Below are 112942 nucleotides of genomic sequence, written 5' to 3'. Positions count from 1 at the left end.
GCTGGTATTCTTTGTCCGTCAGCGTCAGCGCCGGGGCCACCGTCACGGAGTCCCCCGTGTGCACGCCCATCGGGTCCAGGTTCTCGATGGAGCAGACGATGATGCAGTTGTCCGCGCTGTCGCGGACCACTTCCATCTCGAATTCCTTCCAGCCCAGCACGGATTCCTCGATCAGCACTTCGCTGGTCATGGAGGCGCTGAGGCCGGCGGCCACGATCTCCTCGAATTCCTGCTTGTTATAGGCGATGCCGCCGCCCGTGCCGCCCAACGTGAAGGAGGGGCGGATGACGCAGGGCAGCTTCACCTGCTCCAGGCCAGCGCGCGCTTCTTCCATCGTGTGGGCGATGTGGCTGCGCGGGCTCTCGATGCCGATCTTGGTCATGGCATCGCGGAACTTCAGCCGGTCCTCGGCCTTGTCGATGACCTCGGCCTTGGCGCCGATCAGCTCGCAGCCGTACTTCTCCAGCACGCCGGCCTCGGCCAGCTTCAAGGAGGTATTCAGCGCGGTCTGGCCGCCCATGGTCGGCAGCAGCGCATCGGGGCGCTCCTTGGCGATGATCTTCTCGACCATCTCCACCGTGATCGGCTCGATATAGGTGGCATCCGCCAGGCCAGGGTCGGTCATGATGGTGGCGGGGTTGGAGTTCACCAGGATCACCCGGTAGCCCTCCGCCCGCAGCGCCTTGCAGGCCTGGGCGCCGGAATAGTCGAATTCGCAGGCCTGACCGATGACGATGGGGCCGGCCCCGATGATCAGGATGGACTTGATGTCTGTACGCTTGGGCATCGGGGAGGGGACCCTGTCGTTATCGGTCTAGATGTCAGCCGTGCACCGACAGGCCGCCATCCACGGGGATGGCGGTGCCGGTGATGAAGGCGCTGGCGTCGCTGGCCAGGAAGGCGGCGATGCCGGCGAAGTCGGCGGGCAGGCCCCACCGCTTCTGCGGCGTGCGGGAGAGCACGCGGTCGTTCAGCTCGGGCATGTCGCGCTTGGCGCCAGCCGTGAGTTCCGTCTCGATCCAGCCAGGCAGGATGGCGTTGGCGGTGATGCCATCCGGACCCCAGGCCACGGCGAGGGAGCGCATGTACTGCACGATGCCGCCCTTGCTGGCGCCATAGGCGGGCGAGAGCGGCAGGCCGAAGATCGACATCATGGAGCCGATGGAGATCACCCGCCCGCGCCCATTGGCCTTGAGGTGCGGATAGGCCGCGCGGCTCATCCGCATGGCGCTGGTGAGGTTGGCATCGATCACGGCGTGCCATTCCTCATCCGTCACATCCTGTGGCAGGCGGCGGATATTGGTGCCGGCATTGTTGACCAGGATGTCGATGCCGCCGGCCTGTTCCACTACCTGCGCGATCACGCGGTCGGCGGCGCCGGCCTCGGTCAGGTCCGCCTGGATGGCGAAGGCATCCTCGCCAAGTTCCGCCACGGCGGCCTTGTTCTTCTCGGCATTGCGGCCGACCACGGCCACCCAGGCACCGGAAGCGGCAAGGCCACGCGCCATGCCCAGGCCGATGCCGCCATTGCCGCCCGTGACCACGGCCACGCGCCCGCTCAGATCAAACATATGCCACCCTCTTCCTGTCGGGGCCTCAGCCCTTGTGCTTCTCGATCATGTCCACGAAGCGGTGGAAGAGATAGTGGCTGTCGGAGGGGCCGGGGCTCGCCTCCGGGTGGTACTGCACGGAGAAGGCAGGCTTGTCGGTGGCCGCGATGCCTTCGTTGGAACCGTCGAAGAGCGACTTGTGCGTCACCTTCACGCCGGCGGGCAGGCTCGCCTCATCCACCGCGAAGCCGTGGTTCTGCGAGGTGATCTCCACACGGCCGGTGGCCAGGTCCTGCACCGGCTGGTTGGCGCCGCGGTGGCCGCGGTCCAGCTTGTAGGTCTTGGCGCCCAGCGCCAGGGCCAGAAGCTGGTGGCCGAGGCAGATGCCGAAGACCGGCTTGCCCGTCTCCAGCACGCCACGGATGGCGGGCACCGCATAGGCGCCGGTCGCCGCCGGGTCGCCGGGGCCGTTGGAAAGGAAGATGCCGTCCGGGTTGTGGGAGAGGATATCCTCCGCCGTGGCGGTGGCGGGCACCACGGTCACGTCGCAGCCGGCGTCGGCCAGGCAGCGCAGGATATTGCGCTTGGCGCCGTAGTCGACGGCCACGACCTTATGCTTGCGGGCGGGCGCGGCGTCATAGCCCTGGCCCCAGGACCACAGCCCCTCGGTCCAGCTATAGGACTGGCGGCAGGAGACTTCCTTGGCGAGGTCCATGCCCTCCAGCCCCGGCCAGCCGGTGGCCTGGGCGCGCAGGGCGGGCAGGTCGAACTTGCCGTCCGCCGGGAAGGCCAGCACGCCATTGGGCGCGCCGCCGTCGCGGATGCGCAGCGTCAGGGCGCGGGTATCCACGCCGGCGATGCCGGGGATGCCGTAGCTCTTCAGCCAGTCGTCCAGGTGGCGGGTGGCGCGGTAGTTGGCGGGCTCCGTCAGGTCCAGCTTCACCACCAGGCCACGCGCGGCGGGGGTGATGCTCTCGCTGTCCTCGGGATTGGCACCGACATTGCCGATATGCGGGAAGGTGAAGGTGATGATCTGCCCGGCATAGGAGGGGTCGGTCAGGGTTTCCTGATAGCCCGTCATGCCGGTGTTGAAGCAGATCTCGCCCACGGAGGTGGTATGGGCGCCGAAGCCGATGCCCCAGAAGACCGAGCCATCGGCCAGCACCAGCGCGGCGGTGGCGCCGGCAGGACGCGTGTCGGCGGACAGCTCGGCGGCTTGGGACTCAGGGCTCATCGGGCTCTCCGGCTGGGTGCTGGCGGGGTCGGGGGTGGTCTGCGCGGCCTGGGGCATGTCCGCCAGGGTCAGGCCCGTGGCGGCGATGATCGCCGGCCAGTGCTTGGCGGGAATGGCACGGGACTGGCGCCACTTGCGCAGCGCCTCGGTGCCGATGCCGCAACGCTGGGCGGCGGCGTCAGCGCCGCCGATCAGGGCAATGATATCTTCAACAGACCGCATGAGGGGCTTATCTGGGAATTTTCTTCCCAGCGCAACACCGACCTGTGATCGTGGCTGGGAATTTTCTTCCCGCTGGCTCTTTGGCCACGGCGCGCCTTATACCCCGCTTCCAAGGCCACGCAGCACCTTTCCGCCGAGGCCACCCTGTTTCCAAGGAGTTTACCCATGTCCCTGCGCGCCCGCTTCCTGGAGGAAATGAAGGCCTCGATGAAGGCCGGTGACTCCGCGCGCACCTCCACCATCCGCATGGTCATGGCCAAGCTGAAGGATACCGATATCGCCGCCCGCCCTACCGGCGTGGAGCAGGTGCCGGAGGAGCAGATCGTCGCCATGCTGCGCAGCATGGTGAAGTCCCGGCGCGAGAGCGTGGAGATGTACCGCCAGGGCAACCGGCCCGAGCTGGCGGACAAGGAAGAAGCCGAGATCGCCGTGATCGAAGGCTTCCTGCCGCAGCAGATGGACGATGCTGCCATGCAGGCCGCCGTCGATGAGGCGGTGGCCGAAACCGGTGCCGCCTCCATCAAGGACATGGGCAAGGTGATGGCCGCGCTGCGCGCAAAGCACGCCGCCACCATGGACATGGCCAAGGCCGGCCCGCTGGTGAAGGCGAAGCTGGGCGCTTAACTTCGGCCGGGGCGGCGCGCTATGACCTGTTCATGGCGCTGCCCCCCAACTTTCTCGAAGAGCTTCGCGCCCGGACCCCGCTGCCGGCACTGATCGGCCGCAAGACGCGCGTCACCAAGTCCGGCCGCCAGTGGAAAGCCTGCTGCCCCTTCCACGGGGAAAAGACGCCCTCCTTTTATATTTACGACGACCACTACCATTGCTTCGGCTGCGGCGCGCACGGCGATGCCATCGCCTTCGTGATGCAGGCCGAGGGCGCCTCCTTCCCCGAGGCGGTGGAACGGCTGGCCGGCGAGGCCGGGCTGGAAGTGCCGAAGGCCACGCCCGAGCAGGCGCGGCGGGAGGCCCGGGCGCGCGACCTGCATGCCGTGCTCGAAGCCGCCGCCGAGGCCTTCCAGCGCCGCCTGCGTCTGCCGGAAGGCCGTGCCGGGCTGGACTACCTGCTGCGCCGCGGATTGTCGGAGGAGACCATCCGCGCCTTCGGCATCGGCTGGTCCGGCGGCGGGCGCGGCGCCCTGGCGGCCGACCTGAAGCCGCTCGGCATCGAGCCGCGCCAGTTGGTCGAGGCCGGGCTGATGCGCGGCGGCGAGGAGGGCGAGCCGCTCACCGACCTCTTCTTCAACCGCGTCATGTTTCCCATCCGGGACCGGCGCGGGCGCATGGTCTCCTTCGGCGGGCGCATCCTGGGCGATGGGCAGCCGAAATACGTCAATGGGCCGGAGACCTCGCTCTTCTCCAAGCGTCGCAACCTCTATGGCATCGACATCGCGCGCGACGCCGCCTTCCGGAACCAGCCCGTGGTGGTGGCCGAGGGCTACATGGATGTCATCGCGCTGCATCAGGCCGGCTTCCCCGGCGCCGTGGCGCCGCTCGGCACCGCGCTGACCGAGGAGCAGCTCGAGGAACTCTGGCGCATGGCGCCGAGCCCGGTGCTCTGCTTCGACGGCGATGCCGCCGGCACCCGCGCCGCCGCCCGCGCCGCCGAGTTGGCCCTGCCGCTGCTCTCCACCGAACGCAGCCTGGCCTTCGTGACGTTGCCGGCGGGGGAGGACCCGGATTCCATCACCCGCAAGGGTGGCCCCAATGCCTTCCGCTCGCTGCTGGAAGGGCGGAAGCCGCTCTCGGACGTGCTCTACGACATGTTGGCGGCGCAATCCCCCGGCACGGCGCCGGAAGCCCGCGCCACGCTGCGCCACAAGCTGGTGGCGGCGGCCGAGGCGATCCCGGACAAGATCCTCGGCGCCGAATACCGCCGCCTGTTGCTGGACCGCTTCTTCGAGTCCGGCCGGCGCCCGGCGCCGCAGCGCTTCCAGCCCGCCGCGCGCGGCGAATGGCGCAAGGGCGGCCGCCCGCCGCTGCCGCCGCTGAACCTGCCGCGCCCGGCCATCGACGCCCTGCATACCCAGAGCGAGCGCGCCCGCTGCCTGATGGCCCTGACCCTGGCCCATCCCTGGCTGCTGCCGGAGGTGGAAGAGGCGCTGCTGCAACTGGAACTGCCCGAGGATGGCGAGGCCGGCCAGCTGCGGCAGGCCATCCTGGCCTGGCACGGCGTGGCGGAGCAGCTTGATCCGGAGACGCTGCAAGCCCAACTCCAATCCACTGCGCCCGAGGCCCTGGCCTGGGCCCTCCAGTGCCCCGGCCTGCGCCGGCTGCTCTCGCCGGAGGCGCAGCCGCAGTCGGTGGCCAAGGCATGGTGGCATTTCTTCGGCTTCCTGCGTGGGCAGGCCGCCCTGCTGGAAGACCGCCGCGCCGCCGAGATGGACCTGATCACCACCGGCAGCGAGGCCGCCCAGCGCCGCCTGATCCGGCTGACGGAAGCCCTGATGGCCCAGCAGCGCGGCGAAATGGAGGATGAGGAAGGCGAATCCGGTGCGGCCCACTGATTGTCCTGCCTCAGCTACAGGTCCTTTGGCCCTGGCGGCTCTTGTGTTGCGGGTGCGCGGGCGGTTATGGCGCGAAGCAGTGGTGTGCGATGCCCCGGCCCGACAACAGGCGGGACGGGTGATTACCAGGATGGTGCGCCACCCTCGTCGCGGTGCGGCGGCGGCTTCGGGTGGCATGTGCGGCGGGCATCTGACGGAGCGACGGCATGGCGAGCAAGGCAGCGGGCGGCACCGAGACGGTCGAGAACCGCGATGAGGCGGTTGAAGGAGCCCTGCTCGATACCCTCTCGGCCGCCGTCAAGAAGCTGGTCGCCCGTGGCAAGGAGCGCGGCTACGTCACCTACGACGAGCTGAACGCCACCCTGCCGAACGAGCAGGTCTCCTCCGAGCTGATCGAGGACACCATGGCGATGCTCAGCGACCTGGGCATCAACCTCGTCGAGGCCGAGGAAAGCGAGGACGGCGAAGCCGCCGCCAAGCCCGCCGCCAAGGCCGAAGGGGCCGAGGAAGAGGAAGAGGAAGAAAGCGAGGGCGGCAACGTCAACGAGGAGAACCTCGGCCGCACCGACGACCCGGTCCGCATGTACCTGCGGGAAATGGGCAGCGTCGAACTGCTCTCCCGCGAGGGCGAGATCGCCATCGCCAAGCGCATCGAGGCCGGCCGGGACGCCATGATCGGCGGGCTCTGCGAGAGCCCGCTGACGCTGCAGGCCATCCTGGGTTGGCACGAGGCCGTCAAGGACGGCCGGATGCTGCTGCGCGACGTGATCGACCTGGAAGCCACCGCCGCCGCCGAGGGCGGCGACGCGCCGCCCCCCGCCGAGGCCGAGGAATTCGAGGAAGGCGAGGAAGGGGAGGGCATGGGCCTCTCGCTCTCCGCGCTGGAAGAGAAGCTGAAGCCCGAGGCCCTGGCGACCTTCGAGGAGATCGAGGACCTCTACGGCAAGCTGCAGAAGCTGCAGGCGCAGCGGATGGAGGCCTATACCGCCGGCGGCGAGCTGGCCACCAAGGCCGAGCAGGCCTATGTGGCGCAGCGTAGCGAGCTGGTGACGCTGGTGGAGAAGGTCCACCTGCACAACAACCGCATCGAGGAGCTGGTGGACCAGCTCAAGGGCCTGAACCGCCGCATCACGGGCTTCGAGGGGCAGGTGCTGCGGCTGGCCGAGGCCAGCAAGGTCAAGCGCGACGACTTCCTGCAGCACTGGCGCGGCGCCGAGATCGACCCCGCCTGGATGGACCGCGTGTCCACCCTGCCGGGCAAGGCCTGGAAGACCTTTGTCGAACGTTCCCGCGACGAGGTGGAGGCGATCCGCGCCAAGATCGGCGAGACCGCTTCCCTGACCGGCCTGCCGGTGGGCGAGTTCAAGCGGGTCTATGCCACCGTCTCGCGCGGCGAGCGCGACATGACCCAGGCGAAGAAGGAGATGATCGAGGCCAACCTGCGCCTCGTGATCTCCATCGCCAAGAAATACACCAATCGCGGGCTGCAGTTCCTGGACCTGATCCAGGAAGGCAATATCGGGTTGATGAAGGCGGTCGATAAGTTCGAGTACCGCCGCGGCTACAAGTTCTCCACTTATGCCACCTGGTGGATCCGGCAGGCCATCACCCGCTCCATCGCGGACCAGGCGCGGACCATCCGCATCCCGGTCCACATGATCGAGACCATCAACAAGCTGGTCCGCACCAGCCGCCAGATGCTGCACGAGATCGGCCGCGAGCCGCAGCCGGAAGAGCTGGCGGAAAAGCTCGGCATGCCGCTGGAGAAGGTGCGCAAGGTGCTGAAGATCGCCAAGGAGCCGATCTCCCTCGAGACGCCGATCGGCGACGAGGAAGACAGCCACCTCGGCGACTTCATTGAGGACAAGGCGGCGATCATCCCGCTGGATGCCGCCATCCAGACCAACCTGCGCGAGGCCACCACCCGCGTGCTCTCCAGCCTGACGCCGCGTGAGGAGCGCGTGCTGCGCATGCGCTTCGGCATCGGCATGAACACCGACCACACACTCGAAGAAGTCGGCCAGCAGTTCAACGTGACGCGCGAGCGTATCCGGCAGATCGAGGCCAAGGCGCTGCGCAAGCTGAAGCACCCCAGCCGCAGCCGCAAGCTGCGCTCCTTCCTGGACAACTGAGGTGCGGCTCTCGCTGGTGGAGCCCGCGATCCGGGTGGCGGTGGACGTCACCTTCCTGCGGATGGAGCAGCCGCCGGCGACGCCGGCGCCGGCCTTGCCGGCGGATGCGCATGTGGCGGTGGCGACGAAATGCACCGTGCCCTTCTACCGCTACCTCTATAACACCGTGGGGCAGGATTACGTCTGGTGGCTGCGCCGCACCGCCAGCGATGCCGAGATCGCCAATGTGATGGCCGATCCTTCTGTCAGCATCCACGTGCTCTATCGCGACGGCGCCCCGGCCGGCTTCTATGAGCTGGAGCGGCGGGCCGGCGGCCAGACCAACATCGCCTATTTCGGCCTGCTGCCGCATGCGGTGGGCTGCGGCATGGGCGCCGCCTTCCTGCGCCATGCCATCGACCAGGGCTGGTCCGGCCATACGCGGCTGCTGACGGTGAATACCTGCACCGCCGACCATCCCCGCGCGCTGCCGAACTACCGTGCGGCCGGCTTCATCGAGACGCGGCGGGTGCGCGAAGTCTGGCCGGTGCCGGCGCGGCTCGGGCTGAAGGTGCCGGAGCGGCTGCTGGCGGGCTGAGGCACGTGGGCCGGGAGAACCGCCAGGGCGGGTTTTCTCCCGGCAGGGCCGGCCGGGCAGGGGTGGCCCCGCCCGGCGCCGGCGTCACTTCTGGGCGGCGGCGATCTGCTTTTCCAGGATCGCGGCGGCCTCGGCCGCGCCGCCCCAGTTGCGCACCTTCACCCACTTGCCGGGCTCCAGGTCCTTGTAGCGCGTGAAGAAGTGCTCGATGGCATCACGCGCGATCTTGGGCAGGTCCGCCACGTCCTTGACGTCCGTGTAGGCGGTGTGCAGCTTGTCGTGCGGCACGCAGACCAGCTTCTCGTCCTGGCCGCTCTCGTCTTCCATGAAGAGCACGCCGATCGGGCGGCAGCGGATCACGGCGCCGGGCACCATCGGGGCCGGGGCCAGCACCAGCGCGTCGGACGGGTCGCCGTCATCGGCCAGGGTATTGGGCACGAAGCCATAGGCGGCCGGATAGGCCATCGGCGTGAACAGGAAACGGTCCACCATGATGGCGCCGCTGTCCTTGTCCAGCTCGTACTTCACCTGCGACCCCTGCGGGATCTCGATGACGACATTGATGTCGTAGGGCGGGTTCTTGCCGGTGGGGAGCTTCGTCACGTCCATCGTGGTGGCCATCCAATCATTGCTGTGGCTGGGTCGCAGGCTGTGCGCGCTGTAGCAGGGGGCGCGCCGGGCGTCCATTCGCACAGGCCGGCCCCTTGCGGCTGGCGCAATGCTGGGGGCACCATGACGGGCATCAGGCGCGGGCCGCCGGTCCCGCGCGGTGGGGAGAAGGAAGCCGCATGATCACGCGTCGAATCCTGCTGACCGCGACAGCCCTGTCCAGCCTGCTGCCGCGGCACGCGCCGGCGCAGACCGCCACCGCGCCCACGGCCGCCGCGGCGCCGGAGCTGCTGGTCGAGAAGAAGGTCTTCGAATTCGCCAATTATCGCACCCGTGGCGGCGCCAACCTCGCCACCGGGCGCATCGGCTACCAGACCGCCGGCACGCTGAACGCGGCGGGCGACAATGCCGTGCTGATCGAGCATTTCTTCACCGGCAACAGCCATGCCTTCGGCCGCTATGCCGCCGGAGAGGCGCCGGGCTACTGGGACGCCATCATCGGCCCCGGCAAGCCGATCGACACGAACCGCTTCTTTGTTGTGGCCTCCGACTGCCTGGCCAACCTGAACGCGCGGGACGCGCGCACCACCACCACCGGCCCGGCCTCGGTCAATCCCGCCACCGGCCGCCCCTATGGGATGGATTTCCCCGTCGTCTCTATCCGCGACTTCGTGGAAGTGCAGAAGCTGCTGCTGGAGAGCCTGGGGGTGAAGAAGCTGGCCCTGGTGGCCGGCGGCAGCATGGGCGCGTTGCAGACGGTGGAATGGGCCGCCGCCTATCCGGACTGGGTGGAGCGCGCCATGCCGGCCATCGGCACCGGCGAGATCGATGCCTGGCTGCTGGGCTGGCTGGATATCTGGGAAGCGCCGATCCGCATGGACCCCAACTGGCGCAATGGCGACTATTACGCCCAGGGCCGCCAGCCGCCGCTGCAAGGGCTGACGGAGGCGCTGCGCATCGTCACCCTGCATTCGCGCGACCGCGGATGGGCGCGGGAATTCGGCCGCCGCCCGGCGGAGGGCCAGGACCCCACGCGCCGCATCGGCGACCGCTTCGCCGTGGAGCAATGGCTGGAGGATGCCGCCGCCGCCCGCGCCAGGGTCTCGGACGCTAATTCCTTCCTCTACCTGACCCGCGCCAACCAGCTCTTCCTGAACGAATACGACGGCACCGAGGCCGCGCTCTCCCGCAGCCGTGCCAGATGGCTGGTGCTGCCCTCGGCCAAGGACCGGGTGTTTCCCGTGGAATACGCGCAGGAAATGACGGACACCCTGCGCCGCCTGAACCAGCCGGTGGAGATGGTGGAACTGAAAGGCCCCCAGGGGCATCTGGAGGGCGTGGTGGATATCGCCCAGGCATCCGATGCCATTCGGGCCTTCCTGGCACGTTGAATGCCCCACCCCCTCTGGCGATTCGTCCCGTGACGGTCTAGCAAGCGGGTATCTCCAAGCGCCTGTAGCTCAATTGGTTAGAGCGGGCCGCTCATAACGGCTTGGTTGCGGGTTCAAGTCCTGCCGGGCGCATGGGGCTTCCTTTATAATATAGTGATTCTGCCCTCCGCTTTTCGTGATCGTGCTTGCAACGAAAGCGCGCTTCGCGGAGATTCTGACGCCGCCGACGCGGCGACGGGTCGGGGCAGTTTATGTCTTCAACGATGCAGGAAAGCGTTGCTCCCAAGGCGGCCATGGGCCTGTCCTGGCTGCCGCGGCGTGGCGCTCAACCCCGGCCCGAGCCATGGCTGCCGGGCTGGTGCCAGCGGCGCAGCGCCTCCTTCTGGGTGATGATGAACCTCTCCGTCGCCCTGGCCTATCTGGGGCTGGGCTGCGCGGTGGGGTATTTCTTCTCGGTCTTCGGCCTGTTCCCCGCGCCCATCTGGCTGCCCTCCGGCATCGCCGCCACGGCCTGCATGCTGGGCGGGCGGCGGCTGGTGCCCGGCATCTTCCTGGGCTCCTTCGTGGTCAATGCGCTGGTCTTCGGCGCGGCGCCGGGCGTGGCGGCGGCGGTATCCGTCGGCAATGCGCTGGGGCCGCTGGCCGGCGTGATGCTGATGCGCCGGCTGCGGCCGGAGACAGGCCTGTTCACCCGCTTCAGCGGCGTCATGGCCTTTATCCTGGGCGCGGTGCTGCTGCATGCGCTGGTCACCGCCACCATCGGCACCCTGGCCCTGCTGCTGCTGGGCGGGCTGCCGTGGCACAGCGGCAGCGCGGCCTGGGGCGCCTGGCTGCTCTGCGATGCCGGCGGCACCTTCTATTTCACGCCGTCCCTGGTGCTGTGGCTGGGGCTGGAGCGCATGCCCCCGGTGCCGGGGCGCGGCACCGGCAGCCGGATGCTGTTGCTGGATGGCGCCGTCTGGCTGGCCACTGCGGGGCTGGCCGCGCTGGTCTTTTCGGTGGAGATGCCGCAGCGCCTGCCCTCGGCGCAGCTGGTCTTCCTGCTGGCGGTGCCGCTCTCCTGGATCGCGCTACGCATCTCGCTGCGTGCCGCCTATACGCTGCTGACCTTCATCTGCGTCATTGCCTCGGCCGGCACCGTGATGGGGCTGGGGCCCTTCCAGTCGCCCGGGGCGGTCAACCCGATGCAATCGGCCGGGATGCTGATCGTGCTCTGCGGCATGAACATCCTGACGCTGATGGCGGTGGTCAGCGAAAGGCGGGAAGCCGAATGGGCCCTGGCCGAGGCCAACCAGAGCCTGGAACACCGGGTCGCGGAACGGACGGAACAGCTGCGGCGGCAGGCGGAGACGGATTCCCTCACCGGCATCGCCAACCGGCGCGGCTTCCTGGACAGGGCGGAGGCAGCCCTGGCGGCGGGGCGGGGCACCGGGCAACCCTTCGCGCTGGTGACCTTCGACCTCGATCACTTCAAGTCGATCAACGACTGCGCCGGCCATGCCGGGGGCGACGCAGTGCTGCGCCTGGTGACCCAGCGCTGCCAGTCGCTGCTGCGGGGTCATGACCTCTTTGGCCGCCTGGGCGGCGAGGAATTCGCCATCGTCCTGCCGGGGCTGGGCCGTGCCGAGGCCCTGGCCCTGGCCGAGCGGCTGCGGCAGGCGCTGCGGGGCATCCGCCCCGACTTCACGCTGCCCGGCGGCCATCTGGCGGCCAGCTTCGGCGTGGCCCTGCGGCGGCCGGGGGAAGGGTTGGGCAGCCTGCTGCTGCGGGCCGACAGCGCCCTCTATATCGCCAAGCGCGCCGGCCGCGATCAGGTGCGGGAAGCTGTGGAGGAAGGGCCCGCGGCGGCCTGAATCCCGCTTCCGCCTTGGCGTTCGGCGCCCTGGTGGCTAGAACCGGGGCCGAACCTCTCGCCGGAATAGTGTCGCGCCATGGCCCCTCAATACGTTTTCGTCATGAAAGACCTCACCAAGTCCTATCCGGGCGGGCGTGAGATCTTCAAAGGCATCACCCTTTCCTTCCTGAACACCGCGAAGATCGGCGTGCTCGGCCCCAACGGCGCCGGCAAGTCCACGCTGATGCGCATCATGGCGGGGCAGGATAAGGAATTCGGCGGCGAGGCCTGGGCGGCCGAGGGCGTGCGGGTCGGCTACCTGTCGCAGGAGCCGCATCTCGACCCCGACAAGACGGTCGGCGAGAATGTCATGGAGGCCTTCGGCACGCTGAAGGCGGACCTGGAGCGCTTCAACGAGATCTCGATGAAGTTCGCCGAGGAGATGAGCGAGGAGGAGATGAACACCCTCCTCGCCGAGCAGGCCGAGCTGCAGGAGAAGATCGACGCCGCCGATGGCTGGGATCTGGACCGCACCATCGACATCGCGCTGGACGCCCTGCGCGCCCCGCCGGCTGACAGCCCGGTGACCAACCTCTCCGGCGGCGAGCGCCGCCGCGTGGCGCTGGTGAAGCTGCTGCTGGAGAAGCCCGACCTGCTGCTGCTCGACGAGCCGACCAACCACCTGGATGCCGAGAGCGTCTCCTGGCTGGAAAAGACGCTGCGCGAGTATGAGGGCGCGGTGCTGGTCGTCACCCACGACCGCTACTTCCTGGACAATGTCACCAACTGGATCCTGGAAGTCGATCGCGGCCGCGGCATTCCCTACGAGGGCAACTACTCCGCCTACCTGAACGCCAAGCGCAAGCGCCTGCAGCAGGAGGAGAAGGAGGAGAGCACCCGCCAGCGGCAGCTGGCCGAGGAGCAGGAATGGATCGGCCGCAGCCCGGCCGCGCGCCAGGCCAAGAGCAAGGCGCGTATCCAGGCCTATGAGGAGCTGCTGGCCAAAAGCCAGGAGCGTGCGCCCGACCCGACCGAGATCCAGATCCCGCCCGCGCCGCGCCTGGGCAACACGGTCATCGAGGCCACCGACCTGCGCAAGGGCTTCGGCAACAACCTGCTGATCGACGGCTTGTCCTTCAAGCTGCCGCCCGGCGGCATCGTCGGCGTCATCGGCCCCAACGGCGCCGGCAAGTCCACGCTGTTCAAGATGATCACCGGCAAGGAGCAGCCGGACGGCGGCACGCTGAAGATCGGCGAGACCGTCAGCCTGGGCTACGTGGACCAGTCGCGCGACACGCTGGATGACAAGCGCACCGTCTGGCAGGAAATCTCCGACGGCCAGGACATGATCATGATGGGCAAGCGCGCGGTGCCGTCGCGCGCCTATGCCGCCGCCTTCAACTTCAAGGGCGGCGACCAGCAGAAGCCGGTCGGCGTGCTCTCGGGCGGTGAGCGCAACCGCCTCCATCTGGCCAAGATGCTGCGCGACCCGCACAACGTCATCCTGCTCGATGAGCCGACCAACGACCTGGACGTCGATACCCTGCGCGCGCTGGAAGAGGCGCTGCAGGACTTCGCCGGCTGCGCCGTGATCATCTCGCATGATCGCTGGTTCCTGGACCGCCTGGCGACGCACATCATGGCCTTCGAGGGCGAGAGCCATGTCGAGTGGTTCGAGGGCAACTACCAGGCCTATGAGGCCGACCGACGCCGCCGCCTGGGTGCGGCTGCCGATCAGCCGCACCGGATCAAGTACCGCCCCCTGACCCGGTGATGGACGGCGGCTGGGGGGGCGATGCCTCCCATGCGGTGCGCACGGACCGGCTGGTCCTGCGCCCCGTCTGTCCCGCGCATCTGGGGGACCTCATCCGCCTGAAAGGGGATGAGGCCGCCTTCGGCCTCATGCTGCACGGCACCCGCACGGCCGAGCGCACCACCGAGGAATTGCAGGACGACATCGCCTTCTGGGCGGTGCGCGGCTACGGCACCTGGGCGGTGCACCGGGCGGAGGACGATGCCTTCCTGGGCATCGTGGGCCTGATGGAGCGGCCGGACGGGCGCGGCATCGCACTGCGCTTCGCGCTCTGGCCCTGGTCGCGCGGCAAGGGCTATGCGCGGGAAGCGGCACGGGCGGCGCTGGCTTTCGGCCATGCCGCCGGGCTGGCGCGCATCATCGCCGTGGCGCGCGAGAGCAACCTGGCCTCCCGCGCCGTGCTGGCCGATCTGGGGCTGCGGGAATGCGACCGCTTCATCCACCAGGGCCATCCGATGATGGTCTTCGAGAGCCTGCGCCCGCTGCCGCCGCTGGCACAGCAGCACCAGTGAGATAGAAGACCCCCGCCGGCATCAACCGGGAGTGGGATAGATTTTAGCCCGGGTAATGCTAGAAGGCGCCTCCCACATCGCAGTGACCGGTTTCTGATGAATGCTCCCCTCGCGTCCGACCTGCCTGATGAAGCGGCGGCGTCGCGATGGGAGTGGGAAAGCCTGAACGGTTCGATCCCGGAAGAACTGCGCAGGCACATCGCGGAGATCGTGGCGCGCGAGGCTGGCATGCTGACCGCGCTGTTCTACGACACGCTGCTGAAGGACCCTGAGGCGGCCGCCATGCTGTCGCATGAGCTGGTCAGCCACCGGCTCAGCCGCTCCCTCCAGCGCTGGCTGGTCGATCTCTTTCCGCCGGACGCGGCGCCGGAATTCGCCGATGCGGCCCGGCTGCAACGGCGGGTCGGGGAAGTGCATGCCCGCATCCGCGTGCCGCTGCATCTCGTCACGCGCGGCGCGCGGGTGCTGAAGGGCGGCATCGCCCGCTGCCTCAGCCAGACCAGCCTGCCGCGCGACGCGCTGGTCGAGACGCTGAGCTATGTCAGCCATATCCTCGACCTCGCCATGGAACTGATGGCCACCGCCTTTATCCAGGGCACCGAGCGCGCCACGCGGAACGAGGAAGCCTATCGCCTCTTCTCCCTCGGCCAGGATGCTTCGCTGGAGCGGGAGGCGCAGCGGGCGGCGCTGCTGGAATGGCTGCAATCGCTGCTCTTCGCCGTCGCCGGCCGGAACGAGGCGACGCGGCTGCAACCCATCGGCCGTTCCGAATTCGGCCTCTGGATGCAGCACCGCGCCAGCGTCATGTTCGGCGGCATTCCGGCGCTGCAACGCATCATCCAGCTGATGCGGGAGATCGACGAGGAGATCCTGCCGGGAATCGAGCGTGGCAACGGCATCGGCGCCGCGCTGCAACGGCTGCAGGCGCATGCCAATGACATCAAGTTCCTGATCGGCGATGCCTTCCAGGCCGTGATCGGGCTGGAGAATGGGCGGGATGCGCTGACCCGCACGCTCAACCGCCGCTTCATGCCCTCCATCTTCGCGCGTGAGATCGCGCTGGCGACGCAGAGCGGGCGCGGCTTCGCGGCGCTGATGATCGACTTCGACCACTTCAAGTCCATCAACGACACCTTCGGCCATTCGGGCGGCGATGTGGTGCTCAGCCGCGGGGCGGAGCTGATCATGGATGCCGTGCGGCTCAGCGATTTCGTCTTCCGCTATGGGGGCGAGGAATTCCTGGTGCTGCTGGTGGAAGCCGACGCCAACCTGGCCATGCGCACCGCCGAGCGCATCCGCACCGCGGTTGAGGCCTGCCACTTCTCGGTGGGGGAGGAGCGGAGCCTGCGCGTCACCACCTCCATCGGCGTGGCGGTTTTCGACGGGCACCCGGACTATACCCATCTGATGGAGCGGGCGGATAAGGCGCTCTATGCCGCCAAGAAGGCCGGGCGGAACCGCACCATCCTGGGATAGGGAGGCCGGCGCCTCCGCTGCCGCGGGCCAGCACCACCGCGCATGTCGAGGGAACGGCAGGCCTTGGCCACCTCCACGGCCTATCTGCCCGCCACTAGGTCTTGATCGACCTTCCGCCAGTTGGGCGAGATGGGATCAAAAATGATCCTGCATGGGGAAAACGCGACGAAATACTGTTTCGTTGACGAAAAAACTCTTGAAATTCGCGGCCAAATCAGTGGATAACAATATCGCTAAACCACAATGATGCAGCGATATTCATGGCATGAAAACGCTTCTGCCATTGACCGCGAATATTCGCTGTTGGGGAGAGGAAATTGCACGTGGATAAGGATTTCATTCAGAAATGAAGATCCTTTCACTGTCGTCCTTGATGCCCAACATCAGGCAGCCGGCGCATGGCGTTTTTCTGAAGCATCGCCTGCTTCATCTTTCAGCCAATGATCCGGCAGGGCTGGAAGCCGTCGCGCCGGTGCCCTGGTTCCCTTTTTCGCAGGAACTCTTCGGCCGCTACGCGAAATACTCCAATGTTCCGCACCATGAGATTCAGGATCATCTTTCGGTCTGGCACCCGCGCTTCGCGACCGTGCCGAAGCTTGGCGCCGCCTGGGCACCTTATGCCATCGCGGCCTCGCTGGTGCCGCTCCTGGCCCGGCTGAAGCGGGAAGGCTTCGACTTCGACGTCATCGATTCCTACTACCTTTATCCGGACGGGGTGGCGGCGGCCCTGCTGTCGGCCTTCTTCCAGCGCCCTTTCGTCATGACCGCCTTCGGGAGCGATGTCAGCCTGATCGCGGACCTGCCCGTGCCGCGCGCGCAGATCCGCTGGGCCCTCCGGCGGGCACATGGCCTGACCGCGGTCTGCGACGCGCTGCGCCGGCGCATGATCGAGATCGAGCCCGCCGCCGCCGGAACCGAAGTCGTGCTGCATGGCGTGGACCATGCGCTGTTTCAGCCGCTGCGGGACCGTGGCGAGGCCCGGCGCCAGCTTGGCTTCACCGGCCGCACCTTGATCTCGGTAGGCTCGCTGATCCCGCGCAAGGGGCACCATATCGCCATCGCGGCCTTGCAGGGGCTGCCGGATACGCGGCTGGCCATTGCCGGCGCCGGCCCGATGGAACAGCAGCTCCGCGCCCAGGCGGAGCGGGAAGGGGTGGCGGAGCGTGTCGCCTTTCTGGGTGAGCTGCCGCAGCAGGCGCTTTGCACCGCCATGGGCGCCGCCGATGCCATGGTCCTCTGCTCGGACCGGGAAGGGATCGCCAATGTCCTGATGGAGGCGAATGCCTGCGGGACGCCGGTGATCGCCACGCCCGTCTGGGGCAGCCCGGAGGTGGTCTGTGCCCCCGAAGCCGGATTGCTGATGCGCGACCGCAGCCCGGAGGCACTCGTCAGCGCCGTCCGGCAACTCTTCGCCCAGATGCCGGATCGCGCCGCGACGCGGTGCCACGCTCTGCGCTTCGACTGGACCACGACGGCCCGGCACCATCAGGCCGTGCTGGACCATGCCGTGCGTGACTGGCACCGCCAACCGCTGAGCCCCAGCATTTTGCTGCACCGAATGGATGAGGAACGACCATGACGCCGGATGCCCTGCCGCCGCACCAGGGTGCGGCCGGTCCTGAAGCCCAGAATGCCGCCGCCCGGCGGGCCGTGATGGCGCGGGACGGTTACATGGTCGTGCCGCAGCTGCTGTCGGCGGCGGAGGTCGCGCGGCTGCGCCAGACGCTGCTGGCGCATTTTGCCCGGCGCTGGAACTGGGAAGGCCTCGGCAAGCACCAGCCGCATGCCTCCAGCCACGTGCCGGCGATGGGCTGGATCTTTGCCCATCCCGCCATTGTGCAGGTCTTCCGCGACATCACCGGCAGCCGCCACCCGGTCTTCACCGGCAACTGCGATGCGCACATGAATATGCTGAGCTGGTGGCACAAGGATACCGGGGAAAGCCAGGGCGGCTGCTTCGAAGGCGACTATTATGCCAGCCGGGACATCCCCGTCTTCCGGGCCGGCATCTACCTGCAGGACCATGACCAGGATGGGCATGGATTGCAGGTCCGCCCCGGTTCCCACCATACCCGCTCGCCGCTGGAAGGGGCGGTGGAAACCCTGCGGACGCGGGCCGGCGACGTGGTGTTCTTTGACATCCGGCTCTCCCACGCGGGCCAGCTTGCCGACCCCTTCGAGACACTGCTGCTGCGGGCCGACCGGCGCCTGGGCGCGCCGCGGGTGACCCATGGCATCAAGGAGGGCTGGCGCCTGTTGCGCGGCAAGCAGTCCAAGCTGTCGCTGTTCTTCACCTATGGCGCCCCCGTGGCGGCGACGGACCAGTTCTGCGCTTACGAGATGGCCTCCCGCCGCCGCAGCGGCGCACCGGAGGCGGCTGGCCTGAGTGCCGAGCTGCACAACCTGCTCATGGCGCAGGACGTGTCCTGCAACCCGGAGCTCAGGGCCCGCTAAACCGGGGCGGGGCCGGGCGCCGGCAGCCTGGATTCGCTCCGTTCATCTTCCGGCAGCGCCCGCTCGCCCAGTTCCGCCCGCGCCAGCCAGGGGGCCAGTTCCTCCAGGGGGCGCGGGCGGCCGAAGAAATAGCCCTGGCCGAGGTCGCAACCCATGGCGGCGATGCGCCGCATGGTGGTGGCGTCCTCGATGCCCTCGGCCGTGGTGCCGAGGCCCAGGGCCCGTGCCAGCCCGATGATGGCCGAGACATAGCGCCCGCTTTCCGGCGCCGAGGCCAGGGCCATGACAAAGGAGCGGTCGATCTTCAGCCGGTCCACCGCCAGTTCCTTCACCATGCGCAGGCTGGCATAGCCGGTGCCGAAATCATCCAGCGCCACGCGGATGCCCGCCTCCCGCAGCAGCCCCAGCAGCCGCTTGGCGGTGCCGAGGTCATGCACGATGCCCGTCTCGGTCACTTCCAGCTCCAGCCGCAGCGGGCTGAGGCCGGAGGCCGAGAGGATATCCAGCACCACCCCGGCCAGGGAGGCGTCCTGCAACTGCCGCGGCGACATATTGACCGCGATCTTCAGTCCCTCCGGCCAGGAGATGGCGTCCTGGCAGGCTTGGCGCAGCAGGCTCTTGAAGAGGGGCGTGATCAATCCGCCATGCTCGGCATGGGCGATGAACTCGGCGGGTGCCAGGATGCCGCGCTCGGGGTGGCGCCAGCGCGCCAGCACCTCCATCCCGATCAGCCGGCCACTGCGCAGGTCCACCAGCGGCTGGTAGAAGGGCACGATCTCGCCGCCCTCCACTGCCTGCTTCAGCCGGCTCTTGAAGACGGCCTTTTCCCGCAGCTCGTCTTCCATATCGCGGGTGAAGAAGAGGAAGCGTCCGGCCCCGGCCCGCTTGGCGTGGTACATCGCCATATCGGCCGTGCGCAGCAGGTTCTCGGTATCCTGCCCCTGTTCCGGGCTGCGGGAGATGCCGATGCTGGCGCCGATCTCGGCCACCACCCCTTCCGCCACCACCGGGGCGGAGAAGGCGCGCAGGATCTGCCCGGCCACGCCTTCCGCCAGAGCGCCGTCGGGCAGCAGCACGGCGAATTCGTCGCCGCCCAGCCGTGCCACCATCGCATCCGGCGGCGTGTCCTGCTGCAGCCGGGCGGCGGCCTCGATCAGCACGGCATCGCCGGCGGAATGGCCGTGGATGTCATTGACCGGCTTGAAGTTGTCGAGGTCGATGAACAGCAGCGCGCAGGGCAGGCCGCGCGTCAGCATGGCCTCCACCCCGGCCAGGAAGGCGCGGCGGTTCGGCAGGCCGGTCAGGTAATCCGTGGCGGCGATCTGCTCGATGCGGGCTTCGTTCTGCTTGTGCTCCGTGACATCCCGCACCACGGAGACGATCTCGAGCGGTGCATCGCTCTCCGGGTCGCGCACCAGGCGGAGGCTGGCCTCCACCCAGGCGATGCTGCCATCGGCACGGATGATCCGGTTCACCCCACGGCGGTTGCCCTCGCCGGCGGCGACGGCCCGCATCCGCTCCCGCACCAGGGAGAGGTCCTCGGGATGCACGAAGACGAAGGTGGAAACGCCCGTCAGCTGCTCCGGCTCATAGCCCAGCAGCGTCCGGCAGGCGGGGGAGACGTAGGTGCGCGTGCCATCCAGGTCCAGCAGCACGATCATGTCGGTGGCATTCTCGGCCAGCAGGCGGAACAGCCGCAGGCCGTCCTGCTCCGTCTCCGGTCCGCGCCATCTGTCGCGCAGCAGGGAGGCTAGGCGCCCGAGCATATCGTCCAACCCTTCACCCGCCTCTTTTCGGCACGCCTGCCTTCAACGATTCCAGGCTTATCTTCTCCAGGTTGGAAACGGGAAGGAAGTTTCACCTTTCGCGCGGTCTTCGCAAGCCTCTTACACCCAGGATAGCGAGGCCGATCACGAGAAAAGAGAGGGCCGTCGAGGCGGTGCCCAGGGCATAGAGCACCGGGGTGGTGACAGTGGTGGTCATGCCCAGGATTTCCAGCGGCAGGGTATTGCCGGTGCCGGCGGTCAGCAGCGTGCGGGCGAATTCATCGAAGGAGAGGGTGAAGCCGAAGAGGGCGATGCCCACCACGCCGGGCGCGATGATGGGCAGCACGACATGCAGGAAGCTCTGCCAGGGCGTGGCGCCCAGGTCGCGCGCCGCTTCCTCCCAGGCGCGGTCGAAGCGGTTGAACAGGGCGAAGATGATCAGCAGGCCGAAGGGCAGCGTCCAGGTGAGCTGCGCCCCGAAGGCGGAGGAATACCAGGTGGGTTCCCATTCCATCAGCGTGAAGAGCAGCCCGACGCCGAGGCTGACCAGGATGGAGGGCACGATCAGGCTGGCCAGCGTCAGATAGAAGAGGGCGGTGCCGCCGGGGAAGCGGCGGCGGAAGGCCATGCCGGCGGCCAGCGAGACCAGCACGGTGCAGACCGTGACCATGGCCGCCAGGGCCAGGGAGCGCCGCAGCGCCGCGCCGAGGTCACCCACCGCCTGGGTGGCGAAGAGGCGCCCGAACCAGTGCAGGGAGGCGCCGTTCATCGGGAAGGTCAGCCCGCCATCCGGCCCCTGGAAGGAGAGGATGGTGATGGTCAGCGTCGGGCCATAAAGGAAGGCGAGAAAGACGGCGAAGAGCAGGGTCAGCAGGATGCGGGCGGTACGTCCGGGCATGGCTGGCGTCACAGCTCCTTGCGGATATCGATGGCGCGGAGGATGGCGGCCATCAGCAGCAGCACCATCACCAGCAGGCCCACCGCATTGGCGGCGGCGGCCGGGTATTGCATCAGCCCGATCTGGTTGGAGATCATCAGCCCGACCGAGGCGCTCTGGCCGCCGCTCATCAGCCGCACGGTGGCGAAGTCGCCCAGCACCAGCACCACCACGAAGATGCTGCCGATGCCGATGCCCGGCTTACAGAGCGGCAGGATCACCACCCAGAGCGTCTGCCAGAAGCTGGCGCCGGCATCGCGCGCCGCCTCCAGCAGCCGGCGGTCGATGCGCATCATGGTGTTGAAGATCGGCACCACCATGAAGAGCGTGTAGAGATGCACGAAGGCCAGCACGACCGCGAAGTCGGAGAAGAGCAGGAACTCCAGCGGCTGGTCGATCAGCCCGGCGCCGATCAGCGCCTGGTTCATCAGCCCGTTGCGGCCCAGGAAGGGCACCCAGGCGATCATGCGGATCAGGTTGGAGGTCCAGAAGGGCACGGTGCAGAGCACGAAGAGCACCATGCGCGTCATCTCGCCCCGCACGATGAAGGCAAGGTAGTAGGCCAGCCAGAAGCCCAGGGCGAAGGTGATGGCCCAGACCAGCCCGGCATACCACAGCGTCTTGCCGAAGGTGCGCCAGGTGACGGCGGAGCCGAAGGCCTCGCGGTAATTGGTGAAGACGAAATCCGGGATCAGGCTGAAGGCGCTGTAGTCGAAGAAGCTGACGACCACGATCATCGCCATCGGCACGACCAGGAAGATGGCCAGCACCAGCGCCAGGGGCGCCGCCTGCAGCCAGGAGAAGAGGGCAGAGCGGCGCATCCTGCTGTCCTTACGCCGCGATGAACTCGTTCCACCTCGTGACGAGGTAGCGGTCCTCGTTCATCACCGAGTTCCAGCAGACGACCTTGCCCATGCGTTCCTGGAAGGAGCCGCCGTCACGCACCGCGCCGGCCTTCTCCATGGGCTTGCCGTCGGGGGAAAGGATCTCGGCGGTGGCGGGCTTGCCTTCCATCCAGTAGCCCCACTCGTTCTCGGACATGCTGGCCTTGGCCGTCTCCAGCACCGCCGAATAATAACCCTGGCGGTTCAGGAAGGCGCCGCACCAGCCGGAGAGGTACCAGTTCATGTATTCATAGGCGGCGTCGAGCTGCAGCCCGGTCAGGTGCCGCATCAGGCCAAGGCCGGAGCCCCAGGCGCGGTAGCCCTCAGCCAGCGGCTGATAGACGCATTGCACCCCGCGGGAGCGCACCGCCGCCACGGCCGGCGACCACATGGACTGGATGACCACCTCGCCCGAGGCCATCAGGTTCACGCTCTCGTCGAAGCTCTTCCAGAAGGCGCGGAACTGCCCGGCGCGCTTGGCCTCGATCAGGAAGGCAATGGTCTTGTCGATCTCCTCCCGCGTCATGTTGCCCTTGTCGCCGTATTGGATGGCGCCGGCGCTCTCGGCCACCATGGCGGCATCCATGATGCCGATGCCGGGGATGTTCAGGATGCTGGCCTTGCCTTTGAAGGCCGGGTCCATCAGGTCCTTCCAGTGGGTGATGGGCCGGCCCACCAGATCGGGACGGATGCCGAGCGTATCGGCGTTGTAGACGGTGGGCATCAGCGTCATCAGCTCGGTGCGCTTGCCGGCGAAACCCTTGGCGTCCTTGCTCTCCACGAAGCCGACCGAGAAGGGCGAAGTGCCCTGGCCCATCTGGCTCTCCGGCGTCAGCTTGCCGGTGGTGAAGATCGGCACGACCTTGTCCATCAGCTTGATGCGCTGGGTGTCGATCGGCTGCATCGCACCGGTCGGATAGACCTTCTTGATGCTGAAGTATTCGATGTCGGCGATGTCGAAGCTGCGCGCCTGGGTGGCGGCGCGCTGCGCCACGGCATCGGTATCCGTCACCGTCAGCTGCAGCGTGAAGCCCAGGTCCTTCTTCACCTGCTCGGCGATCGGGTTGAGGCCGGAAACGCCGGTGCCGATCTGGCGCAGCGTCACGTCCTTGATGTTCTGCGCCCAGATGGTAGGGAAGCCGGTGACGGCCCCGCTGCCCAGTGCCGCGCCGCCCAGCGCCAGCAAGCCGCGACGGGTGAGGGTGGTCTTGCTCATATCCTCAGTCCTTCTGTTGTCGTCAGGCAGCGTCAGCCTGGGGCAGGGGGTGCGCATCGGCGGCATCCCATCCCAGGGTCACCGCCGCGCCGGGGCTGACCGGCGCGGCGTGGAACAGGGCATCGGGCAGCATGGCCTCGGCGGTCTGGCCGTCCTGGGCGGCCAGCACCACGCGCACGGCGGCGCCCTGATATTCGATGGCAGTGACATGCCCGGCGAGGCGATCGCCCCCCAGCCGGCAGCGGTCGGTGCGGATGGCGAAGCGCCCTTCCGGCAGCCGCAGCACGTTGTGGCCGCCGATGAAGCGGGCGACGAAGGCGCTGGCCGGCTTCTCGAAGACCTCGCGCGGGTGGGCCGCCTGGGCGATGCGGCCGCCATTCATCACCACCGCGATGTCCGACAGGGCCATCGCCTCGTCCTGCCCATGAGTGACGTGGATAAAGGTGATGCCCAGTTCCCGCTGGAGGCGCTTCAGCTCCTCCCGCATCTGGGTGCGCAGGAAGGGATCGAGGGCGGAAAGCGGCTCGTCCAGCAGCAGCACCTTGGGGTGGGTGATCAGCGCCCGGGCCAGCGCCACGCGCTGCTGCTGGCCGCCGGAAAGCTGGCTGGGCAGCCGCCCCGCCATGGCGGAAAGCTGCACCAGGTCGAGGAATTCCTGCGCCCGCCGCAGCCGCTCCGCCCTGGCCACGCCGCGCATGCGCAGCCCGAAGGCCACATTCTCCAGTGCCGAGAGATGGGGAAACAGTGCGTAGCTCTGGAACATCATGGCCGTGCCGCGCACGGCCGGCTCCAGGTTCGTGACGTTGCGGCTGCCGATCAGCACGTCGCCGTCGCTGACCTCCTCATGCCCCGCGATCATCCGCAAGGTCGTGGTCTTGCCGCAGCCCGAGGGGCCGAGCAGGCAGCAGTAGCTGCCGGCCGGGATGGCGAGTGAGATATCGTCCACCGCCACCGCGCCGCCCCCGTAGCGCTTGGTGACCCTGATCAGCTCCACATCCGCCTGCAATGGCCTGCCTCGCTGTTCCACTCAGCGGGAGCCATGCAAGCGCCGCACCACTCGGATGATCCCCGATGGCGTCTGTCAGGTGGCAACACATGCCTAAAGTTCAGGCATTGGAGCTTTAGCGAAACGGTTGCGTGCCCTTCAGCACATCAATGGCGCGTGAGGGTCACATTTTTGCGACCGCATGACCAATTTGGGTAATGCGGCTGGCGGCAGAGCAGCTATGGCTGAAGGAGCGAGAAAGGGGCTGCTCATGCATGACAACAGCACGTCATTCTACAGCCCAAGGTACTGGGAAGAGGCCGAGCTGAACCAGGAGCTCGACCGGCTGGTCGAATTGGCCTGGGAACCGGGGTGGGCGCCGGTGGCCTTGGGAGCATTGATCCGCCTGTGCGGGACATTGCGCCAGAACACGCAGGATTGGATGCGGGTGCGGCACCTGCTGCGCAGCCATCCGACCATGCGCCGCCTGATGCTGGAAGACCCGACGGTCTTCCATGCCGCGCGGCCTTCCGCTGTCCGGCTGGACATGTTCCTGGGGCACCCGGCCGCGGCGCCGCTGCTGGCGGATACCTCGCGGGCGGGGCGTGACCTCTTCGCGATCACCAGCACGCTGCCCTGGGCCAATGCGCTGCGCAACCGCAACGCCCTGCTGAGCCGGATGGTGGATGCCGTGGTGGCCGATGTGCCCGGCGCCAGCATCCTGACGCTGGGTGCCGGCCATCTGCGGGAAGCCGCCGAGGTCACGCAGCTGCAGCGCATGGGCCGTTGGGTGGTGCTGGAAGAGGACCTCGAGCAACGCCAGGTGCTGCGGCAAGGCGTGCCGCCAAGCCTGCCCTTGCAGGTGCTGCGCTGTTCCCTGCGCGGCTTCTCGCGGCGCTCCTGCCGCAGCGGTCGCTTCGACCTGATCTGCATCCCCCGCCCGCCGCTCTTCTGGACCCCGTCGGCCACTGCCGAGCTGGTGGCCGCCGCCTTCGAGGTGCTGAAGCCCGGCGGCCGGCTGCTGCTCTGCGCCGCCGGCGCGCCGGTGCCGGAAGCGGCCTGGATGGATGCCTATCTGGAGCGCAAGCCGCGCTGGACCACGCCGCGGGAGATGGAAGCCCTGCTGGCGGGGGTGGACCCCGAGGCCTGCGCTTCCCGTCAGGTCTTCCCCAGCATGGATGGGCACATGATGCACGCCATCCTGCGCCGCCGGGGCTGAGCGCCCCGGCCGGCTCAGAAGAGGAAGGGCTTAGCGCCCTTCGCGGGCCGCCAGCGCGGCGATCTGCTGGCGCATCGCGGCCAACAGCGCCGAGACCTGGCTGCCGTTGCGGCTGATCACGGCGGAATACTCGCTGCGCTGCGTCAGGCGCAGCGAGGTGCCCTCGGCGATCACGTCCACCACGCGCGGCTGGCCGTTCACCTCGCCGACGCGCCAGTCCAGGTTGAAGGCGGCTTGGCCGGGACGCTCGATGATGGTGCTCACCAGCACGTCGTCCTCGGTGCGCTGCTGGCTGCGGCCCAGGCTGAAGCGCACGCCCTCATACTCGCCGAAGCGGGCGGAGAGGTTGCGGATCAGCGTTTCCTCGAAGAGCCTCATGTATTCCTGCTGCTCCGCCGGGGAGGCGACGCGCCACCAGCGGCCCAGGATGAAGCGGCCGACACCGTCGATATCCACCGCCTGCCGCAGGATGCTGGCCACGCGCTGCCGGCGTGCCGCCACCGGCTGCCGGGCATTGATGGCCGCCACCAGCTCCTGGCCGGTGGACTGGATGAACTGGGCGGCACGGTTGATGTCGATCTCAGCATGGGCCGGCCGGATGGCGGTCAGCGCAAACGGCGTGGCGAGCATGCTGGCAAGCAAGATGCGGCGGTTCATACGGCGGATATCTCGTTCTGCGTGTGTCAGTCGTGGTGTCGTAATCAACGCCGTCAGGGCGCGGTGGTTCCGGTGCGGGGCTGCGCCAGCGGCCCGGCGGTGGCCGGCAGCTCGCCGGCATTGCGGATCTGCTGGTTGCGGTTCTGCCGGTAGCCGCTGCGGAAGGTGGCGTAGGGGTCCAGGCTGGTCTCGTTGATGGCGTCCACCGTCTCCAGCAGCCCTTCGCGGGTGTCGACGACGGTCAGGCCCAGCCGGGAATAGCCAAGGCCCTCGGCCGTGGGGCCGCCATCGGGCAGGATCCAGGTCAGCGGGTCGGCGGCGACGCCGGCGCCATAGCCCACCAGGTCACGCGGATTGGTGGGGCCCAGGATCGGCAGGAACAGGAAGGGACCCTCGCCGATGCCCCAGGTGGCGAAGGTCTGGCCGAAGTCCTCGGTGTGGCCGGGCATGCCGGTTGCCGCCGCCACGTCGAAGATGCCGCCCAGGCCGAAGGTGGTGTTGATCATGAAGCGCCCGACCGTCACCAGCAGCCGGTCCGGCTCGCCCTGCAGCAGATCGTTCACGGCGATGACGGGGGTGCGGAGATTGCCCAGCACGTTGCGCACGCCGGTACGGACCGGCTGCGGCACCGCGAACTGATAGACCTTGGCCGCCGGCCGCAGCACCACGTCGTCGATGCCGGTATTAACCGCGTACATGGCGCGGTTGAAGGGTTCGAACGGGTCGTTGTTCTGCTCGAACTCGGCCAGGGCTTCCGGCTCACTGGCCGGCGGGCGCGTGGCGCAGGCCGAAAGGGCCAGCAGGCCGAGCAGCAGCAGGGAGGGGCGGCGGAGGGAGGACATCGGCGGAACGTATCCTGGAGGGGGGGGGCGTGGGCGCGGTATCTAACTGGCCGCTAGCGGCGAAGGTTGCGCTTCACGGCCTCATTGCATCGGCAGCTTATATACGAACGGGCACGTATGTATATGCGGAGGGGCACCATTATGGAAGAAGCTCTGCCGGAAGCCGAGTTGCCGCTTGTCACCTTTTCGGCATTGGCAGGGCCGGACCGCCGGAAGCCCGGCCAGAGGAGCCGTTCACCTGGGCGCCCGCTTCGGATAGGATGCGTGTCGTCATGAACCAAGTCGTCGACGCCCCCGCCGGGCCCTCCCAAGCGCAGACCACCGGAAGCCAGGACACGCTGCGGCGCTGGCTGACCGGGCCCCGCGTCGCCGGCCTGCCGCAAAGCATGGCCATGCCGGCGCCGGCCCTGTCCTTCGAGTTCTTTCCGCCGCGCACGGAAGCGCTGGAACAGCAGCTCTGGGCCTGCATCCGGCGGCTGGAGCCGCTGGCGCCGCGCTTCGTTTCCGTCACCTATGGTGCCGGGGGCACGACGCAGGAGCGGACCCACGCCACCGTCGCGCGGCTGGTGAAGGAAACCTCCCTGACCCCCGCCGCCCACCTGACCTGCGTCGGCGCCAGCCGGGACGAGGTGGACGAGGTCGCCCGCCGCTACTGGGATGCCGGCGTGCGCCATATCGTGGCGCTGCGTGGCGATGCGCCCACGGGCGAGGAAACCTATACGCCGCACCCTGAGGGCTACGCCTATGCCGCCGACCTGGTGGCCGGGCTGAAGCGCATCGGGGATTTCGAGATCTCGGTGGCCGCCTATCCGGAGACGCACCCGACCGCGACCTCCGCCCAGCACGACATCGACAACCTGAAGCGCAAGATCGATGCCGGCGCCACCCGCGCCATCACACAGTATTTCTTCGATACTGAGGTCTTCCTGCGCTTCCTGGACCGCGCCCTGGCCGCCGGCATCACCGTGCCGATCGTCCCCGGCATCCTGCCGGTCTCCAATTTCAAGCAGGTGAAGAAGTTCTCGGCCATGTGCGGCACCAATGTGCCGGACTGGATGGGCACGCTCTTCGACGGGCTGGAAGACGATGCCGAGACCCGCAAGATGGTCGCCGCCGCCGTGGCGGCGGAGCAGGTGCGGCTGTTGCAGGCGAATGGCGTGGACGAGTTCCACCTCTACACCCTGAACCGTGCCGACCTTTCCTACGCCATCGCGCATATCCTCGGGGCCCGGCCGAGAAAGGGGTGAATCCCCGCCAAGGCTTGGTCTTGTTCGCAAGACGTTCTATAGCCAGCGGCGTGATCCTCCTCCTGGCCTCCCTGCTTGTCCTGCCCCTGCTGTTCTCCGCCAGCCCGGCGTTGGCGGCCTGCACAGATGCGGCGGCCCCAAAGGTGGACTGGCGCCGCTGCCTGCAGGATGGGCAGGATTTTCGCGAGGCCGATCTCTCCGGTGCCGTGCTGCGCGATGCCAGCTTCTCCCGCGCCAAACTTGCGGGCGCCAAGCTGGCGGGGGTCGAAGGGCCGGATGTCCGCTTCACCTCCGCCGACCTGACCGGGGCGGACCTGTCCGGCGCCGTGCTGCGCGGGGCGGATTTCACCCGGGCCACGCTGCGCGATGCCTCGCTGGCCGGGGCGGACCTGCGGCAGGCCCGCTTCTTTCGCGCCGACCTGCGCGGCGCCAACCTCCAGGGCGCCGAGCTGGGCGCGGCCGATCTTTCCGGCGCCATGCTGGGTGGCGCTCTCTGGGTGGATGGCCAGCGCCGCTGCGCCGCCGCCTCCGTCGGTGCCTGTGAACGTGAGTAGGGGCGCATGAGCGATTACCTGACCCGCCTGAACCCCGAGCAGCGCGCGGCGGTCGAAACCGTCGATGGCCCGCTGCTGGTGCTGGCCGGCGCCGGCACCGGCAAGACGCGGGTGCTGACCACGCGCTTCGCCCATATCCTGATGACGCGGCGCGCCTGGCCCAGCCAGGTCCTGGCCGTGACCTTCACCAACAAGGCGGCCAAGGAGATGCGGGAGCGTGTCTCCGCCATCCTGGGCCAGCCGGCGGAAGGGCTCTGGCTCGGCACCTTCCACGCGCTCTGCGCCCGCATGCTGCGGCGGCACGCGGCGCTGGCGGGGCTGGAGCACAACTTCACCATCCTCGACACCGACGACCAGATGCGTCTGCTGAAGCAGATCATGGTGGCCGAGAATATCGACACCAAGCGCTGGCCGCCGCAGGCGCTGATGAGCGCCATCCAGCGTTGGAAGGACAAGGGCCTGACGCCGGACCGCGTCACGACGGCCGAGGACGTGGACTTCGCCAATGGCCGCGCCCGCGACCTCTACGCCCAGTACCAGCGCCGCCTGAAGGACGTGAATGCCGTCGATTTCGGCGACCTGCTGATGCTGGTGGTCGAGATCCTGCGCACCAATCCGGATGTGCTGGCCTCCTACCACCGCACCTTCCGCTACATCCTGGTGGACGAGTACCAGGACACCAACACCGTCCAGTACCTCTGGCTGCGCCTGCTGGCCCAGCGCCCGGCGCCGGAGCCGCAGAACATCTGCTGCGTCGGCGACGACGACCAGTCGATCTATTCCTGGCGCGGTGCCGAGATCGAGAACATCCTGCGCTTCGAGCGGGACTTCCCCGGCGCCACCGTGGTGCGGCTGGAATCCAACTATCGCTCCACCCGCCCCATCCTGGGCGCCGCCGCCGGGCTCATCGCGCAGAACAACGGCCGCATGGGCAAGACGCTGCGCCCCGGCCGCAACGATGCCGATGGCGACAAGGTGCGCGTCGTCTCGCTCTGGGATTCCGAGGAAGAGGCCCGCATGGTGGGCGACCGGATCGAGCAGGGGCAGCGGCGGGGCGACAGGCTCTCGGAGATGGCCATCCTGGTCCGCGCCGGCTTCCAGACCCGCGCCTTCGAGGAACGGTTGATCACCCTCGGCGTGCCCTATCGCGTGGTCGGCGGCCAGAAGTTCTATGAGCGCGCCGAGATCCGCGACGCCATGGCCTATCTGCGGGTGCTGAACCAGCCGGCCGACGACCTGGCCTTCGAGCGCATCGTCAACACGCCGAAGCGCGGCCTGGGCGAGACCACCATCCGTGCCATGCATGCCCTGGCGCGGCAGGAAGGCAAGCCGCTGGTGGTGGCCGCCTGGCGGATGATCGAGACCGGCGCCATCCGCGCCAAGCCCAAGGCGGCGCTGCACGAATTGCTGGAAGGCTTCGCCCGCTGGCGGGAGGCGCTGCCGCGTGAGGGCCATGTGGTCGTCACGGCCACGCTGCTGGATGAATCCGGCTACACGGACATGTGGAAGCAGGACAAGTCGCCCGAGGCCGCCGGGCGCCTGGACAACCTGAAGGAACTGATCCGCGCCATTGGCGAGTTCGACACCCTGGCGGGCTTCCTCGAACATGTCGCGCTGGTGATGGAGAATGACGAGAACGCGGAGGCCGAGCGCGTCAGCCTGATGACGCTGCACGCCGCCAAGGGCCTGGAATTCGACACCGTCTTCCTGCCGGGCTGGGAGGAAGGCCTCTTCCCCAACCAGCGCGCGCTGGACGAGGGCGGCGAGAAGTCGCTGGAGGAAGAGCGGCGGCTTGCCTATGTCGGCATCACCCGCGCCCGCAAGCACTGCATCATCAGCCATGCCGCCAACCGCCAGATGTATGGCACCTGGAGCAGCGCCGTCCCGAGCCGCTTCCTGGATGAATTGCCGGAAGCGCATGTGGAGCGGGAAGGCGGCGCCGGCGCGCACCGCAACCGCATGGCTTCCGCGCCCTCCGCCTTCTCCGGCCAGTTCCCGCTGGTGGCGCGCAAGCCCCGGGTGATCGAGGCCGGCTCCTGGGAGGTGGCGGAGCGCCCGGCACGCACGGCGGCCATTCCGGTTGGGCAGCGGGTATTTCACCAGAAATTCGGCTATGGGCGCGTGGTCGCCGCCGAGGACAACAAGCTGGACGTCGAGTTCGAGAAGGCGGGACGGAAGCGCGTGATCGATACCTTCGTGGAAAAAGCTTGATGAACCAGGGCCTGACCAACCGCCGCCATCCGCAACTGCTGGAAACCCTGACCCTGGACGGCCTGCCCGAGCATGCCGTGCCCGCCTTCGAAGCCGCGCTTCAGACCGTGTGCCTGACCGTTGGCTACTTCAAGGACGACCCGACCGATACCTGGCGCCTGGAAGCGGTGCGGGAACTGGGCGTGGGCGATGAGGAACTGCTGCCGGCCCTGACCCTGGCCGCCGCCATTTCCGGCATCGAGGCGCCGGAGCTGCAGCGCGAGCCGGTGGAGGCGGAAGGCTGGCTGGCCCGCACGGTGGAAGCCTTCCCCGAGCAGGAGATCGGCGGGCGCTTTGTGATCCGCCCGACCCATGTGCCGGACCCCGTCACCCGCGGCAAGATCGTGCTCAAGCTGGATGCCGGGCTGGCCTTCGGCTCCGGCGAGCATGGTTCAACCCGTGGTTGCCTGATCGGTTTCGAGGGCATGGCACACCGCCGGCCGCGCCGCATCCTGGATATCGGCACCGGCTCCGGCATCCTGGCCATGGCGGCGGCCAAGCAGCTGAAGCGCCCGGTGCTGGCCACGGATATCGAGCCCTGGAGCGTCCGCATCACCGCCGAGAACGCGCGGATGAACGGGCTGCTGCACATGGTGCGGGCCAAGCTGGCCGATGGCTGGCGCCACCCGGCGGTGCATGGCGGCCGCTACGATCTTGTCTTCGCGAATATCCTGGCCCGACCGCTCTGCTCGATGGCCAAGGACCTGGCGGACCATCTGGCCCCGCGCGGCACCGCCATCCTGGCCGGGCTGCTGGGCACGCAGGTGCGGATGGTGCTGGCGGCGCATCGCCGCGCCGGGCTGGTGCTGGAGCGTCGGATCGACCAGGGCGCCTGGTCCGCGCTGGTGCTGCGCAAGCGCTGAGGCTGAGCCGCCCCCAAAAAGAGATCGCCCCGCCACCCGAATTAAGGGGCGGCAGGGCGATCAAACCGAAACGGCGTTGGGGGGAGGGGGAGTAGTGAGGAGCGCCGCCTCGGAAACTGGTCTCTGTCCACTACAACCTGGGTGTGGGACCCAGGTTGCACGAGTGACCGAAAAAACTTAGGCCGCGATGCGGTGGGCGCGGACGGAAATTTCCACCGTGCTCTTCTTGGCGACCGGCAGGCTGTGAACCGTAGCCGTCGGGCGCTTCTCGACCATGTCGAAGACGCGGCCGATCTCGCCGCGGGTCAGGCCGATATCGGCCAGCTCACGGTCCGTCAGCATCGACAGCTCGTCCATCACGCGGCGGCGGGCCGGGTATTCCGCGACGGCGCGGAACATCTTGCGGAACCAGCCGCTGATCTTCGCGTCACGCTCCCGGATAGCCTCCTGACGGATGGCTTCGATCGCGGCAGATTGGTTGATGAGGGCGTTCATGACTGCTGTGTCCCGATATCACTGTCCGAGAGGGCAGCGTGTCCGGCTCTTGCCGTGGTGACCGCCCTGTTTGATGGCCTCTAGATACTCTTCCGGCCCAGATTGAGTAGCGCCACGCACATGGTTCAGCCATGCGTTTCATGCATTGATACTCATGGAAACATGTTCTTAACGGGAAGCTCATAAAAATGACACTGGCGACGAACTATTCTGTCCATCTGGCGGCTCTCCGCGAAAGCTTGCCAGGACTGGGGGTCGACGGTGTGCTTGTGCCCCGGTCCGACGAGTTCCTGGGGGAGTATGTGCCGCCCAGTGCTGAACGCCTTGCATGGCTGACAGGCTTTACCGGCTCGGCTGGCATGGCTGTCGTCCTGGCAGAGAAAGCCGCCATCTTCACCGACGGGCGCTACACCACCCAGGTCGCCGCGCAGACCGACCCCGCGCTCTGGGAACGCCGCCACCTGATCGACCAGCCGCCGCAGGACTGGCTGGAGGAACACGCGGCCGGGCTGCGCATCGGCTACGACCCGCGCCTGCATCCGCAGTCCTTTATCGACCGCAGGGCGGCTTCCGGCGCCGTGCTGGTGCCGCTGGTGGCCAACCCGATCGACGACATCTGGCGCGACCGCCCGGCGCCGCCCATGGCGCCCGCCGTGCCGCAGCCGCTGGAATTCGCCGGCCAGAGCAGCGAGGACAAGCGCGCCGCCGCCGCCGCCCAGCTTCGCGAGGCCGGCGAGGATGCCGCCGTGCTGGCCGATGCCCATTCCGTGGCCTGGCTGCTGAATATCCGCGGCGGCGATCTGTTCTACACGCCGCTGGCGCTGGGCAGCGCCATCCTGCGTGCGGATGGGCGCGTGGACCTCTTCATGGAGCCCTCCAAGCTGGGGCCTGAGACCCGCGCCCATCTGGGCAGCCAGGTCGCCATCCATACGCCGGCCTCGCTGGGGGATGTGCTGGGCGGCATGGGCGGCTGCCGGGTGCGGGTGGACCCGGACATCACGCCCATCTGGTATGCCGCCACGCTGCTGGAGGCGGGCGCCCATCTGACCAAGGGCGAGGACCCGGTGCGCCTGCCCCGCGCCCGCAAGAACGCGGTGGAACAGCAGGGCAGCCGCGCCGCCCACCACCGCGACGCGCTGGCCCTGGCCCGCTTCCTCTGCTGGTTCGAGGCCGAGGCCCCCAGGGGCGGCCTGACCGAGGTTTCCGCCGCCGAGCGCCTGCTGGCCTTTCGCGCCGCGCTGCCGCTGTTCCGCGCCGAAAGCTTCCCGGCCATTTCCGGTGCCGGCGAGAACGGCGCCGTCATCCACTACCGCGCCACGCCGGAGAGCGACCGCCCGATCCGCGCCGATGAATGCTACCTGATCGACAGCGGCGCCCAGTTCACCGACGGCACGACCGATGTCACCCGCACCCTCTGGACCGGCCCCGGCACCCCGCCGGCCGATCTGGTGGACCGCTATACCCGGGTGCTGCGCGGCCATGTGGCGCTTTCCACCCTGCGCTTTCCGCAGGGGGCGGCGGGGCCGCATCTGGACGCGGTGGCGCGCCGGCCGCTCTGGGATGCGGGGCTGGATTACGACCATGGCACCGGCCATGGCGTCGGCAGCTTCCTGTCGGTGCATGAGGGGCCGGTGGCCTTCAGCCGCGCCGCCAGGGCGGTGCCGTTGCAGGAGGGCATGATCCTGTCCAACGAACCCGGCTTCTATCTGCCCGGCGCCTATGGCATCCGCATCGAGAACCTGCTGCTGACCCGCGCCGCCGGCAGCCTGCCGGGGCAGGTGAAGCCTTTCCTGGATTTCGAGACGCTGACCCTGGCGCCCTATGACCGCTGGCTGATCGACCTCACGCTGCTGACGGCGGAGGAGCGCGCCTGGATCGACGCCTACCACGCCCGCGTGCTGGCCGAGATAGGGCCGGAACTGGAGCCGGAGGTGGCCTCCTGGCTGGCCCGCGCCTGCGCCCCGCTCTGATGCCGCAGGCGCCGATGCCGGCCCTGGCCGGGCGGCGCGTGCTGCTGGCCTATGGGCTGGCGGGAGAGGTCATCGCCCGCCTGGGGCCCATCGGCTTCGACTACATGGGCACACAGCTTGCCTGGCTGCGTGCCTCGGGGGCGGAGGCCAGCGTGGTGGCCCTGCCTACTTCCGCGCCAGTGGAGCGCAATGCCGCCCTGCTGGCGCGCAGCCTGCTGGCCCAGCGGGAGCCCTGCCTTCTGGTGGCGCATAGCAAGGGCGGGCTGGAATCGCTGTCGGCGCTGCTGCACCCGGGCGTCGCCGCGCATTGCGCCGGGTTCCTGGCCATCCAGTCGCCCTTCTTCGGCTCCGCCCTGGCCGATGCGGTGCTGCGGTCGCGCCCATTGCATGGGGCGGCACGGCAACTGGCGCGGCTGCTGGGTGTCGGCGCCGGGGACGGGCTGGTGGACCTGACCACCGCCGTCCGCAGCGCCTGGATGTCCCACCACGCCGGGGCGGTGGCCGCCCTGACCGCCAGCCTGCCGGTGCTGTGCATCGGCAGCCAGGTGAAGCGCGCCACGGCGGTGGGGCCCGACCGCGCCTACCTGCCGCTGGCGGAATGGCTGGAACGGCGCGGCGCCGGGCCGAATGACGGCATGGTGCCGGTTTCTTCCTCCCTGCTGCCGGGCGCGCGGCACTGGGTGCTGAATGCCAGCCACCGCGCCCTGGTCTCCACCGGAGAGGGGCGGGACCCGGTGGGCCTGCTGCGCCGGGCGCTGGAGGCGCTGCTTACGCCAGCCCCGCCATCTCCCGCCATTCCGCCTCCGTCAGCGTCCTGACGCCCAGTTCCGCCGCTTTCTTGGCCTTGGAGCCGGCATCGGCGCCCACCACCACGAAATCGGTTTTCTTCGAGACGCTCTTGGTGACCTTGGCGCCCAGCCGGTCGGCGATGGCTTCCGCCTCGTCGCGCGAGCTTTTTTCGAGTGTGCCGGTAAACACCACCACCTTGCCGGCGAAGGGGCTGCCGCTGTCGCCGATGCTCTCGGCGTCCTGCGGTGTCACCTGGCTGGCGAGGTCGTCCAGCGCGGCGCGGTTGCGCGCTTCCGCGAAGAACTCCGCCAGTTCCGTCGCGATGGCCGGGCCGATGCCCTGGATGGAACCCAGTTCCTCCTGCGCCTCGGAACCGATGGTGGTGGCCGCCAGCATCTTCGCGCGCCAGTTGGCAAAGCTGTGGTAGTGGCGCGCCAGCAGCTTGGCGTTCTGCGCCCCGATGCGGCGGATGCCGAGCGCGAAGATGAACCGCTCCAGCGCCGGGTTGCGGCGGGCCTCGATGGCGGCCAGCAGGTTGTCCAGCTTCTTGGAGCTCTTGCCGCCCTTGCCCCAGCCTTCCCACTGCCGGATCGTGGCGGTGTGCTCGTGAAGCCTGAAGATATCCGCAGGGCTTTTCACCAGCCCGGCCTCGTGCAGGGCGATGATGTTCTCCTCGCCCAATCCTTCGATATCCAGCGCGTTGCGGCTGACGAAATGCTTCAGCCGCTCCACCGTCTGCGCCGGGCAGATCAACCCGCCGGTGCAGCGGCGCACCACCTCGCCCTCCGGCCGCACCGCATGGCTACCGCAGGCGGGGCAGGTGGTGGGGAATTCGAAGGGCCTGCTGTCGGCCGGGCGCTTCTCCAGCACCACGCTGACGATCTGCGGAATCACATCGCCCGCGCGTTGCAGCACCACGGTATCGCCGATGCGCACATCCTTGCGGGCGATCTCGTCCTCATTGTGCAGCGTGGCATGCTGCACCATCACGCCGCCCACATTCACCGGCTGCATCACCGCGCGCGGCGTCAGCGCGCCGGTGCGGCCGACCTGGATGTCGATGCGCAGCAGTTCCGTGACGGCGCGCTCCGCCGGGAACTTCCAGGCAATGGCCCAGCGCGGCGTGCGGCCGACGAAGCCCAGCCGCGTCTGCCAGTCCAGCCGGTCCAGCTTGTAGACGACGCCGTCGATGTCGTAGTCCAGCCCGGCGCGCTGCTCCGCCATCTCGGCCTGGAAGGCCTCGGCGGCATTCTCATCCGGCACAATGCGGGAGAGGGGGTTCACCTGGAAACCCCAGGCCTCAAGCCGCTTCAGGTAGTCGCTGTGCGTTTCGGCCACCGGCGTGCTGGAAGCGCCCTGGGCATAGGCAAAAAGCTTCAGCGGCCGCCGCGCCGTGACCTCCGGGTCCAACTGCCGCAGCGACCCGGCGGCGGCATTGCGCGGATTGGCGGGGATGCGGATCTCCGCCCCCACCTTCTCGCCCCGCTCCCGCCGCTGCTCGCGCTCCTCCGCCAGGCGGCTCTGCTCGGCATGGAAGGCCAGGAAATCCGCCTTGGTCATGAAGACCTCGCCGCGGATCTCGATCTGCTCGGGGAAGGGGGCGGAGAGCTGGCGCGGCAGCTCAGAGAGCGTTTCCAGGTTGCGGGTGATATCCTCGCCCACCGTGCCGTCGCCGCGCGTGGCGCCGCGCACGAAGACGCCATTCTCATAGGTCAGGTTGACCGAGAGGCCGTCGATCTTCGGCTCCCCCACGAAGCGCAGCACCTCATCCTCGCCCAGCTTCAGGAAGCGCCGGATGCTCTTGGCGAATTCCTCGAAGTCGGCGGTGGCGAAGGCATTGTCCAGGCTCAGCATCGGCGTGCCGTGGCGGGACTTGGCGAAGCCGGCGGCCGGCGCCGCGCCCGGTGACGCCTCATTCGGGCTGTCCGCGCGCTTCAGGGCCGGGAAGATCGCCTCGATGGCCGTGTTGCGGCGGCGGAGCGCGTCGTATTCCGCGTCCGTCATCACGGGCGCGTCCTGCTGATGATAGGCGATATCCGCCGCCGCGATCTCCTCCGCCAGGACCGCCAGCTCGGCGGCGGCATCGGCTTCGGTGAGTTGCTCGGGGGGGGTGTCGCGGCGGGTCATGCCGCTTGCTAACGCGGCTTAGGCCGCACCGTCCAGCAGGCTATCCGCCGCCGCGCGCGCGGCCTCGGTCACGGTTTCGCCGGCCAGCATGCGGGCCAGTTCCTCGCGCCGCGCCTTGTCGTTCAGCGGCTCCACCCGCGTCTCCGCCCGCTCGGCGCGGATGCCCTTGGAAACGCGCAGATGCTGCGCCCCACGCGCCGCCACCTGCGGGCTATGCGTCACCACCAGCACCTGCAAACGCTCGGCCACGCGGGCCAGCCGTTCGCCGACCGCTGCCGCCGTGGCGCCGCCGACGCCGCTATCCACCTCGTCGAAGACCAGCGTCGGCACCGGCGAGCCGCGTGCCAGCACCACCTTCAGCGCCAGCATCAGCCGCGACAGCTCGCCGCCCGAGGCGATCTTCTCGAGCTGCCCCGGCTTCTGTCCCGGATTGGTGGAGACCAGGAAGATGATGCGGTCCAGCCCGTCGCTGGCCCAGCCGCGCTCGTCCCGCCGCTCGATGGAGATGTGCAGCCGGGCACGCTCCAGCTTCAGTGGCTTCAACTCCCGCGCTACGGCGTCTTCCAGCTTGCCGGCGGTGGCGCGGCGGTTGGCGGACAGCGCCTGCGCCACCTCCAGGTAGCTGGCCTTGGCGGCGGCGGCGGCGGCTTCCAGGGCGGTGGCGCGCTCGGCGCCGGCATCCAGGGCGGAAAGCCGCTCCTTCAACTCGCGCAGCAGCGACGGCAGTTCCGTCACCGGCACCGCATGCTTGCGGGCGGCGGCGCGCAGGGCGAAGAGGCGTTCCTCGACATGCTCCAGCCGGCGCGGGTCCGGCGACATGCCCTGGGACAGGCGCTCCAGCAGGTTCTCCGCCTCGGCCAGCGCATCCTGCGCCTGGCCCAGCGCCGCCAGCGCGGGGGCGGCTTCCTCATTGGGGGCGGGCAGGCGTTCCAGCGCGCGGGCGGCATTGCGCAACGCGGCGGCCGGGCCGGCGCCGCCACGGCGGTCGCGCGGCTGCAATTCGGAGAGGGCGGAAGCCACGGCCTCGGCGCGGCGCTCGCCCTGCTGCATGGCCTGGCGCTCTTCGGCGAGACGGTCTTCCTCGCCTTCTTCCGGCGCCAGCTCGTCCAGCTCGCCTACGGCGTGGCGCAGCCATTCCTCGTCGCGCTGGGCGCTGGCGATGGCCTCGCGTGCCGCCGTCAGCTCACGCTCGGCATTGCGCCAGGCGCGGAAGGCCTCGCCGACCTTGGCGCGGTCGGCATCCAGCCCGCCAAAGGCATCCAGCAGCCCGGCATGGGAGGCAGGGTCAGCCAGCCCGACCTGATCGTGCTGCCCCTGCACTTCCACCAGCAGCGTGCCCAGCCGCCGCAGCAGCCCGACGCCGACCGGCTCGTCGTTGATGAAGGCGCGGGAGCGGCCATCGGCCTGCACCACACGGCGCAGCACCAGATCGTCCTCGGCCTCGATGCCCTGTTCGCTGATCAGCGCCAGGGCGGGGTGGCTGGCCGGCAGGTGGAAGCAGGCGACGACGGAAGCCTGCGGCTGCCCGGAGCGCACCATCCCGGCCTCGGCCCGCTGGCCGAGCGCCAGCCCGAGGCTGTCGAGCAGGATGGACTTGCCGGCGCCGGTCTCGCCCGTCAGCACCGTAAGACCGGCGCCGAGGGCGAGATCCAGCCGCTCTATCAGGACGACATCGCGGATGGCGAGGGAGACCAGCATGCGCCGGCCTCAGAAGATCCAGTCGAGGCTGCGACGCACGAAGCCGGGCCGGTCATCCGCGGCCGGCGTGGCACCATCGACCAGCAGGGCATAGGAGTCCTGGTACCAGGGGCTGCCCGGGTAGTTATGGCCCAGCACGCTGGCGGTCTTGCGCGCCTCGTCCGTCAGGCCGAGCGAGAGATAGATCTCGGTCAGGCGGTGCAGTGCCTCAGGCACGTGGTTGGTGGTCTGGTACTGCTCGATGACGCGGCGGAAGCGGCCGATGGCGGACTGCGGCAGGCCACGCGCCTGGTAGAAGCGGCCGACCTCCATCTCGCGCCCGGCGAGGTGGTCGCGCGCCAGGTCGATCTTGAGCGCGGCATCGCGGGCATAGGAGCTGTCGGGGAAGCGGTTCACCACTTCCTGAAGCTGCGCCATCGCGATCTCGGTGCCCTGCTGGTCCCGCTGCGAGTCGACGATCTGCTCGTAGTAGCAGAGCGCGCGCAGGTAATAGGCATAGGCGATGTCGCGATGCCCGGGATGCAGCTGGATGAAGCGGTTCAGGCCGCCGATGGCCTCGGTATAGCGGTTCCGCTGATAGTCGGAATAAGCCGCCATCAGGGAGGAGCCGGTGGCCCAGGTGGAATACGGATGTTCCCGCTCCACGGCCTCGAAGAAGCCCTGGGCATCGGCGTAACGCTCCTGCTTCAGGGAATCCATGCCGGCGGCATAGAGGGCCTCAGGCGTCTGCGCCGACAAATCGGCGCGGGCGCGGAGGGAATCGGACTTGCCGTTCCAGGAGGAGCAGGCGCCCAGCATAAGCGGGGCTGCCAGCAGCAACGTGAAACGGAGGGAGCGGGGGGAACGGATGCGCATCGCGCCGGCTCTATATCATGCCGCCGGGGGCAGCCACCAGGGGGCCTTCAGGCCGCCACCGGCTCGCGCAGCGCCGGACGGGCGAGGGGAAGGGACACCACTTCGTCATGCTCCCAGCGCCAGGCGGTCGGATCGGCGAAAAGGGCGCGCAGCAGACGGTTGTTCAAGGCGTGGCCGGAGCGCTCGCCGCGGAAGCGGGCGCGGAGCGGGGCGCCGGCCATGGCCAGGTCGCCCACCACGTCCAGCAGCTTGTGGCGCACGAATTCCTCCGGGTGGCGCAGGCCACCGGGGTTCAGCACCGTGTCGCCATCCACCACCACGGCATTGGACAGGCTGCCGCCGCGCGCCAGCCCGACGGCGCGGAGCTGCTTGATCTCCTGCTCCAGGGTGAAGGTGCGGGCATCGGCCAGCAGGGCACGGAAGGAATTCTCCGTCACCCGCAGCGTCATCGCCTGCCGGCCGATGACGGTGCCGTCGAACTGAATGCCGAGGGAGGCCTCGAAGCCGCCAGTCAGATTCGGGGAAAGCTCGGCCCAGGCGGCACCAGGGCCTTCGCCGGCCTGGACGCGCACGGTCTTCAGCACCTCGATCCGGCGGCGCGGCTCCAGGCTTTCCACCGTGCCGGCGCAGTCGATCAGGAAGATGAAGGGGGCGGCGGAGCCGTCCATGATGGGCACTTCCGGCCCGTCCACCGTCACCAGGGCATCGTCGATGCCGCAGGCGGAAAGGGCGGCCATCACATGCTCGACAGTGCCAACGCGAGCTTCTGGGCGGCCAGGGGCGATCAGGGCGGTGCAGAGGCGGGTATCGCCCACCCAGTCGAAGCGGGCGGCGATATCGACGCCCAGGTCGCTGCGGCGGAACACGATGCCGTCACCGGCAGGAGCGGGGTTCAGGGTAAGGCTGGCGCGCTGGCCGGAATGGAGGCCCACGCCCACGCAGCCGATCGGCGCCTTCAGCGTCTTCCGCCGACCCGTCTGAACTGCAAGGGAACCGTCCATAAACGCCTCTGATCCTGTCTTTCATGGAGCGTAACCAAAATTCTTAACGCTCCTGGCAGGGCTTAAATGACACCGGCGGGGCCATTGGGCGAGTCAAGGCTTATTACCGCGTATTTCGCTGTAAATACCTGTTTCTAAATGAAATGCTGCAAAGCAAAAGGCCCCCGTGTGACACGGGGGCCTTTCACCTGGCAGGGACTCGAGAAGCTTAGTTGCTCTGGCGGCGCAGGAAGGTCGGGATGTCGAGCCCGTTCATTTCCTCCGCATTCGGCTGCGCCGGAGCGGGCTGCGGCGCGGCGGGGCGGGGCGCGGCCTGCTGCGGGGCCGCCGGCTGGGTGGTGTCACCCTCGCCGGTCAGGTTGCGGCGCATCAGGCCCGTCGCCTTGCGGAAGAGGCTGAAGCCGCCGCCGCTGGTCGGCGCCGGGGCCGAGGCCGGCGAGGGCGCCACAGGCCGGGTCGCCGTCGGCGCGCTGCGCTGCTGCGGCTCAGCCTGGGACGCGATGCCCGCCGGCACATCCTCGGGCGAGGGGGCCTCGACCGGGGCGAAGTTGGTCTGCGACTCGGCGAAGCCAGCCGGGGCGGCGGGCACGGGGGCGGCAGAAGCCATGCCGGCCGGGCGGCGCGGCGCGCCAGCCATCGGGCCACCGACGCGCACGGGGCCACCCACCGGCGCGCCCTGCTGCGGCATCATGGCGCGGGGCGCCACCGGCGCACCCATCACGCCACGCGGCTGGTTCGGCTGCTGCGGCGCGATGCCGGTGTTGGAGACGGCGTTCACCGGCCCGGCGCCACCCATGGCCACCAGCTTCGGACGCTCGGCCGCCGGCTGCTCCTGAATGGCGTCTATACCGGTGGCGACCACCGAGACGCGGAGGCGGCCATTCATGTCCTCGTCGACCGAGGAGCCGAAGATGATGTTGGCATCTTCGTCCACTTCGCTGCGGATGCGGTTGGCCGCGGCATCCACCTCGAACAGCGTCATGTCGTAGCCGCCGGTGATGTTGATCAGCACGCCCTTGGCGCCGAGCATGGAGGTATCCTCCAGCAGCGGGTTGCTGATCGCGGCCTCGGCCGCCTTCACCGCGCGGTCCTCGCCCTCGCCCTCGCCGGTGCCCATCATCGCCTTGCCCATCTCCGCCATCACGGTGCGGATGTCGGCGAAGTCGAGGTTCACCAGGCCCGGGTTGACCATCAGGTCAGTGACGCCGCGCACGCCCATGTAGAGCACGTCGTCCGCCATCTTGAAGGCTTCGGCGAACGTGGTGCGCTCGTTCGCCTTGCGGAAGAGATTCTGGTTCGGAATGACGATCAGCGTGTCCACATAGGACTGCAGATCCTCCAGGCCGACCTCGGCGGAGCGGCGGCGCTTCGGGCCTTCGAAGTCGAAGGGCTTCGTCACCACGCCCACCGTCAGGATGCCACGCTCACGCGCCATGCGCGCGATGACCGGCGCCGCGCCGGTGCCCGTGCCGCCGCCCATGCCCGCGGTGATGAACACCATGTGCATGCCTTCGAGGTGCCGCGCCAGGTCCTCGGTCGCTTCCTCGGCCGCCGCGCGGCCGATTTCCGGCTTTGCGCCCGCGCCCAGGCCCTGCGTCAGGTGCGGGCCGAGCTGCACGCGGCGTTCCGCGCGGCTGTGCACGAGCGCCTGCGCGTCGGTATTCGCCACCAGGAACTCGACGCCGTCGAGGCCCATGGCGATCATGTTGTTCACGGCGTTGCAGCCCGCGCCGCCAACACCGACGACGGTGATTCGCGGACTGAAATCCGTGTGCTGCTGGCGCGGGATGGTCAGGTTCAGCGTCATGACAGCATGTCTCCTTGGGCGTGGCCAGCGGCGTTGTTCGGGCGGTGAATCGGCGCGCGTTCAGAATGCATCAGACGCGGTCGCGAAGCCAGTTGACGAAGCGAATAAATCGACCGTTTCCGCGTTCCGGAGCAGGATCCAGATCAAGCAACGGACGGCCCTCGCCAGCACCCCAGTGCAACAGCCCCAGGGTAGTGGCGAAATCAGGACCAAGTGCGGAATCCGGCAGACCCGGCACGGGTTGCGGCCTGCCGATCCGCACGGGTTTATCGAGGATGCGCGCGGCAAGATCGCGCACGCCAACCAATTGGCTGGCGCCGCCGGTCAAGACCACGCGCGCACCCGATTCACTGCCAACCAGCGCGCTCTCCAGCCGGTCGCGCACCAGTTCCAGGGTTTCTTCCAGCCGCGGCCTGATGATGCCGACCATGTGGGCGCGCGAAACCTGCACCAGATGGTCGTCATCCTCGCCGACCTGCGGCACGGACAGCATTTCCTTCTGGTCGTTGCCGCCTTCCATGCAGGAGCCATGCAGCGTCTTCATGCGCTCCGCATGCCCTAGAGGCGTGGCGAGGCCGCGCGCCAGATCGTTGGTCACCTGCCAGCCACCCACCGGAAGCTGTGCCGTGTGCAGCAGGTAGCCGTCGCCATAGACGGCGATATTGGTGGTGCCGCCGCCCATGTCGATGACAGTGGCGCCAAGCTGCTTCTCATCCTCGACAAGAACGGAGAGTGCTGCGGCGAAGGGCGCGCTCACCAGCTCCTCCACCTCCAGGTCGCAGCCGGCGAGGCAGAGGCCGAGGTTGCGCAGCGCCGCGGAAGCCCCATCCACCAGATGCAGCTTCACGCCGAGCAGCTCGCACATCATGCCGCGCGGATCTTCGACGCCTGGCGTGGAATCGATGGTGAAGCCGAGCGTGGCGGCATGCACCGTCTCGCGCCCTTCCTCCTGCGAGCGGCGGCGGCCTTCGCTCAGCACCGCGCGCAGGTCAGCTTCCGTGACGGCACGGCCGCCGATCGGCCATTGCAGGTTCATCACGCGCGAGGAAGGCTGGCCGCAGGAGAGGTTGACGATAGCGCCCGAGAGCTTCAGGTCCGCCATCTCCTCCGCCTGCGCGACAGCCGCGCGGATGGAATGCTCGGCTTCCTGCAGGTCGACGATATTGCCGCCCTTGACGCCGCGCGCGCGCTGCCAGCCATAGCCGAGCACGCGCGGCCTGCCGTCGCTTTCCACCTTGCCGATCAGGCAGACCACCTTGGAGCTGCCGATATCCAGCACACCATATGGCCCGCTGCGCGCGCGCTTGCGCTTCAGCGGTTGTGTCTCGGCGGCGGAAAGGCGGGTGATGCGGTTCATCCGCGGCCTCGTCCGCGCGGACTGGTGGCGGGCTGCTCGGGCTGCGGGTGCTGGCGCACCACCAGCCGGTCCGGCAGCCGCATGTCGATGGCGACAACAGGCCGGTCCAGCAGCGACTGTGCCTTCTGCAACTCGGCCAGCCGCGCGATGGCGGCATCCTCATGCCCCTCGGGCAGCAGGATATCGGTGCCGTTGTGCAGCCGCAGGTTCCAGCGCCGCTGGCTGACATAGATCAGCGCCTGGGTGCGGGCGAGCACCTCCGGCGCCTTCTTCAACTCATCGTAGACGGCGGCGCCGTTCTTGTGCGCGCCTTCGCCCACCAGCAGCGGCAGCGGGCCGAAGGCATCCAGCGTATCGGCGGAGACCACGCGGCCCTCGCGGTCCACCACCGCGAAGTCGTTGTTGTGCTGCCAGATGGCGAAGGGCCGCCGCTCATGCACCACCACCAGGATGTTGCCGGAGAGGTTGCGCTGCACCTCCGCGCTCTCGATCCAGGCAATGCTTTCCAGCCGCTGCCGCGCCGCTTCCGGCGAGAAGGCCAGCAGCGGGTCGCCGTTGCGGATGCCGATGGCGGCGCGGATCAGTTCCTTGGGCGTGTTCTGCTGCCCGCGCACCACGATCTCCTGCACCGTCAGCCCGAAGCCGGCGCCGATCTCGGCGACGCCTTCGTTCAGCCAGGAGAAGCGGCCGGCGGGTTCCAGCGCCGCGAGGCTGACGCCGCAGACCGCCGCGATGCTGAGCGCGCCGAGGCCGAACAGCGCCGGGCGCAGCAGCGGCCGGCGGCGGCGCAGCCAGAGGCGCAGGCTGCTGGGGCGCTGCGGCGCGGGCGCACGGGGGCGGGTGCCCTCGGCGGCCAGGCGCGAGCGCGGCGCGCCGCGCATCGATGCAGGGTTACGGGCCATGGCGAGCTTCCTGCACCATCCATGCGCACAAATCGGAAAAGCCGATGCCGCGATAGGCGGCCTGCTCGGGCACCAGGCTCGTACGGGTCATGCCAGGCTGTGTGTTGACTTCCAGCAGCACAACGCGGCCGGTGGAGTCATCATATCGCAGATCGGCCCGCGATACGCCACGACAACCCAGCGCATCATGCGCAGAACGTGCGATGCGCATCGCCTCCCGCGCCACATCCTCCGGCACCTGCGCCGGAATGGTGTGCCGGCTGCCGCCATCGGCGTATTTGGCGTCGTAGTCGTAGAAGGCATGGCCGGTGCCGATCTCGGTCACCGCCAGCGCATCCTCGCCCATCACGGCCACGGTCAGCTCCCGGCCGGGGATGTATTCCTCGGCCATGATCTGCGGCCCGAAGCGCCAGTTGCGCGCCACCTCGGCGCGGCGGTTGTCGCCCTCGCGCAGGATCTCGACGCCGACGGAGGAACCTTCGTTCAGCGGCTTCACCACATAGGGGCGGGGCAGGGGGTCGGCGGCTTCAAGCTGCTCGGCCGTGACGACGCGGTGCTCGGCCAGCGGCAGGCCGGCAGCGGCGAAGACCGCCTTGGCCGCGTGCTTGTCCATCGCGACGGAGGAAGCCCGCACGCCGGAATGCGTGTAAGGAATCTTAAGCCAGTCCAGCACGCCCTGGATGCAGCCATCCTCGCCGAAGGGACCGTGCAGGGCGTTGAAGACCGCGTCCGGCTTCTCGCGCTGCAAGGTGGCGATCAGCGCGGAAAGATCCTGCGTCACCTCCACCGGCAGCACCTCGAAGCCGGCGTCGCGCAGGGCCGCGATGACCTGGGCGCCCGTGGCCAGCGAAACCTCGCGCTCCGAGGAAAAGCCGCCATGCAGAACCGCGATGCGCTTCACGACAAAGCCTCCCCGATCCGCTTGATCTCCCAGTCCAGCGTGATGCCGGACATGTCGCGCACCTTTTCGCGCACATCCTCGCCCAGCCCTTCCAGATCGGCGGCCGTGGCCTCGCCCAGGTTGAGCAGGAAGTTGCAGTGCTTCTCCGAGATCTGCGCGCCGCCGCGCTTCAGCCCGCGGCAGCCGGCGGCATCGATCAGCGCCCAGGCCTTGCGGCCCGCCGGGTTCTTGAAGGTGGAGCCGCCGGTGCGGGCGCGCACGGGCTGGGTTTCCTCGCGCGCGGCGCGGATGGTGCGCATCTGCTCGGCGATGGCGTCCTTGTCGCCCGGCTTCGCATGGAAGCGCGCACGCACCACCACGCCGCCTTCCGGCAGCGCGGCGCGGCGATAGGCAAAGCCGAGTTCCGCCGCCGAAAGTCGCAGCAGGCCGGCGGGCGTCGCAATCTCGGCCCAGTCCAGCACGTCCTTCACCTCGGCGCCGTAGGCACCGGCATTCATGGCGACGGCGCCGCCGATGCTGCCGGGAATGCCGGACAGAAAGGCGAGGCCATCGAGACCCGCTTCCGCCGCATGTTCCGCTACCGTCGCATCCAGCGCCGCGGCACCGGCGACGATGCCATCGGCTTCCACCACGATCTCGGAAAAGCCACGTGCCAGCTTCAGCACGATTCCGCGCACGCCGCCGTCCCGCACCAGCAGGTTGGAGGCGGCGCCGATGGTGATCAGCGGCATGTCGCGCGGCTTGTCGCGCAGCAGCAGCAGCAGGTCGTCCACATCGGCCGGGCGCACCAGCCACTCGGCCGGGCCGCCGACGCGGAACCAGGTGGTGGCGGCCAGCGGCGCATCCTGCTGCACGCGGCCGCGCAGCGGGGGAAGGGTCGGGTTTTCCGCCATGCCGGGCTTCACCGCTTCCCCCCGGCGACGCGCGGGCGCGGCTGCAGTTCCATCAGCTTCTCGGGCAGGGCTGCGGCCCAGGTGGTGATATTGCCGGCGCCGAGGCAGACGACGTAGTCGCCCGGCTTGGCGATGGCATTGATCATCTCCGGCAGGCTGTCCGGCCCGGGCAGCGGCACGACGCTGCGATGGCCGTGGGAGCGCAGCCCGTCCACCAGCGCGTCGCGGTCGAAGCCCTCGATCTTCTGCTCACCGGCGGCGTAGACATCCGCGACAATGACGGTGCCGGCATCGTTCATGCACTGGCAGAAGTCCTCGAACAACTGCTTCAGCCGCGAATAGCGGTGCGGCTGCACCACCGCGATCACGTCCCGCGCGCCCGCCTGCCGCGCCGCCTTCAGCACGGCGGCGATCTCCACCGGGTGGTGGCCGTAATCGTCGATCACCTGGATGCCATTGGCCTCGCCCACGCGGGTGAAGCGGCGCTTCACGCCCTTGAAGCCGGCCAGCGCCGAGCGGATGGTGCCTTCGTCGATATCCATCTCAATGCCGACGGCGATGGCGGCCAGGGCGTTCTGCACATTGTGCTGGCCCAGCATCGGCAGGCGCATCGGCTTCAACTGGCGGGTGCGGCCGGTGTTGCGGTCATGCACCGTCACCTCGAAGGTCGCGCCCATGCGGTCGGTGATCAGGCGCTCCGCCCGCACATCGGCCTGCTGCGAGAAGCCGTAGGTGATCAGGCGGCGATCGATCGAGGGGATCATCGCCTGCACATTCGGGTGGTCCGCGCAGAGCACTGCGAAACCGTAGAAGGGGATATTGCCGACGAACTGGGCATAGCCCTGCTTCATCGCTTCCTCGGTGCCCCAGTGGTCCAGGTGCTCCGGGTCCATGTTGGTGACGACGGCGGCGACAGCCGGCAGGCGCAGGAAGGAGCCGTCGCTCTCATCCGCCTCCACCACCATCCATTCGCCCTCGCCCAGGCGGGTATTGGTGCCATAGGCGTTGATGATGCCGCCGTTGATCACGGTCGGGTCCAGCTTCGCCGCTTCCAGCACGGTGGCGACCAGCGATGTCGTGGTAGTTTTGCCATGGGTGCCGCCGATGGCGATGCCCCACTTCAGCCGCATCAGCTCCGCCAGCATCTCCGCGCGGCGCACCACCGGAATGAGGCGGGAACGGGCGGCCACCACTTCCGGGTTGTCGCGCTTCACGGCGGTGGAGGTCACGATCACCTGCGCCGTGCCCAGATTGGCGGCGTCATGGCCGATCATCACATTGATGCCGGCCTCGCGCAGCCGGTCGATGTTGTAGCCTTCGGCGATGTCGCTGCCCTGCACCACGTAGCCGAGGTTGTGCAGCACCTCGGCGATGCCGGACATGCCTATGCCGCCGATACCGACGAAGTGGATGGGCCCGATATTCAGCGGCAACGCGCGCATGGCAGTTCTATTCCTGAAAACCGCGCGCCGCGGCGCGGGAGAGTACGAGATCGGCCAGTGTAGCGGCGGCTTGCGGTGCCGCCAGTGCGGCGGCCGCGGCGGCGGCACGCGCCAGTGCATCCGGTGTTTCCAGCAGGTCCTGCAAAGCCTTGGCCAGGGCGGCCGGCGTGAAGTCCCGCTGCGGCACCACCTGCGCCGCGCCGGCATCGGCCAGGGCGCGGGCATTGGCGGATTGGTGGTCGTCGATGGCGCCGGGCAGCGGCACCAGCAGGCTGGGCCGCCCGGCGCAGGCCAGTTCCGCCACGGTGGAAGCGCCCGCGCGGGCGATCACCAGATGCGCGGTGGAATACAGCCCGGCCACATCGCCGAAGAAGGGCGAAAGCTCCGCCGGGACATGCAGTTCCTCATAGGCGGCGCGGACGCGCGGCAGGTCTTCCGTGCGGCATTGCTGCACGACCGAGAGCCGCTGCCGCAGCGCCGCCGGCAGTTCCGCAATGGCGGCCGGCACCACATCGGAAAAGATGCGGGCGCCGAGGCTGCCGCCCAGCACCAGCAGCCGCACCGAACCCTGCGGCTGGATGAAACCCTGGCCCGCCAGCGCCGCGACCGCCGGCCGCACCGGATTGCCGACCGGCACGCGGTTCGCGCCCTCCGGCACGCGCTGGGTATTGGCGATGGCCAGCGCCAGCGCATCGGCCCCGCGCGAGAGCAGGCGGTTGGCGCGGCCGAGCACCGCGTTCTGTTCATGCAGGATGGTGGCCGGGCGCTGGCCGCCCAGCATGCGCGCCGCCAGCAGCGGCGGCACGGAAGGATAGCCGCCGAAGCCCACCACCGCCTGCGGCTTCAGGCGCAGCAGCAGCCCGCGCGCCTGCATGGTGCCAGCCACCAGCGCCGCGGCGCCCTTGGCGGCGCGCAGCATGCCGCGCCCGGCGAGGCCCGCGCCCTGCAGCACGAAGCGTTCCGTATTGGCGAAGACGGCGCTGCCGTAATCGGCGCTGCGGGCATCGGTCATCAGCGCGATGCGGTGGCCACGGCGCAGCAGTTCCGCCGCCAGGGCCTCGGCGGGGAAGAAATGCCCGCCGGTGCCACCGGCGGCGATGACGATGGGGCGCGTCATTCCTCGTCCTGCGCGGCGCGCGAGATGCGGCGCCGCGTCAATGCCAGCAGCATGCCCGCGCCCAGCGCCACCGCGACGACGGAGGAGCCGCCGTAGGAGATGAAGGGCAGCGTCATGCCCTTGGTCGGGATCAGGTGCAGCGCCGAGGCCATGTTGATGAAGGCCTGCAGCCCGAACTGCGTCAGCAGCCCGGTGGCGCCGAGGATGATGAACATGTCGCGCTCGCCCAGCAGCCGCAGCAGCCCGCGCAGCACGATGAAGCCGAAGACGCCGAGGATCAGCAGGCAGATCATCATGCCGAACTCCTCGCCCGCGACGGCATAGACGAAGTCGGCATGGGCGTCGGGCAGCATGGCCTTCAGCCGGCCCTCGCCGGGGCCCACACCCAGCAGGCCGCCATGGCCGAAGGCCTCCATGGCCACCGTCACCTGGTAGGTGTCGCCGGAAGCGGGGTCGAGGAAGCGGTTCAGGCGGTCCCGGAAGTGCGGCATGGTGAAATAGGCGCCGACCGCGCCCAGCACGCCCACCACGCCGCAGCCCGCCACCAGGAAGATGTTGATCCCGACGACGAAAAGCTGCGCGAAGAAGACCGAGGCCACCACCATCAGCATGCCCATGTCCGGCTGCTTGGCCAGGGTGCCGACGATCATGAAGAACAGCACGCCCACGGCGGCATAGGCGCGCCAGCCGTAGTTGCGCCCTTCCGCCAGCAGCCAGGCGGCGACCACCGCAAAGCAGGGCTTCATGAATTCGGAAGGCTGGATGGTCAGGCCCGGCAGGTGCAGCCAGCGCCGCGCGCCCTTGATCTCTACGCCGACGGAAAGCGTCGCCATGGTCATCAGCAGCGCGCCGATGCAGCCCAGCAGCGCCAGGCGCCGCACCAGCTTCACCGGCATCACCGAGATCGACACCATCACCGCCGTGGCGGCGGCCAGGAAGAAGACCTGCTTCAGGATGAACATGTCGCGCGAAGAGGCGCCGATGCGCTCCGCCACGCCCGGGGATGCCGCCAGCAGCATCACATAGCCGAAGCCGACCAGCGACAGCAGCGCCGCCAGGGTCCAGCGGTCCACCGTCCACCACCAGCGGCCCAGAACGGAAGTGTCGGCGCGGGAGAGAGCCATCACACGGTTTCCATCAAGCTGGCGACCTGGGCGCGGAAGGCATCGCCGCGCGCATCGAAGCCGGAGAACTGGTCGAAGCTGGCGCAGGCGGGCGAGAGCAGCACCACCGGCGTATTCGTCGCGCGCGCGGCGGCGAGGGCGGCGGGCACCGCGGCCTCCAGCGTGCCGGCGATCTCATGCGCCACGCCGCCAGCCGCGAGGGTGGCGGCGAAATCCTCCGCCGCCTCGCCGATCAGCACGGCATGGGCGATGCGCGGAAACAGCGGCGCCAGCGGCGCGATGCCGCCCGCCTTGGGCACGCCGCCCGCGATCAGCACCACGCGGTCGTAGCTGGCCAGCGCGCGTTCGGTGCTGTCGGCATTGGTGGCCTTGCTGTCATTGACGAAAGCGATGCCGTCGATCGTGCCCACCGCTTCCTGCCGGTGCGGCAGGCCGGGGAAATCGGCGATGCCGGCGACGATCTCCTCCCGCGTCAGGCCGAGATGCAGCGCCACGGCGGTGGCGGCGGCGGCATTCTGCGCGTTGTGGCTGCCGGGCAGGGCGGGGGCGGTGCCGAGGTCGGTGATCAGCCCGTCGTCGCTGCGCAGCGCGCGCTCCTCGGCCCAGATGCCACCGGACTGCCGCGCCTGGCCGGAGATCCGCACCACCTTGCCGGCGCGGCCGGCGGCGAAATGCGGGCCCCATTCATCGTCCATGCCGACCACGGCGAGGCTCGTGCGGTCCTGCCGGTCGAAGACATGCATCTTGGCGGCCGCATAGCCGTCCATGCCGCCATGCCGGTCCAGGTGGTCCGGCGAAAGGTTGAGCTGCACCGCCACGTCGAAGCGCAACTCCTGCATCCGCTCCAGCATGTAGCTGGACATCTCCAGCACATAGAGGCCGTCGTCGCCCAGCAGCGGCAGGCCCAGCGCGGCGGGGCCGAGATTGCCGCCCACCGCCACCTCGCGCCCGGCGCGGGCGAGCAGGTGGTGGATCAGCGCCGTGGTGGTGGATTTCCCATTGGTGCCGGTGATGCCGATGAAGCGCGCGGCGCTGCCGCTGGCCCGCACGGCGCGGAACAGCAGCTCGGCATCGCAGATCACGGGCACATTGGCCCGGGCCGCGGCAGCGGCGGCCGGATGCACGCGCGGCAGGATGTGCGGAATGCCAGGAGACAGCAGCAGCGCGTCGAAGGGGAAGCGCGGCACCTCGGCCGGGTTGCCCACCGGCAGGCCGGCGGCGGTGGCGGCCTCGCGCGCCGCCTCGCCATCGTCCCAGCACAGGATCTCGGCGCCCCATTCCACCAGCCGGCGCGCGGAAGGCAGCCCGGCACGGCCGAGGCCCACCACGGCGAAACGCTGTCCGGCGAAGGGGAGGAAAGGGGCGGTGCTCATCAGCGGATCTTCAGCGTCGAGAGGCCGACCAGCGCCAGGATCATGGCGATGATCCAGAAGCGGATCACGATGGTGGGCTCGGCCCAGCCCTTCTTCTCGAAATGGTGGTGCAGCGGCGCCATCAGGAAGACCCGGCGGCCGGTGCGCTTGAACCAGAAGACCTGGATGATGACGGAGACCGTCTCCACCACGAAAAGCCCGCCGACGATGGCCAGCACGATCTCATGCTTGGTGGCGACCGCCACGGCACCCAGCGCGCCGCCGAGCGCGAGGGAGCCGGTATCGCCCATGAAGACGGCGGCCGGCGGCGCGTTGAACCACAGGAAGCCGAGGCCCGCGCCGATCAGCGCGGAAAGAAACACCGCCAGTTCCGCCGTGCCCGGCACGCCGTTGAGCTGCAGGTAGTCGGCGAAGACGCGGTTGCCGACGAGATAGGCGATCAGCCCGAAGACGGCGGCGGCCAGCAGCACCGGCACCGTGGCCAGGCCATCCAGGCCATCCGTCAGGTTCACGGCATTGGAGGCGCCCATCATCACCAGCATCGCCACGACCGGGAAGAGGATGCTGAAGTTCAGCATCGTGTCCTTCAGGAAGGGGATGCTGAGCTTGAAGGCCATGCCGCTGGGCTGCAGCGAGGTGATCCAGATGGCCGCGATCAGCCCCACGCCCGCCTGCACCACCAGCTTCATGGTGCCGGAAACACCCTTGGTGTTGCGCTTGGTGACCTTCAGCCAGTCGTCCCAGAAGCCCAGGGCGCCATAGCTCAGCGTCACCAGCAGCACGGCCCAGACGAAGCCGTTGCGCAGGTCCGCCCAGAGCAGCGTGGCCGGCACCAGCCCGGCCAGCATCAGCACGCCGCCCATGGTGGGCGTGCCCTTCTTGGTCAGAAGGTGGCCTTCCGGCCCATCGGTGCGGATGGGCTGGCCGCCGTTCTGGAAGGAGCGCAGCCAGCGGATGATGGCATTGCCGAAGAACAGGCTGATGAACAGCGCCGTCATGCAGGCCGCGCCGGAGCGGAAGGTGACGTAGCGGAACAGGTTGAAAAGGATGAAGCCCTCGGAGAAAGGCGAGAGCAGATTGTAGATCACGAGTGCGCCCCTTCGGACTTCAGGGCGCCGACCACCGCCGCCATGCGGGTGCCGAGCGAACCTTTAACCAACACAACATCGCCCGGACGCACGGCCGCCCGCACCAGCGGGGCAAGTTCCTCGCTGGTGGGGGCATGGGCGCCGCGCAGGGCTTCTGGCAGGCGGTCGTATAGACCACGCATCAAGGGACCGCAGCAAAAGACGAGGTCGGCATTGCCCGCCACATCGGGGAGCAGACCTTCGTGCAGCGCAGGGCCGAAATCGCCAAGCTCCCGCATATCGCCCAGCACGGCGATGCGCCGCGTGGCCTCCTGCGTGCCCAGCACGGCGAGCGCGGCGCGCATGGCGGGGGGCTGGCCGTTATAGCTTTCGTCCAGCAGCAGCGCCTCGCCGCCCGGCAGCGCCAGGGCGACGCGGGCACCGCGGCCGGCGCCGGGGCGGAAGCTGTCCAGCGCCGCGGCGAAGCGGGCGGGGTCGGCGCCCAAGGCCGTCCCGGCCGCCAGCGCCGCCAGGGCATTGACCACCAGGTGCCGCCCCGGCGCGCCGATGGAGAGCGTCAGGTGCTGCCCATGCAGCATGACCTCGGCGGTGGAGGAGAGCGGGCCGCAATCGGCCGAGAGCAGCCGGGCATCCGCCGCCGCGTGCTCGCCGAAGCCGGTGACGCTGGCGCCGGCGGCGCGGGCACGCTCCGCCAGCATGGGGAAGAAGTCGCTGTCGCGCGGCAGCACGGCGACGCCGCCGGCGGAAAGCCCTTCCAGGATATCCGCCTTCTCCGCCGCGATCTCCTCCAGCGAGCCGAGATGGCCGATATGGGCGGCGCCGATCTGGGTGATGACCACCACATGCGGCCGGGCCAGCCGGGCCAGGGGCGCGATCTCGCCCCGGTGGTTCATGCCGATTTCCAGCACGCCATAGGCGGCCTCGCGCGGCATGCGGGCGAGGGTCAGCGGCAGGCCCCAGTGGTTGTTGTAGCTGGCCACGGCGGCATGGGTGACGCCGAAGGCCGAAAGCCCGTGCCGCAGCATGTCCTTGGTGGTGGTCTTGCCGACGCTGCCGGTGATGGCCGCGATGCGCGCGGCACTGCGCGCCCGCCCGGCGGCACCCAGCGCGGCGAGGCCGGCCAGTGTGTCGTCCACCCGCAGCAGCGGCCCGCCCGCCACGTCGCGGTCCACCATGGCGGCGGCCGCGCCGTTGGTGAAGGCGGCGGGGACGAAGTCATGCCCGTCCCGCGCATCGCGCAGCGCCACGAAGAGGTCGCCCGGCTGCACGGCGCGGCTGTCGATGGCCACGCCGGTGACGGCGGCCTCGCCCTCCAGCGCGCCGCCGGTGGCGGCGCGCAGCTCGGCGGCGGTCCAGAGCGGGCTCACGCGGCCTGGCCCAGGATCCGGCGCACCGTCTCCACATCGTCGAAGGGCAGGGTGGTGGTGCCGATGGTCTGGCCGCTCTCATGGCCCTTGCCAGCCACGGCCAGCACGTCGCCCGGCGCCAGGCCCTCGATGGCATGGGCGATGGCGGCGGCGCGGTCGCCGACATCCTCGCCCTGGCTCATGCCGGCGCGCACGGCGGCGCGGATGGCGGCGGGGTCCTCGGTGCGCGGGTTGTCATCGGTCACGACGGCATGGTCGGCGAGGCGGGAGGCCACCTCGCCCATCAGCGGGCGCTTGCCGGGGTCGCGGTCGCCGCCGGCGCCGAAGACCACATGCAGCCGGCCGGTGGCATGCGGGCGCAGCGCCTTCAGCAGCCGCTCCAGCGCATCCGGGGTATGGGCGTAATCGACATAGACGGCGGCGCCATTGGGCAGGCGCGCCGCCAGTTCCATCCGCCCGCGCACGCCGGAGAGCTTCGGCAGCAGCGCCAGCACCTGGTCGGCGGGCAGGCCGGTGGCCACGGCCAGGGCGGCGGCCATCATCACGTTATCGGCCTGGAAGCGGCCGGGCAGGGGCAGCGAGACCTCGGCGCGGCGACCGAAGGCATCCAGCACCAGCACCTGCCCCTCGGGCAGCGCCTCCTGGCGCAGCAGGCGGATAGCCTCGCCCTGCTCGCCCACCGTGTGCAGGCGCAGGCCGCGCCGGGCCGCGATGCCGCGCAGCTGCGCCAGCACCCCGGCATCCATGTCGGCGCTGGCCACGGCACCGGCGCCGGGCTCCAGCAGCGTGTCGAACAGCCGCAGCTTGGCGGAAGCATAGCCCGCCATGTCGCCATGGTAGTCCAGGTGGTCTCGCGTCAGGTTGGAGAAGCCGGCGGCGGCAACGCGCAGCCCGTCCAGCCGCCGCTGCTCCAGCCCGTGGGAGGAAGCCTCCAGCGCCGCATGGGTCACGCGCCCGCGGGCGAGTTCCGCCAGCGTTTCGTGCAGCTTCACCGGGTCCGGCGTGGTCAGCGACGGCGTCTCGGGGAAGTCCGGCGCCCGCAGCCCCAGTGTGCCGAGGGAGGCGGCGCGCTTGCCTGCCAGCGTCCAGATCTGGCGCAGGAAATCCACCGTGCTGGTCTTGCCGTTGGTGCCGGTCATGGCGACCACGGTGGCGGGCTGCAGCCCGTAGAAGCCGGCGGCCAGTTGCGCCAGGGCGCGGCGGGCATCGGCGGAGGTCAGCATGGGGCGGGGTGGCACGCCGGCGGGCCAGTCGGTGCCTTCCGGCGCCAGCACGGCGCCGGCGCCGCGCGCCACCGCATCGGCGATGAAGGCACGGCCATCGGAGCGCGTGCCGGGCAGGGCCGCGAAGAGGTAGCCCGGCCGCACGGCACGGCTGTCCGCCGTCAGGCCCAGGATATCGGGCGTGGCGGCTGCTTGCAGCAGGTGGAGGCCGGGCGCGTGGCGCATGAGGTCAGCGAGGCGCAAGGTTCGGGCTCGCCGCCACCGGGGTGGTGGCCGAGGTCAGGCGCAGCGGCACCGGCGGCGCCAGGCTGCCCGGCGCGGGGGCCAGCGGCAGGACGCGCGGGGAGGGGGAGGGCAGCTGCAGGGTCTGCGCGGGCGTGGAGGGGCGCACCGGCGGCGCCACGCGCGGCGGCGTCGCGGCCCGGGTGCTGCTGGCCGGGGAGGCGGCCGGCGCGCGCGGCGCCGTATTGGCCACCGGGGAGCCGGGCGCGCTGGGCGTGCCGCGCGGCTGCAGCGGGATGGAGGTCGCGGCCACCAGCGCCGGGTTGTTCGGGTCTTCCGGCACCAGCCCCAGGACGGGCGCGATGCGGCTGAGCACCGTATGCGCCGCCGGCGCCGCCACCCAGCCCGCCGTGGCATAGCCGTGCGAGGCCTTGGTGCCCTGCGGATTGTCCACCATCACGTACAGCGCGTAGCGCGGCGCGTAGGTGGGGAAGGCGCCCACGAAGGCGGCGATGCGCTGGTTCATCAGGTAGCCGCCGTGTGGCCCGGTCTTCTGCGCCGTGCCGGTCTTGCCGCCCAGGAAGTAGCCCGGCACTTCCGCGAACTTGGCGGAGCCGTCGGTCACCACCAGGCGCATCAGCCTGCGGATGATGCTGCTGGTCTGCTCGCTGACGACGCGCCGGCCCGGCCGCTCCACGCCCGGCGGCTGCGCCAGCAGCGTCGGCTCATGCAGCACGCCGCCATTGGCGATGGCGGAGATGCCGGTGATGACATGCATCGGCGTCACGCTGATGCCGTGGCCGTAGGAGATCGTGACCATGCTGATCTCCTTCCAGGCGCTGGCGGGAGGCACCAGCGGCAGCGCCTTTTCCGGCACCTCCAGGCTGATGCGGGACAGCATGCCGACGCTCTTGAGGAATTCCCGCTGCCGCTCCGGCCCAAAGGTCATGGCCATGTGGGCGGCGCCGAGGTTGGACGAATAGGCCAGCACCTCGGGGAAGGAGAGCCAGCGGTTCTTGCCCTTGTAGTCCGTGATGGTGAAGCGGCCGTAGCGCAGCGGCCGGCTGGCGTCGAAGCGGCTGCTCCAGACATTGGAGGTGCCGTATTCCAGCGCCGCCGCCGCCGTCAGCAGCTTGAAGGTCGAGCCCGGCTCGTACACGCCCACCGTGGCGCGGTTGAAACGCTGGTCGGGCGTCGCCTCGCCGATGTCGTTGGCGTCGTAATCGGGCAGGGACACCATGCCGAGCACCTCGGCCGTGTTGATGTCCAGCACCACGCCGGCGCCGCCGATGCCGTTGAAGCTGGTGATGGCCTCATGCACCGCGTCGCGCAGCGCCAGCTGCACGCGGATATCCAGCGACAGCCGCAGCGGCTTGCCCAGCTCGGTGCGCAGCCGCTCGTCGAAGCTGCGCTCGATGCCCGCGATGCCCTTGCCGTCCACGTCCACGTTGCCGAGCACATGCACGCCGGCGCGGCCCTGCGGGTAGTAGCGGCGCTCCGCATGCTCGAAATCGACGCCGGCGATGCCGAGGTTGATGATGCCCTGCTGCTCCCGCGGCGTCAGGCTGCGGGTGATGTAGACGAAGCCCTTGTCGCCGGAGATGCGCTCGATCAGCTTCTCCCGGTCCAGCTGCGGCAGCACGCTGCGCAGCTTGTCCGCCACTTCCGCCGGATTGTGCAGCACGCGCGGGTTGGCGGTCAGCGCCGTGATCGGCAGCGACATCGCCAGCATCTCGCCATTGCGGTCCGTGATGGGCGCGCGGCTGGCCGGATGCTCGGCCGGCGGCGCGATGGCGCGCAGCGCCGCCTGCAGCCGAACCGGCTCGGCCGGGTCCAGGATCGTCGCGGCGGTCAGCTTCAGCGCCACCGCCAGGAACAGCGCGCCGAAGCCCAGCGCCGTCACCACCAGCCGCCCGCGGCTCTTCTCCAGATGCGCGCGGCGCAGCAGGTCCGGCTGCACGGCGCGCCCGGCGGCGGGCCGCTGGCCGGCGCGGAGGTCGATCACCTCGTCATGCGGCAGCATCGCCGGCTGGCGCAGATGGCCGCCGCGGGAAGGCACGGAATTCGGGGAAGGCGGAGGCAGGTCGTGCATGGCGGTCAGCGCACAGGCACAGGCACGGGCAGCGGAACTGGCGGCGCCAGGGTGCCGCGCGCGGCCATGCCGAGGGAGGAGCCGCCGGCGGCCACGGGCGCGCTGATGCTGCCGCCGGTGCCGGGCTGCGGCAGGGGGGAGGCATTGGCGCTGCCGATGGGCAGGTGGATCGCCTGGCGCAGCAGGCCGGGGCGCGGCGACTCGGCCACCACCCGCTCACGCGGCGCTTCGCGCGGCGTCTCGCGCAGGGCCACGGTCTCGGCGCGCGGGGTGGGCACCGGGGCCGGCGGGCGGCGGCGCGGCTCCTCGGCGCGGGCCACGGCCACCGGCTGGCGGGCGGGCTCGACGCGGGCCGGTTCAGCACGGGCAGGCTCGGCGCGCACCGGCTCGGGCCGCGCGTGCTCAACCTGGGGCGCCGGGGCGCTGCGGGCGGCGACGCGCACCGGCGGCGCGGCAGGCTCCGGCGCCTCGGCGGCCGGCGTGGCGGCGGCAACGGTTGTGGCGGGCTTGGTGGGGGCGGTGATCGGCTTGGCCTCGGCCACCGCCGTCTCGCCCGTGGAGCCGAAGAGGTTCACAGGCCCGGAAAAGGCCACCGCCACCGGCAACCGCCCGCCCAGGTCGGCCAGCCGGATGAACTGGGCCGGGGTCATGGTCTCCAGCGGCAGGTACTTCTGGGCCACCTGGCGCAGCCGCTCCGGCTCGTTCAGCAGGGCCCACTCGGCCCTCAGCACCTGGGTGCGGTCGCGGGCCTGCTCGATGCGCCGGGTCAGGTCGCGCAGCTCGCGGTCCAGCTGCCGGGCCGAGTCCTCGGCGCGGTACACGTTCCAGCCCACGACGCAGAAAGCCGTGATGGCGATAATGGTCAGGGGGCGGAACATGGAGCCTCCTCAATCTTCTCAATGGCCCGCAGCCGGGCAGAACGGGCACGCGGGTTGGCCGATGTCTCGGCCTCCCCGGGACGCAGGGCGTTGTTCACCACCAGCCGGAAGGGCGCCGCCTTCCGTTGATGGTCACCGGCCACGGGCAGGTGGCGGGAAACTCCGGGGGCGCGGCCGGCGGCCTGCTGCATGAAGCGCTTCACCAGCCGGTCTTCCAGCGAGTGGAAGGCCACCACCACCAGCCGCCCGCCGGGCGCCAGCAGCGAGGCTGCGGCAGCGAGGCCGCGCTCCACTTCGCCCAGCTCGTCGTTCACCTTCAGGCGCAGCGCCTGGAAGGAGCGGGTGGCGCTGTCCTGGCCGGATGGGTCGCGCGGCATGCAGGAATGGATGATGCGCACCAGCTGCGAGGTGGTCTCGATCGGCGCTTCCTTGCGGGCGGCCACGATCGTGCGGGCGATGCGGCGGGAATGCCGCTCCTCGCCCAGCTGCCACAGGATATCGGCCAGCTCGGCTTCCGGCAGGCGGTTCACCAGATCGGCCGCCGATGGGCCGGCCTTCTCCATCCGCATGTCCAGCGGGCCGTCGAAGCGGAAGGAGAAGCCGCGCTCCGCCTGGTCGATCTGGAAGGAAGAGATGCCGAGGTCCAGCACCACGCCATCCAGGGCGCTGACGCCCTGCTCGCGCATCAGCTCCACCATCTCGCCGAAGCGGCCCTGCACCAGGTGCAGCCGGCCCGGGAAGCGCGCGGCCACGGCGCCGCCGCGGGCAATGGCGTCCGGGTCGCGGTCGATCGCGTGCAGGGTGCAGGCGGCGGCGGAGAGGATGGCGGAGGCATAGCCGCCGCCGCCGAAGGTGCCGTCCAGGTAGATGCCGCCGTCGCGCGGGGCGAGGGTATCCAGCACTTCCTGGAGCATGACAGGAATATGGCCGCTCATGCCGAGCCTCCCGGTATTGCGCCGGGTGCGCGCATGGTCAGGCCCCGCTCGCGGGCGCGGGCACGGGCTTCTTCGGTGTAACGCTTGGCTGCCCCCGGCTCCCAGATCTGGAAGATCTTGCCGAGGCCGACGAAGGAGATCGACTCGCCCAGGCCGGCATGGGCGATCAGTTCCTCGGGCAGCATGATGCGGCCCTCGCCATCCGGACGGGTCGGGAAGGCATCGGCGAAGAGCGCCGCCGCCATGTCGTCGCCCGCGTCGGAAAACACATCGAACTGATCCATGCTGCCGGCCATCGCTTCAAAGGCGGGCATGGGCCAGGCTTCCAGGCAGGGCGCCCGGTGAGAGGGGCGGAGCACGATCTCGTCGGTTCCGAGACGCGCCAATTCGGCGCGGAACGGAGCAGGGACGGAAGTCCGCCCCTTCCGGTCCAGCCGATTGGTATGTGTCCCCATGAACCGGGCCATCTGTCGCCGCCAATCCCCCTTCGCGGCATGCCTTGCGGCACAGCTAGACCGGGAAGCGGCCGGTGAGGTCCCCCGACCTCACCGGCTCACCCGACCATCCCGGTCCCGATCCTCAGCCCCCCCGAGCTCATGGATCGTTCATGGGATGGCATGGGATATCACGGGTTGTAACCGGGCGGCAAGCGCTAAACCCGGTGTGGACGGATCGTGAATATACATTAAATCAATAGGTTGAAGCTGATGCTTCACCAGCAACCTGACAAATGATGTGAACTGTGGCTGAGGTGCGTCAGACGGCCTGTAAGCCGGGTTCTGTCCACCCGCCGGATGCGACTCCGGCAGGATAGGCGACCATTCCTCTGGGACTCGGCTTGCACCGAGCCTCTCGCGGCCAACCCGGGGAACGGGGCGGAAAAAGCCCCTGCGGTCGGTGCCCTTTCAGGCCATCCCGCCGGTTCCCCCTATTCGGCCTTGCTCCCGGTGGGGTTTACCCTGCCGCCCCTGTCGCCAGGGGCGCGGTGCGCTCTTACCGCACCGTTTCACCCTTGCCCCCGGGGCCGAAGCCACGCGGGCGGTTTGTTTTCTGTGGCACTGTCCCTGGGGTTGCCCCCGCCGGTCGTTGACCGGCACCGCATTTCCGTGGAGCCCGGACTTTCCTCCAGCAGGGGATCGCTCCCCCACCAGCGGTCGCCCGGCCGTCTGACGCCGGGGTCAAGTGCGCCGCATACCGTGGAAAGTCAATCGCTAAGCGACCGATTCGCGTGCTTCAGCCGGCGAGGCTCGCCGGGCTGGCCGCAGCCTCGCTCAGCCGCAGCACCGCTTCCAGCCGGGCCAGGGTGCCCGAGTCGGCCTCACCATCCACGCGTTCCTGCCGGAAGCGGCGCTGGAAGGCGGTCAGGGCCAGGCGCGGGCGGGCGGGGTCGACAGGATAGCCGATTCGCGCCAGCAGTTCCGCCGCGCGCCCCATGCCGCCTTCCGGCCGGTCGGCGCCGCTGCCGTCCACGCCGCCGGGCCAGAAGCCGATGCCATTGGCGGCCAGCCCTTCCCAGTCGAACAGCTCGCCCGGGTCCTGCTTGCGGTCGGGGGCGATGTCGCTATGCGCCACCACGTTCTGCGGCGGAATCGGGTGGCGGCCGAGAATGTCGAGGCACAGGTCCGCCACCGCCGCCATCTGCAGGGCGGGGAAGGGGCGGTAGCCCCATTCATGGCCGGGATTGACGATCTCGATGCCGATGCTGCGGCCGTTCAGCGTGTCATGCCCGCGCCAGAAGGACACGCCCGCGTGCCAGGCCCGCCGCTCTTCCGGCACCAGGCGCCAGACCAGCCCGTCCTCCTCCACCAGGTAGTGGCAGGAGACGCGGGGCAGCGGCGCGGGCGGGTGGAGGTCGCACAGGCGCTCCAGCGCCTCCCTGGCCGTCTTCATGCCGGTGTAGTGCAGCACCAGCATGTCGATGGGCGTGCCGGCGGGGCGCTCATCGTGGTTCGGGCTCGGGCGTTCCCGGAAAGCAGGCATCATGGCAGCCATTGCCCCACGCTCACAGATTGCGCGCCCGCTTGATGCGGTCCCAGGCGGCATTGATCTCGGCCACCTTGCGGGTGGCGCCGCGCACCAGCTCCTCCGGCAGGCCGCGGGCGGCGAGGCTGTCGGGATGGTGCTCGCGCATCAGCTTGCGCCAGGCCTGGCGCACCTCGTCGTCGCTGGCGCCGGCGGGGACGCCGAGCACGGAATAAGGGTCCACGCCGATCGGCTCGGCGGTTCCCGGGAAGCTGCCCCCGGCGCGGCCGGCGCTGGCACGCTCACCGGCGGCCTCGTCCAGCCGGAAGGCGGTGCGCACCTTGGCCAGGAAGATGGCCTCGCCCCGCGTCATCGGCCCATCGGCGCGGGCGATGTGGTGCAGGGCGGCCAGCACCTCCTCCAGCATCTGCGGCTGGTCGGCGAAGGCCACGCCCATGCGGGTGGCGAAGGGCTCGAAGCCGCCCACCTCTTCCCGCGCGCGGTCGAAGAGCAGGCCGACATCGCGCATATTCTCGTCCGGGATGCGGAAGACGCGCTTGAAGGCGTCGATCTCGATCCGCTTCACCGGCCCGTCGCTCTTGGCCAGCTTGGCCGAGAGCACGATGACGCCGATGGAGAAAAGCTGTTCCTTGCTGCGGATATGCGCGGCCAGTTCCGGCCGCGGGTCCAGTTCCGGCGAGCGCGTGCCTTCCTCGGCCGCATGGCCCAGCGCCGCGCCCATGACGGCGCCAAAGGGCCCGCCCATCGCGAAGCCCGCCACGCCGCCGATGATCTTGCCCCAGAGGCTCAAGCCCAGGCCGCTCCCTGCTCAGATGCCATTCGCTTCAGCCCCCTACCATGTCGCATCGCCCCCTGCCATGCCGGGCTTGTGCCATGCGTCCCGCAAAGGCACGCCACGGGTTGCCGAAACGGGTTGCATGGCGGGCGGCCGGGCGCCACACCGGCACGACTGATACACTGGAGATAACCAATGGGCGCGGCTGGCTGGCAGTTCTGGGTCGATCGGGGCGGTACCTTCACGGATATCGTGGCCCGCGACCCCGAGGGGCGGCTTTCCACCCGCAAGCTGCTCTCCGAGAACCCGGAGCGCTACCGCGACGCGGCGGTGGCGGGCATCCGCGCCTGCCTCGGCCTGCCGGAAGGCGCCGCCATTCCGCCGGGGATGGTGGAGGCCGTGAAGATGGGCACCACCGTTGCCACCAACGCGCTGCTGGAGCGCAAGGGCGAGCGGGTGCTGATGCTGGTCAACCACGGCTTCGCCGACATGGCACGCATCGGCAACCAGGCGCGGCCCCGGCTCTTCGACCTCGACATCAAGCTGCCGGAGCTGCTGCATGAGCAGGTGGCCGAGATCGGCGGCCGCATCGGCCCCGACGGCGCCGAGATCGCGCCGCTGGACGAGGCCGCCGCCCGCGCGGCGCTGGAAGCCGGCTTCGCCGCCGGCATCCGCGCCGTGGCCGTGGTGCTGATGCATGCCTGGACCTACCCGGCGCATGAGCAGCGGGTGGGCGAGATCGCGCGCGAGGTAGGCTTCACCCAGGTCAGCCTCAGCCACGAGGCCAGCCCGCTGCCGCGCATCGTGCCGCGCGGCGATACGGCGGTGGTGGATGCCTACCTCTCCCCGATCCTGCGCCGCTACGTGGAGCAGGTGGCGGGCGAGTTGCGCCCGGAAGCCGGGGGCGAGGCCGCGCGCCTGTATTTCATGCAGTCCTCCGGCGGGCTGACACTCGCAGAAAAATTCCAGGGCAAGGACGCCATCCTTTCCGGCCCGGCGGGCGGCATCGTCGGCGCCGCGCGCACGGCGGGCATGGCGGGGTTCGAGCGCATCATCGGCTTCGACATGGGCGGCACCTCCACCGACGTGGCGCTTTATGCCGGTGCCTTCGAGCGCGCCTTCGAGACGGTGGTGGCTGGCATCCGCATGCGGGCGCCGATGATGGCCATCAACACCGTCGCGGCCGGCGGCGGTTCTATTCTTCATTTCGACGGCGCCCGCTTCCGGGTGGGGCCGGCTTCCGCCGGTGCCGTGCCCGGCCCCGCCAGCTACCGCCGGGGCGGGCCGCTGACGGTGACGGATGCCAATGTCATGGTGGGCAAGATCCAGCCCGCCCAGTTCCCCGCCATCTTCGGCCCCGGCGGCGACCAGCCGCTGGATGCCGATGTGGTGCGGCAGAAATTCACTGCCATGGCCGCCGAGATTGCCGCCGCCACCGGCGAGGCGCCGCAGGACCCGCGCGCGGTGGCCGAGGGCTTCCTGCGCATCGCCGTGGCCAATATGGCGCATGCCATCAAGCAGGTCTCGATCCAGAAGGGCCACGACGCTACCCGCTTCGCCTTGCAGTGCTTCGGCGGTGCCGGCGGCCAGCACGCCTGCCTGGTGGCGGATGAGCTGGGCATGGAGACGGTCTTCATCCATCCCTTTGCCGGCGTGCTCTCGGCCTATGGCATGGGGCTGGCGGACCAGAGCGTGATCGGCGAGGCGGCGGTGGAAACCCCGCTGCGGCCCGAGGGCATGGCGGAGCTGGCCGCCAGGCTGGACACCCTGGCCGAAGAGGGCCGTGCCGACCTGCTGGCCCAGGGCAACGACGCCGCCCGCCTGCGCGCCGAGCGCCGGCTGCACCTGCGCTATGCCGGCACCGACAGCTTCCTGCCCGTGCCCTTCGGCGAGCATGACGCGGTGCTGGAAGCCTTCACGGAAGCGCATCGCCGCCGCTTCGGCTTCGCCACGCCGGAGCGCCCGGTGGTGGTGGAAGCCTGCGTGGTGGAAAGCATCGCCGAGGGGGAGGCCGTGGCCGAGCCCAGGTTGCCGCCGCGCCCGGCGGACGAGAGACCCGCGCCCCTGGCCACCGTGCCGCTCTTCACCGCCGGCGCCGAGCATGCCGCGCCGGTCTTCGACCGCGACACGCTGCTGGCCGGCGACCGCATTCCCGGCCCGGCGCTGATTCGCGAGGCCATCGCCACTACCGTGGTGGAGCCCGGCTGGACCGCCGAGGTCACGCCGCTGAACCATCTGGTGCTGCGCCGCACCGCCGCCCGCGCCAATGCCGCGGTGGCCGATGCCAGCAAGCCGGACCCGGTGCTGCTGGAGCTGTTCAACAACCTCTTCATGAGCATCGCCGAGCAGACCGGCACGGTGCTGCAGAACACCTCGCTCTCGGTCAACATCAAGGAAAGGCTGGATTTCTCCTGCGCGCTCTTTGATGCGGAGGGCCGGCTGGTGGCCAATGCGCCGCATGTGCCCGTGCATCTGGGCGCCATGGGGGAAAGCGTGCGCACCGTCATCCGTACGCGCGGCGCCACCCTGAAGCCCGGCGACGTGGTGGCGCTGAACAACCCCTATAACGGCGGCACGCATCTGCCGGACATCACCGTCATCACGCCGGTCTTTGACGAGGCCGGGACGGAAATCCTGTTCTTTGTCGGCTCACGCGGCCACCATGCCGATATCGGCGGGCTGACTCCAGGCTCCACCCCGCCCGAATCCAGAACGCTGGAGGAGGAGGGCGTCGTTATCGACGATTTCCTGCTGGTGGATGGCGGCACGATCCGCGAGGCCGAGTTCCGCGCCCTGCTGTCTGGTGCCAAATACCCGGCCCGCAGCCCGGACGTGAATGTCGCCGACATCAAGGCGCAGATCGCCGCCAACGAGACCGGCGTGCAGGAATTGCAGCGGGCCGTGCGCGCCTTCGGGCTGGATACCGTGCGCGCCTATATGCGCCACGTGATGGACAATGCGGAGGAAAGCGTCCGCGCCGCCATTGAGAAGCTCTCCGACGGCAGCTTCACCTACACCATGGATGACGGCCGCCCCCTGAAGGTGGCCGTGCGGGTGGACCGCGCCCGCCGCAGCGCCACCATCGACTTCACCGGCACCGGCGAGCAGAGCCCCGGCAATTTCAACGCGCCCCCGGCCGTGCTGCGCGCCGTGGTGCTCTACTGCTTCCGCTGCCTCGTCGGCGGCGACATCCCGCTGAACGACGGCTGCCTGGTGCCGCTGGAGATCGTGTTGCCGGAGGGCACCTTCCTCTCGCCGCGCCCTGGCGCCGCCGTGGTGGCGGGCAATACCGAGGTCTCCCAGGCCGCGTGCAACGCGCTGCTGGCGGCGCTGGATGCCTGCGCCAGCGCCCAGGCCACCATGAACAACCTGCTCTTCGGCGATGACCGCTACCAGTATTACGAGACGGTCTGCGGCGGCGTCGGCGCCGGGCCGGGCTTCAACGGCGCCTCGGCCGTGCAGACCCACATGACCAATACCCGCATGACGGATGCCGAGATCCTGGAGCTGCGCTATCCGGTGCGGCTGGAGGAATTCTCCATCCGCCGTGGCTCCGGCGGTGCCGGGCAGTGGCATGGCGGGGATGGCGTGCGCCGGCGCATCCGCTTCCTGCGGCCGATGCAGGCCATTGTCGTCGCTTCCCGCCGGGAGGTGCCGCCGCATGGGCTGCATGGCGGCGCCCCCGGCGCCCCGGGCCGGCAATGGGTGGAACGGCTGGACGGCACCGTGCAGGAGATGGGCGGCCGCGACCGCGCCGAACTCGCCGCCGGCGAGGTGCTGGGGCTGGAGACCCCCGGCGGCGGCGGCTGGGGCCGTGAGGGAGACCGCGCCATCTGATGCCCTGGCCTCGTCGCATCGCGCTCGGGCTGCTGGTGGCGCTGCCGGTGCTGCTGGCGGCGGCGCTGTGGTTCGGCCCGCGCCTGACCGACTGGAACACCCACCGGGACCGGCTGGCCATCCTGGCCGCCGGGCGGCTGGGCCAGCCGGTGATGCTGACCGGGCCGGTGAAGCTGGCGCTGCTGCCGCAGCCGATGCTGGAGGCCGATGGCGTCATCATCGGCGAATTGCAGGGCGGCGGGCCGGAGGGCGGCCTGTCTATCCAGGCGCGCGCGCTGCGGCTGCGGCTGGACCTGGGCGCGCTGCTGCGCCTGCAACTGGAACCGCGCGAGGTGGTGCTGGTGGGCGCCGAGATCCGGCTGCCCTGGCCGCCGACCTCCGGCCAGCCCTTCCGCCCGCCGCCCTGGCTGACCGGGCTGCGCGGCCGCATCGAGGACAGCCGCATCATCATCGGCAATGTGCCGCTGGAGGATGTGACGGCGGAACTGGCCGCCGGCAGCGCCACCGATGCCCTGCGCATCGACGGCCGCTTCCGCTGGCGCAACCTGGACGCCACCTTCAACACCGTCCTCGGCCGTCCCGGATGGGACGATGCCGCGCCGCTGGACCTGACGGTGGCGGCGGCCAAGGCCTCGTTCTCCGCCAGCGGCGTGCTGCTGCCGGAAGGCGGCTTCGAGGGCACCATCCAGGGCGGCGGCAGCGACCTCGCGGCGCTGGTGCCCGGCCCCGGCGGCGCCTTCCGGCTGCGCGGCGCGCTCTCGGCCTCGGCGGACCTGCTGACCGCCAGCGACCTGACCCTGGACCTGGGCGGCAGCCCGGCGCGCGGCGCCGCCACGCTGCGCCTCGCGCCGGTGCCCCGGCTGGACCTGGCGCTGGTCACCGGCCGGGTGGTGCTGGACCCCTGGGTGGCGGCGCTGCGCAATGCCTCGGCCCCCAGCCTGCCCTTCGGCATCGATCTCTCGGCCGAGGCGGCGACGCTGCGCGGCATCACCCTGCGCCGGCTGCGCGCCGCCGCCTTCGTGGAAGGCGATCGGCTGACGCTCTCCGACGTGTCCGCCATCCTGCCGGGCGATACCGAGATCGAGATGTCCGGTGCCACCACCGGGCGGCTGCGGGAAAGCACGAGCAAGCTGGAAGCCGCCATCCGCTTCCGCGGCAGCGCGCTCCGCACCACGCTGCTGGCCCTGGGCGCGCAGCTTGATGCCACGGACCCGACCCTGCTGCGCCAGGGCGAGGGCCGCATGCGGCTGGTGCTGGAGGAATCCCAGGTCGCCATGCCGGAATTCACCGCCACCATCGATGGTGCGCGGATCTCCGGCGCGGGGGTGCTGCGCTTCGGGGCGCGGCCGGCGCTGGGCCTGGGCCTGACCTTCGACCGGCTGGACCTGGATAACTGGCTGCCGCAGCACCTCGACCTGATGGCCATGGCCACCCGCAACCCCGGCTGGGACGCCAACCTGCGCCTGAATGCCGAGCGGGCGAGCTGGCGCGACCTGGCCATGGAGCGCCTGTCCGTCGATGCAGCCATGGAGGCCGGGCGGCTGACGGCGCGCCGCGTCGCCGCCCGCATCGCCAGGGCCGAGGTGGCGCTGAGCGGCATGCTGGCCCCCGGCGCCGCCAATGCCCCGCCGCGCCTGACCGACATGGCGCTGGAGGTGACGGCGCCGGTGGCCCGCCCGCTGCTGGCCTTCCTGCCCGGCACCTGGGACGAGACCGCGCCCATCACCACGCAGCCGCTGGCGCTGCGGCTGTCCGCCAATGGGGCGCTGAACGCCCTGGCGGTGCGCGGCGGGCTGGACCTGGGCGATGCGCGGGTGGAGGCCAATGGCACGCTGGACGCGCTGGCGCCGCGCTATGCCGGCATCCTGACCCTGCGCCACCCCGGCGCCCAGCGCCTGCTGGCCGAGGCGCTGGGCAGCAAGCCGCCCTTGTGGCTGGGGGAGGGATCGCTGTCGCTGATCGCCAACCTCCAGGCCACGCGCTCCGGTGGGCAGCTGGAGACTTTCGACCTCGTGGCTGGCGAGATGCGGCTGGGCGGGCAGCTCGGCCTGGCCCTGGCCCCCGCGGCGCGGCCGCGCCTGACCGGTCGGCTGCAGGCCGAGCGCCTGCCGCTGCCCGCCCCGGCCGGTGGTGAGGAACCGCTGGTGCTCTGGCCGCTGGGGCTGGTGGATGCCGACCTGACGCTCCAGGCCGCGCGCGCCATGCCGCCCCTGCTGCCGCCGCTGGAGCAGCTCTCGACCGGCCTGCGGCTGAACGGTGGCATCCTGCAACTGGACCAGCTCCAGGCCCTGCTGCGCGGCGGCAAGCTGGAAGGCGGAGCCGTGGTCGATACCACGGCCTCCCCCCCGGTCATGACGACGGAGCTGCGGCTGAACGGCATCGGGCTGGAGGCACCGCCGCCCGGATTGCCGCTGAGCCTGGTGTCCGGGCAGTTGGATGGCGAGATGTCGCTGCGCGCCACCGGCCACAGCCCCGCCGCGCTGCTGGCCGGGCTGGAAGGCGCGGCGCGCCTGAGCGTGCGGGGCGGCGTGCTGGCGGGCACCGATCTCAATGCCGCCCTGCGCGCCGCGGCCCAGACCGGTACGGGCGCCGAGGCGGCGCTGCGCGCGGCGCTGGCCGAGGGCACCACCGGCTTCGACCGCCTGGACGCCAAGCTGCGGCTGCAGGCCGGGCGCGCGGTGATCGAGCAGGCCAGCCTTTCCCTGGGCGAGCAGGCGATGGCCAGCGTGCGGGGGGAGGTGGACCTGGCACATGGCAGCATCGACCTCTCCCTGTGGCTGGCGCCGCCGGAAGGGCCGGAACTGGGCCTGCGCCTGACCGGCCCGCTGCGGCAGCCGCGCCGGCTGCTGGATATCGCCGACTGGCTGCGCTGGCGGGCGGAACAGCCGCGCGCCGCCACCACGCCATGATCACGCTGCACCCTGTGACGCGGCAGGACGCGCCGGCGCTGATCCGCGCCAATGCCGCCAGCCGCGCCCACCATGCCCCCTGGGCCTATCCCTTCACCGACGAGGCAGGCTTCGATGCCTGGTTCGCGCAGATCCTGACCGGCCCGAATGTCTCGCTGCTGGCGCGGGAGGCTGCCTCGGGCGGGATCGTGGGCGTGGTGAATATCAGCCAGATCGTCGCGGGTGCCTTCCACAGCGCCTTTCTCGGCTACTACGGCATGGCGGGCTTCGGCGGGCGCGGGCTGATGACGGAAGCGGTGCGCCAGGCGGCGCGGCACGCTTTCCAGCGCCTGGGCCTGCACCGGCTCGAAGCCAATATCCAGCCGGGCAACACAGCGTCCATTGCCTTGGTAAAGCGCCTGGGCTTCCGCCTGGAAGGCTTTTCCCCGCAATACCTCAAGGTCGGCGGGGAATGGCGGGACCACGAACGCTGGGCCGCCTTCGAGTCGGACCTGCGCTAGCGGGATTCCAGCGCATGGACGCGCAGGGCGCTGGCCAGCGGGATATCCGCCTCCAGCCGCGCCTCGTCCACCGCCTGCACCAGCCGCGCCAGGGATTGCCCACGGGCGGCAGCCAGCTTCTCCAGCGCGCTCCAGAAGGCAGGCTCCAGCGCCACGCTGGTCCGGTGGCCGGCCAGCGAGAAGGAGCGCTTTTCCAGATGCGCGCCTGTCACCTCAGCGACCCGTTGCATGGGCCGCGCGGGCGCGGAGGCTGTCGGATTCGGTGCTGCTGGTCATTGGATGGGCCTTGGTGGGGTCTCCTGGCCCATGGAGAAAGGGCGGTGGAGCCCTGAAAAGCAACACCCCCGGGAAGGGCTTCCCAGGGGTGTTCCGAAGCTGGTCCGCTTACCAGGCGTAATAGCGCGGCGGCGGTGGGGATGGCGCGTAATACACGCGGGGCGGAGGCGGCGCGTAATACGCGCGGGGCGGCGGTGGCGGCGCGTAATAAGCCACTGGCGGGGCATAATAGACCGGCGGCGGGGGCGGCGCGTAGTAGACCGGCGGCGGGGGCGGGGCAGCCTGCGCGGCACCGGCCACAAGGGCGCCGACCGCCAGGCCACCGATGATGCCAGCGGCCACGGCGCCACCGCTCGGGCCGCGCCGGTGCCAGCCATGGGCCTCGGCGGCGGGCGAGGCCGCCAGCAGCGCCACGCCGGTCAGGCCAGCCAGGGCCGCGGTACGCAGGCCGTTGAAGAACTTCATGTCACCCTCCTGGGCTCTACGAACGCCAGTATAGATGGGATTCGTGCCGGATTATGGCAAGCCAAGGGTAAGATGGTGGTCAAGGTACCGCCAGCCTTATCGGCTGTAGGTGGAGATCTCGATCAGGTTACCGTCCGGGTCGCGGCAATAGACCGAGGTGATCGGCCCCAGGGCGCCCACCTTGGGGGCGGGCCCGTCCACGATGGTCACGCCGCATTCGCGCAGGTGGGTGGCGATATCCTCGCCCGCCACGGCCACCACGAAGCAGAGGTCCATGGTGCCGACCTGCGCGTTATGGCCGCTGGACCAGTCCGCCTGGTCGGAGGCCGCTGGGCGCAGGTTGATCTTTTGGCCGCCGAAGCGCAGCGCGGTGCGCCGCTTCTCGCCGAAGGCCTCACGCTCCATCCCCAGCACCCGCTGGTACCAGGAGGCCGAGATTTCCACGTCCCGGCAGGTAATGACCAGATGGTCCAGCCGGTCCACCGAAAAGCGCATCAGACAGCATCTCCCTGCCGCCGGCTGCGCCGGGCGGTGACCTGGATCTCGATCTTCATGGCCTCGTCCATCAGCCCTGCGACCAGCAGCGTGGCCGCCGGACGGGCGCGGCCCAGCCACTTGCGGGTAACCGGCCAGCAGGCCGGCCATTCCGCCCGGTCCGGCACGATGTAGGTGACGCGCACCACGTCATCCATCGTCGCGCCGGCCTCGCGCAGCGCCGCATCGATATTGGCGAAGCAGCGCTCGCACTGCGCCACCATGCCCTCGGCTAGGGTCATGGTAGTGTAGTCGTAGCCGGTCGTGCCGGAGACGAAGATGTCATCCCCGTCCACCACTGCGCGGGAATAGCCGATCTCTTCCTCGAACCGGCTGCCCGAGCTGATGCGGCGGCGCTCCATGGCGGGCCTTATTCCAGCCCGTCGTAGAAGTCGTTGCCCTTGTCGTCCACCACGATGAAGGCGGGGAAGTCCTCCACCTCGATGCGCCAGACGGCTTCCATGCCGAGTTCCGGATATTCCAGCACCTCGACCTTCTTGATGCAGTCCTGCGCCAGCCGTGCGGCGGGGCCGCCGACGGAGCCGAGGTAGAAGCCGCCATGGGTCTTGCAGGCATTCCGCACGGCCTTGGAGCGGTTGCCCTTGGCCAGCATCACCAGGCTGCCGCCTGCGGCCTGGAAGCCTTCCACGTAGCTGTCCATGCGCCCGGCCGTGGTGGGGCCGAAGGAGCCGGTGGGCATGCCTTCCGGCGTCTTGGCCGGGCCCGCGTAATAGACCGGGTGGTCCTTGATGTATTGCGGCAGGCCCTCGCCACGGTCCAGCCGCTCCTGCAGCTTGGCATGGGCGATGTCGCGCGCCACCACGATGGTGCCGGTCAGGGAGACGCGGGTCTTGACCGGGTGCTGGCTCAGCGTGGCGCGGATGGCGTCCATCGGCTGGTTCAGGTCGATCTTGACCACCTCGCCGCCCAGGATCTCATCCGTGGTCTCGGGCAGGAAGCGGGCCGGGTCGTGCTCCAGCGCCTCGATGAACACGCCCTCGGGCGTGATCTTGGTCTTTACCTGCCGGTCGGCCGAGCAGGAGACGCCGATGCCGATGGGAAGGCTGGCGCCATGGCGCGGCAGGCGGATGACGCGCACGTCGTGGCAGAAATACTTGCCGCCGAACTGGGCGCCGATGCCCAGGTTCTGCGTCAGCTTGTGCACCTCGGCCTCCAGCTCCGGGTCGCGGATGCCGTGGCCGGCCTTGCTGCCCTGGGTCGGCAGCTCGTCCAGGTAGCGGGTGGAGGCCAGCTTCACCGTCTTCAGCGTCGTCTCGGCCGAGGTGCCGCCGATGACGATGGCGAGGTGGTAGGGCGGGCAGGCGCTGGTGCCCAGCGACTTGATCTTGTCTTCCAGGAAGGCCAGCAGCTTCGGCTTGTTCAGCACCGCGCGGGTCTGCTGGAACAGGAAGGTCTTGTTGGCCGAGCCGCCGCCCTTCAGCACGAACATCATGTGGAACTCGTCCGCATGGTGGTCGCCGGGGGAGGCGTAGATGTCGAACTGCACCGGCAGGTTGTTGCCGGTGTTCACCTCGTCGAAGGTGGTCAGCGGCGCCATCTGCGAATAGCGCAGGTTGGTCTCGGTATAGGTGCGGTGGACGCCGTAGCTCAGCGCCTCCTCCTCATCGCCCTCGACCCAGACGCGCTGGCCCTTCTTGCCGAAGACGATGGCGGTGCCGGTGTCCTGGCACATGGGCAGCACGCCGCCGGCGGCGATGGAGGCGTTCTTCAGCAGGTCCAGCGCCACAAAGCGGTCGTTGGCGCTCGCCTCCGGGTCCTTCAGGATGTTGGAGAGCTGCTGCAGGTGGCCGGGGCGCAGGTAGTGGGAGACCTCGCGGCAGGCGGTGAAGGCGAGTTCCTCCAGCGCCTTGGGGGAGACCTTCAGGACCGTCTGGCCCTCGACCTGCACGGTGCGGACGCCGGGGATGTCCAGCTTGCGCCAGACCGTCTTGTCCTCCCCCAGCGGCAGCATGGGGGAATAGGTGAAGCCCTTGCTGCGCTGCGAGACCGGGGTGCCGGCGTCCGTATCCTGGATCGGCGTGTCGGCCAGCGGCGCGGCCGCCTCGGCGGGAGAAGGGGCGTGGTCAGGAGTCATCGGGCGCGCTCCGGCAGGAGGAGGATCGGAAGGGTCCCGGCGCGGCCAGGCAGGGCAGCGTCGCTGAAGCGCTGGAGGTAGCGCAGCGCGGGCCCGAAGCCAACCCGGCCCTGGCGCGCCTGTCTTTGAATGGACAGCGCCGCCGCAGGCGCGCTTGCTGTTGCGAGAGGAGAACCATCCATGGCGATGCAACCAGATGCAATCCTGCTCGGGGCCGCAGGCACCAGCCCGCAATGGCTGCAACTGAAGCTGGCCAACCGGCACGGGCTGGTCGCCGGTGCCACCGGCACCGGCAAGACCATCACGCTGCAGGTCATGGCGGAGGCCTTCTCCCGCGCCGGGGTGCCGGTCTTCTGCGCCGACATCAAGGGCGACCTGGCAGGCATCAGCCAGCCCGGCACCGTCAACCTGAAGGTGGAGAAACGGGCCGCCGCCACGGGTGTCGAGGATTTCGTCTACGAGGGCGCGCCCGTGGTCTTCTGGGATGTCTTCGGCGAGCAGGGGCACCCGATCCGCGCCACGGTCTCGGAAATGGGGCCGCTGCTGCTTTCCCGCCTGCTGGAGTTGAACGACACGCAGGAAGGCGTGCTGAACATCGCCTTCGCCCTGGCCGATGACGAAGGGCTGCTGCTGCTGGACTTCAAGGACCTGCGCGCCATCCTGGCCTATGTCGCGGAACGGGCGGCGGAACTTTCGGCCCATTACGGCAACGTCAGCAAGTCCACCATCGGCGCCATCCAGCGTCGTTTGCTGGTGCTGGAACAGCAGGGCGCCGAGCATTTCTTCGGCGAGCCGGCGCTGGCGCTGGACGACCTGATGCTGCTGACCCCGGACGGGCGCGGCGCCGTGAACGTGCTGGCCGCCGACAAGCTGGTGCAGAGCCCGCGGCTCTACGCCACCTTCCTGCTCTGGATGCTGTCCGAGCTGTTCGAGGAGCTGCCCGAGGTCGGCGACCTGGACAAGCCCAAGCTGGTCTTCTTCTTTGACGAGGCGCATCTGCTGTTCAAGGATGCCCCCAAGCCCCTGCTGGACAAGGTGGAGCAGGTGGTGCGGCTGATCCGCTCCAAGGGTGTCGGTGTTTACTTCGTCACGCAGAACCCGCTGGATGTGCCGGCCGCGGTCCTGGGGCAGCTCGGCAACCGGGTGCAGCACGCGCTGCGCGCCTTCACGCCCAGTGACCAGCGGGCCGTCCGCGCCGCCGCCGAGACCTTCCGCGCCAATCCCGCCTTCTCCACCGAGGCCGCCATCACGCAGCTGGAGGTGGGCGAGGCACTGGTTTCCACCCTGCAGCCCGGCGGCGTCCCCAGCATGGTGGAGCGCACCCGCATCCGCCCGCCGCAGTCGCGCATGGGCACGATCACGGAGCAGGAGCGCGCCGCCACCCTGGCGGCAAGCCCGCTGCGCGGCCGCTACGACACCGCCGAGGACCGCGATTCAGCTTACGAGATGCTGCAGCAGCGGGCCGGCACGGCGGTGGCGGACCCAAGCCCCCATTCGCCCTGGGGGACAGCCGGGGCCCAGCCCGCGCCGGTGCGGCAGGGCAGCCCCTGGGGCAATGGCGGCATGGCGCCGCCGCCCGCCGCCCGTCCGAGAACGGCCAAGGTGGCGCGGGGCAGCCGGCAGGCGCCCCAGCAAAGCGGGGGCGGGGCCGGGGGAATGCTGTCGGAGATCCTGATGGGCAGCGGCCGGCGTCAGGGCGCGGCGGAGGCCCTGGCGAAATCCGTGGTGCGGAGCGTCGGCTCGCAGCTCGGCGGCCAGGTGGGACGCGCGCTGGTGCGTGGCGTCCTGGGCTCGCTGTTGAAGCGCTGAGGCCACCGGGCCGCTCCGTGCCACGTTGGCGGTGGTGGAACGGCCGGGCCCCGCTTCAGCGGCGTTGGTGGCTCGCTTCAGTCCCGCGCGGGGCGGCGGCGGAAGGCGTCCAGGCTGACCACCTGGGCCGGCCCCTCGGCCTCGGCTTCCTTCTCGCCTTCCTCGGCCGGGGCCGGGGCCGGGGAGAGGGGAAGGGTGTCGGGCACGTCCAGGATGTCCTCGGCCGCCTCGGGCGGGCCGAAGCGCAGGCCGACGCGGACATAAGGGTCCCAGAAGGCCGTCATGCTGCTGATGGGAATGACCAGCTTGGCCGGCACGCCGCCGAAGGACAGGCCGATGGAAACGGTCTGTGCCGCCCGGTCCACCTTCAGGTCCCAGAACTGGTGCTGGATGACGATGGTCATCTCTTCCGGGTAGCGCGCCTTGAGGTGCCCGGGGATCTGGACACCCGGGTGGTCGGTGCGGAAGGTCAGGTAGAAATGGTGGTCGCCGGGAAGGCCATGCGTTCCCACATGGTCCAGCGCGCGCAGCGCGACCTCACGCATCGCGTCCTCAGTCCAGCGATCGTAGGGCAGAAGGCTTTCAACCGGCTTCGTATCATCAGTCATCATGCAAAACCCCGGAGCGTGGCCAGAGTAGTGATCACGCGGCACCGCGGAAAGAGGCGGCGGCACGAAACCGTCGTTGGAAGCCGAAGTGGGGGGATTCTGTTGCCCGGTTCCCCCCGGACCGCGCTTACCTATTGTTAGGCAGCGAGCGCCATGGTCTCGCGACCATTATCGTTGGCACTTGTGATATAGCCCGATAACGGCGGTACAATGCCGGGCAAAAGGTAAGTCTTTACCACACGCGTCGAGACTGTTTCGTCCCCATGCCACCACCATACGATCCCTGGTGGTTTGATTGGTGGAGACGCCGGGCACTGCCCCCGGGTCCGCAATGCTTATTCCAAATACCGTTTATCGCCATAGCCACCCGAAGGTGAGCGAAACCAATATAGGGGCATGCGGGCCCGAAATCGAGGGGCCAGCGCTCAAATTCGCTTGGTTATGCTCTCGCCTGCCGTTCCGCCTGAAATCAGGCCTTTGGCAGCTGCGTCTCGACAATGCGGGCATAGAGCGCGGCGCCATAGGGCGTCGTCTCGTCGTTGAAGTTATAGGCCGGGTTGTGCGGCGTGGCGCCCGGGCCGTTGCCGACATGGATATAGGCGCCCGGCACCTTCTCCATCATGAAGGAGAAGTCCTCGGACCCCATGCCCGGCTCCTTGTTGCGGGCCACCTTCTCCTCGCCCACCAAACCGGCGGCGGCATCGGCGAAGGCGGTGGTCAGCTCGGGATCGTTGATCGTGGGGGCGAAGATCAGGCGGAAATCCAGCTCGGCGCTGCCGCCGAGGCCCGCCGCCACGCCCTCGGCCACCCGCCGCATGCCGTCCTCGATCTGCTGCGCCACCTCGCGCGAGAAGAAGCGGGCGGTGCCGGAGAGCGTGGCCGTGTCCGGGATGACATTATAGGCATCGCCGCCCTGGATCTTGGTGATGGAGATCACCGCCGGCTCGAAGGGCGAGACATTGCGGGCCACGACGGTCTGGATGGCAGTGGCGATCTGGCAGGCGGCGATCACCGGGTCCACGCTGACCTCCGGCCGCGCGCCATGGGCGCCCTTGCCATGCACCGTGATGTCGAAGAAGGCGCCGCCCGCGGCGGTGGCGCCGGGGCGGATGCCGTATTCGCCCACCGGCATGTTCGGGCGGTTGTGCATGCCGAAGATGGCATCGCAGGGGAAGCGGTCGAAGAGCCCGTCCTCCAGCATAGCGAGGGCGCCGCCGCAGCCTTCCTCGCCGGGCTGGAAGATGAAATGCACGGTGCCGTCGAAATTCTTGGTCTCCGCCAGGTACTTGGCGGCGCCCAGCAGCATGGTGGTATGGCCGTCATGGCCGCAGGCATGCATCTTGCCGGGCGTCTGGCTGGCATAGGGCAGGCCGGTTTTTTCCGTCATGGGCAGGGCGTCCATGTCCGCCCGCAGCCCCACGGCGCGGTTACCCTTGCCCGAGCGCAGCACGCCCACCACGCCCGTCTTGCCGACGCCGCGATGCACCTCGATGCCCCAGGATTCCAGCTTGTCGGCCACGATGCCGGCGGTGCGGTGCTCCTCCATCCCCAGCTCGGGATGGATGTGGAAATCATGGCGGATGGCGGTCAGCTCATCCTGGTAGCGGCGGATCTGGTCGATGGCGGAAGCGGGGGAGCCGGACATGTCTGCTGGATTCCTGCGTCGGTGGCGGCAGCCATGCAAACACCGGCCCGGCGCAGGGGCAAGCCGGCCTCAGCGCCGCGAGGTCGGGCGGCTGCGGAGCTGGTCCAGCGCATCGGCATTGTCGCGCCCCCAGGCGTAGAGCAGCTCCACCGGCTCGATGAAGCGGGTGCCGAGGGGCGTCAGCCGGTATTCCACGGCGGGGGGAATGGTACCCTGCACATGGCGCGTGACCAGCCCGCTGCCTTCCATCTCCCGCAGCGTCTGGGTCAGCATCTTCTTGGAGATGCCGGGCAGGCTGCGCTGCAGCACGCCTGTGCGCGCCGTGCCGCCATGGCGGGCGTGCAGGGTATGCAGGATCATGCTGGTCCATTTGGTGGAGAACAGCTCCAGCACGCGGCGCGGCGCGCAGTCCTCCCGCCATGCTTCTTCCTCGCTGCCCGGCCGCATGGTGGTTACCTCCTGGTGCCTATGTCCCTGATTGGTGCCGTCTAGAACCAGGGGCCGGCGCTGACTAGCTCAGGCGCCTTGAAGCGGATGGAGCATCTGATGGCTGGAACAGCACTGGTGGTGGGCGCGAGCGGGATCGTCGGCAGCGCGACGGCGTCGTTGCTGCAGGCGCGGGGATGGACGGTGCATGGGCTGGCCCGCCGGCCCGTCGATCAGCCCGGCGTGCATCCCGTGGCCGCCGACCTGCAGGACGCGGCCGGCACGGCGGCGGCGCTGGCGGATCTGCGGCCGGATGCCGTGTTCATCACCACCTGGCTGCGGCAGAAGACGGAGGCGGAGAATATCCGCGTCAATGCCGCCATGGTGCGCAACCTGCTGGACGCGCTGCGCCCGGGCGGCAGCACACAGCACGTGGCGCTGGTCACCGGCCTCAAGCACTACCTCGGCCCCTTCGAGGCCTACGGCAAGGGCAAGCTGCCCCAGACGCCGTTCCGCGAGGAACAGGGCCGGCTGGAGGTGGAGAACTTCTATTACGCGCAGGAGGACGAGGTCTTCGCCGCCGCCGCGCGCGACGGCTTTTCCTGGAGCATCCACCGCCCGCATACCGTGATCGGCAAGGCGGTGGGCAATGCCATGAACATGGGCACCACCCTGGCCGTCTATGCCACCCTCTGCCGCGAGACCGGACGGCCCTTCCGCTTCCCTGGATCGGCCGCGCAGTGGAACGGGCTGACGGACATGACGGATGCGCGGATCCTGGCGCAGCACCTGCTCTGGGCTGCCACCACGGAGGCGGCGCATAACGAAGCCTTCAACATCGTTAATGGCGATGTGTTCCGCTGGAGCTGGATGTGGGGCCGGATCGCCAACTGGTTCGGCATCGAGCCCGCGCCCTTCGACGGCACGCTGCGGCCCCTGGAGGAGCAGATGGCCGGCGATGCCCCGCTCTGGCGCCGCATCGCCGAGCGGGAAGGGCTGGCGGAACCCGATCTCGGCCGGCTTGCCTCGCCCTGGCATACTGATGCGGATCTCGGCCGCCCGATCGAGGTGGTGACCGACATGAGCAAGAGCCGCCGCCTCGGCTTCACCGCCTACCAGCCGACGGACGAGGCCTTCTTCGACCTCTTCGGCCAGCTCCGCGCCGACCGGCTCATTCCCTAGTCTGCATGGGCCGGGGCCGCTCGAACGGCCCCGGCTCAGCCCGGACCCGCGCCTTTTGCGCTAGTGCCGGCGCCCCCCAAAGGGTAATCCCACCGCCGGTTTGAGTGGGGGCGAGCATGGCACTGACGGACGCACAGCAGCAGGAACTGGCGGAGGCGAAAGCCGCCCGCTTCGAGACCCGCCGCCCCACCGTGCCGGCGCTGGAAGCCATGCTCTTCGAGCCCATCCCGCTGCTGGACCACGGCTTCATCCGCGTCATCGACTACATGGGCGACGACTCGGCGGTGGTGCAGGCGGCGCGCGTCTCCTACGGCCGTGGCACCAAGGCGGTGAGCGAGGACCGCGGGCTGATCCGCTACCTGATGCGGCACTGGCACTCCACGCCCTTCGAGATGTGCGAGATCAAGTTCCACGTGAAGCTGCCGATCTTCGTGGCGCGGCAGTGGATCCGCCACCGCATGGCGAATGTGAACGAGTATTCGGCCCGGTATTCCGTCATGGACCGGGAATTCTACATCCCGGCGCCGGAGCAGCTCGCGGCGCAATCCGCCTCCAACCGCCAGGGGCGGGGCGAGGTGCTGGCCGGCGAGGACGCGGCCCGCGTCATGGACCTGCTGCGCCAGGATGCCACCACCGCCTACGACCACTACATCGAGATGCTGAACGAGGATGAATCCGGCGCCGTCATGGACCCGGGCCGGCAGGGGCTGGCGCGGGAACTGGCGCGGATGAACCTGACGCTGAACACCTATACCCAGTGGTACTGGAAGACCGACCTCCATAACCTGATGAACTTCCTGCGCCTGCGCGCCGACGCGCATGCCCAGTACGAGATCCGGGTCTATGCCGAGGCGATGCTGCGGGTGCTGGAGGCCTGGGTGCCGGCGGTCTCCGAGGCCTTCCGCGACTATCGCCTGGGCGCCGTGACGCTGTCCGCCCAGATGCTGGACATCACCCGCCGCCTACTGGCGGGCGAGGCGGTGGACCAGGCCGGCACCGGCCTGTCCAAGCGCGAATGGCGCGAGCTGATGGTGATGCTGGGCCGGGAGGCCTGAGCCCTGGCCGCCGCGCCCCGCAGCAACCCCGCCGCCGCAACCAAGCCCGCGCGTGCCCCCCGGGCGGCGGCGCGCGGCAGCGGCAAGGGCCGGGCGCCCAAGCGCTCGGAACGCTTCCGCCTTTGGCTGGCCCTGCTGCCGCGCCATTGGCTGGCGGTGGCGGTGATCGTGGTGGTGCTGCTGATCGGCATCCCGCTGGCGGTGGCGCTGGTGGGGGATCTCGGCGCGCTGCTGCTGCTGGTGGGCGTCGGCGGCTTCGCCCTTGGACGCGCCACCGCGCGACACGACATCCCGGGCACGGCAGCGCGCGGCAAGGCGCCACGCCGCCGGGCGGAAGGGGGATAGGATGTTCTGGGTTCTGATGCTGCTGGTGCTGCTGGTCTTCGGCCTGCCGATGATGATGCTCTTCGCCGCGCTCTCGGTCGGCGTCTGGCTGGTGGGGGCGGTGCTGGGGCTGGTCTGGGCGGTGCTGACCTTCGTCTTCAACGACGCGGCCACGGCGCTGCTGGTCGTGGCCGCGCTCTGGTTCGGCTATGCCTGGGGCCGCAAAAGGCAGCGAGGCCTGTGAGCGTCCTGGTCTTCGGCTCCGCCAATGCCGACCTGATCTTCCCAACCCCCACGCTGCCGGCGCCGGGCGAGACGGTGCTGGGAGAAAGCTGGCGCGCATCGCCTGGGGGCAAGGGCGCCAACCAGGCCACGGCGGCGGCCCGTGCCGGGGCGCGGACCCATTTCATCGGCGCCGTGGGCACGGATTCGCTGGCGGAGGTCGCGCTCTCCGGCATGGCGGCGGCGGGGGTGGACCTGTCTGGCCTGGCGCGGGTGGGGGTGGCCACCGGCGCCGCCGCCATCTGCGTCGATGCCAGGGGCGCCAACCAGATTTCCGTGGCCTCCGGCGCCAATATGGCGGTGCGGGCGACGCAGGTGGCGGATGCCGAGCTGGGCCCCGACACCGTGCTGCTGCTGCAGATGGAAGTGCCGGTGGAGGAGATGGTGGCGCTGGTGGCCCGTGCCCGCGCCGCGGGGGCCCGCATCATCCTGAACCTGGCGCCGCCCGCGCCGGTGCCGGAGGCCATGCTGCGGCAGATCGACCTGCTGGTGGCCAATGAACATGAGGCCGCCTGGCTGGCCGCCAGCCTGGGCGTGGCGCCCGAGGCGGCGGCGTTGCGCGGCGCGCTCGGCATCGACGTGGTGGTGACGCGGGGCGAGCAGGGGTCCGAAGCCGCGACGGCCACCGGCACGCATCACCAGCCCGCCTTCCAGGCCCTGGCGGTGGATACCACCGGCGCCGGCGATTGCTGGTGCGGCACGCTGGCCGCCGCGCTGGATGCCGGGGAGGACCTGCCCACCGCCATGCGCCGCGCCAGCGCCGCCGCCGCCATCGCCGTGGGGCGGGAAGGGGCGGCCGTTGCGATGCCCACGGCCACCGAGACCGAGGCGCTGCTGGCTTCCGCCTGACGCCAGCGCCGTTGCGAACACGGCGTATTCTCGTCAAGTTTTTGATTTAAAAGGATATTATCACGAGACGGCGCGGCCCCGGCCATAATTGGCTCGGGAGTCGCCGCATGAGACGCCTTGAGGACCTGACCGAAGCCGACCCCCTCGCCCTGGCCATTTCCAGCGAGGAGGATTCGCGCATCTAAAGGCACTTCGCCCTGCGCCTGCGGGGCAGCTATCCGGCTTCGGCCGCGGTCTTCAACGCCATAGCGGCGACGGTGGCGGGCGCCGTGGTGGTGGTGGAGCTGCTGCTGATTTCCTGGGTGCGCTGGAAATACGTGGAAACGCCCTTCCAGTCCGCCACCGTCCAGGTGGTGCTGGGCGGCGTGCTGGTGCTGCTGGCGGGCATCTTCATCGGCAGCGCCTGAGGCGCTGCCAGGAGATCACAGCGTGACGCGGGACAGCCGCGCCAGGGCCCGCGCATCCACCTCCGCCATGCGGGCGCGGTAAGGGGCAGTAGCCGCGCGCGCGGCTTCCAGCACCGCATCGCCGGCCTCATCCGGGCTGCCGGCGCCGGGGAAGGGGGGCTCGGGTGCGTATTCCAGGCCAAGCTGCACCTGGCGGGCGAAAGTCTCGCCCTCCAGGGCCGCCACCAGGGTCAGCGCGAAATCGATGCCGGCGGTGACGCCGCCGCCAGTGATGCGGTTGCGGTCCACCACCACCCGCGCCTTTTCCGGCTCGGCCCCGAATGCCGCCAGCCGGTCGTGCGAGGCCCAGTGGGTGGTGGCCTTGAAGCCATGCAGCAGCCCCGCCGCCGCCAGCACCAGCGCCCCGGTGCAGACGGAGGTGAGGAAGCGGCAGCCGATCTCCTGCTCCCGCAGGAAATGCAGCACGGCCTCGTCCTCCATGGCCTCCAGGTGACCGGGGCCACCGGGGACGCAGATGAGGTCGAGCTGCGGGCAGTTCTCCAGCGTCACCGTCGGCAGCACCTTCAGGCCGCTGCCCTCCACCGGCGCCAGGTCCTTGGCCACCACATGCAGGGTGGCGCCGGGCAGGCGGGAAAGCACCTCCCAGGGTCCGGCGAAGTCCAGATGCGTCATGCGGGGAAAGATCAGGAAGCCAATCTGCAGGCCGGTGTCCGACACGCGCTTCACTCCACCACGAATCGCGGCATGGCGGGGGCCGCCGCGCCTTGTTCCAGCTTATCGCGCAAACGGCGGGCGATGGCGCGGTAGGTTTTTGCCTCCTCGCTTTCCGGCTTCGCCATGGCGATGGGGGTGCCGGCATCGGCCAGTTCCCGGATGGCCAGCTTCAGCGGCAATTCGCCGAGGAATTCCACCTCCATCCGCTCGGCTTCCGCCCGCGCGCCGCCATGGCCGAAGATCTCGGCCCGGTGGTTGCAGTTGGGGCAGCAGAAGTAGGACATGTTCTCGATCAGCCCCAGCACCGGCACGTTCACCTTCTGGAACATGCGGATGCCGCGCCGGGCATCGATCAGCGCCACGTCCTGCGGGGTGGAGACGATGACGGCGCCGGCCAGCGGCACCCGCTGGCTCATGGTCAGTTGCGCGTCGCCGGTGCCGGGCGGCATGTCCACCACCATCACGTCCAGCTCGCCCCATTCCACCTGGCCGAGCATCTGCTCCAGCGCGCCCATCACCATGGGGCCGCGCCAGACCATCGGCGTTTCCTCCTCCACCAGGAAGCCGATGGACATGGCCTTCAGGCCCCAGCGGGAGATCGGGATGATGCGGCCCTGGGTGGCGCGCGGCCGTTCCCGCGTGCCCAGCATCTGGGGCAGGGAGGGGCCGTAGATATCGGCGTCCAGCAACCCGACCTTCAGCCCTTCCGCCGCCAGCGACACGGCGAGGTTGACCGCCGTGGTGGATTTGCCGACGCCGCCCTTGCCGGAAGCCACCGCGATGATGGACTTCACTCCCGGCAGCAGCATCGGCCCCTGGCCCGGCGGCGGGCGGCTGGCGCGGGCGGCGCCCGGTGGCGGCGCGGCATGGCTGTGCCCCGCATGGTCATGGTCATGAGGTGCCGTCGGCGCCGGCCCGGCCTGGATATCTCGGTGCGCCGTCAGCACGCAGGTGGCGGAGAGCACGCCCGGCACCGCCGCCGCCGCCCGCTCCGCCGCCGCGCGCAGCGGCTCCAGCGCCCGGGCACGCTCCCGCGGCACGGCCAGGGCGAATTGCACCAGCCCGTCCCGCGCCGAAAGCCCCTGCAACATGCCGGAGGAGACGACGTCCCGGCCCGTGTCCGGGTCACGCACCGCGCTCAGGGCGGCCCGGACGGCCTCTGCAAGTGTCTCCGACATCGCTTGAAAACCTCTTCTTCCCGGACAATATCCGCCCTGCCCTCGCAGTGGCGTGATGCAACCGCATTGCGCCGCAGCCCGGACAGGGCGACATATGATCCGGCCCTGTCGCGCATGCATCCGCTTCGCGCAAGCGGCCGACGACAACCTGTGCCGCGCGGAACCCGCGCGGTGCGCGACGACACGTTACGGGAGATGTGCCGGCCGATGCCCTGGAACAATACTGGTGGCTCGAACTCTGGGGGGAGCCCCTGGGGCAATCCGCGTCCGGGCGGGCCTTGGGGGCAACCGCCCCAGGGTGGTGGCGGCGGTGGGCGTGGCCCCGGCAGCAACGGCCCTGACCTGGATGATGCGATCCGCCAGGCGCAGGCGGCGCTGCGCCGCATCCTTCCCGGCGGCGGTGGCCGTGGCGGCACTGGCAAGTGGATCGGCCTGGGCGTGCTGGCGCTGATCGCGGTCTGGGCCGCCAGCGGCATCTATCGCGTGCAGCCGGACGAGCAGGGTGTGGTGATGCGCTTCGGCGCCTTCAACCGCACCACCCAGCCCGGCCTGAACTACCGCATCCCCTGGCCGGTGGAGAGCGTGACCACGCCGCGCGTGACGCGCATCAACCGCATCGACATCGGCTTCCGCGCGCCCAACGACACGCCGCTCTCCCGCCCCGTCTCCGCCCGGGACGTGCTGGAGGAGAGCATGATGCTGACGGGCGACGAGAACATCATCGACATCGACTTCGCGGTGTTCTGGCGCATCCGCGACGCGGGCGAATACCTGTTCAACACCCGCAACCCGGACCAGACCGTGAAGTCGGCGGCCGAGAGCGTGATGCGCGAGGTGGTGGGGCGCACCCCCATCCAGCCGGCGCTGACCGAGGCCCGCGCGCAGATCGAGCAGGCGGTGCGCCAGGGCACGCAGTACATCCTGGACCAGTATGGCTCGGGCATCGAGATCATGCAGATCCAGCTGCTGAAGGTGGACCCGCCGCCGGCCGTGATCGACGCCTTCCGCGACGTGCAGCGCGCCAATGCGGACCGCGAGCGCGCCCGCAACGAGGCCGAGGCCTATCGCAACGACATCATTCCCCGCGCCCGCGGCGAGGGCCAGCGCATGATCCAGGAGGCCGAGGGCTTCAAGGAATCGCAGGTCGCCCGTGCCCGAGGCGAGGCCGCGCGCTTCCTGTCCGTGCTGACGGCCTATCAGACCTCCCAGGACGTGACGATGCGCCGCCTCTACCTGGAGACGATGGAAGAGATCCTGCGCAAGAACCCGAAGATCGTGGTGGACGACCGGCTGCAGGGCATCGTGCCCTATCTGCCGCTGGACGGGCAGGGCGCCGCGCAGCAGCGCGCGCCGCAGCCGCCGGCCCAGGGCGCGGCCCAGTCCACGCCGCCGGCGCCGCCGGCCATGCTCAACCGCCAGGGGGGAGCTGCCCGATGAACCGCTTGACGCTTCTGGCGGGCGTGGCCGTGGTGGCCGTGGTCGCCATCGCCTCCACCCTCTTCACGGTGCAGCAGACCGAGCAGGTGATGATCACCCAGTTCGGCGAGCCCATCCGCGTCATCTCGAAGCCGGGTCTGCACGCCAAGATCCCGTTCATCCAGACCGTGGTGTCCTTTGACCGCCGCCTGCTGGACTACGACGCGCCGGGCGAGGAAGTCATTCTGGGCGACCAGCGCCGGCTGATCGTGGACAGCTTCACCCGCTTCCGCATCTCTGACCCGCTGCGCTTCTTCCAGACCTCGGGCGCGCAGGAAGCGGGCATCCGAGGGCGGCTGTCCTCGATCGTCTCGTCCTCGCTGCGCCGCGTGCTGGGCAGCCAGCCGCTGCTGGGGGTGCTCTCCTCCGACCGGCAGAAGATCATGGATGAGATCAAGCGCCAGGTGAATGCCGAGGCCACGCAGTTCGGTATCACCGTGGAGGATGTCCGCATCCGCCGCGCCGACCTGCCGGAAGAGAATACCCAGGCCGTGCTGAACCGCATGCAGTCCGAGCGTGAGCGCGTGGCGCGCGAGGCGCGGGCCGAGGGTGCCGAGGTGGCCGCCCGCGTCCGCGCCGGCGCCGACCGCGAGCGCACCGTGCTGCTGGCCGAAAGCCAGGCCCAGGCCGATGTGCTGCGCGGCCAGGGCGAGCAGGAGGCGATCGGCATCTTCGCCGATGCCTTCCAGCGGGACCCGCAGTTCTTCCAGTTCTGGCGGACCATGCAGGCCTACCGGGAAGCCTTCTCGGACGGTGAATCGCGGCTGGTGCTGACGCCGGATTCGGAGTTCTTCCGTTACTTCCGCTCCAGCCAGTCCGGCATGCCGCTGCCGACACCCGCCGCGCCCGCGACCGGGACGGACGGCAGGCCCGCGTCGACGGTGCCCGCCAGCCCGGCTGCGGCCGCCGCCGCGCCGCAGCCGGCACCCGCCCCGGCGCCCTGAGCGCCGCGTATCCAAATGTTCCAAAACGGGCCGCATCCCTTGCGGCCCGTTTCGAGTTGAGCTTTCTCGTAACTCATCGCGGTTACGGGCTTTGCCTTCACGGGCAACGGCCCCATTTGCACTGCGTTCTTGACCCACGCGGCCGATATCGGTCGAAAGCGAGGTTCTGCCGATGCGTCTCGCCCCCATGATGCTGGCCGCCGCCGTGGCCGCCGCCCCGCTGACAGCACCGCTGTCGGCCTGGGCACAGGCCACCATGACGGCGCCCAACGTCACTCCCCCCGGAACCACGTCACCCGCCCCCCAGACGTTCCCCGCCCCGCCGAGCTTCGCGCCCCTGGCGCGGCAGCTGCTGCCGGCGGTGGTGAATGTGCAGACCAGCCAGACCATCGGCGGTCCGCGCGCCGGACGCCCCGATGCGCCCGAGATTCCGCAGGTCCCGCCGGGCAGCCCGTTTGAAGAGCTGTTCCGCGACTTCCTGGAGCGTCAGCGGCCGGGCCAGCGCCCGGGCCAGCCGCCGCGCCGGGCGCAGAGCCAGGGTTCGGGCTTCATCATCGATGCCTCCGGCATCATCGTCACCAATAACCACGTCGTGGACGGCGCCGACGAGATCAACGTCGTGCTGCAGGACAACACGACGCTGAAGGCCGAGCTGGTGGGCGTGGACGCGCGCACCGACCTGGCCGTGCTGCGGGTGAAGACGGACAAGCAGCTGCCCACCGTGCCCTTCGGTGATTCCGACAAGGCCGAGGTGGGCGACTGGGTGCTGGCCATCGGCAACCCGCTGGGCTTTGGCGGCAGCGTCACCTCGGGCATCGTCTCGGCCCGTGGGCGCAACATCAATGCCGGCCCCTATGACGACTTCATCCAGACCGACGCCGCCATCAACCGCGGCAACTCGGGCGGCCCGCTGTTCAACATGCAGGGAGAGGTGATCGGCATCAACACCGCCATCGTCTCCCCTTCCGGCGGCTCGATCGGCATTGGCTTTTCGATCCCGTCCAACCTGGCCAAGAACATCGTGGCGCAGCTGCGCGACGGTGGCCGGGTGAAGCGCGGCTGGATGGGCGTGAACATCCAGCAGGTGACGGATGAGATCGCCGAGAGCCTGAACGTGCCCGGCGGCGCCCGTGGCGCCCTGGTGGCCCGCGCCGACGAGAATGGCCCGGCTGCCAAGGCCGGCGTCAGGAACGGCGACGTGATCCTGCGCTTCAACAACCAGGATGTGAAGGAGATGCGCAGCCTGCCGCGCATCGTGGCCGAGACGCCGGTGGGCACCGAGGTGCCGATGACCGTCTGGCGCAACGGCAAGGAAGAGCAGCTGAAGGTGACGGTGGCGGAGCTGCCGACCGACCAGCAGGCCTCCACCAGCGCCGCGCCCGAGCAGACCCGCCCCGGCTCTGCGCTGGAACTTTCCGGCCTCGGCCTGAAGGTCTCGCCCATCACCCCCGAGGCCAAGGAGCGCTTCAGCCTGCGCGACGAGGCCAAGGGCGTGGTGGTGACCGAGGTGGCGCCGGGCAGCAGCGCCGCCGAGCGTGGCATCACCCCTGGCGACCTGATCGTGGAAGTGCAGCAGAACCGCGTCTCCACCCCGCAGGAGGTGCGTGAGCAGCTGGAGCGCCTGCGCAAGCAGAACCGCCCCAGCGCACTGCTGCTGATCGAGAATGGCCAGGGCCAGCGCTTCGTGCCGCTGCGCCTGCGGCCGGAAAGCGGCAGCCCGGGCTGAACCGGGCTTTGCCCAGGCTTGGGGAAGGGGGGCTTCGGCCCCCCTTTTTCGTGTCAGGCCACGAAGTCGGCGGCGCGGTAACCCTGGGCGAAGAGCAGGGCGCGCAGGTCGGCATGGTCCACCCGCACGCGCGCGGTGGCGGCCACCACCTGCTTGGCGTGATAGGCCACGCCCAGGCCTGCGGCGCCCAGCATCGCCAGGTCATTGGCGCCATCCCCCACCGCGACGGTGGCGGTGAGCGGCAGGCCCAGCTCGGCCGCCAGCTTCTTCAGGATGGTCAGCTTGGCGTCGCGGTCGAAGACCGGTTCCTCGACCTTGCCGGTCAGGGCGGTGCCGTCATCCAGCAGGATATTGGCGTGGTGGCTGTGGAAGCCGAGCTTCTCCGCCACGCGGGAGGTGAACCAGGTGAAGCCGCCGGAGGCGATGGCGCAATGCGCCCCATGCGCGCCCATGGTGCGGACCAGCACCTCGGCGCCCGGCATCATCTCGATCTTGGCCCAGGTTTCCTCCAGCGCCGTCAGCGTCAGGCCCTTGATCATCGCCACCCGCTCCCGCAACGAGGTGGCGAAGTCGATCTCGCCATTCATGCTGCGCTGGGTGATGGCGGCGATCTGGTCCTGCACGCCCGCATAGGCGGCCAGCTCGTCCAGCGTCTCGGCGGTGACGATGGTGCTGTCCATGTCCGCCACCAGCAGCTTCTTGCGGCGGCCTTCGGCGGCTTGCGCGATGCAATCCACCGGCGCCCCTTCCAAAGCGCCGCGCGCGATGGCATCGGCCTGTTCCGGGGCGAGGCCGGAGAAGGGAAGGTCCAAGGCCTCGCCTTCCGCCAGCCAGTCCGGGGTGCCGGGCTGGCCGCCAAGGTCGAGAAGGGCCGCGCGCATGCGGGAGATGACGGACGCCTGCAGGTGACCCGGCGGGGCGATCAGGGTGAGAATATGAGACATCGGGGCCGGACCATGCCTGTGCAGCCATGAGTGATCAACCTTTCGCGCTGCTGGTGGCGGGGCCCACCGCATCCGGCAAGTCGGCCCTGGCGCTGGCCCTGGCCGAGCAACTGGGCGGCACGGTCATCAATGCCGATTCCATGCAGGTCTATGACGGGCTGCGCGTGCTGACCGCCCGCCCGAGCCCGGAGGAGGAGGCGCGCGCGCCGCACCGCCTTTACGGCGTGCATCCACCGGGGCAGGCCGCCAGCGTCGCCTGGTGGCGGGAGCGGGCACTGGAGGAAATGGCGGCGGCACGGCTGCCGATCCTGTGCGGCGGCACCGGCCTCTATTTCCGCAGCCTGACCCAGGGCCTGACCGAAGTGCCGCCCGTGCCGCCCGAGGCGCGGGAGGAAGCACGCGCCTTCCTGGCGGAGCATGGCCCCGCCGCCCTGCATGCCCGCCTGGCAGCCGAGGACCCGGACACCGCCACCCGCCTGCGCCCCAGCGACAGCCAGCGCCTCGCCCGTGCCTGGGAGGTCTGGCGCGGCACGGGGCGCGGGCTGGCCGCCTGGCAGCGGGAGCCCGGCACCGGCCCGGCGGAGCGGGATGGGGTGCCCTGGCGCTTCGCCGCCATCCGGCTGGACCCGCCGCGTGAGGTTCTGCGCGCCGCCATCGGCGTCCGTTGGGCGGGTATGATGACGGCGGGCGCGGTGGAGGAGGTGCGGGCGCTGCTGGCCCAGGGGCTGGACCCCGACTTGCCTGCGATGCGTGCGCATGGCGTGCCGGAGATCTCGGCGGCCCTGCGCGGGGAGATGAGCCTGGAGGAGGCCGGACGCCGCGCCTGCCTCGCCATCGGCCAGTACACCAAGCGGCAGGCCACCTGGTTCCGGCACCAGCCACTCGCGGATGTGAGCGCCACGCATACGATCCATGCGCGCGTGACGGGTCTAGAGCAATTTTCAGAAAGTGATTGGGCTCAAATTATCGCTTTTATTGATCGGCACCGTTGACGGGCGTGGCGCGGGCGCGGTAACACCGCCACGCCCGCATGGCGTCATGCCGTGCCAGGGCCCAACATGTCAGGAAGCCCGTAACCGCCATGTCTTCCCAGATCCTTCCCGCCGCGTCCGACACCCAGTCCCTGACGGGTGCCGAGATCGTCCTGCGCGCGCTGAAGGAGCAGGGCGTAGAGGTTATCTTCGGCTATCCCGGCGGCGCCGTACTGCCGATCTACGACGCCATCTTCAACCAGAACGCCATCCGCCACATCCTGGTGCGGCATGAGCAGGCGGCGGTGCATGCCGCCGAGGGCTATGCGCGCTCCACCGGCAAGGTGGGTTGCGTGCTGGTGACCTCCGGCCCCGGCGCCACCAACGCCGTGACCGGGCTGGTGGACGCGCTGCTGGACAGCATCCCCATCGTCTGCCTGACCGGGCAGGTGCCGACGCATCTGATCGGCAACGATGCCTTCCAGGAAGCCGATACCACCGGCATCACCCGGCCCGCGACCAAGCACAACTACCTGGTCAAGAACATCAACAAGCTGGCCGAGACGGTGCACGAGGCCTTCTACGTGGCGCGCTCCGGCCGCCCCGGCCCGGTGGTGATCGACCTGCCGAAGGACATCCTGATCGGCAAGGGCCCCTATACCGAGGCCCCGAAACAGGACCACCGTTCCTACCGCCCGCAGACGGAGCCCGATGCCGGGCAGATCCGCAAGGCGGTGTCGCTGCTGAAGCAGGCCAAGCGCCCCATCGTCTATGCCGGCGGCGGCGTCATCAACGCGGGCCCAGAGGCCAGCGAGCTGCTGGCGAAGTTCGTGCGCATGGCGGGCATGCCCTGCACCAATACACTGATGGGCCTGGGCGCCTATCCGGCCAGCGACCCGCAGTTCCTGGGCATGCTGGGCATGCACGGCACCTTTGAGGCGAACCTCGCCATGCATGGGTGCGACGTGATGTTCAACATCGGCGCCCGCTTCGATGACCGCGTGACCGGGCGGCTGAACGCCTTCGCGCCGGGTTCCATCAAGATCCACGCCGATATCGACCCGTCCTCCATCAACAAGAACGTCAAGGTCGAGGTGCCGGTGGTGGGCGATGCCGCCGCCATCCTGCGCGCCATGATCGCCGCCTGGGAGGAAATGCCGGCGCAGCAGGACCGCGAGGCCCTGGCTGGCTGGTGGCGCCAGATCGACGAGTGGCGCGGCAAGAAGTGCCTGTCCTACGTCCAGGAAGGCAAGATCATCAAGCCGCAGCACGCGGTGCGCCGCCTGTACGAGCTGACCCAGGAAAGCGGCCGCGAGACCTTCATCACCACCGAGGTCGGCCAGCACCAGATGTGGGCCGCCCAGTATTTCGGCTTCGAGAAGCCGAACCGCTGGATGACCTCGGGCGGCCTCGGCACCATGGGCTATGGCCTGCCGGCGGCGATGGGCACGCAGATCGCCCATCCGGACGCGCTGGTGATCGACATCGCCGGCGAGGCTTCGATCCTGATGAACATCCAGGAGATGGCGACGCTGGCGCAGTACCGCCTGCCGGTGAAGGTGTTCATCCTGAACAACCAGTACATGGGCATGGTGCGGCAGTGGCAGGAGCTGCTGCATGGCGGCCGCTATTCCGAAAGCTACAGCGCGGCCCTGCCGGACTTCGTGAAGCTGGCCGAGAGCTTCCACGGCGTCGGCATGCGGATCGAGGGCACGGACGACCTGGACCGCGTGATCCGCGAGATGATCGCCATCGACCGCCCCGTGATCGTGGATTGCGCGGTGGACGAGAAGGAGAACGTCTTCCCGATGATCCCGTCCGGCGCCGCGCATAACGAGATGCTGCTGGCGGCCGGGCAGGAAGGCGGCATCGCCGGCGTGACCGATGAGGGCAAGGTGCTGGTCTGATACTCGGCCAGCCTGATCCGCGACCCTGACCCTCCACGGAACCGAGACCATGTCCGACATGACCGACAACGCGCAGCGCGCGGCGACCATCGCCGTGCTGGTGGAGAATGAGGCCGGCGTGCTGGCGCGCGTCATCGGCCTCTTCTCCGGCCGGGGCTACAATATCGACAGCCTGACCGTGGCCCCGGTGGACGAGGCCGGGCGCCTGTCCCGCATCACCGTCGTCACCACGGGGACGGAGATGGTGATCGAGCAGATCAAGGCGCAGCTCGACCGCCTGGTGCCGGTGCACAAGGTGGCCGACCTGACGCTGGAAGGCCCGCACCTGACGCGGGAGCTGGCGCTGATCAAGGTGGTCGGCACCGGCATGGGGCGCCAGGAGGCGCTGCGGCTGGCCGATGCCTTCCGCGCCCGCGTGGTGGATGCCACCACCGAGAGCTTCGTGTTTGAGATGACGGGCAGCGGCGAGAAGCTGGATGCCTTCATCAACCTGATGCGGCCGATCGGGCTGGCGGAAGTCAGCCGGACCGGCGCCGTGGCCATCGCGCGCGGCACCGCCGCGCTGCAACCCTGAACAACCAAGCCTGAGGAGAGCGCGAGAGATGCGCGTTTACTACGACCGCGATGCGGATGTGAACCTGATCAAGGGCAAGAAGGTCGCGGTCATCGGCTTCGGCAGCCAGGGCCACGCCCATGCCATGAACATGCGCGATTCCGGCGTGACGGATGTCGTGATCGGCCTGCGCCCGGGTGGGTCCGCCAAGAAGGCCGAGGCCGCCGGCTTCAAGGTCATGTCGCCCGCCGAGGCCGCCAAGTGGGCCGACCTGGTGATGGTGCTGACGCCGGACGAGGGCCAGGGCGACCTGTACCGCGACCACCTGCACGAGAACATGAAGGAAGGCGCCGCGCTGGCCTTCGCGCATGGCCTGAACGTGCACTTCAACCTGATCGAGCCGCGCGCCGATATCGACGTCTTCATGATCGCGCCGAAGGGCCCCGGCCACACCGTGCGCGGCGAGTACCAGAAGGGCGGCGGCGTGCCCTGCCTGGTGGCCGTGCACCAGAACCCCTCGGGCAATGCGCTGGAGATCGCGCTCTCCTACGCTTCCGCCGTCGGCGGCGGCCGCTCGGGCATCATCGAGACCACCTTCAAGGAAGAATGCGAGACCGACCTGTTCGGCGAGCAGGTCGTCCTCTGCGGTGGCCTCGTGGAGCTGATCAAGGCGGGCTTCGAGACGCTGGTGGAAGCCGGCTATGCCCCCGAGATGGCCTATTTCGAGTGCCTGCACGAAGTGAAGCTGATCGTCGACCTCATCTATGAGGGCGGCATCGCCAACATGAACTACTCCATCTCCAACACCGCGGAGTATGGCGAGTACGTGACCGGCCCCCGCATCATCACCGCCGAGACCAAGGCCGAGATGAAGCGCGTGCTGAACGACATCCAGTCCGGCAAGTTCACCCGCGACTGGATGCTGGAGAACAAGGTCAACCAGGCCTCCTTCAAGGCGACCCGCCGCCGTCTGGCCGAGCACCCGATCGAGGAGGTCGGCACCAAGCTCCGCTCCATGATGCCCTGGATCACCAAGGGCGCCCTGGTCGACAAGGCCAAGAACTGAGCATCGGCGAGGGGCCCTTCGGGGCCCCTTTTCCGTTGCGGCTCTGCTATGCTGAAGCGGGCCGCAACCGTAACGACGGCGCGGCATTTCACCTGCCACGCGCCGGGGTGGTCCCGGGTTCAGGGACATCCTCCATGCGCCTCTACAAATGCCAGGTCTGCGGCCAGGTGCTGCACTTCGAGAACACGCGCTGCGTGAAGTGCGAAAGCACCCTGGGCTATCTGCCGGAGCGCAACGTGCTCTCTGCCCTGGAAGACATCGTGGGCAAGCCGGGCGAGTTCTATGCCAGGGCCCTGCCGAACCAGCCCCTGCGCTTCTGCGACAATGCCCGGCACGAGGCCTGCAACTGGCTGGTGCCGGCGGAGAGCGAGGAGCGCTTCTGCCTCGCCTGCCGCCATAACCGCACCATCCCGGACCTTTCCGACCCGGTGAACCTGGAGCGCTGGCAGAAGATCGAGATGGCGAAGCGCCGCGCCTTCTACAGCTTCATCCGCCTGCACCTGCCGCTGCACACGCGCGCGGAGGACCCCGAGCACGGCCTGGCTTTCGACTTCCTGGCCGACGCGCCGGATGCACAGCAGAAGGTCATGACCGGCCACGACCACGGGTTGATCACCCTGGCATTGGTGGAGGCCGACGATGCCGAGCGCGCCCGCCGCCGCACCGTCATGGGCGAGCCCTACCGCACCCTGCTGGGCCATTTCCGCCACGAATCCGGCCACCACTTCTGGGACCTGCTGGTCCGGGACGCCGGGCGGCTCGAGGAATGCCGCGCCATCTTTGGCGACGACAGCCAGGACTACGGCGCCGCCCTCCAGCGCCATTACAACGAGGGCGCGCCGGCGGACTGGCAGGAACACTTCGTCAGCACCTATGCTACCGCGCATCCGTGGGAGGATTTCGCGGAAACATGGGCGCATTACCTCCATATCGTGGACACGCTGGAGATGGCGCGGGCGCTGGGCATCGGCATCTCGCCCCGCGTGGACCGGGAAGGGGAGCTGGAGGCGGAGGTGGATTTCGACCCCTACCGCTCCACCGACATCCATGCCGTGATGGAGGCCTGGGTGCCGCTGACGGTGGCGGTGAACAGCCTCAACCGCTCCATGGGCGTGGCGGATCTCTACCCCTTCGTACTCTCGCCCGAGGTCGTGACGAAGCTCGGCTTCATCCAGTCCCTGGTGCATGGCAAGGTGCGGGCCGACGCCGGGTGAGCTCATGCGGCTGACGCGCCGCCGCCTGCTGGCCGGTGGCGTCATCACCCTGGCCAGCGGCGCCTCCGTCAGTGCCTTTGGGCTGGTGATCGAGCCGGGGCTGTTGCTGACGGTGCGGGAATACCGGCTCTCGCTGCCCGGCTGGGGCGCACGGCCGCCGCTGAACCTCTGCGTCATCGCCGATATCCATTCCAACGAGCCCTGGATGCCGCTGGACCGTATCCGCCGGATCGTTGCCACCGCCAATGCGCTGGAGCCGGACGCGCATCTGCTGCTGGGCGACATTCCCGGCCATTTCCCCTGGGTCCGCCGCCGCCTGCCGATGCCGGAGGTGGTGGAGGCGCTCTCCGGCCTGCGGGCGCCGCTGGGCTGCTTCGGCGTGCTGGGCAACCACGACTGGTGGGACGACCAGGCGGTGCAGCGGGCGGGACGGGGCGTGCCGGCGCTGCGGGGCCTGCTGCAACAGGCCGGCTTCACCATCCTGGCCAATGGCGCGGTGCGGCTGCCGCATGGGGATGGCGTCTGGCTCTGCGGCACCGAGAGCATGCTGGCCTTCCGCCGTATCCCCGGCATCTACCGCGGCGTCGACAACCTGCGCGCCGCCATGGCGCCCCTGGCCGCCGACGATGCCCCGGCCATCCTGATGGCGCATGAGCCTGACCAGTTCCCCAATGTGCCCGGGCGGGTGGCGCTGACGCTGTCTGGCCATACCCATGGCGGGCAGGTGCGGCTGGCGGGCTGGTCGCCCATCGTCGGCTCCCGCTACGGCAACCGCTATGCCTATGGGCTGGTGGAGGAGGAAGGGAAGCGGCTGATCGTCTCCGGCGGGCTGGGCTGCAGCGTCTTCCCCATCCGCCTGGGCGTGGCGCCGGAGATCGTCATGGTGCGGCTGTCCTGAGCGTTGCCAGGGCGCCTGGAGCCGTCCAAGCTTCGTTCCCATGACGATCCTGGCCCCAGACAGCTGCTATCCCCGCGACTTCCAGGGCTACGGCCCGAACCCGCCGGACCCGCAATGGCCGGCGGGCGCGAAGCTCGCCATCTCCTTTGTGCTGAACTACGAGGAGGGCGGCGAGAACAGCGTGCTGAACGGCGATGCCGGCAGCGAGATCTATCTGAACGAGACGCCGGGCGGGAACCCGGTGCTGGGCGCCCGCGACATCGGCAAGGAAAGCCAGTTCGACTACGGCGCCCGCGCCGGTGTCTGGCGGGTGCTGCGGCTGTTCAGGCAGCGGGATTTCCGGCTGACGGTCTATGGCGTCGGCCGGGCGCTGGAGCTGAACCCGGCGGTGGGCGCCGCCTTCGCGGAAGCGGGGCACGAGGTCGCCAGCCATGGCTGGCGCTGGATCAACTACCAGAACATCGATGAGGCCACCGAGCGCGAGCATATCGCGAAATGCGTGGAGACCATTACCCGCACGGTGGGGAAGCCGCCGGTCGGCTGGTATACCGGCCGCATCAGCGAGCAGACGCGCCGCCTCGTCGCCGAACACGGAGGCTTTCTCTACGACAGCGATGCCTATGACGACGACCTGCCTTATTACGTCACGGTCGCCGGCAAGCCGCTGCTGATCATTCCCTACACGCTCGACAACAACGACATGAAATTCGCGGTGCCGCCCGGCTTCGCCTCCAATGACGGGTTCGAGCAGCACCTGCGCGATGCCTTCGACCTGCTGCGGCAGGAAGGCCAGACCGCGCCCAAGATGATGAGCGTCGGCCTGCATTGCCGCCTGGTGGGCCGCCCCGCGCGCGCCGCCGCGCTGGCCCGCTTCCTGGACCACGTGAAATCCTGCCCGGATGTCTGGGTGACGACGCGGGAGGAGATCGCCCGCCACTGGCTGAAGGTGCATCCGCCGAAATGAGGATCACCGAGCTCCGCATCTCCATCGTCCAGACCGCGCGGCTGCACCCCGTGGTGGTGGAGATCCGCACCAGCGAGGGCATCACCGGCATCGGCGAGGCCGGCATCGCCTATGGCCTGGGCGCCACCGCCGCCGCCGGCATGCTGCGCGATATCGGGGAGCGGATGCTGATCGGCGCCGATCCCTTCCGCATCGAGGCACTGTGGTCGGAGATGTATGATCACACCTTCTGGGCCAAGGGCGGCGGGCCGATCGTCTTTGCCGCCATCTCCGCCATCGAGCAGGCGCTCTGGGACATCAAGGGCCGCGCGCTGGGCGTGCCGGTCTATGAGCTGCTGGGCGGCAGGATACGCGACGACGTGCGCCTCTACCACAATGGCTGGGGCCAGCCGCACCGGGAGGTCGCGCCCTTCGTGCAGGCCGCCGAGAAGGCGGTGGCGGAAGGCTATGACGCGCTGAAATTCTATCCCTTCGCCTATCGGGAAGCGCATCCGCAGGCGACCTCCCGCCATCCGTCCCGCCGCGACCTGCCGCGGGAGGCGCTGACGCTGGCCTATGAGAAAGTGAAGGCGCTGCGCGGCGCGGTGGGGCCGGATGTCGATATCCTGCTGGACCTCAGCGGCGGGCTGACCACGGACGAGACGATCCGCTTCTGCCGGAAGATCGAGGAATTCGACATCTTTTTCGTCGAGGAACCCTGCGACCCCTTCGACACCGGCACGCTGAAAAAGATCAGCGACAGCATCCGCATGCCCGTCGCGGCCGGGGAGCGGCTCTACACCCGATACGGCTTCAAGCCGGTGCTGGAAGCGCGGGCGGTGGACATCATCCAGCCCGACCTGGGCCTGACCGGCGGCATCATGGAGGGCAAGAAGATCGCCGCCATGGCCGAGGCCTATGGCATGCGGGTGCAGCCGCATGTCTGCGGCAGCCCGCTGGCCACGGCGGTGGCGCTGCAATTCGCCGCCTGCATCCCGAACTTCGCCATCCAGGAAATCTACCCGATGTGGCAGGAGATGGAGGGATACGTGGAAATCACCGACGACCCGCCGGAAGGCCGCATCCAGGGCGGGCGCGTCTCCATCCCGGACCGCCCCGGCCTGGGCATGGAGCTGCGGCAGGAAGTGATGGCGCCCTTCCTCTGGGCCACGGTGGGCGGCAATAGCCAGGTGGGCTACGAGAAGGCGCTGGAGGGGCGCTAGCTGCGCCCCAGCGCCCGCGCCAGGGCCGCGCGGAAGCGGTCGCAATCGGCTTCCTCGGCCCAGACATGCGGGCTGACGCGCAGCACCCCCAGCCGGTCGCTGGCATAAACCCCCGCCGCCGCCAGCGCCTCGATCAGCCCGGGCGGCATGCCGCCGGGAATGCGCAGGCCCAGGATATGTGGTGCCCGCAGCGCCCGTGGCAGCGCCGGGATGCCGAGCGCCATGGCATCCTCTGCAAGCCGGTCCGTCAGGCTGCGCAGCCGCGCTTCCACCGCCGCCGTGCCCCAGGATGCCACCAGTTCCAGCCCCGTCGCCGCCATGGGCAGGGCGATGGGGTCGTTGCGCTCGCCCTTGTCGTAGCGGCGGGCGCCGGGGGCGAACTGGCCGCCGGGGCGGTTCACCTGATTCTCCTCCAGCGGCAGGCCGGACTGGCGGTGCGGCGCGGCATAGAGGAAGGCGAGGCTATAGGGGCCTAGCACCCATTTATAGGTCGGGAAGGCCAGGAAATCCGGCTGCCAGCGGGCCACGTCCACCGGCATGGCGCCCACCGCCTGGGTGGCATCCACCACCAGCGCCGCCCCGGCGGCATGCACGGCGGGGGCGATGCGGTCCAGGTCGATCACCGCGCCGTCCGACCAGTGCAGCGGCGTCAGGCAGGCCACCGCCAGCGGCGGCGCGCCGGGGCGGGCGATGGCTTCCAGCACCGCGCGGGTCCAGTCGCCATCCGCCGGCCGGGGCACCACATCGGCCACCGCACCCGCCTTGGCCGCCAGCCGGTCCCAGACCAGGCTGACGGAGGGGAATTCATCCTGCACCCGCAGCATCCGGCTGCCGGCGGGCAGGGGCAGGGGCAGGTTACGCGCCGCCGTGCCGATGCCGTGGCTGACGGCGCTGACAATGGCGACATCCTCCACGCTGGCGCCGATCAACCCGGCGGCGGCGGCGCGGGCGCGCTCGGCCCAGTCGTTCTCGCGGCTGCGCGGGCTGGCCCAGGGCTGGCTCTTGGTCAGCACGCCGGCCTCGCCGGCGGCGCGGACGCTGCGGGGCAGGGGGGAATAGGCGGCGCCGTCCAGGTAGGCGACGTTCGCCGGAATATCGAAGAGGTGGCGTTGGCTGGGCAGGGTCATGAGTCGCAGCAGAGACCATCGTTCCGCTTTGGTCCAGATTATCATCTGGGGCGAATGGGGGTTGCGGAGGCTGAAAGCGCTCACTATCGTCGCTTGCATGTTCGCCACCGCGCGCCATAACCCGCTGCTGGACGGCCTCGCCGCTGCCGCGGACCTGCGCGCCCTTTCTGGCCTCCGCCTCCTTCGACTTAGCCGCCCCTGGGCGTGACGCCCGGCTGACCTGCCGGCATCGCTCAGGGGACCCCTCCCCAAGGGGACAGCGGGGCCATGGGCTCCGGCGCTGCACGGCTCGTCACACGAAGGACACGTATCATGGCCATCAACCACCCCAGCTTCGGCACCATTGCCGACAACCGCGTCATCGTCTTCGACACCACGCTGCGCGACGGTGAGCAGTCCCCCGGCTTCTCCATGAACCTGGAGGAGAAGCTGCGGATGGCCGAGGCCCTGGCCGAGCTGGGCGTCGATGTCATGGAAGCCGGCTTCCCCATCGCCAGCCAGGGCGATTTCGAGAGCGTGCAGTCCATCGCGCAGCGCTTCGCCAAGGGTGGTCCGGTGGTCTGCGGCCTGTCCCGCTCCGCGCCCGGCGACATCCTGCGCGCCGTGGAGGCCGTGAAGCCCGCCGCGCGTCAGCGCATCCACACCTTCATCTCCACCTCCGACCTGCATATGCGCGTCAAGCTGCGCATGACGCCGGAGGCGGTGCTGGAAGCCGTCACCAATTCCGTCAGCCTGGCGCGCAACCACGTGGCCGACGTGGAATGGTCCGCCGAGGACGGCAGCCGCACCGACCCGGACTTCCTGTGCCGCTGCGTCGAGGCCGCCATCAAGGCCGGCGCCACCACCATCAACATCCCGGATACCGTCGGCTACGCGGTGCCGGAGGATATCGCCCGCATCTTCTCCATGCTGCGGGAGCGCGTGCCGGGCGCCGATGGCGTGATCTTCTCCGCCCATAACCACGACGACCTGGGCCTGGCCGTCGCCAATACCATCGCGGCGCTGCATGCCGGCGCGCGGCAGGTGGAGGCCACCATCAACGGCATCGGCGAGCGCGCGGGCAACGCGGCGCTGGAAGAGGTCGCGATGGCGCTGCGTACGCGCCAGGACGTCATTCCCTTCTCCACCGGCATCGTGACGCAGAACATCCTGCGCACCAGCCGCCTGCTGGCCACCATCACCTCCTTCGACGTGCAGCCGAACAAGGCCATCGTCGGCCGCAACGCCTTCGCGCATGAGAGCGGCATCCACCAGGATGGCGTGCTGAAGGACAAGGCGACCTACGAGATCATGACGCCGGAGAGCGTCGGCTGGACCACCAACTCCCTGGTGATGGGCAAGCATTCCGGCCGCGCGGCCTTCCGCGACAAGCTGTCGATGCTGGGCTACACGCTGGGCGACAACCAGCTGAACGACGCCTTCCGCCGCTTCAAGGACCTGGCCGACCGCAAGAAGGTTGTCTACGACGAGGACATCGTCGCCCTGGTGGATGACGAGGTGGTCCGCATCAAGGACCGCGTGAAGCTGCTGGCCCTGACGGTGGCCACCGGCATGGGCACCCGCCCCACCGCCAGCCTGGTGCTGGAAGTGGATGGCGAGCGCTGCGACGCCGTGGCCGGCGGCGACGGCGCCGTGGACGCCACCTTCAACGCACTGCAGCAGGTGGTGCCGCACAAGGCGGAACTGAAGCTCTACGCCGTGCAGTCCGTCACCGGCGGCACCGATGCCCAGGCGCGCGTGACCGTGCGGCTGGAGGAGGAAGGCAAGCTGGTGGACGGCCAGGGCGCCGATACCGACACCATCGTGGCTTCCGCCCGCGCCTATGTGCATGCGCTGAACAAGCTGCTGGCCAAGCGCGTGCGCACCGCGCCGCCGGAGATCCTGGCCCCTGCCCAGGCTGGCTGAGGCCAGCCCAGGGCCATGAAAAACGGCCGGTCCCGATGGGGCCGGCCGTTTCTCGTTTCAGACGGCCGCCCGGGGGCGGCCAGTCCGGCTCAGCGCCAGGCGGGGCGGCCGAGGTTGACGGTGTTGGGGCTGGTGGCGGCGCCACCCAGGGCACCCGCCGCGCCGCCGATCAGCGCACCCGTGCCGGCATTGCCGGACAGCGAGCCAACCGCCGCGCCAGCGCCCGCGCCCAGCAGGCCGCCGGAAGCCGCGCGGTCACCGGTTGAGTAGCCGCAGGCGCCCAGGCTCAGGCCAGCAAGGGCGAGCAGGGCGAGAGAAGACTTGCGCATGGGCGTGAATCCTGAAGCTGTTGCAATCTACGCTTCGGAAACGCAGGCTTGGGCACTGGGTTGCATTGCACTCATAGATTGCAGCTTGAGCCCGGGCGCGCGGGCGGGTAATCCACGGCGCCTTTTCCGCGTTGTCACGCGGCTTTTTCTCCCGGAAGGTTCGCAGCATGTTCTCTCGCCTGTTCGGCTTCCTTTCGGCCGACATGGCCATCGACCTCGGCACGGCCAATACGCTGGTCTATGTGAAGGGGCGAGGCATCGTGCTGAACGAGCCCTCTGTGGTCGCCATCGCCGATATCCGCGGCCGCAAGCAGGTGCTGGCGGTGGGTGAGGAAGCCAAGCAGATGCTGGGCCGCACGCCCGGCAACATCGCGGCCATCCGCCCGCTGCGGGACGGTGTCATCGCCGATTTCGAGGTGGCGGAGGAAATGATCAAGCATTTCATCCGCAAGGTGCACAACCGCCGCTCCTTCGCCTCGCCGATGATCATTGTCTGCGTGCCCTCCGGCTCCACCGCCGTCGAGCGCCGCGCGATCCAGGAAAGCGCCGAGAGCGCCGGTGCCCGCAAGGTGCTGCTGATCGAGGAGCCGATGGCGGCCGCGATCGGCGCCGGCCTGCCGGTGACCGAGCCCTCCGGCTCCATGATCGTTGATATCGGGGGTGGCACGACCGAGGTGGCCGTCATCTCGCTCGGCGGCATTGTTTATGCCCGCAGCGTGCGAGTCGGCGGCGACAAGCTGGACGAGGCGATCATTTCTTACATTCGCCGCCAGTTCAATCTGCTGATCGGCGAGAGCACCGCCGAGCGGATCAAGATGGAGATCGGCGCCGCCGCGCTGCCGGACTGGAACGAGGAAGGCCCGGTCACCGAGGTGCGTGGCCGCGACCTGATGAACGGCGTGCCGCGCGAGGTGATCGTCAGCCAGCGGCAGATCGCCGAATCCCTGGCCGAGCCGGTGTCGCAGATCGTCGAGGCCGTGAAGGTGGCTTTGGAGAACACGCCGCCGGAACTCGCCGCCGATATCGTGGACAAGGGCATCGTGCTGACCGGCGGCGGCGCGCTGCTGCAGCGGCTGGACCAGGTGCTGCGGGAGGCCACGGGCCTGCCGGTCTCGGTGGCCGAGGATGCGTTGGCCTGCGTCGCGCTGGGCACTGGGCGCGCGCTGGATGAGATGAAGCGGCTTCGCCACGTCCTCTCCTCCATGTATTAAAAAAGCTGGGGCTCAGACTGCGGGGCCCCTGACGAATCGCTATTCTGGACGTTCTTCCGACATCCTGCCCTGAGGAAGTCCGCGCTTGATCCGTCTCAGCATTCCGCTGCGCCAGGCTCTGTCGCGTTTGTCCTTGCCAGTGCTGGTGGCCCTTGCCTTCGGCACCATGCTGATCGGCAAGGCGGACACGCTGCTGGTGGACCGCGCGCGGATGGCCCTGGCCGATACCCTGGCCCCCATCTATGCCGTGGTGGCCGAGCCGGTGAACGCCCTGCGCAACGGGGTGCAGGAGGCCCGCATGCTCTGGGCAATGCGGGAAGAGAATGCGCGGCTGCGGGAGGAGAACGACCGCCTGCACCGCTGGCAGGCCGCCGCCCTGTCCCTGGAAGCCGAGAACACCCTGCTGCGGCGCCAGCTCAGCGTCATTCCCGAGGCGCCCTGGAGCCTGCGCACCGCCCGCGTGGTGGCCGATGCCGGCGGCACCTATGCCCGCGCCGTGCTGCTGGCGCTGGCGCCGGGCGTCGAGATCCGCAAGGGCCAGGTGGCGCTGGATGAGCGCGGCCTGGCCGGGCGCGTGACGGAGGTGGGCAGCCGCTCCGCCCGCGTGCTGCTGGTGACCGACATGAACAGCCGCATCCCCGTGACGCTGGAGGGCAGCCGGGCGCGCGCCATCATGGCCGGCACCAATGGTGACCACCCGCGCCTGCAGCACTGGCCCGAGGGCACCCGTCCCAAGGAAGGCGAGCGCGTGGTGACCAGCGCCGAAGCCTCCGTCTTCCCCGCCGGCCTGCCGGTGGGCGTGGTGCGCTGGACCGAGGGCGGCACGGCGGAGGTGGAACTCTTCGCGCGGCTGGACCGGCTGGACATGCTGCGCATCTTCGACTTCGGCCTGACCGGCATCCTGCCGCCGGAATCCGTGGCCCGCCCCGAGCCGCGCGGGAAGCGCTGAAAAGCCCATGGCCATCAAAGGACGGCGTGAGCCTGCCCCCGGCCTGCTGAGCCGGCTGGATGCGCTGGCGCGCGCCGCTTTCCCGGCCGGCAGCACGGCGCTGATGATGGTGGCCTCGGCGGCGCCGGTGGGCCTGCCCTCGGCCCTGCCGGCGGTGGCGCTAGCCTGTGTCTTCTTCTGGTCGCTGTTCCGCCCGGCCGCCATGTCGCCGCCGATCTGCTTTGCCATCGGGCTGTTGCAGGACCTGCTGGGCTTCGCGCCGCTGGGCATCGGCATCCTGACGATGCTGGTGGTGCATGGCCTCGCGCTGCGGCTGCGGCGCCCGCTGGCGCGGCAATCCTTCCTGACCGTCTGGCTGGCCTTCGCCGGCTTCGCCGCCGGCGCGGCGCTGCTGGGCTATGTGTTGCAGGCGGCATTGAATGCTCGCCTGCCGCCGGTGATGCCCGGCGTGGTGTCCTGGGCGCTCAGCACGGGCTTCTACCCCGCGATCGCCGCATTGCTGACGCGCTTGCACAAGGCCATGCAGCGGGCCGAGGATCTGGCCTGAGATGAGCAAGAGAGAGGAAGAACGGCGCCGCAGCGTCTTCACGCGGCGGGCGCTGATGCTGGGGGCGGGCCAGGCGGGCCTGCTCGGCTTCCTCGGCTACCGCCTGCAGAAACTGCAGCTTGAGCAGGGGGAGCGCTATGCGACGCTCGCCGATGAGAACCGCATCTCCGCCCGGCTGATTGCCCCGCCGCGCGGCCGGGTGCTGGACCGGCAGAACCGCGTCATCGCCGCCAACGACCTGAACTGGCGCGCGCTGCTGACGGCGGAGCAGACCCAGGACGTGAATGCCACGCTGGAGACCTTCAACGCCCTCATTCCCCTGACGGAGCAGGAGCGGGCGCGGATCGAGCGCGAGGTGCGCCGCCGCCGCCGCTTCGTGCCCGTGACGGTGCGGGAGTTCCTGAGCTGGGAGGAGATGGCGCGGATCGAGGTCAATTCCCCCGACCTGCCAGGCATCAGCGTCGATGTCGGCACCACGCGGCAATATCCCTGGGCGGACCATCTGGCGCATGTGGTCGGCTATGTCGCCCCGCCGGCCGAGGCCGACATGGACGGCGACCCGCTGCTGGAGCTGCCGGGCATCCGCGTCGGGCGTTCCGGCATCGAGAAGTTCCACGACAAGCTGCTGCGCGGCAATGCCGGCACGGTGCAGTTCGAGGTCAATGCGGTGGGCCGCGTGATCCGGGAACTGGACCGGCGGGAGGGCGCGCGGGGCCAGGATGTCGGCATCTCGATCGATGCCGAGTTGCAGAAGGTGGTGCGCGACAAGATCGAGGAAGGCACCAGCGTGGTCGTCATGGACGCCCGCAATGGCGAAGTGCTGGCCCTGGCCAGCCAGCCCTCCTTCGACCCCAACCTGTTCTCCTCCGGCATCTCGGCGGCGCAGTGGAAGGAATGGACGCGCAGCCGTTCCACGCCGCTGATCAACAAGGCCACCAACGGCCTCTATGCCCCGGGCTCCACCTTCAAGATGGTGGTGGGGCTGGCGGCGCTGGAGGCCAAGACCGTCACGGCGACGGAGCGCATCTATTGCCCCGGCCATTACGACCTGGGCGACACGCGCTTCCACTGCTGGCGCCGCTTCGGCCATGGCAGCCTGGATATGCGCGGGGCCATCAAGCATTCCTGCGACGTGTATTTCTATGAGATCGCCAAGCGCACTGGCATCGACAAGATCACCGCCATGGCCAAGCGCTTCGGCATGGGCGTGCCGCTGGATATCGAGCTGCCCGGCACCCGCAGCGGCTTCTCCCCCACGCGGGACTGGCGCATCAAGCAGGGCAAGCCCTGGAACCTGGGCGATACCGTGGTGCATGGCATCGGCCAGGGCTTCTACCAGTTCACGCCGCTCTCGCTCGCCACCATGACGGCGCGGCTGGCCACCGGCCGCGCGGTGCAGCCGCACCTAATGCGCAGCATCAACGGCAAGCCCACCCGTGGCATCAAGCCCGAGGACTGGCCCGAGCTAGGCATCCCGGAGCGCGACCTGAAGCTGATGCGCGAGGGCATGTGGGCGGTGGTGAACGAGCCCGGCGCCACCGGTGCCAATGGCAAGCTGCCGGCTTCGGTGGGCGTGCTGGCGGGCAAGACCGGCTCGGTGCAGGTGCGCCGCGTCTCGCGGGAGCAGCGCGAGCGCGGCTTCCGGGTGGAGAACATGCCGCGCGAATGGCGCCCGCATGCGCTGTTCGTCGCCTTCGCGCCCTACGATAATCCGCAATATGCCGTCTCGGTGGTGGTGGAGCACGGCACGGCGGGCGGCGCCGCCGCCGCGCCCCTGGCGCGGGAGGTGATGGTGGAAGTGCTGAACCGTTTCCGGGGCGGCAATGCCCCTCCCAGCCCCAGTGCTGAGGCCGACCCCGCATCCCAACTGGCAGAGGCCCAGCGGCCCCCCGGAAACCCCCGCCGATGATGTCCCGCGCGATTTTCGAGCGCCGCCTGCTGACCCGCGACCGCGGCGCCGGCATCCTGGAGAAGCTCTGGCTGATTCCCTGGAGCTTCGTGCTGCTGCTCTGCGCCATCGCGGCTGTGGGCTATGTGGCGCTTTACTCGGCGGGCGGCGGCGCGCCGGAGCCTTATGCCAGCAAGCACGCGCTGCGCTTCGCCTTCGGGCTGGTGATGATGCTCTCCATCGCCATGATCGATATCCGCGTCATCGCGAAGCTCTCCTGGCTCGGCTATGCCGGGGGCGTCGCGCTGCTGGTGCTGGTGGCGCTGCACGGGCAGGTCGGCAAGGGCGCGCAACGCTGGATCGAAATCGGCCCGATCCAGTTGCAGCCTTCGGAGTTGATGAAGATCATGCTGGTGCTGGGCCTCGCCGCCTGGTTCCACCGCGCGAGTTGGGAGAAGGTGGGCAACCCGCTCTTCCTGATCCCGCCGGTCATCGCCGCGCTGGTGCCGGTGGGCATGATCCTGAAGCAGCCCAATCTCGGCACCGGCATGATCACGCTGATGGTGGGCGGCGCGGTCTTCTGGGCCGCCGGCGTGCGCTGGTGGAAATTCGCCGCCATCCTGGCCGCGGCGGGCGTTGCGGCGCCGATTGCCTACGAGCACCTGCACGACTACCAGCGCGCCCGCATCACCACCTTCCTGGACCCGGAAAGTGACCCGCTGGGCGCTGGCTACAACATCATCCAGTCCAAGATCGCGCTGGGCTCCGGCGGCTTGTGGGGCAAGGGCTTCCTGCAGGGGACGCAGGGGCACCTGAACTTCCTGCCGGAAAAGCAGACGGACTTCATCTTCACCATGATCTCGGAGGAATTCGGGCTGGTGGGGGCGCTGGCGACGCTGCTGCTGCTGGCGCTGGTGGTGGCCTTCGCGCTGATGGTGGCCATCTGCTGCCACCACCAGTACGGGCGGCTGGTGGCCGTGGGCCTGGGCGTGAACTTCTTCCTCTATGTCTTCGTGAACATCGCCATGGTGACGGGCAGCATCCCGGTGGGCGGCGTGCCGCTGCCGCTGATCAGCCACGGCGGCTCCGCCATGCTGACCACCATGCTGGGCTGCGGGCTGCTGATGTCGGTCTATGTGCATCGCGATGCAGAATTTGGCGCGGCACGTGATTAGGGGGGTTGCCAATCCCGCCAGAGGCGTTAAAAGCCCCCTCCACCGACGGGGCGCCTCAAACGCCCTGAAGGAAAAAGAGATGGGCGCTTAGCTCAGTTGGTAGAGCAGCTGACTCTTAATCAGTAGGTCCACGGTTCGAGCCCGTGAGCGCCCACCATCTCTTCCCTTTTTAATCAGTCGGTTACGAGACGCCCCGCGAAGGGGCGTTTTGCATTTCAGGACTGTTTGCAACACCCTGTTGCTTACGTCAGCGGCGTTTTTTCGCCAGCACGACAACCCGGTCACCTCCGTCCTCCCATTTCTCGATGCCGCCCAAAGCCACCTCGCCGCGGCGGGGCAGGTAGGTATCCAGGATCTTCTGCGCCTGGTCGATCGAGTGGCCCGACAGAGCCGCGATCTGAGGCGTGGTCGCCCCAGCGATGGCCAGTTGCACCATGCCTGTGCGACGCAGGTCGCGCCGCTGCAGGTCGGCCAGCATCTGCGCCCGGACGTGCTTCTTGGCCGCCTCACGCTCCTTTGGCCGGCTCCTGGGCGGCAGGCCGCCGCGTGCCACGATGGCGGCCCTTGCCAAGCGCCAGTTGGCCAGCCGCCGCACCCGATCCCAGGCACGGGCGAAGTTCCGATAGCTCCATGGCTTCCCGCGCGGGCTGCTGACCAGCAGCATGGTCCCACCGCTGTTCGGGGCCACCAGCTCGGCGGACAGCCTCTCATGACACGGCACGTCCACCAGGGCGCCGGTCTTGGCCTGCCGCAGCCTGATCCAGATCCGCCCATCCCGCTCAAAGACCATCGGCCGCGCCATGGTCAGCACGTCGCTCGGCCGCTGCACCGTATAGAGGAGCAGGGCGAAGGCGCGACGCAGTGCCGGATAGTCCCTGGCAGCCTCCATGAAGGCGTCGATCCGGTGCTGATCCCAGATCTGGTCTCGGGCCCGGGTCTCGTACAGCGAGGGCCGGTCGGCCGGGTTCTTCGTGAGCCCCGGCATCTCCAAATCATGGATGCCGAAGTTCATCAGGAGCCGCAGGGTCCGCAGCAGGGCGTTACCCTGCCAGGGTCGGTCCTGATACTGGGCATGCAGGGCGCGGACCACCTTCCGAGTGATGCCAGTCACCGGGATGGCCTCCCACATGCCCCGCATCAGCTCGATGTGCTTCCGGTAGTCGCGCTTGGTCTTCTCCGCCTTCCGGACGAACCGGGGGTCGGACAGATAGAAGGCGCACAGCTCTCCGAAGCTGCCGGAGGGCGGGCCGGCCTTCACCTCTTCGGCATCCATGGAGGCGGCACGCTCCAAGGCGGCCTCCTTGGTCCAGCCGTCCCGGCTCTTGCCAATCAGCAGACCGCTCTTGCGGTGATACCAGGTGAATTCGACCGTGCCGTCAGGCCGGCGTCGGCTGACGGTGTTTAGGCCGGTTGCGGGGCGGGGCATTCTGAAGACCTCGAAGGGCTGCGGCTTCGGCCGTCAGCTTAGGCTGGGTGTGGAGCGGCGGTGGCGGGCTCGCGTCGGCCGCCAGGGCTCGGATCGGAGCCGGGGCGCTGAAGGCGGGTTCCGGCTCGGGGGAAGGGGAGGGTAGGATGCCAGCCGCCTGGTCGGCATAGGTGTCCAGCACCTTCCGGTCCCAGGTCAGGCGTGCGCCCTTGCTGCCGCGGCGGCGGGCGGCCGGCCACATGCCGGATGCCACCTCATCGTCGAAGGTGTCGGCCGACACACCCAGGTAGGCGGCGGCCTCCTCCCGCGAGAGGTAGCGAGGCTCCATGCCCGCCGGCAGCAGGAAGCGACGGGTCGGCTCACGGGCTGGCATCTCTGCCCTCCAGGCGCTCACGATCCTGCCGCGCGCGCTCGGCAGCCATGATCGTCCTGCTGTGCCTGTAGAAGAGGCGGGCCCATCCGAGGCGGGCGGCGACCTTATCCAAGCACCACCAGGCACTGGCGGCGAACAGGGTCAGGCCGCCGACACACATCAGGCCGTACCCCATTCCAAGAGCGAGATAGTGGATGGCGACCTCGATCTGCAGCATCAACCGGGCCTCCTCTCGGCCGGCGGCATGGCGGGCTTCATCGCCGCCCCATCCAGCGCGCCCTGATAGGAGCCGGCGCGCACCGTCTCGACGAGATGCCGGATGTGCTTGCCCTTGGTCACGCCGCACTGGGTGAAGGCATCCACAATGGTCAGCCCGAAGTCGTGGACGCAGCGGCGGATGTCTTCCGGCATGGCGTCGATGCGCTCCATCCGCCGGACCCGCTTGGCTTGGTCGATCTGGTGCATCATCCCCTCCCGCTGCGGATGGCGGCGAGGGCCCTGCGCAGCCGGTCGAAGGCCGTGCGGTCCCGGTCATTCCAGCAGGACCTGCCAAAAATCCCCTCGTAAGCTGCCAAGGCGCCTTCTGAGGCTTCGCGCAGTTCGCCCGTGGGGTCCTTCGGCCCCGGATCGGAGGTCAGAAGGCCGGCGCGTTCGGCGGCGAGGAAGACTTCCAGCACTGCGCACGTCGGCTCTTGATTGCATCGGGTCTCCCAGATGTTGGGGAACTCAGTCCTCAGCTTCTCCAGCGCAGCCTTGAGATCGGCCAGGGCGGAGGTGGTGCTCTGGGTGATCCCCTCTGAGGCCAAATCGGGGTCTACGGCGTTGATATCGCTGGCAGAAAGGGTGATCCCCTCGCCATTTCCGCCGTTTTCAAATCCTATGTAATCCTGGGAATTTCCCAGGTTTACACCCGCCAGCAGCCCCAGATCCTCCCCGGCCCGGAAGAGCTTGATGATCGGGAACTGCTCCTGCGGCCAGCCATGGCTCTCGTGGCGCTGAGCCCAGAGCCACGAGTAGGCTTCGCGCAGATCCTGGAGAGCTTCCTCCAGGGCAACGAGGTCAATAGATGTCACGGAGTTCTCGCTCATGCCGGCACCTCCGCCCGCAGTTCGCCAGCCCAGGAAAGGGCGCTGGTACCAATGCTCCGCCGCTTCCTCTCCAGCCGCTTGAGGGGCGGCCTAGCAAGGCGGCGCCACGTTTCCTCGAAGCGGTCGCCATCCATCGAGCCCGCAGCGGCAACCACCCTGGCCATGGTGTTGATGCCAGGCCATTCGACTTCCACCAGTTCCCAGGCGGCTTCCCACAGCTTCGTTAGAACCTCGGCAGGCTCGCCCGGCGTATGGCGCATCAGGAAACGCAGGCGGAGCGCGACATCGTCGATGTCGCCGCCCTCCAGCGATGGCGCGTCCAGCCCCAGGATCTCCTTTATGCCGGCGCGCCGAGCCAGATAGCCGTCCAGCCCATTCTGGCGGGCGTGGCGCATCTCTGCGATGGGTCCAGCCAGTGTTTCGATGATGTCGAAGCGCACGGCGCGAAGCAGCGGGGCCGCGGGCGGAAGAAGATCGGCGTACTGGATCGGCACGCGCGCATTCATCTGCACACGCCCTATCCAGTCTTGCTCTGGCAGCACTGACACCGATCGGACAACCGGCCATCCGAGCCCCAACATGTCGTTGAGCACCAGACGAGCAATGGCATGGCCGCACTCATGAGCTGCCACGGCGCGGACTGAGGGGCGGCGGGTCTTGCTGATCGCGTTCATGCCGCCCTCCGCGCTCGGGTATGGACCGCAGCCGGCCTCGCGTCACGCGCCATCGTCAGCGGCTGCAGGCTGGCCTCATCAGGCTCTGCCTCGCCGTCGTGGTCCGGCTCCATATCCGGATCGCCATCCATGGCGTCGAGCCGGGCAATCAGGCGCTCGATCATCTCCTCGATAGCTCTGCGGCTTCCAGGAAGAAGGGCTGCCGCAGCGGCGGCAGGCAGGGCTTGCCGCTTCTTCTCTGCGTTCACGGCCGGTGCTCCTGGCTAGAGTGATGCGGCGGGCCCGGGCGGCGAGGGGGTGGTGGAGAGGGAGAGGCCGGCGGTGCAGACGCCTCCAACATCTTGTCCTCGATCTCTGCCAGGACGCGGGCGAGGACAGAGCTGATGTGCTCCATCACGGTAACTCTCGCGGATCGAGGAGACCCTGGACCGCGAGGAGGTCGCCGAGGTCACGCAGCAGCATCGCAAGCAGGCGCCGGGACTCGTACTCTCCCGGATCGGAGGCGCGCTTCGCTGGCGCCAACTCTTCATCATAGAGCATCAGGGAGCGGTAGCGGGCCGCGATACCGGCCCAGGACTGCGCCTGCTTCTTTGACATGCGGTTCAGCACGGAGCCTTGGCGACGCTGAACGGCCTTGATCTGGCTCTCACGCACCTTGTCGCCCTCGGGACCCGACTCACCTCCCATCAGGTCAAGGAACCGCCTCTCGAGCGCGTCAAACCGGGCGTGATCAGCAAGGAGGTCGGCATCGTCTGACTCGGCCGCAGCATCGTACGCGGCATCTTGAGCCTTCGAGCGGTCCCACACGGCACCCGCGGCAGCTCGCAGCAATCGCGCCTGGTCCTTCAGGGACGCCGCGATGAAGGTGAGTGCTGGCGAGCGGTCGTTGGCGCCGAAGAAGGTCTGCAAGTAGCCGATGGCCGATGCTGCACCGTCCAGCCGGTCCGCGCTGTCTCTCGAGATCAAAAGCAATGCCCGGTCTTCGGAGACTACGTTCCAGATCTCAGGAGTGTCGTGACCCGCAGGACGGGCCGCTCGGACAATCTCCAGGTTGGTGAGCCGATCGGGGGAGCCCGCCGGCAGTACACTGCCTGGCGACGCGGCCCTGGTGGCGACCGGCGGCGGCGCGGTGAAAGCCTTGGCCTTCAGCTGAGTGCGCGTGCTCATGCGAGACGCTCCATGCGGCGTGTGAAGAGGGCGGCCACGCGCGTCAGCCGGACCGCCAGGCTGGGCTGCGGGGCGGGAAGGGTGGAGACACGGCGCTGGGCCGCAGCGGCAAGGGACTGCCAGTACTGCGCCTCCAGCCGGTCACCGCGATCTGCGGCTTCGATCGCGCGGGTCAGACAGCGCGAGACCGCCGCGCGGGCAGAGAAGGGAGCGGAGATCACGAAGCGTCTCCTTCGATGAGGGGGAGGATGGAGGCAGCCCACTTGAGCTGCCGAACGGGGGTGCCATTCCCATGGTGCTTGCCCGTATCGAGCCAGACGGCATGCGGTTCACCCGCGGCGGTTGGCTGCCAGTACTGCTGGCCCTTGGCGGCGCGGTGGCTGGTTTGCAGCCCACGCTGGGCGAGGAGCTTGTTGACCACGACAGCAGACTTGCCGCCGAGGCGCGCGCCCAGGTCGGAGGGTGTCAGCGCCGCCTCCTGCTGGGGAGCGACGAGGTGCCTGATGGCCAGGGCTTCCAACGGGTCCACGCCGGTGACGGCCTTGGTGGCCCGGCCGGCAGACAAGGACGCCTGGTTACGGTCGAGACCAGCCAGACGGGCAATGCCGTGGTAGGCGCGGAAGGTGGCCGCGACCTCCTTGACGGGAGGGACACGAGACGGAGCGGGGGCAACGCTGCCCGCCCGAAGCTGAGCCTCCATCGCGTTGAAGCGCTTGATGAAGGCTTCCTTGAACGCGCCGGCGGTCGCTCCGGTGAAGCCCATGGCCAGGAAGGTGAAGCCATCCCGCGTCATGGAGACATGGGACAGGCTCTCGCCTGTTAAGTCATTGATCTTGAACGGCTGAAAATTGCGCCGGCGGAAGTCGTCGCTGACGTGCAGGTTCTGGATCGCCTGCAGGACGTTCTTGTGTGCCTTGCTGAAGAAGTCAGCGACGTCACGGCTGTCGGCTCGCGCCTGACCGTCCACGATGGTGACGATCGGCGCGAGGAAGGAATTCTCCTGCGGTGCGAGCAGCCGTGGGGCCGCGACCAGCAGGTCGGGAGAGTTGGAATTGGAACGCACGATGGGGTGCCTCCGTGGGGTACGGAGGCCACAATTAACGGATTAACCGGTGACGTCAACCGAAAAACCGGTTAATCCGGTTTATCTGACCGGTCGATGCCGGTTTCGTCCATGTCGTCGTCTTCGTTGATAACCATGTCGCCCGTCGCGTCAGGGAACCTGGCGAAGGTCCGCTGGGCCGTGCGTAGCAGGGAAACGACCGCAGCAATCACCTCATCTGTCGGCTGGCCACCACTCATCATCATCGCCATTCGCCACGCAATCCTAGACATCGAGATGACCGCCGCCATCGAAATCCTGGTGTGAGGCATCTCCTCGGTAAGCATCGAGTGAACCTTCTCGGCGGTGCGGACGAATGCGCCATCGTATTTCTCCCCGTCTTGATAGACTGAGAGTTCATCGCCTTCGGCCATCTTGCTGCGATGTTCGAGGTCACGCTCGATGCTCTCTCGGCTAACACTCGTGGCCTTGGTCAGGAAATCGCGGTCTACCTGCAAAACTTCTGCTATCCGCTCGATCACGCGGAAGCCGGGTTCTGACCGACCCACCTCGTAATCAGCGATGGCCGACTGCGAAAGTCCTGCGGCTTTAGCCAGCGCCATTTGGGATAGTCCGGCGCGTTTCCGCGCCGCCACAAGGCGGTTTGCCCAAGATGGGCGGTCGGCGAAATGGACTTTGGTAGGGCGGCCACGGGTCATGGCACTAAATACCGCATTTGACGGTTGACGAATAACGGATATTACCGGTAGAAGATTTACCGGAATGACCGGTAAAAGCTCTCCCGTTAACCGGATTGTGGCCCTCTTCGGGGGGCAGTCCGCTATGGCTAAGTGTGTTGATTTTCGCTGAGACCTGACCCGGCGTTTTCATCGAGAAATGACCCGGCCAGGAATATGTCCTGCGGGCTGTGGCCGC

At 69.4% G+C, this 112942-nt stretch carries 104 protein-coding genes, 2 tRNA genes and 2 other RNA genes (1 of these 108 cut by a window edge); 47 read left to right on the top strand and 61 right to left on the bottom strand.

Annotation, left to right across the window (positions count from 1 at the left end):
- The 3 genes in view from carB to carA are tightly spaced (at most 34 nt apart) and all read right to left on the bottom strand, a layout consistent with a single transcriptional unit that may run on beyond the window.
- Positions 1-787, bottom strand: partial view of a carbamoyl-phosphate synthase large subunit gene (carB, locus tag EBE87_RS16295; protein WP_120638252.1) — the beginning only. Its footprint begins 2459 nt before the window's first position; 787 of the gene's 3246 nt are visible here — the first part of the coding sequence; the start codon lies at positions 785-787; its stop codon lies off the left edge, out of view.
- 34 nt (positions 788-821) lie between these two features.
- Positions 822-1571, bottom strand: a complete 750-nt coding sequence (locus EBE87_RS16290; RefSeq protein WP_120638251.1) for an SDR family NAD(P)-dependent oxidoreductase — start codon at positions 1569-1571, stop codon at positions 822-824.
- Positions 1572-1596: 25 nt separating this feature from the next.
- Positions 1597-3006 (bottom strand): glutamine-hydrolyzing carbamoyl-phosphate synthase small subunit, encoded by a 1410-nt coding sequence (gene carA, locus EBE87_RS16285; RefSeq protein ID WP_120638250.1) that lies wholly within the window; start codon positions 3004-3006, stop codon positions 1597-1599.
- 165 nt (positions 3007-3171) lie between these two features.
- On the opposite strand from carA, the gene EBE87_RS16280 reads away from it, so the two are divergent.
- The 4 genes from EBE87_RS16280 (at position 3172) to EBE87_RS16265 (ending at position 8222) form a co-directional block, all read left to right on the top strand.
- Positions 3172-3630 (top strand): GatB/YqeY domain-containing protein, encoded by a 459-nt coding sequence (locus EBE87_RS16280; protein WP_120638249.1) that lies wholly within the window; start codon positions 3172-3174, stop codon positions 3628-3630.
- A 32-nt stretch (positions 3631-3662) separates the two neighbouring features.
- Positions 3663-5513 carry a DNA primase gene (dnaG, locus tag EBE87_RS16275; protein ID WP_122140073.1) on the top strand — a complete coding sequence of 617 codons (1851 nt, stop codon included), beginning with the start codon at positions 3663-3665 and terminating at the stop codon, positions 5511-5513.
- A gap of 206 nt (positions 5514-5719) precedes the next feature.
- A complete protein-coding gene (rpoD, locus tag EBE87_RS16270) occupies positions 5720-7645 on the top strand; it encodes an RNA polymerase sigma factor RpoD (protein WP_120637949.1) in 1926 nt (641 codons plus the stop codon).
- A 1-nt stretch (position 7646) separates the two neighbouring features.
- A complete protein-coding gene (locus tag EBE87_RS16265) occupies positions 7647-8222 on the top strand; it encodes a GNAT family N-acetyltransferase (RefSeq protein ID WP_233553167.1) in 576 nt (191 codons plus the stop codon).
- Between the two features lie 84 nt (positions 8223-8306).
- Here the strand turns inward: EBE87_RS16265 and ppa are convergent, their stop codons facing one another.
- On the bottom strand, positions 8307-8831 hold the full coding sequence (ppa, locus tag EBE87_RS16260) for an inorganic diphosphatase (protein WP_120637974.1): 525 nt from the start codon (positions 8829-8831) through the stop codon (positions 8307-8309).
- Positions 8832-9010: 179 nt separating this feature from the next.
- Between ppa and EBE87_RS16255 the strand changes: the two genes are divergently transcribed.
- The 8 genes from EBE87_RS16255 to EBE87_RS16220 all read left to right on the top strand — a co-directional run bounded on the left by EBE87_RS16255 (position 9011) and on the right by EBE87_RS16220 (position 18311).
- Positions 9011-10222, top strand: a complete 1212-nt coding sequence (locus tag EBE87_RS16255) for an E22 family MetX-like putative esterase (RefSeq protein WP_120637950.1) — start codon at positions 9011-9013, stop codon at positions 10220-10222.
- A gap of 58 nt (positions 10223-10280) precedes the next feature.
- A tRNA-Ile gene (locus tag EBE87_RS16250) sits at positions 10281-10354 on the top strand.
- Positions 10355-10485: 131 nt separating this feature from the next.
- A complete protein-coding gene (locus EBE87_RS16245) occupies positions 10486-12075 on the top strand; it encodes a GGDEF domain-containing protein (protein ID WP_158611653.1) in 1590 nt (529 codons plus the stop codon).
- 78 nt (positions 12076-12153) lie between these two features.
- Positions 12154-13830 carry an energy-dependent translational throttle protein EttA gene (ettA, locus tag EBE87_RS16240; protein WP_120637952.1) on the top strand — a complete coding sequence of 559 codons (1677 nt, stop codon included), beginning with the start codon at positions 12154-12156 and terminating at the stop codon, positions 13828-13830.
- Complete coding sequence (locus EBE87_RS16235; protein ID WP_120637953.1) at positions 13830-14381, top strand: GNAT family N-acetyltransferase; 552 nt, start codon at positions 13830-13832, stop codon at positions 14379-14381. Before ettA ends, EBE87_RS16235 begins: the two co-directional genes overlap by 1 nt.
- Positions 14382-14477: 96 nt before the next feature.
- Entirely contained in the window at positions 14478-15857 is a 1380-nt protein-coding gene (locus EBE87_RS16230; protein WP_120637954.1) for a diguanylate cyclase, read from the top strand.
- A gap of 346 nt (positions 15858-16203) precedes the next feature.
- Positions 16204-17436, top strand: a complete 1233-nt coding sequence (locus EBE87_RS16225; protein WP_120637955.1) for a glycosyltransferase — start codon at positions 16204-16206, stop codon at positions 17434-17436.
- Entirely contained in the window at positions 17433-18311 is an 879-nt protein-coding gene (locus EBE87_RS16220; protein ID WP_120637956.1) for a phytanoyl-CoA dioxygenase family protein, read from the top strand. Before EBE87_RS16225 ends, EBE87_RS16220 begins: the two co-directional genes overlap by 4 nt.
- Here EBE87_RS16220 and EBE87_RS16215 read toward each other — a convergent pair.
- From EBE87_RS16215 to EBE87_RS16195, 5 genes are all read right to left on the bottom strand, one after another.
- Entirely contained in the window at positions 18308-20077 is a 1770-nt protein-coding gene (locus tag EBE87_RS16215; RefSeq protein WP_233553169.1) for a putative bifunctional diguanylate cyclase/phosphodiesterase, read from the bottom strand. The two genes, EBE87_RS16220 and EBE87_RS16215, sit on opposite strands and share 4 nt — an antisense overlap.
- Before the next feature lie 91 nt (positions 20078-20168).
- A complete protein-coding gene (locus EBE87_RS16210) occupies positions 20169-20975 on the bottom strand; it encodes an ABC transporter permease (protein ID WP_120637958.1) in 807 nt (268 codons plus the stop codon).
- Between the two features lie 8 nt (positions 20976-20983).
- Positions 20984-21835 carry an ABC transporter permease gene (locus EBE87_RS16205; RefSeq protein ID WP_120637959.1) on the bottom strand — a complete coding sequence of 284 codons (852 nt, stop codon included), beginning with the start codon at positions 21833-21835 and terminating at the stop codon, positions 20984-20986.
- A 10-nt stretch (positions 21836-21845) separates the two neighbouring features.
- The gene (locus EBE87_RS16200) at positions 21846-23114 is read right to left on the bottom strand and encodes an ABC transporter substrate-binding protein (protein WP_120637960.1); all 1269 of its coding nucleotides are present in this window, start codon (positions 23112-23114) and stop codon (positions 21846-21848) included.
- A 22-nt stretch (positions 23115-23136) separates the two neighbouring features.
- On the bottom strand, positions 23137-24141 hold the full coding sequence (locus EBE87_RS16195; RefSeq protein WP_456316270.1) for an ABC transporter ATP-binding protein: 1005 nt from the start codon (positions 24139-24141) through the stop codon (positions 23137-23139).
- Between the two features lie 229 nt (positions 24142-24370).
- On the opposite strand from EBE87_RS16195, the gene EBE87_RS16190 reads away from it, so the two are divergent.
- Entirely contained in the window at positions 24371-25318 is a 948-nt protein-coding gene (locus EBE87_RS16190) for a hypothetical protein (RefSeq protein ID WP_120637962.1), read from the top strand.
- A gap of 30 nt (positions 25319-25348) precedes the next feature.
- Here EBE87_RS16190 and EBE87_RS16185 read toward each other — a convergent pair whose 3' ends face one another.
- Together EBE87_RS16185 and EBE87_RS16180 are read right to left on the bottom strand one after the other, a co-directional pair.
- On the bottom strand, positions 25349-25975 hold the full coding sequence (locus EBE87_RS16185; protein WP_120637963.1) for an MlaC/ttg2D family ABC transporter substrate-binding protein: 627 nt from the start codon (positions 25973-25975) through the stop codon (positions 25349-25351).
- 53 nt (positions 25976-26028) lie between these two features.
- On the bottom strand, positions 26029-26817 hold the full coding sequence (locus EBE87_RS16180) for an MlaA family lipoprotein (protein ID WP_120637964.1): 789 nt from the start codon (positions 26815-26817) through the stop codon (positions 26029-26031).
- Positions 26818-27089: 272 nt separating this feature from the next.
- Here EBE87_RS16180 and metF point away from each other — a divergent pair, with 272 nt between their 5' ends.
- Genes metF through EBE87_RS16160 form a run of 4 tightly spaced genes read left to right on the top strand, consistent with a single transcriptional unit; the run spans position 27090 to position 31731 of the window.
- On the top strand, positions 27090-28064 hold the full coding sequence (gene metF, locus EBE87_RS16175) for a methylenetetrahydrofolate reductase (RefSeq protein WP_120637975.1): 975 nt from the start codon (positions 27090-27092) through the stop codon (positions 28062-28064).
- A 50-nt stretch (positions 28065-28114) separates the two neighbouring features.
- Positions 28115-28618, top strand: a complete 504-nt coding sequence (locus tag EBE87_RS30330) for a pentapeptide repeat-containing protein (RefSeq protein ID WP_233553168.1) — start codon at positions 28115-28117, stop codon at positions 28616-28618.
- A 6-nt stretch (positions 28619-28624) separates the two neighbouring features.
- A complete protein-coding gene (locus EBE87_RS16165) occupies positions 28625-30829 on the top strand; it encodes an ATP-dependent helicase (protein ID WP_120637965.1) in 2205 nt (734 codons plus the stop codon).
- Positions 30829-31731, top strand: a complete 903-nt coding sequence (locus EBE87_RS16160; protein WP_120637966.1) for a 50S ribosomal protein L11 methyltransferase — start codon at positions 30829-30831, stop codon at positions 31729-31731. The genes EBE87_RS16165 and EBE87_RS16160 overlap by 1 nt, the downstream gene beginning before the upstream one ends.
- A 177-nt stretch (positions 31732-31908) precedes the next feature.
- On the opposite strand, the gene EBE87_RS16155 is transcribed toward EBE87_RS16160, so the two are convergent.
- Entirely contained in the window at positions 31909-32226 is a 318-nt protein-coding gene (locus EBE87_RS16155; protein ID WP_199707306.1) for a DUF1127 domain-containing protein, read from the bottom strand.
- A gap of 188 nt (positions 32227-32414) precedes the next feature.
- On the opposite strand from EBE87_RS16155, the gene EBE87_RS16150 reads away from it, so the two are divergent.
- The gene (locus tag EBE87_RS16150) at positions 32415-34196 is read left to right on the top strand and encodes an aminopeptidase P family protein (RefSeq protein WP_120637967.1); all 1782 of its coding nucleotides are present in this window, start codon (positions 32415-32417) and stop codon (positions 34194-34196) included.
- Positions 34196-35014 carry a hypothetical protein gene (locus EBE87_RS16145; RefSeq protein ID WP_120637968.1) on the top strand — a complete coding sequence of 273 codons (819 nt, stop codon included), beginning with the start codon at positions 34196-34198 and terminating at the stop codon, positions 35012-35014. Before EBE87_RS16150 ends, EBE87_RS16145 begins: the two co-directional genes overlap by 1 nt.
- Here EBE87_RS16145 and ligA read toward each other — a convergent pair.
- The 23 genes from ligA to EBE87_RS16030 all read right to left on the bottom strand — a co-directional run bounded on the left by ligA (position 34965) and on the right by EBE87_RS16030 (position 62160).
- A complete protein-coding gene (gene ligA / locus EBE87_RS16140; RefSeq protein ID WP_120637969.1) occupies positions 34965-37112 on the bottom strand; it encodes an NAD-dependent DNA ligase LigA in 2148 nt (715 codons plus the stop codon). The two genes, EBE87_RS16145 and ligA, sit on opposite strands and share 50 nt — an antisense overlap.
- A gap of 18 nt (positions 37113-37130) precedes the next feature.
- Complete coding sequence (recN, locus tag EBE87_RS16135) at positions 37131-38810, bottom strand: DNA repair protein RecN (RefSeq protein ID WP_120637970.1); 1680 nt, start codon at positions 38808-38810, stop codon at positions 37131-37133.
- A gap of 9 nt (positions 38811-38819) precedes the next feature.
- A complete protein-coding gene (locus EBE87_RS16130; RefSeq protein WP_120637971.1) occupies positions 38820-39665 on the bottom strand; it encodes an outer membrane protein assembly factor BamD in 846 nt (281 codons plus the stop codon).
- Positions 39666-39712: 47 nt separating this feature from the next.
- Positions 39713-40666, bottom strand: a complete 954-nt coding sequence (lpxC, locus tag EBE87_RS16125; RefSeq protein WP_120637972.1) for a UDP-3-O-acyl-N-acetylglucosamine deacetylase — start codon at positions 40664-40666, stop codon at positions 39713-39715.
- Positions 40667-40874: 208 nt separating this feature from the next.
- Complete coding sequence (ftsZ, locus tag EBE87_RS16120) at positions 40875-42473, bottom strand: cell division protein FtsZ (RefSeq protein ID WP_122140072.1); 1599 nt, start codon at positions 42471-42473, stop codon at positions 40875-40877.
- A gap of 70 nt (positions 42474-42543) precedes the next feature.
- Positions 42544-43830 (bottom strand): cell division protein FtsA, encoded by a 1287-nt coding sequence (gene ftsA / locus EBE87_RS16115; RefSeq protein WP_120641109.1) that lies wholly within the window; start codon positions 43828-43830, stop codon positions 42544-42546.
- On the bottom strand, positions 43827-44732 hold the full coding sequence (locus tag EBE87_RS16110) for a cell division protein FtsQ/DivIB (RefSeq protein ID WP_233560117.1): 906 nt from the start codon (positions 44730-44732) through the stop codon (positions 43827-43829). Before EBE87_RS16110 ends, ftsA begins: the two co-directional genes overlap by 4 nt.
- Entirely contained in the window at positions 44722-45633 is a 912-nt protein-coding gene (locus EBE87_RS16105) for a D-alanine--D-alanine ligase (protein WP_120640492.1), read from the bottom strand. The genes EBE87_RS16110 and EBE87_RS16105 overlap by 11 nt, the downstream gene beginning before the upstream one ends.
- Entirely contained in the window at positions 45630-46526 is an 897-nt protein-coding gene (gene murB / locus EBE87_RS16100; protein WP_120640498.1) for a UDP-N-acetylmuramate dehydrogenase, read from the bottom strand. The genes EBE87_RS16105 and murB overlap by 4 nt, the downstream gene beginning before the upstream one ends.
- Before the next feature lie 8 nt (positions 46527-46534).
- Positions 46535-47968 carry a UDP-N-acetylmuramate--L-alanine ligase gene (gene murC, locus EBE87_RS16095; RefSeq protein WP_120640493.1) on the bottom strand — a complete coding sequence of 478 codons (1434 nt, stop codon included), beginning with the start codon at positions 47966-47968 and terminating at the stop codon, positions 46535-46537.
- A gap of 7 nt (positions 47969-47975) precedes the next feature.
- A complete protein-coding gene (gene murG, locus EBE87_RS16090) occupies positions 47976-49085 on the bottom strand; it encodes an undecaprenyldiphospho-muramoylpentapeptide beta-N-acetylglucosaminyltransferase (protein WP_120640494.1) in 1110 nt (369 codons plus the stop codon).
- A complete protein-coding gene (locus tag EBE87_RS16085) occupies positions 49082-50209 on the bottom strand; it encodes an FtsW/RodA/SpoVE family cell cycle protein (RefSeq protein ID WP_199707857.1) in 1128 nt (375 codons plus the stop codon). The genes murG and EBE87_RS16085 overlap by 4 nt, the downstream gene beginning before the upstream one ends.
- Positions 50209-51582, bottom strand: coding sequence for a UDP-N-acetylmuramoyl-L-alanine--D-glutamate ligase (gene murD / locus EBE87_RS16080; RefSeq protein ID WP_120640496.1), 1374 nt, complete (start codon positions 51580-51582; stop codon positions 50209-50211). Before murD ends, EBE87_RS16085 begins: the two co-directional genes overlap by 1 nt.
- Positions 51582-52670, bottom strand: a complete 1089-nt coding sequence (gene mraY / locus EBE87_RS16075; RefSeq protein ID WP_120640497.1) for a phospho-N-acetylmuramoyl-pentapeptide-transferase — start codon at positions 52668-52670, stop codon at positions 51582-51584. The genes murD and mraY overlap by 1 nt, the downstream gene beginning before the upstream one ends.
- The gene (locus EBE87_RS16070) at positions 52667-54037 is read right to left on the bottom strand and encodes a UDP-N-acetylmuramoyl-tripeptide--D-alanyl-D-alanine ligase (RefSeq protein ID WP_122140071.1); all 1371 of its coding nucleotides are present in this window, start codon (positions 54035-54037) and stop codon (positions 52667-52669) included. The genes mraY and EBE87_RS16070 overlap by 4 nt, the downstream gene beginning before the upstream one ends.
- On the bottom strand, positions 54034-55485 hold the full coding sequence (locus EBE87_RS16065; protein ID WP_120641243.1) for a UDP-N-acetylmuramoyl-L-alanyl-D-glutamate--2,6-diaminopimelate ligase: 1452 nt from the start codon (positions 55483-55485) through the stop codon (positions 54034-54036). Before EBE87_RS16065 ends, EBE87_RS16070 begins: the two co-directional genes overlap by 4 nt.
- Before the next feature lie 4 nt (positions 55486-55489).
- Positions 55490-57574 (bottom strand): peptidoglycan D,D-transpeptidase FtsI family protein, encoded by a 2085-nt coding sequence (locus EBE87_RS16060; RefSeq protein ID WP_122140070.1) that lies wholly within the window; start codon positions 57572-57574, stop codon positions 55490-55492.
- A gap of 5 nt (positions 57575-57579) precedes the next feature.
- Positions 57580-58452 (bottom strand): cell division protein FtsL, encoded by an 873-nt coding sequence (gene ftsL, locus EBE87_RS16055; RefSeq protein WP_122140069.1) that lies wholly within the window; start codon positions 58450-58452, stop codon positions 57580-57582.
- Positions 58437-59387: a 16S rRNA (cytosine(1402)-N(4))-methyltransferase RsmH gene (gene rsmH, locus EBE87_RS16050; RefSeq protein ID WP_120640483.1), complete on the bottom strand. Its 951-nt coding sequence runs from the start codon at positions 59385-59387 to the stop codon at positions 58437-58439. Before rsmH ends, ftsL begins: the two co-directional genes overlap by 16 nt.
- Positions 59384-59854 (bottom strand): division/cell wall cluster transcriptional repressor MraZ, encoded by a 471-nt coding sequence (mraZ, locus tag EBE87_RS16045; protein ID WP_120640482.1) that lies wholly within the window; start codon positions 59852-59854, stop codon positions 59384-59386. The genes rsmH and mraZ overlap by 4 nt, the downstream gene beginning before the upstream one ends.
- Before the next feature lie 285 nt (positions 59855-60139).
- Positions 60140-60557: RNase P RNA component class A (gene rnpB / locus EBE87_RS16040), an RNA gene on the bottom strand.
- Between the two features lie 63 nt (positions 60558-60620).
- On the bottom strand, positions 60621-61370 hold the full coding sequence (locus EBE87_RS16035; RefSeq protein WP_456316297.1) for an N-acetylmuramoyl-L-alanine amidase: 750 nt from the start codon (positions 61368-61370) through the stop codon (positions 60621-60623).
- 19 nt (positions 61371-61389) lie between these two features.
- Entirely contained in the window at positions 61390-62160 is a 771-nt protein-coding gene (locus EBE87_RS16030; protein ID WP_120640481.1) for a TerB family tellurite resistance protein, read from the bottom strand.
- A gap of 180 nt (positions 62161-62340) precedes the next feature.
- On the opposite strand from EBE87_RS16030, the gene EBE87_RS16025 reads away from it, so the two are divergent.
- The 3 genes from EBE87_RS16025 to EBE87_RS16015 are packed head-to-tail and all read left to right on the top strand — an operon-like array spanning position 62341 to position 69391.
- Positions 62341-65982 (top strand): hydantoinase B/oxoprolinase family protein, encoded by a 3642-nt coding sequence (locus tag EBE87_RS16025; protein WP_120640480.1) that lies wholly within the window; start codon positions 62341-62343, stop codon positions 65980-65982.
- Positions 65982-68891: an AsmA family protein gene (locus EBE87_RS16020; RefSeq protein WP_122140068.1), complete on the top strand. Its 2910-nt coding sequence runs from the start codon at positions 65982-65984 to the stop codon at positions 68889-68891. The genes EBE87_RS16025 and EBE87_RS16020 overlap by 1 nt, the downstream gene beginning before the upstream one ends.
- Positions 68888-69391 (top strand): GNAT family N-acetyltransferase, encoded by a 504-nt coding sequence (locus EBE87_RS16015; RefSeq protein ID WP_120641261.1) that lies wholly within the window; start codon positions 68888-68890, stop codon positions 69389-69391. Before EBE87_RS16020 ends, EBE87_RS16015 begins: the two co-directional genes overlap by 4 nt.
- Here the strand turns inward: EBE87_RS16015 and EBE87_RS16010 are convergent.
- From EBE87_RS16010 to EBE87_RS15990, 5 genes are all read right to left on the bottom strand, one after another.
- Entirely contained in the window at positions 69388-69621 is a 234-nt protein-coding gene (locus EBE87_RS16010; protein ID WP_120641260.1) for a ribbon-helix-helix domain-containing protein, read from the bottom strand. The genes EBE87_RS16015 and EBE87_RS16010 overlap by 4 nt on opposite strands.
- A gap of 154 nt (positions 69622-69775) precedes the next feature.
- Positions 69776-70132, bottom strand: a complete 357-nt coding sequence (locus EBE87_RS16005; protein ID WP_122140067.1) for a hypothetical protein — start codon at positions 70130-70132, stop codon at positions 69776-69778.
- Between the two features lie 96 nt (positions 70133-70228).
- On the bottom strand, positions 70229-70627 hold the full coding sequence (locus EBE87_RS16000; protein ID WP_120640329.1) for a VOC family protein: 399 nt from the start codon (positions 70625-70627) through the stop codon (positions 70229-70231).
- Complete coding sequence (locus tag EBE87_RS15995; protein WP_120640330.1) at positions 70627-71028, bottom strand: RidA family protein; 402 nt, start codon at positions 71026-71028, stop codon at positions 70627-70629. The genes EBE87_RS16000 and EBE87_RS15995 overlap by 1 nt, the downstream gene beginning before the upstream one ends.
- Before the next feature lie 8 nt (positions 71029-71036).
- Complete coding sequence (locus EBE87_RS15990; RefSeq protein ID WP_120640336.1) at positions 71037-72638, bottom strand: fumarate hydratase; 1602 nt, start codon at positions 72636-72638, stop codon at positions 71037-71039.
- 303 nt (positions 72639-72941) lie between these two features.
- Here EBE87_RS15990 and EBE87_RS15985 point away from each other — a divergent pair, with 303 nt between their 5' ends.
- Positions 72942-74570 (top strand): helicase HerA-like domain-containing protein, encoded by a 1629-nt coding sequence (locus tag EBE87_RS15985; protein ID WP_120640331.1) that lies wholly within the window; start codon positions 72942-72944, stop codon positions 74568-74570.
- Positions 74571-74647: 77 nt separating this feature from the next.
- On the opposite strand, the gene EBE87_RS15980 is transcribed toward EBE87_RS15985, so the two are convergent.
- The 4 genes from EBE87_RS15980 to EBE87_RS15965 form a co-directional block, all read right to left on the bottom strand.
- Positions 74648-75178 (bottom strand): SspB family protein, encoded by a 531-nt coding sequence (locus tag EBE87_RS15980; protein WP_408887723.1) that lies wholly within the window; start codon positions 75176-75178, stop codon positions 74648-74650.
- A gap of 87 nt (positions 75179-75265) precedes the next feature.
- Positions 75266-75596: a transfer-messenger RNA gene (gene ssrA / locus EBE87_RS15975) on the bottom strand.
- Positions 75597-75647: 51 nt separating this feature from the next.
- Entirely contained in the window at positions 75648-76823 is a 1176-nt protein-coding gene (locus tag EBE87_RS15970; RefSeq protein ID WP_120640333.1) for a M20 aminoacylase family protein, read from the bottom strand.
- A gap of 69 nt (positions 76824-76892) precedes the next feature.
- Positions 76893-77270: a winged helix-turn-helix transcriptional regulator gene (locus tag EBE87_RS15965; protein ID WP_120640334.1), complete on the bottom strand. Its 378-nt coding sequence runs from the start codon at positions 77268-77270 to the stop codon at positions 76893-76895.
- A gap of 99 nt (positions 77271-77369) precedes the next feature.
- Here EBE87_RS15965 and EBE87_RS15960 point away from each other — a divergent pair, with 99 nt between their 5' ends.
- From EBE87_RS15960 to EBE87_RS15935, 6 genes are all read left to right on the top strand, one after another.
- Entirely contained in the window at positions 77370-78431 is a 1062-nt protein-coding gene (locus tag EBE87_RS15960; RefSeq protein WP_120640337.1) for an SDR family oxidoreductase, read from the top strand.
- Between the two features lie 116 nt (positions 78432-78547).
- Positions 78548-79486 (top strand): FAD-dependent thymidylate synthase, encoded by a 939-nt coding sequence (thyX, locus tag EBE87_RS15955; protein ID WP_120640335.1) that lies wholly within the window; start codon positions 78548-78550, stop codon positions 79484-79486.
- Between the two features lie 156 nt (positions 79487-79642).
- Positions 79643-79831, top strand: a complete 189-nt coding sequence (locus tag EBE87_RS15950) for a hypothetical protein (protein ID WP_122140066.1) — start codon at positions 79643-79645, stop codon at positions 79829-79831.
- 1 nt (position 79832) lies between these two features.
- The gene (locus EBE87_RS15945; RefSeq protein WP_120641097.1) at positions 79833-80054 is read left to right on the top strand and encodes a hypothetical protein; all 222 of its coding nucleotides are present in this window, start codon (positions 79833-79835) and stop codon (positions 80052-80054) included.
- Complete coding sequence (locus tag EBE87_RS15940; protein ID WP_120641098.1) at positions 80051-80941, top strand: PfkB family carbohydrate kinase; 891 nt, start codon at positions 80051-80053, stop codon at positions 80939-80941. Before EBE87_RS15945 ends, EBE87_RS15940 begins: the two co-directional genes overlap by 4 nt.
- A gap of 257 nt (positions 80942-81198) precedes the next feature.
- Positions 81199-81348, top strand: a complete 150-nt coding sequence (locus tag EBE87_RS15935; protein ID WP_233553509.1) for a hypothetical protein — start codon at positions 81199-81201, stop codon at positions 81346-81348.
- A gap of 15 nt (positions 81349-81363) precedes the next feature.
- Here EBE87_RS15935 and EBE87_RS15930 read toward each other — a convergent pair whose 3' ends face one another.
- Together EBE87_RS15930 and apbC are read right to left on the bottom strand one after the other, a co-directional pair.
- Positions 81364-82065, bottom strand: coding sequence for a DJ-1/PfpI family protein (locus EBE87_RS15930; protein WP_120641099.1), 702 nt, complete (start codon positions 82063-82065; stop codon positions 81364-81366).
- A 5-nt stretch (positions 82066-82070) separates the two neighbouring features.
- Complete coding sequence (gene apbC, locus EBE87_RS15925) at positions 82071-83240, bottom strand: iron-sulfur cluster carrier protein ApbC (protein WP_122140065.1); 1170 nt, start codon at positions 83238-83240, stop codon at positions 82071-82073.
- Between the two features lie 171 nt (positions 83241-83411).
- Between apbC and hflK the strand changes: the two genes are divergently transcribed.
- The 3 genes from hflK (at position 83412) to EBE87_RS15910 (ending at position 87386) form a co-directional block, all read left to right on the top strand.
- The gene (hflK, locus tag EBE87_RS15920; RefSeq protein ID WP_367604911.1) at positions 83412-84677 is read left to right on the top strand and encodes an FtsH protease activity modulator HflK; all 1266 of its coding nucleotides are present in this window, start codon (positions 83412-83414) and stop codon (positions 84675-84677) included.
- Positions 84674-85660, top strand: coding sequence for a protease modulator HflC (gene hflC / locus EBE87_RS15915; RefSeq protein WP_122140064.1), 987 nt, complete (start codon positions 84674-84676; stop codon positions 85658-85660). The genes hflK and hflC overlap by 4 nt, the downstream gene beginning before the upstream one ends.
- Before the next feature lie 172 nt (positions 85661-85832).
- Positions 85833-87386, top strand: coding sequence for a DegQ family serine endoprotease (locus tag EBE87_RS15910; protein WP_120638471.1), 1554 nt, complete (start codon positions 85833-85835; stop codon positions 87384-87386).
- Positions 87387-87439: 53 nt separating this feature from the next.
- On the opposite strand, the gene serB is transcribed toward EBE87_RS15910, so the two are convergent.
- Positions 87440-88330: a phosphoserine phosphatase SerB gene (gene serB / locus EBE87_RS15905; RefSeq protein WP_120638472.1), complete on the bottom strand. Its 891-nt coding sequence runs from the start codon at positions 88328-88330 to the stop codon at positions 87440-87442.
- Between the two features lie 26 nt (positions 88331-88356).
- On the opposite strand from serB, the gene miaA reads away from it, so the two are divergent.
- From miaA to EBE87_RS15865, 8 genes are all read left to right on the top strand, one after another.
- Complete coding sequence (gene miaA / locus EBE87_RS15900) at positions 88357-89322, top strand: tRNA (adenosine(37)-N6)-dimethylallyltransferase MiaA (RefSeq protein WP_120638473.1); 966 nt, start codon at positions 88357-88359, stop codon at positions 89320-89322.
- Positions 89323-89411: 89 nt separating this feature from the next.
- Positions 89412-91208, top strand: a complete 1797-nt coding sequence (locus EBE87_RS15895; RefSeq protein WP_120638474.1) for an acetolactate synthase 3 large subunit — start codon at positions 89412-89414, stop codon at positions 91206-91208.
- A gap of 49 nt (positions 91209-91257) precedes the next feature.
- Positions 91258-91782, top strand: coding sequence for an acetolactate synthase small subunit (gene ilvN, locus EBE87_RS15890; RefSeq protein WP_120638475.1), 525 nt, complete (start codon positions 91258-91260; stop codon positions 91780-91782).
- Between the two features lie 28 nt (positions 91783-91810).
- Positions 91811-92827: a ketol-acid reductoisomerase gene (gene ilvC, locus EBE87_RS15885; protein WP_120638476.1), complete on the top strand. Its 1017-nt coding sequence runs from the start codon at positions 91811-91813 to the stop codon at positions 92825-92827.
- A 134-nt stretch (positions 92828-92961) separates the two neighbouring features.
- A complete protein-coding gene (locus EBE87_RS15880; protein ID WP_120638477.1) occupies positions 92962-94041 on the top strand; it encodes a zinc-binding metallopeptidase family protein in 1080 nt (359 codons plus the stop codon).
- Positions 94042-94045: 4 nt separating this feature from the next.
- On the top strand, positions 94046-94939 hold the full coding sequence (locus tag EBE87_RS15875) for a metallophosphoesterase (RefSeq protein WP_120638478.1): 894 nt from the start codon (positions 94046-94048) through the stop codon (positions 94937-94939).
- A 40-nt stretch (positions 94940-94979) separates the two neighbouring features.
- Complete coding sequence (gene puuE / locus EBE87_RS15870) at positions 94980-95903, top strand: allantoinase PuuE (RefSeq protein ID WP_120638479.1); 924 nt, start codon at positions 94980-94982, stop codon at positions 95901-95903.
- A complete protein-coding gene (locus EBE87_RS15865; RefSeq protein ID WP_120638480.1) occupies positions 95900-97105 on the top strand; it encodes a mandelate racemase/muconate lactonizing enzyme family protein in 1206 nt (401 codons plus the stop codon). The genes puuE and EBE87_RS15865 overlap by 4 nt, the downstream gene beginning before the upstream one ends.
- Here the strand turns inward: EBE87_RS15865 and EBE87_RS15860 are convergent.
- Positions 97102-98232, bottom strand: coding sequence for an aminotransferase class V-fold PLP-dependent enzyme (locus EBE87_RS15860; RefSeq protein ID WP_120638481.1), 1131 nt, complete (start codon positions 98230-98232; stop codon positions 97102-97104). The two genes, EBE87_RS15865 and EBE87_RS15860, sit on opposite strands and share 4 nt — an antisense overlap.
- A 312-nt stretch (positions 98233-98544) precedes the next feature.
- Between EBE87_RS15860 and EBE87_RS15850 the strand changes: the two genes are divergently transcribed.
- Positions 98545-100137: a 2-isopropylmalate synthase gene (locus EBE87_RS15850; protein ID WP_120638483.1), complete on the top strand. Its 1593-nt coding sequence runs from the start codon at positions 98545-98547 to the stop codon at positions 100135-100137.
- Between the two features lie 89 nt (positions 100138-100226).
- Here the strand turns inward: EBE87_RS15850 and EBE87_RS15845 are convergent, their stop codons facing one another.
- Positions 100227-100466: a YMGG-like glycine zipper-containing protein gene (locus tag EBE87_RS15845; RefSeq protein WP_120638484.1), complete on the bottom strand. Its 240-nt coding sequence runs from the start codon at positions 100464-100466 to the stop codon at positions 100227-100229.
- 167 nt (positions 100467-100633) lie between these two features.
- Here EBE87_RS15845 and EBE87_RS15840 point away from each other — a divergent pair, with 167 nt between their 5' ends.
- The 6 genes from EBE87_RS15840 to EBE87_RS15815 all read left to right on the top strand — a co-directional run bounded on the left by EBE87_RS15840 (position 100634) and on the right by EBE87_RS15815 (position 106393).
- Positions 100634-101677: a rod shape-determining protein gene (locus EBE87_RS15840; RefSeq protein ID WP_120638485.1), complete on the top strand. Its 1044-nt coding sequence runs from the start codon at positions 100634-100636 to the stop codon at positions 101675-101677.
- Positions 101678-101762: 85 nt separating this feature from the next.
- Entirely contained in the window at positions 101763-102626 is an 864-nt protein-coding gene (mreC, locus tag EBE87_RS15835; protein ID WP_120638486.1) for a rod shape-determining protein MreC, read from the top strand.
- 7 nt (positions 102627-102633) lie between these two features.
- Positions 102634-103173 carry a rod shape-determining protein MreD gene (gene mreD / locus EBE87_RS15830; protein ID WP_199707393.1) on the top strand — a complete coding sequence of 180 codons (540 nt, stop codon included), beginning with the start codon at positions 102634-102636 and terminating at the stop codon, positions 103171-103173.
- 1 nt (position 103174) lies between these two features.
- Positions 103175-105082 carry a penicillin-binding protein 2 gene (gene mrdA / locus EBE87_RS15825; protein ID WP_120638487.1) on the top strand — a complete coding sequence of 636 codons (1908 nt, stop codon included), beginning with the start codon at positions 103175-103177 and terminating at the stop codon, positions 105080-105082.
- A complete protein-coding gene (rodA, locus tag EBE87_RS15820; protein ID WP_120638488.1) occupies positions 105079-106236 on the top strand; it encodes a rod shape-determining protein RodA in 1158 nt (385 codons plus the stop codon). The genes mrdA and rodA overlap by 4 nt, the downstream gene beginning before the upstream one ends.
- Before the next feature lie 81 nt (positions 106237-106317).
- Positions 106318-106393: transfer RNA gene (locus EBE87_RS15815), tRNA-Lys, on the top strand.
- 90 nt (positions 106394-106483) lie between these two features.
- On the opposite strand, the gene EBE87_RS15810 is transcribed toward EBE87_RS15815, so the two are convergent.
- From EBE87_RS15810 to EBE87_RS29720, 12 genes are all read right to left on the bottom strand, one after another.
- A complete protein-coding gene (locus EBE87_RS15810) occupies positions 106484-107662 on the bottom strand; it encodes a site-specific integrase (RefSeq protein ID WP_120638489.1) in 1179 nt (392 codons plus the stop codon).
- Positions 107613-108035, bottom strand: coding sequence for a helix-turn-helix transcriptional regulator (locus EBE87_RS15805; protein ID WP_120638490.1), 423 nt, complete (start codon positions 108033-108035; stop codon positions 107613-107615). The genes EBE87_RS15810 and EBE87_RS15805 overlap by 50 nt, the downstream gene beginning before the upstream one ends.
- Positions 108022-108252, bottom strand: a complete 231-nt coding sequence (locus EBE87_RS15800; RefSeq protein ID WP_120638491.1) for a hypothetical protein — start codon at positions 108250-108252, stop codon at positions 108022-108024. Before EBE87_RS15800 ends, EBE87_RS15805 begins: the two co-directional genes overlap by 14 nt.
- Positions 108252-108503: a hypothetical protein gene (locus tag EBE87_RS15795; RefSeq protein WP_120638492.1), complete on the bottom strand. Its 252-nt coding sequence runs from the start codon at positions 108501-108503 to the stop codon at positions 108252-108254. Before EBE87_RS15795 ends, EBE87_RS15800 begins: the two co-directional genes overlap by 1 nt.
- Positions 108500-109123 carry a hypothetical protein gene (locus tag EBE87_RS15790; protein ID WP_120638493.1) on the bottom strand — a complete coding sequence of 208 codons (624 nt, stop codon included), beginning with the start codon at positions 109121-109123 and terminating at the stop codon, positions 108500-108502. The genes EBE87_RS15795 and EBE87_RS15790 overlap by 4 nt, the downstream gene beginning before the upstream one ends.
- On the bottom strand, positions 109120-109629 hold the full coding sequence (locus EBE87_RS15785) for a hypothetical protein (protein ID WP_120638494.1): 510 nt from the start codon (positions 109627-109629) through the stop codon (positions 109120-109122). Before EBE87_RS15785 ends, EBE87_RS15790 begins: the two co-directional genes overlap by 4 nt.
- A gap of 164 nt (positions 109630-109793) precedes the next feature.
- Positions 109794-110045: a hypothetical protein gene (locus tag EBE87_RS28655; protein ID WP_147465033.1), complete on the bottom strand. Its 252-nt coding sequence runs from the start codon at positions 110043-110045 to the stop codon at positions 109794-109796.
- Between the two features lie 145 nt (positions 110046-110190).
- Positions 110191-110964, bottom strand: a complete 774-nt coding sequence (locus EBE87_RS15780) for a hypothetical protein (protein ID WP_120638495.1) — start codon at positions 110962-110964, stop codon at positions 110191-110193.
- The gene (locus EBE87_RS15775; RefSeq protein WP_120638496.1) at positions 110961-111185 is read right to left on the bottom strand and encodes a hypothetical protein; all 225 of its coding nucleotides are present in this window, start codon (positions 111183-111185) and stop codon (positions 110961-110963) included. The genes EBE87_RS15780 and EBE87_RS15775 overlap by 4 nt, the downstream gene beginning before the upstream one ends.
- Positions 111182-112027, bottom strand: a complete 846-nt coding sequence (locus EBE87_RS15770) for a Rha family transcriptional regulator (protein ID WP_158600886.1) — start codon at positions 112025-112027, stop codon at positions 111182-111184. The genes EBE87_RS15775 and EBE87_RS15770 overlap by 4 nt, the downstream gene beginning before the upstream one ends.
- Positions 112028-112098: 71 nt before the next feature.
- Complete coding sequence (locus EBE87_RS15765; RefSeq protein ID WP_120638498.1) at positions 112099-112725, bottom strand: helix-turn-helix domain-containing protein; 627 nt, start codon at positions 112723-112725, stop codon at positions 112099-112101.
- Between the two features lie 4 nt (positions 112726-112729).
- Positions 112730-112942, bottom strand: a 213-nt coding sequence (locus EBE87_RS29720) for a hypothetical protein (RefSeq protein WP_233553218.1), incomplete at its 5' end; no start/stop codon positions are given.

Source organism: Teichococcus wenyumeiae (assembly GCF_003696345.1).
Lineage (GTDB): Bacteria > Pseudomonadota > Alphaproteobacteria > Acetobacterales > Acetobacteraceae > Pseudoroseomonas > Pseudoroseomonas wenyumeiae.
Note: the sequence above shows the minus strand (reverse complement) of the source record. Positions and strands in the feature narration are given on the sequence as shown.

Coding starts and splice junctions, on each gene's coding strand:
- mraZ (WP_120640482.1), bottom strand. CDS start 59,854: ATGGCCCGGTTCATGGGGACACATACCAATCGGCTGGACCGGAAGGGG.
- EBE87_RS15980 (WP_408887723.1), bottom strand. CDS start 75,178: ATGACTGATGATACGAAGCCGGTTGAAAGCCTTCTGCCCTACGATCGC.
- ilvC (WP_120638476.1), top strand. CDS start 91,811: ATGCGCGTTTACTACGACCGCGATGCGGATGTGAACCTGATCAAGGGC.
- EBE87_RS15850 (WP_120638483.1), top strand. CDS start 98,545: ATGGCCATCAACCACCCCAGCTTCGGCACCATTGCCGACAACCGCGTC.
- EBE87_RS16210 (WP_120637958.1), bottom strand. CDS start 20,975: ATGCCCGGACGTACCGCCCGCATCCTGCTGACCCTGCTCTTCGCCGTC.
- EBE87_RS15865 (WP_120638480.1), top strand. CDS start 95,900: ATGAGGATCACCGAGCTCCGCATCTCCATCGTCCAGACCGCGCGGCTG.
- EBE87_RS15765 (WP_120638498.1), bottom strand. CDS start 112,725: ATGACCCGTGGCCGCCCTACCAAAGTCCATTTCGCCGACCGCCCATCT.
- apbC (WP_122140065.1), bottom strand. CDS start 83,240: ATGTCGGAGACACTTGCAGAGGCCGTCCGGGCCGCCCTGAGCGCGGTG.
- EBE87_RS16215 (WP_233553169.1), bottom strand. CDS start 20,077: ATGCTCGGGCGCCTAGCCTCCCTGCTGCGCGACAGATGGCGCGGACCG.
- EBE87_RS15910 (WP_120638471.1), top strand. CDS start 85,833: ATGCGTCTCGCCCCCATGATGCTGGCCGCCGCCGTGGCCGCCGCCCCG.
- EBE87_RS16110 (WP_233560117.1), bottom strand. CDS start 44,732: ATGGCCCGTAACCCTGCATCGATGCGCGGCGCGCCGCGCTCGCGCCTG.
- EBE87_RS15995 (WP_120640330.1), bottom strand. CDS start 71,028: ATGGAGCGCCGCCGCATCAGCTCGGGCAGCCGGTTCGAGGAAGAGATC.
- metF (WP_120637975.1), top strand. CDS start 27,090: ATGAACCAAGTCGTCGACGCCCCCGCCGGGCCCTCCCAAGCGCAGACC.
- EBE87_RS16005 (WP_122140067.1), bottom strand. CDS start 70,132: ATGAAGTTCTTCAACGGCCTGCGTACCGCGGCCCTGGCTGGCCTGACC.
- EBE87_RS15875 (WP_120638478.1), top strand. CDS start 94,046: ATGCGGCTGACGCGCCGCCGCCTGCTGGCCGGTGGCGTCATCACCCTG.
- EBE87_RS15965 (WP_120640334.1), bottom strand. CDS start 77,270: ATGCGGCCGGGCAGCGAGGAAGAAGCATGGCGGGAGGACTGCGCGCCG.
- EBE87_RS16065 (WP_120641243.1), bottom strand. CDS start 55,485: ATGCGCCACGCGCCCGGCCTCCACCTGCTGCAAGCAGCCGCCACGCCC.
- ppa (WP_120637974.1), bottom strand. CDS start 8,831: ATGGACGTGACGAAGCTCCCCACCGGCAAGAACCCGCCCTACGACATC.
- EBE87_RS15840 (WP_120638485.1), top strand. CDS start 100,634: ATGTTCTCTCGCCTGTTCGGCTTCCTTTCGGCCGACATGGCCATCGAC.
- lpxC (WP_120637972.1), bottom strand. CDS start 40,666: ATGGACGGTTCCCTTGCAGTTCAGACGGGTCGGCGGAAGACGCTGAAG.
- EBE87_RS15800 (WP_120638491.1), bottom strand. CDS start 108,252: ATGCTGCAGATCGAGGTCGCCATCCACTATCTCGCTCTTGGAATGGGG.
- ftsL (WP_122140069.1), bottom strand. CDS start 58,452: ATGTTCCGCCCCCTGACCATTATCGCCATCACGGCTTTCTGCGTCGTG.
- EBE87_RS16010 (WP_120641260.1), bottom strand. CDS start 69,621: ATGCAACGGGTCGCTGAGGTGACAGGCGCGCATCTGGAAAAGCGCTCC.
- EBE87_RS16200 (WP_120637960.1), bottom strand. CDS start 23,114: ATGAGCAAGACCACCCTCACCCGTCGCGGCTTGCTGGCGCTGGGCGGC.
- EBE87_RS16165 (WP_120637965.1), top strand. CDS start 28,625: ATGAGCGATTACCTGACCCGCCTGAACCCCGAGCAGCGCGCGGCGGTC.
- EBE87_RS15810 (WP_120638489.1), bottom strand. CDS start 107,662: ATGCCCCGCCCCGCAACCGGCCTAAACACCGTCAGCCGACGCCGGCCT.
- EBE87_RS16015 (WP_120641261.1), top strand. CDS start 68,888: ATGATCACGCTGCACCCTGTGACGCGGCAGGACGCGCCGGCGCTGATC.
- EBE87_RS16280 (WP_120638249.1), top strand. CDS start 3,172: ATGTCCCTGCGCGCCCGCTTCCTGGAGGAAATGAAGGCCTCGATGAAG.
- murG (WP_120640494.1), bottom strand. CDS start 49,085: ATGACGCGCCCCATCGTCATCGCCGCCGGTGGCACCGGCGGGCATTTC.
- EBE87_RS16245 (WP_158611653.1), top strand. CDS start 10,486: ATGCAGGAAAGCGTTGCTCCCAAGGCGGCCATGGGCCTGTCCTGGCTG.
- EBE87_RS16000 (WP_120640329.1), bottom strand. CDS start 70,627: ATGCGCTTTTCGGTGGACCGGCTGGACCATCTGGTCATTACCTGCCGG.
- EBE87_RS16205 (WP_120637959.1), bottom strand. CDS start 21,835: ATGCGCCGCTCTGCCCTCTTCTCCTGGCTGCAGGCGGCGCCCCTGGCG.
- EBE87_RS16230 (WP_120637954.1), top strand. CDS start 14,478: ATGAATGCTCCCCTCGCGTCCGACCTGCCTGATGAAGCGGCGGCGTCG.
- EBE87_RS16185 (WP_120637963.1), bottom strand. CDS start 25,975: ATGAACCGCCGCATCTTGCTTGCCAGCATGCTCGCCACGCCGTTTGCG.
- EBE87_RS16160 (WP_120637966.1), top strand. CDS start 30,829: ATGAACCAGGGCCTGACCAACCGCCGCCATCCGCAACTGCTGGAAACC.
- murC (WP_120640493.1), bottom strand. CDS start 47,968: ATGCGCGCGTTGCCGCTGAATATCGGGCCCATCCACTTCGTCGGTATC.
- carA (WP_120638250.1), bottom strand. CDS start 3,006: ATGCGGTCTGTTGAAGATATCATTGCCCTGATCGGCGGCGCTGACGCC.
- rodA (WP_120638488.1), top strand. CDS start 105,079: ATGATGTCCCGCGCGATTTTCGAGCGCCGCCTGCTGACCCGCGACCGC.
- EBE87_RS16020 (WP_122140068.1), top strand. CDS start 65,982: ATGCCCTGGCCTCGTCGCATCGCGCTCGGGCTGCTGGTGGCGCTGCCG.
- EBE87_RS15785 (WP_120638494.1), bottom strand. CDS start 109,629: ATGAATGCGCGCGTGCCGATCCAGTACGCCGATCTTCTTCCGCCCGCG.
- ettA (WP_120637952.1), top strand. CDS start 12,154: ATGGCCCCTCAATACGTTTTCGTCATGAAAGACCTCACCAAGTCCTAT.
- EBE87_RS16180 (WP_120637964.1), bottom strand. CDS start 26,817: ATGTCCTCCCTCCGCCGCCCCTCCCTGCTGCTGCTCGGCCTGCTGGCC.
- EBE87_RS15790 (WP_120638493.1), bottom strand. CDS start 109,123: ATGAGCGAGAACTCCGTGACATCTATTGACCTCGTTGCCCTGGAGGAA.
- murB (WP_120640498.1), bottom strand. CDS start 46,526: ATGGCGGAAAACCCGACCCTTCCCCCGCTGCGCGGCCGCGTGCAGCAG.
- EBE87_RS15860 (WP_120638481.1), bottom strand. CDS start 98,232: ATGACCCTGCCCAGCCAACGCCACCTCTTCGATATTCCGGCGAACGTC.
- EBE87_RS15845 (WP_120638484.1), bottom strand. CDS start 100,466: ATGCGCAAGTCTTCTCTCGCCCTGCTCGCCCTTGCTGGCCTGAGCCTG.
- EBE87_RS16060 (WP_122140070.1), bottom strand. CDS start 57,574: ATGCACGACCTGCCTCCGCCTTCCCCGAATTCCGTGCCTTCCCGCGGC.
- EBE87_RS15945 (WP_120641097.1), top strand. CDS start 79,833: ATGTTCTGGGTTCTGATGCTGCTGGTGCTGCTGGTCTTCGGCCTGCCG.
- EBE87_RS15805 (WP_120638490.1), bottom strand. CDS start 108,035: ATGCCAGCCCGTGAGCCGACCCGTCGCTTCCTGCTGCCGGCGGGCATG.
- EBE87_RS16085 (WP_199707857.1), bottom strand. CDS start 50,209: ATGGCTCTCTCCCGCGCCGACACTTCCGTTCTGGGCCGCTGGTGGTGG.
- ftsZ (WP_122140072.1), bottom strand. CDS start 42,473: ATGACGCTGAACCTGACCATCCCGCGCCAGCAGCACACGGATTTCAGT.
- serB (WP_120638472.1), bottom strand. CDS start 88,330: ATGTCTCATATTCTCACCCTGATCGCCCCGCCGGGTCACCTGCAGGCG.
- hflC (WP_122140064.1), top strand. CDS start 84,674: ATGAACCGCTTGACGCTTCTGGCGGGCGTGGCCGTGGTGGCCGTGGTC.
- dnaG (WP_122140073.1), top strand. CDS start 3,663: ATGGCGCTGCCCCCCAACTTTCTCGAAGAGCTTCGCGCCCGGACCCCG.
- EBE87_RS15780 (WP_120638495.1), bottom strand. CDS start 110,964: ATGAGCACGCGCACTCAGCTGAAGGCCAAGGCTTTCACCGCGCCGCCG.
- rpoD (WP_120637949.1), top strand. CDS start 5,720: ATGGCGAGCAAGGCAGCGGGCGGCACCGAGACGGTCGAGAACCGCGAT.
- rsmH (WP_120640483.1), bottom strand. CDS start 59,387: ATGAGCGGCCATATTCCTGTCATGCTCCAGGAAGTGCTGGATACCCTC.
- mrdA (WP_120638487.1), top strand. CDS start 103,175: ATGAGCAAGAGAGAGGAAGAACGGCGCCGCAGCGTCTTCACGCGGCGG.
- thyX (WP_120640335.1), top strand. CDS start 78,548: ATGGCACTGACGGACGCACAGCAGCAGGAACTGGCGGAGGCGAAAGCC.
- recN (WP_120637970.1), bottom strand. CDS start 38,810: ATGCTGGTCTCCCTCGCCATCCGCGATGTCGTCCTGATAGAGCGGCTG.
- ilvN (WP_120638475.1), top strand. CDS start 91,258: ATGTCCGACATGACCGACAACGCGCAGCGCGCGGCGACCATCGCCGTG.
- ftsA (WP_120641109.1), bottom strand. CDS start 43,830: ATGAACCGCATCACCCGCCTTTCCGCCGCCGAGACACAACCGCTGAAG.
- EBE87_RS16155 (WP_199707306.1), bottom strand. CDS start 32,226: ATGAACGCCCTCATCAACCAATCTGCCGCGATCGAAGCCATCCGTCAG.
- EBE87_RS16035 (WP_456316297.1), bottom strand. CDS start 61,370: ATGATGCCTGCTTTCCGGGAACGCCCGAGCCCGAACCACGATGAGCGC.
- EBE87_RS16220 (WP_120637956.1), top strand. CDS start 17,433: ATGACGCCGGATGCCCTGCCGCCGCACCAGGGTGCGGCCGGTCCTGAA.
- murD (WP_120640496.1), bottom strand. CDS start 51,582: ATGAGCACCGCCCCTTTCCTCCCCTTCGCCGGACAGCGTTTCGCCGTG.
- EBE87_RS15880 (WP_120638477.1), top strand. CDS start 92,962: ATGCGCCTCTACAAATGCCAGGTCTGCGGCCAGGTGCTGCACTTCGAG.
- EBE87_RS16145 (WP_120637968.1), top strand. CDS start 34,196: ATGCCGCAGGCGCCGATGCCGGCCCTGGCCGGGCGGCGCGTGCTGCTG.
- puuE (WP_120638479.1), top strand. CDS start 94,980: ATGACGATCCTGGCCCCAGACAGCTGCTATCCCCGCGACTTCCAGGGC.
- EBE87_RS16290 (WP_120638251.1), bottom strand. CDS start 1,571: ATGTTTGATCTGAGCGGGCGCGTGGCCGTGGTCACGGGCGGCAATGGC.
- EBE87_RS15985 (WP_120640331.1), top strand. CDS start 72,942: ATGGCGATGCAACCAGATGCAATCCTGCTCGGGGCCGCAGGCACCAGC.
- EBE87_RS16255 (WP_120637950.1), top strand. CDS start 9,011: ATGATCACGCGTCGAATCCTGCTGACCGCGACAGCCCTGTCCAGCCTG.
- mreD (WP_199707393.1), top strand. CDS start 102,634: ATGGCCATCAAAGGACGGCGTGAGCCTGCCCCCGGCCTGCTGAGCCGG.
- EBE87_RS15895 (WP_120638474.1), top strand. CDS start 89,412: ATGTCTTCCCAGATCCTTCCCGCCGCGTCCGACACCCAGTCCCTGACG.
- EBE87_RS15960 (WP_120640337.1), top strand. CDS start 77,370: ATGGCTGGAACAGCACTGGTGGTGGGCGCGAGCGGGATCGTCGGCAGC.
- EBE87_RS16150 (WP_120637967.1), top strand. CDS start 32,415: ATGACACTGGCGACGAACTATTCTGTCCATCTGGCGGCTCTCCGCGAA.
- EBE87_RS16190 (WP_120637962.1), top strand. CDS start 24,371: ATGCATGACAACAGCACGTCATTCTACAGCCCAAGGTACTGGGAAGAG.
- EBE87_RS15970 (WP_120640333.1), bottom strand. CDS start 76,823: ATGTCCGGCTCCCCCGCTTCCGCCATCGACCAGATCCGCCGCTACCAG.
- EBE87_RS15795 (WP_120638492.1), bottom strand. CDS start 108,503: ATGATGCACCAGATCGACCAAGCCAAGCGGGTCCGGCGGATGGAGCGC.
- miaA (WP_120638473.1), top strand. CDS start 88,357: ATGAGTGATCAACCTTTCGCGCTGCTGGTGGCGGGGCCCACCGCATCC.
- EBE87_RS16235 (WP_120637953.1), top strand. CDS start 13,830: ATGGACGGCGGCTGGGGGGGCGATGCCTCCCATGCGGTGCGCACGGAC.
- EBE87_RS16130 (WP_120637971.1), bottom strand. CDS start 39,665: ATGCGCATCCGTTCCCCCCGCTCCCTCCGTTTCACGTTGCTGCTGGCA.
- ligA (WP_120637969.1), bottom strand. CDS start 37,112: ATGACCCGCCGCGACACCCCCCCCGAGCAACTCACCGAAGCCGATGCC.
- EBE87_RS16025 (WP_120640480.1), top strand. CDS start 62,341: ATGGGCGCGGCTGGCTGGCAGTTCTGGGTCGATCGGGGCGGTACCTTC.
- EBE87_RS15990 (WP_120640336.1), bottom strand. CDS start 72,638: ATGCTGCCGCTGGGGGAGGACAAGACGGTCTGGCGCAAGCTGGACATC.
- EBE87_RS16225 (WP_120637955.1), top strand. CDS start 16,204: ATGAAGATCCTTTCACTGTCGTCCTTGATGCCCAACATCAGGCAGCCG.